Source organism: Pseudomonas mandelii (genome assembly GCF_006438925.1).
GTDB lineage: Bacteria > Pseudomonadota > Gammaproteobacteria > Pseudomonadales > Pseudomonadaceae > Aquipseudomonas > Aquipseudomonas mandelii_C.
This window is the reverse complement of record NZ_RCZA01000004.1, coordinates 230,687-344,071: the sequence shown is the minus strand read 5'-3', so window position 1 is coordinate 344,071 and position 113,385 is coordinate 230,687. Positions and strand designations below refer to the sequence as shown.

Annotated in this window: 104 protein-coding genes and 3 pseudogenes (1 of these 107 running past the window's edge); 55 read left to right on the top strand and 52 right to left on the bottom strand. The window is 58.9% G+C overall.

Annotation, left to right across the window (positions count from 1 at the left end; translation table 11 throughout):
• Window positions 1-3: 3 nt before the first annotated feature.
• The 5 genes and pseudogenes from EAH74_RS11640 to EAH74_RS11620 all read left to right on the top strand — a co-directional run.
• Window positions 4-198, top strand: a pseudogene (locus EAH74_RS11640) (hypothetical protein); the annotation flags it as partial.
• Window positions 199-462: 264 nt separating this feature from the next.
• Entirely contained in the window at window positions 463-909 is a 447-nt protein-coding gene (locus EAH74_RS11635; protein WP_140678444.1) for a DUF411 domain-containing protein, read from the top strand.
• On the top strand, window positions 909-1,343 hold the full coding sequence (locus tag EAH74_RS11630; RefSeq protein WP_140678442.1) for a YqaA family protein: 435 nt from the start codon (window positions 909-911) through the stop codon (window positions 1,341-1,343). The genes EAH74_RS11635 and EAH74_RS11630 overlap by 1 nt, the downstream gene beginning before the upstream one ends.
• An 85-nt stretch (window positions 1,344-1,428) precedes the next feature.
• Entirely contained in the window at window positions 1,429-2,454 is a 1,026-nt protein-coding gene (locus tag EAH74_RS11625) for an alpha/beta fold hydrolase (RefSeq protein ID WP_140678440.1), read from the top strand.
• 13 nt (window positions 2,455-2,467) lie between these two features.
• A complete protein-coding gene (locus EAH74_RS11620; RefSeq protein ID WP_140678438.1) occupies window positions 2,468-3,421 on the top strand; it encodes a D-2-hydroxyacid dehydrogenase family protein in 954 nt (317 codons plus the stop codon).
• A 120-nt stretch (window positions 3,422-3,541) separates the two neighbouring features.
• On the opposite strand, the gene EAH74_RS11615 is transcribed toward EAH74_RS11620, so the two are convergent.
• Window positions 3,542-4,315, bottom strand: a complete 774-nt coding sequence (locus EAH74_RS11615; protein WP_140678436.1) for a class I SAM-dependent methyltransferase — start codon at window positions 4,313-4,315, stop codon at window positions 3,542-3,544.
• 206 nt (window positions 4,316-4,521) lie between these two features.
• Between EAH74_RS11615 and EAH74_RS11610 the strand changes: the two genes are divergently transcribed.
• The 4 genes from EAH74_RS11610 to pncA are packed head-to-tail and all read left to right on the top strand — an operon-like array spanning window position 4,522 to window position 7,063.
• Window positions 4,522-5,058, top strand: coding sequence for a tetratricopeptide repeat protein (locus EAH74_RS11610; protein WP_140678434.1), 537 nt, complete (start codon window positions 4,522-4,524; stop codon window positions 5,056-5,058).
• Window positions 5,059-5,112: 54 nt separating this feature from the next.
• A complete protein-coding gene (locus EAH74_RS11605; RefSeq protein WP_201181516.1) occupies window positions 5,113-5,610 on the top strand; it encodes an RNA polymerase sigma factor in 498 nt (165 codons plus the stop codon).
• Window positions 5,607-6,383: an anti-sigma factor family protein gene (locus tag EAH74_RS11600; RefSeq protein WP_140678430.1), complete on the top strand. Its 777-nt coding sequence runs from the start codon at window positions 5,607-5,609 to the stop codon at window positions 6,381-6,383. The genes EAH74_RS11605 and EAH74_RS11600 overlap by 4 nt, the downstream gene beginning before the upstream one ends.
• A gap of 50 nt (window positions 6,384-6,433) precedes the next feature.
• The gene (pncA, locus tag EAH74_RS11595) at window positions 6,434-7,063 is read left to right on the top strand and encodes a bifunctional nicotinamidase/pyrazinamidase (protein WP_140678428.1); all 630 of its coding nucleotides are present in this window, start codon (window positions 6,434-6,436) and stop codon (window positions 7,061-7,063) included.
• 177 nt (window positions 7,064-7,240) lie between these two features.
• Here pncA and EAH74_RS11590 read toward each other — a convergent pair whose 3' ends face one another.
• Window positions 7,241-8,542: an ATP-binding protein gene (locus tag EAH74_RS11590; protein ID WP_140678426.1), complete on the bottom strand. Its 1,302-nt coding sequence runs from the start codon at window positions 8,540-8,542 to the stop codon at window positions 7,241-7,243.
• A 4-nt stretch (window positions 8,543-8,546) separates the two neighbouring features.
• The gene (locus EAH74_RS11585) at window positions 8,547-9,248 is read right to left on the bottom strand and encodes a response regulator transcription factor (protein ID WP_074876325.1); all 702 of its coding nucleotides are present in this window, start codon (window positions 9,246-9,248) and stop codon (window positions 8,547-8,549) included.
• Between the two features lie 267 nt (window positions 9,249-9,515).
• On the opposite strand from EAH74_RS11585, the gene EAH74_RS11580 reads away from it, so the two are divergent.
• From EAH74_RS11580 to EAH74_RS11555, 6 genes are all read left to right on the top strand, one after another.
• Window positions 9,516-10,673 (top strand): efflux RND transporter periplasmic adaptor subunit, encoded by a 1,158-nt coding sequence (locus EAH74_RS11580; RefSeq protein ID WP_140678424.1) that lies wholly within the window; start codon window positions 9,516-9,518, stop codon window positions 10,671-10,673.
• Between the two features lie 14 nt (window positions 10,674-10,687).
• Window positions 10,688-13,786, top strand: coding sequence for an efflux RND transporter permease subunit (locus EAH74_RS11575; protein WP_140678422.1), 3,099 nt, complete (start codon window positions 10,688-10,690; stop codon window positions 13,784-13,786).
• Between the two features lie 163 nt (window positions 13,787-13,949).
• Window positions 13,950-14,591 carry a DUF1345 domain-containing protein gene (locus tag EAH74_RS11570; protein ID WP_140678420.1) on the top strand — a complete coding sequence of 214 codons (642 nt, stop codon included), beginning with the start codon at window positions 13,950-13,952 and terminating at the stop codon, window positions 14,589-14,591.
• 76 nt (window positions 14,592-14,667) lie between these two features.
• A complete protein-coding gene (locus EAH74_RS11565; protein ID WP_140678418.1) occupies window positions 14,668-15,507 on the top strand; it encodes an AraC family transcriptional regulator in 840 nt (279 codons plus the stop codon).
• Between the two features lie 51 nt (window positions 15,508-15,558).
• Window positions 15,559-16,182, top strand: a complete 624-nt coding sequence (locus tag EAH74_RS11560) for a LysE family translocator (RefSeq protein ID WP_140678416.1) — start codon at window positions 15,559-15,561, stop codon at window positions 16,180-16,182.
• 198 nt (window positions 16,183-16,380) lie between these two features.
• The gene (locus tag EAH74_RS11555; RefSeq protein ID WP_140678414.1) at window positions 16,381-16,815 is read left to right on the top strand and encodes a hypothetical protein; all 435 of its coding nucleotides are present in this window, start codon (window positions 16,381-16,383) and stop codon (window positions 16,813-16,815) included.
• A gap of 148 nt (window positions 16,816-16,963) precedes the next feature.
• Here EAH74_RS11555 and EAH74_RS11550 read toward each other — a convergent pair whose 3' ends face one another.
• From EAH74_RS11550 to EAH74_RS11540, 3 genes are all read right to left on the bottom strand, one after another.
• A complete protein-coding gene (locus EAH74_RS11550; RefSeq protein ID WP_240050496.1) occupies window positions 16,964-19,333 on the bottom strand; it encodes an autotransporter outer membrane beta-barrel domain-containing protein in 2,370 nt (789 codons plus the stop codon).
• A 341-nt stretch (window positions 19,334-19,674) separates the two neighbouring features.
• The gene (locus EAH74_RS11545; RefSeq protein ID WP_140678411.1) at window positions 19,675-21,852 is read right to left on the bottom strand and encodes a hypothetical protein; all 2,178 of its coding nucleotides are present in this window, start codon (window positions 21,850-21,852) and stop codon (window positions 19,675-19,677) included.
• A 313-nt stretch (window positions 21,853-22,165) separates the two neighbouring features.
• Window positions 22,166-23,032, bottom strand: a complete 867-nt coding sequence (locus EAH74_RS11540; protein ID WP_140678409.1) for a hypothetical protein — start codon at window positions 23,030-23,032, stop codon at window positions 22,166-22,168.
• Between the two features lie 236 nt (window positions 23,033-23,268).
• Here EAH74_RS11540 and EAH74_RS11535 point away from each other — a divergent pair, with 236 nt between their 5' ends.
• The 5 genes from EAH74_RS11535 to EAH74_RS11515 all read left to right on the top strand — a co-directional run bounded on the left by EAH74_RS11535 (window position 23,269) and on the right by EAH74_RS11515 (window position 28,591).
• The gene (locus tag EAH74_RS11535; RefSeq protein WP_140678408.1) at window positions 23,269-24,294 is read left to right on the top strand and encodes a LacI family DNA-binding transcriptional regulator; all 1,026 of its coding nucleotides are present in this window, start codon (window positions 23,269-23,271) and stop codon (window positions 24,292-24,294) included.
• A gap of 153 nt (window positions 24,295-24,447) precedes the next feature.
• Window positions 24,448-25,230, top strand: a complete 783-nt coding sequence (locus tag EAH74_RS11530; RefSeq protein WP_140678406.1) for a sugar phosphate isomerase/epimerase family protein — start codon at window positions 24,448-24,450, stop codon at window positions 25,228-25,230.
• Window positions 25,223-26,248: a sugar kinase gene (locus EAH74_RS11525; protein WP_140678404.1), complete on the top strand. Its 1,026-nt coding sequence runs from the start codon at window positions 25,223-25,225 to the stop codon at window positions 26,246-26,248. The genes EAH74_RS11530 and EAH74_RS11525 overlap by 8 nt, the downstream gene beginning before the upstream one ends.
• Before the next feature lie 45 nt (window positions 26,249-26,293).
• Window positions 26,294-27,592, top strand: coding sequence for an MFS transporter (locus EAH74_RS11520; protein ID WP_140678402.1), 1,299 nt, complete (start codon window positions 26,294-26,296; stop codon window positions 27,590-27,592).
• A 21-nt stretch (window positions 27,593-27,613) separates the two neighbouring features.
• On the top strand, window positions 27,614-28,591 hold the full coding sequence (locus EAH74_RS11515; protein ID WP_140678400.1) for an NAD(P)-dependent oxidoreductase: 978 nt from the start codon (window positions 27,614-27,616) through the stop codon (window positions 28,589-28,591).
• Window positions 28,592-28,718: 127 nt separating this feature from the next.
• Here EAH74_RS11515 and EAH74_RS11510 read toward each other — a convergent pair whose 3' ends face one another.
• The 4 genes from EAH74_RS11510 to EAH74_RS11495 all read right to left on the bottom strand — a co-directional run bounded on the left by EAH74_RS11510 (window position 28,719) and on the right by EAH74_RS11495 (window position 34,489).
• Window positions 28,719-29,906, bottom strand: coding sequence for a pyridoxal phosphate-dependent aminotransferase (locus EAH74_RS11510; RefSeq protein ID WP_140678398.1), 1,188 nt, complete (start codon window positions 29,904-29,906; stop codon window positions 28,719-28,721).
• 41 nt (window positions 29,907-29,947) lie between these two features.
• Window positions 29,948-31,573, bottom strand: a complete 1,626-nt coding sequence (locus EAH74_RS11505; protein ID WP_140678396.1) for a methyl-accepting chemotaxis protein — start codon at window positions 31,571-31,573, stop codon at window positions 29,948-29,950.
• Between the two features lie 373 nt (window positions 31,574-31,946).
• Entirely contained in the window at window positions 31,947-33,089 is a 1,143-nt protein-coding gene (locus EAH74_RS11500; RefSeq protein ID WP_140678394.1) for a glycerate kinase, read from the bottom strand.
• Between the two features lie 269 nt (window positions 33,090-33,358).
• Complete coding sequence (locus tag EAH74_RS11495) at window positions 33,359-34,489, bottom strand: sugar diacid recognition domain-containing protein (RefSeq protein WP_140678392.1); 1,131 nt, start codon at window positions 34,487-34,489, stop codon at window positions 33,359-33,361.
• Between the two features lie 170 nt (window positions 34,490-34,659).
• On the opposite strand from EAH74_RS11495, the gene EAH74_RS11490 reads away from it, so the two are divergent.
• The 3 genes from EAH74_RS11490 (at window position 34,660) to rarD (ending at window position 38,364) form a co-directional block, all read left to right on the top strand.
• The gene (locus EAH74_RS11490) at window positions 34,660-35,970 is read left to right on the top strand and encodes an MFS transporter (protein WP_140678390.1); all 1,311 of its coding nucleotides are present in this window, start codon (window positions 34,660-34,662) and stop codon (window positions 35,968-35,970) included.
• 198 nt (window positions 35,971-36,168) lie between these two features.
• A complete protein-coding gene (locus tag EAH74_RS11480) occupies window positions 36,169-37,182 on the top strand; it encodes an aldo/keto reductase (protein ID WP_111450105.1) in 1,014 nt (337 codons plus the stop codon).
• A gap of 300 nt (window positions 37,183-37,482) precedes the next feature.
• The gene (rarD, locus tag EAH74_RS11475) at window positions 37,483-38,364 is read left to right on the top strand and encodes an EamA family transporter RarD (RefSeq protein WP_140678388.1); all 882 of its coding nucleotides are present in this window, start codon (window positions 37,483-37,485) and stop codon (window positions 38,362-38,364) included.
• Between the two features lie 143 nt (window positions 38,365-38,507).
• Here the strand turns inward: rarD and hppD are convergent, their stop codons facing one another.
• Window positions 38,508-39,584 carry a 4-hydroxyphenylpyruvate dioxygenase gene (hppD, locus tag EAH74_RS11470; RefSeq protein WP_008155142.1) on the bottom strand — a complete coding sequence of 359 codons (1,077 nt, stop codon included), beginning with the start codon at window positions 39,582-39,584 and terminating at the stop codon, window positions 38,508-38,510.
• A gap of 252 nt (window positions 39,585-39,836) precedes the next feature.
• Window positions 39,837-40,781, bottom strand: a complete 945-nt coding sequence (locus EAH74_RS11465; protein ID WP_140678386.1) for a DMT family transporter — start codon at window positions 40,779-40,781, stop codon at window positions 39,837-39,839.
• Between the two features lie 79 nt (window positions 40,782-40,860).
• Here EAH74_RS11465 and EAH74_RS11460 point away from each other — a divergent pair, with 79 nt between their 5' ends.
• The 3 genes from EAH74_RS11460 (at window position 40,861) to EAH74_RS11450 (ending at window position 43,980) form a co-directional block, all read left to right on the top strand.
• Window positions 40,861-41,733 (top strand): LysR family transcriptional regulator, encoded by an 873-nt coding sequence (locus EAH74_RS11460; protein WP_140678384.1) that lies wholly within the window; start codon window positions 40,861-40,863, stop codon window positions 41,731-41,733.
• Between the two features lie 112 nt (window positions 41,734-41,845).
• Entirely contained in the window at window positions 41,846-43,381 is a 1,536-nt protein-coding gene (locus tag EAH74_RS11455; protein ID WP_140678382.1) for an EAL domain-containing protein, read from the top strand.
• A gap of 233 nt (window positions 43,382-43,614) precedes the next feature.
• On the top strand, window positions 43,615-43,980 hold the full coding sequence (locus tag EAH74_RS11450; protein ID WP_140678380.1) for a histone-like nucleoid-structuring protein, MvaT/MvaU family: 366 nt from the start codon (window positions 43,615-43,617) through the stop codon (window positions 43,978-43,980).
• Between the two features lie 176 nt (window positions 43,981-44,156).
• Here the strand turns inward: EAH74_RS11450 and EAH74_RS11445 are convergent, their stop codons facing one another.
• Complete coding sequence (locus EAH74_RS11445; RefSeq protein ID WP_140678378.1) at window positions 44,157-44,681, bottom strand: DUF4946 domain-containing protein; 525 nt, start codon at window positions 44,679-44,681, stop codon at window positions 44,157-44,159.
• A 145-nt stretch (window positions 44,682-44,826) separates the two neighbouring features.
• Here EAH74_RS11445 and gloA point away from each other — a divergent pair, with 145 nt between their 5' ends.
• Window positions 44,827-45,348 (top strand): lactoylglutathione lyase, encoded by a 522-nt coding sequence (gloA, locus tag EAH74_RS11440; RefSeq protein ID WP_046054068.1) that lies wholly within the window; start codon window positions 44,827-44,829, stop codon window positions 45,346-45,348.
• A gap of 143 nt (window positions 45,349-45,491) precedes the next feature.
• On the opposite strand, the gene ahpF is transcribed toward gloA, so the two are convergent.
• The 3 genes from ahpF to EAH74_RS11425 all read right to left on the bottom strand — a co-directional run bounded on the left by ahpF (window position 45,492) and on the right by EAH74_RS11425 (window position 48,844).
• Entirely contained in the window at window positions 45,492-47,054 is a 1,563-nt protein-coding gene (gene ahpF, locus EAH74_RS11435) for an alkyl hydroperoxide reductase subunit F (RefSeq protein ID WP_140678376.1), read from the bottom strand.
• A 136-nt stretch (window positions 47,055-47,190) separates the two neighbouring features.
• Window positions 47,191-47,754, bottom strand: coding sequence for an alkyl hydroperoxide reductase subunit C (ahpC, locus tag EAH74_RS11430; protein ID WP_010460707.1), 564 nt, complete (start codon window positions 47,752-47,754; stop codon window positions 47,191-47,193).
• Between the two features lie 145 nt (window positions 47,755-47,899).
• Window positions 47,900-48,844 (bottom strand): site-specific integrase, encoded by a 945-nt coding sequence (locus tag EAH74_RS11425; RefSeq protein ID WP_140678374.1) that lies wholly within the window; start codon window positions 48,842-48,844, stop codon window positions 47,900-47,902.
• Window positions 48,845-49,022: 178 nt separating this feature from the next.
• Here EAH74_RS11425 and EAH74_RS11420 point away from each other — a divergent pair, with 178 nt between their 5' ends.
• Window positions 49,023-50,042: a DNA-binding protein gene (locus tag EAH74_RS11420; RefSeq protein WP_140678372.1), complete on the top strand. Its 1,020-nt coding sequence runs from the start codon at window positions 49,023-49,025 to the stop codon at window positions 50,040-50,042.
• On the opposite strand, the gene gorA is transcribed toward EAH74_RS11420, so the two are convergent.
• Window positions 50,039-51,397: a glutathione-disulfide reductase gene (gene gorA, locus EAH74_RS11415; protein WP_140678370.1), complete on the bottom strand. Its 1,359-nt coding sequence runs from the start codon at window positions 51,395-51,397 to the stop codon at window positions 50,039-50,041. The genes EAH74_RS11420 and gorA overlap by 4 nt on opposite strands.
• 130 nt (window positions 51,398-51,527) lie before the next feature.
• Window positions 51,528-52,367, bottom strand: a complete 840-nt coding sequence (gene galU / locus EAH74_RS11410) for a UTP--glucose-1-phosphate uridylyltransferase GalU (RefSeq protein WP_076030977.1) — start codon at window positions 52,365-52,367, stop codon at window positions 51,528-51,530.
• 258 nt (window positions 52,368-52,625) lie between these two features.
• Between galU and EAH74_RS11405 the strand changes: the two genes are divergently transcribed.
• On the top strand, window positions 52,626-52,814 hold the full coding sequence (locus EAH74_RS11405) for a hypothetical protein (RefSeq protein WP_074876938.1): 189 nt from the start codon (window positions 52,626-52,628) through the stop codon (window positions 52,812-52,814).
• A 139-nt stretch (window positions 52,815-52,953) separates the two neighbouring features.
• The gene (locus EAH74_RS11400; RefSeq protein WP_123365041.1) at window positions 52,954-53,235 is read left to right on the top strand and encodes a hypothetical protein; all 282 of its coding nucleotides are present in this window, start codon (window positions 52,954-52,956) and stop codon (window positions 53,233-53,235) included.
• An 11-nt stretch (window positions 53,236-53,246) separates the two neighbouring features.
• Here EAH74_RS11400 and EAH74_RS11395 read toward each other — a convergent pair whose 3' ends face one another.
• Both EAH74_RS11395 and EAH74_RS11390 read right to left on the bottom strand, forming a co-directional pair.
• Window positions 53,247-53,477, bottom strand: coding sequence for a hypothetical protein (locus tag EAH74_RS11395; protein ID WP_123364930.1), 231 nt, complete (start codon window positions 53,475-53,477; stop codon window positions 53,247-53,249).
• Window positions 53,478-53,549: 72 nt separating this feature from the next.
• Entirely contained in the window at window positions 53,550-53,906 is a 357-nt protein-coding gene (locus EAH74_RS11390; protein ID WP_140678368.1) for a hypothetical protein, read from the bottom strand.
• Between the two features lie 212 nt (window positions 53,907-54,118).
• On the opposite strand from EAH74_RS11390, the gene EAH74_RS11385 reads away from it, so the two are divergent.
• The 6 genes from EAH74_RS11385 to ada all read left to right on the top strand — a co-directional run bounded on the left by EAH74_RS11385 (window position 54,119) and on the right by ada (window position 57,791).
• Window positions 54,119-54,421 carry a DUF1883 domain-containing protein gene (locus EAH74_RS11385; protein WP_024164534.1) on the top strand — a complete coding sequence of 101 codons (303 nt, stop codon included), beginning with the start codon at window positions 54,119-54,121 and terminating at the stop codon, window positions 54,419-54,421.
• A gap of 29 nt (window positions 54,422-54,450) precedes the next feature.
• The gene (locus EAH74_RS32980) at window positions 54,451-54,627 is read left to right on the top strand and encodes a hypothetical protein (protein ID WP_160171629.1); all 177 of its coding nucleotides are present in this window, start codon (window positions 54,451-54,453) and stop codon (window positions 54,625-54,627) included.
• 127 nt (window positions 54,628-54,754) lie between these two features.
• Window positions 54,755-55,261: a methylated-DNA--[protein]-cysteine S-methyltransferase gene (locus tag EAH74_RS11380; RefSeq protein ID WP_140678366.1), complete on the top strand. Its 507-nt coding sequence runs from the start codon at window positions 54,755-54,757 to the stop codon at window positions 55,259-55,261.
• Window positions 55,258-55,962 (top strand): 2OG-Fe(II) oxygenase, encoded by a 705-nt coding sequence (locus EAH74_RS11375; RefSeq protein WP_140678364.1) that lies wholly within the window; start codon window positions 55,258-55,260, stop codon window positions 55,960-55,962. Before EAH74_RS11380 ends, EAH74_RS11375 begins: the two co-directional genes overlap by 4 nt.
• 4 nt (window positions 55,963-55,966) lie before the next feature.
• Window positions 55,967-56,632 (top strand): DNA oxidative demethylase AlkB, encoded by a 666-nt coding sequence (gene alkB, locus EAH74_RS11370; protein WP_140678362.1) that lies wholly within the window; start codon window positions 55,967-55,969, stop codon window positions 56,630-56,632.
• Window positions 56,633-56,717: 85 nt separating this feature from the next.
• A complete protein-coding gene (ada, locus tag EAH74_RS11365) occupies window positions 56,718-57,791 on the top strand; it encodes a bifunctional DNA-binding transcriptional regulator/O6-methylguanine-DNA methyltransferase Ada (RefSeq protein WP_140678360.1) in 1,074 nt (357 codons plus the stop codon).
• Here the strand turns inward: ada and EAH74_RS11360 are convergent.
• A complete protein-coding gene (locus EAH74_RS11360) occupies window positions 57,755-58,243 on the bottom strand; it encodes a GyrI-like domain-containing protein (protein ID WP_140678358.1) in 489 nt (162 codons plus the stop codon). The two genes, ada and EAH74_RS11360, sit on opposite strands and share 37 nt — an antisense overlap.
• Window positions 58,244-58,295: 52 nt before the next feature.
• A complete protein-coding gene (locus EAH74_RS11355; RefSeq protein ID WP_140678357.1) occupies window positions 58,296-59,279 on the bottom strand; it encodes an MDR family oxidoreductase in 984 nt (327 codons plus the stop codon).
• 189 nt (window positions 59,280-59,468) lie between these two features.
• On the opposite strand from EAH74_RS11355, the gene EAH74_RS11350 reads away from it, so the two are divergent.
• From EAH74_RS11350 to EAH74_RS33310, 9 genes and pseudogenes are all read left to right on the top strand, one after another.
• On the top strand, window positions 59,469-60,533 hold the full coding sequence (locus EAH74_RS11350; RefSeq protein ID WP_140678355.1) for an NAD(P)H-dependent flavin oxidoreductase: 1,065 nt from the start codon (window positions 59,469-59,471) through the stop codon (window positions 60,531-60,533).
• 262 nt (window positions 60,534-60,795) lie between these two features.
• Window positions 60,796-61,563, top strand: a complete 768-nt coding sequence (gene modA / locus EAH74_RS11345; protein WP_140678353.1) for a molybdate ABC transporter substrate-binding protein — start codon at window positions 60,796-60,798, stop codon at window positions 61,561-61,563.
• Window positions 61,564-62,244, top strand: coding sequence for a molybdate ABC transporter permease subunit (gene modB, locus EAH74_RS11340; protein ID WP_140678351.1), 681 nt, complete (start codon window positions 61,564-61,566; stop codon window positions 62,242-62,244).
• A 3-nt stretch (window positions 62,245-62,247) separates the two neighbouring features.
• The gene (gene modC, locus EAH74_RS11335) at window positions 62,248-63,327 is read left to right on the top strand and encodes a molybdenum ABC transporter ATP-binding protein (protein ID WP_140678349.1); all 1,080 of its coding nucleotides are present in this window, start codon (window positions 62,248-62,250) and stop codon (window positions 63,325-63,327) included.
• 75 nt (window positions 63,328-63,402) lie between these two features.
• On the top strand, window positions 63,403-64,443 hold the full coding sequence (locus EAH74_RS11330; RefSeq protein WP_140678347.1) for a DNA topoisomerase IB: 1,041 nt from the start codon (window positions 63,403-63,405) through the stop codon (window positions 64,441-64,443).
• A 72-nt stretch (window positions 64,444-64,515) separates the two neighbouring features.
• A complete protein-coding gene (locus EAH74_RS11325; protein WP_123364917.1) occupies window positions 64,516-64,737 on the top strand; it encodes a hypothetical protein in 222 nt (73 codons plus the stop codon).
• A gap of 125 nt (window positions 64,738-64,862) precedes the next feature.
• Window positions 64,863-65,093 (top strand): hypothetical protein, encoded by a 231-nt coding sequence (locus tag EAH74_RS11320; protein ID WP_010460746.1) that lies wholly within the window; start codon window positions 64,863-64,865, stop codon window positions 65,091-65,093.
• Between the two features lie 307 nt (window positions 65,094-65,400).
• Window positions 65,401-65,685: a hypothetical protein gene (locus EAH74_RS11315; protein ID WP_140678345.1), complete on the top strand. Its 285-nt coding sequence runs from the start codon at window positions 65,401-65,403 to the stop codon at window positions 65,683-65,685.
• A 79-nt stretch (window positions 65,686-65,764) separates the two neighbouring features.
• Window positions 65,765-65,911, top strand: a pseudogene (locus tag EAH74_RS33310) (NmrA family transcriptional regulator); the annotation flags it as partial.
• 62 nt (window positions 65,912-65,973) lie between these two features.
• Here the strand turns inward: EAH74_RS33310 and EAH74_RS11300 are convergent.
• Window positions 65,974-66,369, bottom strand: a complete 396-nt coding sequence (locus tag EAH74_RS11300) for a hypothetical protein (RefSeq protein ID WP_140678343.1) — start codon at window positions 66,367-66,369, stop codon at window positions 65,974-65,976.
• A gap of 225 nt (window positions 66,370-66,594) precedes the next feature.
• Here EAH74_RS11300 and EAH74_RS33305 point away from each other — a divergent pair, with 225 nt between their 5' ends.
• Together EAH74_RS33305 and EAH74_RS32975 are read left to right on the top strand one after the other, a co-directional pair.
• Complete coding sequence (locus tag EAH74_RS33305; RefSeq protein WP_140678341.1) at window positions 66,595-66,804, top strand: hypothetical protein; 210 nt, start codon at window positions 66,595-66,597, stop codon at window positions 66,802-66,804.
• Window positions 66,731-66,943 (top strand): hypothetical protein, encoded by a 213-nt coding sequence (locus EAH74_RS32975; RefSeq protein WP_161600325.1) that lies wholly within the window; start codon window positions 66,731-66,733, stop codon window positions 66,941-66,943. The genes EAH74_RS33305 and EAH74_RS32975 overlap by 74 nt, the downstream gene beginning before the upstream one ends.
• Before the next feature lie 1,089 nt (window positions 66,944-68,032).
• Here EAH74_RS32975 and EAH74_RS11285 read toward each other — a convergent pair.
• The 8 genes from EAH74_RS11285 to EAH74_RS11250 form a co-directional block, all read right to left on the bottom strand.
• Entirely contained in the window at window positions 68,033-70,159 is a 2,127-nt protein-coding gene (locus tag EAH74_RS11285; RefSeq protein WP_140678337.1) for a TonB-dependent siderophore receptor, read from the bottom strand.
• A gap of 202 nt (window positions 70,160-70,361) precedes the next feature.
• Window positions 70,362-70,604, bottom strand: a complete 243-nt coding sequence (locus EAH74_RS11280; protein ID WP_240050495.1) for a hypothetical protein — start codon at window positions 70,602-70,604, stop codon at window positions 70,362-70,364.
• A gap of 126 nt (window positions 70,605-70,730) precedes the next feature.
• Window positions 70,731-73,154 (bottom strand): efflux RND transporter permease subunit, encoded by a 2,424-nt coding sequence (locus tag EAH74_RS11275; protein WP_140678335.1) that lies wholly within the window; start codon window positions 73,152-73,154, stop codon window positions 70,731-70,733.
• A gap of 52 nt (window positions 73,155-73,206) precedes the next feature.
• On the bottom strand, window positions 73,207-74,310 hold the full coding sequence (locus EAH74_RS11270) for a WD40/YVTN/BNR-like repeat-containing protein (protein ID WP_140678333.1): 1,104 nt from the start codon (window positions 74,308-74,310) through the stop codon (window positions 73,207-73,209).
• Window positions 74,311-74,379: 69 nt separating this feature from the next.
• Entirely contained in the window at window positions 74,380-75,741 is a 1,362-nt protein-coding gene (locus EAH74_RS11265; protein WP_140678332.1) for a DUF1329 domain-containing protein, read from the bottom strand.
• A 15-nt stretch (window positions 75,742-75,756) separates the two neighbouring features.
• Window positions 75,757-77,406 (bottom strand): DUF1302 domain-containing protein, encoded by a 1,650-nt coding sequence (locus EAH74_RS11260; protein ID WP_140678330.1) that lies wholly within the window; start codon window positions 77,404-77,406, stop codon window positions 75,757-75,759.
• Window positions 77,407-77,507: 101 nt separating this feature from the next.
• Window positions 77,508-78,275 (bottom strand): coniferyl-alcohol dehydrogenase, encoded by a 768-nt coding sequence (locus tag EAH74_RS11255; RefSeq protein WP_140678329.1) that lies wholly within the window; start codon window positions 78,273-78,275, stop codon window positions 77,508-77,510.
• 68 nt (window positions 78,276-78,343) lie between these two features.
• A complete protein-coding gene (locus EAH74_RS11250; protein WP_140678327.1) occupies window positions 78,344-79,819 on the bottom strand; it encodes a benzaldehyde dehydrogenase in 1,476 nt (491 codons plus the stop codon).
• Between the two features lie 293 nt (window positions 79,820-80,112).
• Between EAH74_RS11250 and EAH74_RS11245 the strand changes: the two genes are divergently transcribed.
• The 3 genes from EAH74_RS11245 (at window position 80,113) to EAH74_RS11235 (ending at window position 84,130) form a co-directional block, all read left to right on the top strand.
• Window positions 80,113-81,897, top strand: a complete 1,785-nt coding sequence (locus tag EAH74_RS11245; protein ID WP_140678325.1) for a sigma-54-dependent Fis family transcriptional regulator — start codon at window positions 80,113-80,115, stop codon at window positions 81,895-81,897.
• Between the two features lie 239 nt (window positions 81,898-82,136).
• A complete protein-coding gene (locus EAH74_RS11240; RefSeq protein WP_140678324.1) occupies window positions 82,137-83,183 on the top strand; it encodes an aromatic ring-hydroxylating oxygenase subunit alpha in 1,047 nt (348 codons plus the stop codon).
• Entirely contained in the window at window positions 83,180-84,130 is a 951-nt protein-coding gene (locus EAH74_RS11235) for a PDR/VanB family oxidoreductase (protein WP_140678322.1), read from the top strand. Before EAH74_RS11240 ends, EAH74_RS11235 begins: the two co-directional genes overlap by 4 nt.
• Window positions 84,131-84,140: 10 nt before the next feature.
• Here the strand turns inward: EAH74_RS11235 and EAH74_RS11230 are convergent, their stop codons facing one another.
• The 5 genes from EAH74_RS11230 to EAH74_RS11210 all read right to left on the bottom strand — a co-directional run bounded on the left by EAH74_RS11230 (window position 84,141) and on the right by EAH74_RS11210 (window position 90,622).
• The gene (locus EAH74_RS11230) at window positions 84,141-84,854 is read right to left on the bottom strand and encodes a GntR family transcriptional regulator (protein ID WP_140678321.1); all 714 of its coding nucleotides are present in this window, start codon (window positions 84,852-84,854) and stop codon (window positions 84,141-84,143) included.
• Between the two features lie 83 nt (window positions 84,855-84,937).
• The gene (locus tag EAH74_RS11225) at window positions 84,938-86,179 is read right to left on the bottom strand and encodes a thiolase family protein (protein ID WP_140678319.1); all 1,242 of its coding nucleotides are present in this window, start codon (window positions 86,177-86,179) and stop codon (window positions 84,938-84,940) included.
• Window positions 86,176-88,059, bottom strand: coding sequence for a feruloyl-CoA synthase (locus EAH74_RS11220; protein ID WP_140678317.1), 1,884 nt, complete (start codon window positions 88,057-88,059; stop codon window positions 86,176-86,178). The genes EAH74_RS11225 and EAH74_RS11220 overlap by 4 nt, the downstream gene beginning before the upstream one ends.
• A 154-nt stretch (window positions 88,060-88,213) precedes the next feature.
• On the bottom strand, window positions 88,214-89,662 hold the full coding sequence (locus tag EAH74_RS11215) for an aldehyde dehydrogenase (protein WP_140678315.1): 1,449 nt from the start codon (window positions 89,660-89,662) through the stop codon (window positions 88,214-88,216).
• 129 nt (window positions 89,663-89,791) lie between these two features.
• A complete protein-coding gene (locus tag EAH74_RS11210; RefSeq protein WP_140678313.1) occupies window positions 89,792-90,622 on the bottom strand; it encodes a p-hydroxycinnamoyl CoA hydratase/lyase in 831 nt (276 codons plus the stop codon).
• A gap of 211 nt (window positions 90,623-90,833) precedes the next feature.
• On the opposite strand from EAH74_RS11210, the gene EAH74_RS11205 reads away from it, so the two are divergent.
• The gene (locus EAH74_RS11205) at window positions 90,834-91,322 is read left to right on the top strand and encodes a MarR family winged helix-turn-helix transcriptional regulator (protein WP_140678311.1); all 489 of its coding nucleotides are present in this window, start codon (window positions 90,834-90,836) and stop codon (window positions 91,320-91,322) included.
• A 57-nt stretch (window positions 91,323-91,379) separates the two neighbouring features.
• Here EAH74_RS11205 and EAH74_RS11200 read toward each other — a convergent pair whose 3' ends face one another.
• Window positions 91,380-92,690: an OprD family porin gene (locus EAH74_RS11200; RefSeq protein ID WP_140678309.1), complete on the bottom strand. Its 1,311-nt coding sequence runs from the start codon at window positions 92,688-92,690 to the stop codon at window positions 91,380-91,382.
• Window positions 92,691-93,025: 335 nt separating this feature from the next.
• On the opposite strand from EAH74_RS11200, the gene mhpT reads away from it, so the two are divergent.
• Entirely contained in the window at window positions 93,026-94,261 is a 1,236-nt protein-coding gene (gene mhpT / locus EAH74_RS11195; RefSeq protein ID WP_140678308.1) for a 3-(3-hydroxy-phenyl)propionate transporter MhpT, read from the top strand.
• Window positions 94,262-94,326: 65 nt separating this feature from the next.
• Here mhpT and EAH74_RS11190 read toward each other — a convergent pair whose 3' ends face one another.
• The 5 genes from EAH74_RS11190 to EAH74_RS11170 all read right to left on the bottom strand — a co-directional run bounded on the left by EAH74_RS11190 (window position 94,327) and on the right by EAH74_RS11170 (window position 99,138).
• On the bottom strand, window positions 94,327-95,937 hold the full coding sequence (locus tag EAH74_RS11190) for a gamma-glutamyltransferase family protein (protein WP_140678306.1): 1,611 nt from the start codon (window positions 95,935-95,937) through the stop codon (window positions 94,327-94,329).
• Window positions 95,938-96,022: 85 nt separating this feature from the next.
• Entirely contained in the window at window positions 96,023-96,802 is a 780-nt protein-coding gene (locus EAH74_RS11185; protein WP_140678304.1) for an amino acid ABC transporter ATP-binding protein, read from the bottom strand.
• 2 nt (window positions 96,803-96,804) lie between these two features.
• On the bottom strand, window positions 96,805-97,578 hold the full coding sequence (locus tag EAH74_RS11180; protein WP_140678302.1) for an amino acid ABC transporter permease: 774 nt from the start codon (window positions 97,576-97,578) through the stop codon (window positions 96,805-96,807).
• A 12-nt stretch (window positions 97,579-97,590) separates the two neighbouring features.
• Window positions 97,591-98,397, bottom strand: coding sequence for an ABC transporter substrate-binding protein (locus EAH74_RS11175; protein WP_140678300.1), 807 nt, complete (start codon window positions 98,395-98,397; stop codon window positions 97,591-97,593).
• A gap of 72 nt (window positions 98,398-98,469) precedes the next feature.
• Window positions 98,470-99,138, bottom strand: a complete 669-nt coding sequence (locus EAH74_RS11170) for a GntR family transcriptional regulator (protein ID WP_140678298.1) — start codon at window positions 99,136-99,138, stop codon at window positions 98,470-98,472.
• A 354-nt stretch (window positions 99,139-99,492) separates the two neighbouring features.
• Here EAH74_RS11170 and EAH74_RS11165 point away from each other — a divergent pair, with 354 nt between their 5' ends.
• Both EAH74_RS11165 and EAH74_RS11160 read left to right on the top strand, forming a co-directional pair.
• Complete coding sequence (locus EAH74_RS11165; protein WP_140678297.1) at window positions 99,493-100,104, top strand: TetR/AcrR family transcriptional regulator; 612 nt, start codon at window positions 99,493-99,495, stop codon at window positions 100,102-100,104.
• 89 nt (window positions 100,105-100,193) lie between these two features.
• Window positions 100,194-101,147, top strand: coding sequence for an aldo/keto reductase (locus EAH74_RS11160; protein WP_140678295.1), 954 nt, complete (start codon window positions 100,194-100,196; stop codon window positions 101,145-101,147).
• Between the two features lie 62 nt (window positions 101,148-101,209).
• On the opposite strand, the gene EAH74_RS33850 is transcribed toward EAH74_RS11160, so the two are convergent.
• From EAH74_RS33850 to EAH74_RS11115, 10 genes and pseudogenes are all read right to left on the bottom strand, one after another.
• Window positions 101,210-101,965, bottom strand: coding sequence for a methyl-accepting chemotaxis protein (locus EAH74_RS33850; RefSeq protein WP_430539781.1), 756 nt, complete (start codon window positions 101,963-101,965; stop codon window positions 101,210-101,212).
• 102 nt (window positions 101,966-102,067) lie between these two features.
• Window positions 102,068-103,060: pseudogene (locus EAH74_RS33845) on the bottom strand (HAMP domain-containing protein); the annotation flags it as partial.
• Between the two features lie 442 nt (window positions 103,061-103,502).
• Window positions 103,503-103,991 (bottom strand): DUF3237 domain-containing protein, encoded by a 489-nt coding sequence (locus EAH74_RS11150; RefSeq protein ID WP_140678291.1) that lies wholly within the window; start codon window positions 103,989-103,991, stop codon window positions 103,503-103,505.
• A gap of 48 nt (window positions 103,992-104,039) precedes the next feature.
• Window positions 104,040-105,143, bottom strand: a complete 1,104-nt coding sequence (locus EAH74_RS11145; protein ID WP_140678289.1) for a polyamine ABC transporter substrate-binding protein — start codon at window positions 105,141-105,143, stop codon at window positions 104,040-104,042.
• Window positions 105,144-105,181: 38 nt separating this feature from the next.
• Complete coding sequence (locus tag EAH74_RS11140) at window positions 105,182-106,519, bottom strand: alginate export family protein (protein ID WP_140678287.1); 1,338 nt, start codon at window positions 106,517-106,519, stop codon at window positions 105,182-105,184.
• A 118-nt stretch (window positions 106,520-106,637) separates the two neighbouring features.
• On the bottom strand, window positions 106,638-107,900 hold the full coding sequence (locus EAH74_RS11135) for a serine hydrolase domain-containing protein (RefSeq protein ID WP_140678285.1): 1,263 nt from the start codon (window positions 107,898-107,900) through the stop codon (window positions 106,638-106,640).
• Window positions 107,901-108,200: 300 nt separating this feature from the next.
• On the bottom strand, window positions 108,201-108,377 hold the full coding sequence (locus tag EAH74_RS33840; protein ID WP_140678283.1) for an amidase family protein: 177 nt from the start codon (window positions 108,375-108,377) through the stop codon (window positions 108,201-108,203).
• A gap of 270 nt (window positions 108,378-108,647) precedes the next feature.
• On the bottom strand, window positions 108,648-110,015 hold the full coding sequence (locus tag EAH74_RS11125) for a glutamine synthetase family protein (RefSeq protein WP_140678281.1): 1,368 nt from the start codon (window positions 110,013-110,015) through the stop codon (window positions 108,648-108,650).
• A 70-nt stretch (window positions 110,016-110,085) separates the two neighbouring features.
• Window positions 110,086-111,486 carry an aspartate aminotransferase family protein gene (locus EAH74_RS11120; RefSeq protein ID WP_140678279.1) on the bottom strand — a complete coding sequence of 467 codons (1,401 nt, stop codon included), beginning with the start codon at window positions 111,484-111,486 and terminating at the stop codon, window positions 110,086-110,088.
• 299 nt (window positions 111,487-111,785) lie between these two features.
• Entirely contained in the window at window positions 111,786-112,571 is a 786-nt protein-coding gene (locus EAH74_RS11115) for an SDR family NAD(P)-dependent oxidoreductase (protein WP_140678277.1), read from the bottom strand.
• A 97-nt stretch (window positions 112,572-112,668) separates the two neighbouring features.
• Between EAH74_RS11115 and EAH74_RS11110 the strand changes: the two genes are divergently transcribed.
• Window positions 112,669-113,385 carry the 5' portion of a LysR family transcriptional regulator gene (locus tag EAH74_RS11110; RefSeq protein ID WP_140678275.1) on the top strand. Its footprint extends 189 nt past the window's final position, so 717 of the gene's 906 nt are visible here — the first part of the coding sequence; the start codon lies at window positions 112,669-112,671; the stop codon falls past the right edge of the window.

Here is a 113,385-nt window from a genome sequence, read left to right as displayed (position 1 = left end):
CGCCTCAGCACCCAGATCGCCACGGCCGCCGAGCAGTAAAGCGCGGTGACCGAAGAGATCAACCCCAGCATGGTGCAAATCCGCCACATGGTCGAAGAACGGGTGAAAAGCGGTCAGGCCAGCGAGCTCAACACCCAACGACTGCTGGAAGCTAACAGTCGTGTGAGTGCGATCATGGGGCGGTTCAAGGTTCGTTAACTTTTTTGAGTTCAGACATGTAGCAGCTGGCGAAGCCTGCGTTCGGCTGCGAAGCAGTCGCAAAATCAGAGCTCATGGTGCATCAGCCAGACCGCGTAAGCCGAATTTACGACTGCTTCGCAGCCGAACGCAGGCTTCGCCAGCTGCTACAAAGAATGCGTGGCTGCTGAAACTCGTATTACTTCGAAACAATCTCCTGCCTCGATGCTGGCTAAAATGGTCAGAATGCATTTTTTTGGCCGCAATTCGAAAACGAGATTCCCCATGCGAACCCACCTGCGTCTGGTCGCCCTGAGCGCCCTGTTCATTTCCTCCCTGGCCCAGGCCGCCGAGCTGATCCCGATTGAAGTTCACCGCGATGCCAATTGCGGTTGCTGCAAAAAATGGATCAGCCACCTGGAGGCCAACGGCTTCAAAGTCGACGATCACGTCGAAGCCAATATGAGCGAATTCAAGCAACAGCACGGTGTGCCTCCGCGTCTGGCGTCGTGCCATACCGGCTTGATCAACGGCAAATTCGTTGAAGGTCATGTCCCCGCCGATCAGGTGCTGGCCTTGAGCAAGCGCGACGATCTGCTGGGTGTTGCCGCCCCCGGCATGCCCATGGGTTCACCCGGCATGGAAATGGACGGCATGAGCGATGCGTATCAAGTGATCGGTCTGAAAAAAGACGGCACTGACGTAGTGGTGGCGGACTACCCCGCCCATTGATGTTCGGTGCGTACATCGGGCTGTTCTTCGCCGCATTCGGTGCGGCAACCTTGCTGCCCTTGCAGTCCGAAGCGGTGTTGGTGGGGCTGTTGCTCAGCGGCAAGTACTGGCTCTGGTCGCTGCTCTCCGTGGCGACATTGGGCAATGTTCTGGGGTCGCTGGTGAACTGGTGGCTGGGGCGCGGCATCGAGCGGTTTCGTGATCGGCGCTGGTTTCCGGTCAGCCCGCGCCATCTGGAAAAAGCCCGAGTCCATTATCAGCGTTACGGTCATTGGTCGTTGCTGCTCAGCTGGGTGCCTGTGATCGGTGATCCGCTGACCCTGGTGGCCGGCGTGATGCGCGAGCCGCTGGGGCGATTCCTGCTGATCGTGACCCTTGCCAAAGGCGCCCGGTATGGTGTGTTGGCCATGGCCACAGTGGGCTGGATGGGTTGAACGATCATCCACGGCGATTGCCTGTGTTTAATGTCGCCCTAATCATGCCGATCCAGCATCGGCCGATTTCCAATGGAGTTCCCCCATGTCCCTCACCCGCTCCCGCTGGCTGCCCGGCCTGCTGCTGACCGCTGCATTGCCTGTCATCGCCCACGCCGAAGGCCCGGAATACGGACCGCAGCTGCAAGGTTTCGAGTATCCCTACACGGTCAAGCATTTCGCCTTTGAGTCCCAGGGCAAATCCCTGCAAATGGGTTACATGGATGTCGCCGCCCACGGCAAGGCCAATGGACGCAGCGTGGTGCTGATGCACGGCAAAAACTTCTGCGGTGCCACCTGGGACACTTCGATCAAGGCCTTGAGTGAGGCCGGTTACCGGGTCATCGCCCCGGACCAGATCGGTTTCTGCACCTCCAGTAAACCCGACCATTATCAGTACAGCTTCCAGCAACTGGCGACCAACACCCAGCAATTGCTCAAGGCCCTCGGCATTCAAAAGGCCAGTGTTCTCGGGCATTCCACCGGCGGCATGCTCGCTACCCGTTATGCGCTGCAATACCCCGATCAAGTCGAACAACTGGCACTGGTCAACCCCATCGGCCTGGAAGACTGGAAAGCCCTCGGCGTGCCCTATCGCACGGTTGATCAATGGTATGAGCGCGAGCTGAAACTCACCGCCGACGGCATCCGCACCTATGAACGCAACACCTATTACGGCGGCCGCTGGAAGCCGGAATTCGATCGCTGGGTAGACATGCTCGCCGGGCTGAACAAAGGACCGGGGCATACGCAGGTGGCGTGGAATTCGGCGCTGATCTACGACATGATCTTCACCCAACCGGTGTACTACGAGTTCAAGGACCTGAAGATGCCGACCCTGCTGCTGATCGGTACATCCGACACCACCGCCATCGGCAGCGACATCGCACCGCCCGAGGTCAAGGCAAAACTCGGTCATTACGACGTTCTCGGCAAGCAGGTGGCGAAACTGATTCCCCGGTCGACGCTGGTCGAGTTCCCCGACATGGGCCACGCGCCGCAAATGGAAGAACCGGCGCAATTCCACCAGGCCCTGCTCGCCTGGCTGAACAAAACCAACCCCGTTCATTGATGAGGTGAGGCTGATGGCAGTGCAGATTGCGGTGATTGATGACTGGCAGGACGTGGCCCGTGACGTGGTGGACTGGTCGGTTCTGGACCCCATCGGCCAGGTAAGTTTCATCCATGACTACCCTGCCGACAACGACACCCTGGCGGCACGGTTGGGCGAGTTCGAGGTGATCTGCGTGATGCGCGAACGCACCCGGTTCGACGAGGACCTGCTGCGGCGCTTACCGAAACTCAAGCTGCTGGTCACCGGCAGCATGCGCAACGCTGCCCTGGACCTGAAAGCCGCCGCCGCGCAGGGTATCCAGGTTTGTGGCACTGACAGCTACAAGCACGCCGCGCCGGAGCTGACCTGGGCGCTGATCATGGCGGCGACCCGCAACCTGGTGGTCGAAGCCAACGCCCTGCGCGCAGGTGTATGGCAGCAAAGCCTGGGTGGCGACCTGCACGGCAAGACCCTGGCGATCCTGGGTCTGGGCAGCATTGGCACTCGCGTTGCCCAGTTCGGTCAGGTGTTCGGCATGCGGGTGATTGCCTGGAGCGAGAACCTGACCGCCGAACGCGCAGCCGAAATCGGCGTGACCTACGTCAGTAAACAGGAACTGTTCGAACAGGCCGATGTGCTCTCGGTCCATCTGGTGCTCAGCGATCGTAGCCGAGGCTTGGTGGACGCCCAGGCGCTGGACTGGATGAAGCCCACGGCGCTGCTGGTCAACACGGCGCGCGGTCCGATTGTCGATGAGTCCGCATTGATCAAGGCGTTGCAGAAACGGCGACTGGCCGGTGCTGCGCTTGACGTCTTCGAGCAGGAACCCTTGCCGCCTCATCATCCGTTCAGAACCCTGGACAATGTGCTGGCCACGCCCCACGTCGGGTATGTCAGCCAGCAGAACTATCACCAGTTCTTTTCGCAGATGATTGAGGACATTCAGGCCTGGTCTGCGGGAGAGCCGATTCGGCTATTGAGCTGATACCGCGTCATCGTTCTTCGTCGGAACGCCGCCCGGAGCAGGCTCGCTCCCACATTTGATCTGTGTCGTTCACAAAATCAATGTGGGAGCGAGCCTGCTCGCGAATGGCCTCCCTACCGACTAACTGCTCTTCACTGCCACGAATGCCGCCGTGACATAAGGCACCGTCACCACGTCTCTGCCACGCAGGTCAGGCTCCGCCGCGATCAGCGCCCTGATCTGCTCATCAACCTTCGCCCGCTCCTCCGCCGGTAATGCCGCCACAAAACTGGTGGAGCGCACGCGATTGAAAATCACATCCTCAGGCGAACCTGTGTGGCCATGGCTGAAGCGCTGTTCCTGCAGCGGTCCGAACGCCGGATGCGGAAACGCCTGTCGCCAGGCCCCGGTGTAATAGCGCGGCGTATCGCCCTCCAGCGCATTGACGATCGCATCCAGTTTCGGCACCCAGCTCGCCCGGGCATCGCGCAGGTTCCACACCAACCCCAGCTTGCCGCCGGGTTTGAGGACACGGGCAATTTCGGTCAGCGCTTCGGTGCTGGCAAACCAGTGAAAGGCCTGGGCGCAGATCACCACGTCTACCGAGGCATCGGGCAGCGGCAGGTCCATGGCGGTACCGCTGACGGCCAGCACGTCGGGGAAGGCTTCGGACAATTTCTCGAGCATCTGCGCCACCGGCTCCACCGCAATCACTTGCGCACCGGTCGCCACCAGCCGACCGGTGAACTTGCCAGTGCCGGCGCCCAGATCAACCACGGCTTTGTCCGCGTTCAAACCAAGGGTGCCCGTCAGCCAATCGGCCACTTGCGGCGGATAATCCGGACGACCGCGAACGTAGGTATCAGCGCCGGCTTTATAGCCAGCGGCCGCCGAGTGATGGACCTGATCTTTCATGGCCGTGCTCCAGATCGACAACGAATGCTGTCGAGCATAGCGCCTCGATTTGAGCTTTCCTTGCACAGACCGCCAGAAAGTAATGAATAATTGTTCACCCTGTGGTGTTCACCTTACATCGCCCCTGAGAATTGCCCATGAAAAACCCAAACCTGAAGCCGGGGCGTGGTACGAACTGAAGCGAATTAACCTGTGGAGCATCGCCCATGAAAACCCGTTTCGCTGTGTTAACCGTCCAGTTGTTGCTGGCAGTCGCATTGTCCAGTTCGCTGGCGTTTGCCAATGGTGGTGGCGATGCCGCCCCTGCAAGACCCAGTTGCCCCAAAGGGCAGGTCTTCGACTCCCGGTCGCAAAAATGCCTCAAGCAAACCAGCAGTCTGGTACCGGACGCCGACCGCACCGATTACGCTTATCGCCTGGCCAAGGACGGTCGTTATGAGGAAGCGCTGGCCTTGCTCGACACCCTCAAACAACCAAACACCGCCAAGGCCTTGAACTATCGCGGCTACGCTACGCGTAAACTGGGGCGCACCGACGAAGGCATCGGTTATTACCTGCAATCGGTCAAACTTGACCCGCACTACGCGCAAGTTCGCGAATACCTCGGTGAAGCGTATGTGATCAAAGGTCGGCTGGACCTCGCTCAGGAACAGTTGCAGCAGATCAAATCCATCTGCGGCAGCACCACCTGCGAGGAATACCAGGACCTGGCCGAAGCCATCAACGATTCATCGAAAACCTGACACACCGAGCAGACGGAGGTCGCCATCGCCAGCGATCAGGCAATACGGGCAGAGCTGGGCCAGCACCTGGCGCGTTTATGGCGCTACGGCTTGCTGTTGTCCCGGCAACGGCATGTCGCCGAAGACCTGGTGCAGGCGACCTGCGTACGGGCGCTCGAGCGTGCCGGGCAGTTTGTCCCGGGCACCCGCATGGACCGCTGGCTGCTGAGTATTCTGCATTCGATCTGGCTCAACGAAGTTCGCTCCCGAAGAGTGCGTCACGGACAGGGGCTGGTGGATGCCGACAACGCCTTGTCGTTCGACGGTGAATACGCGGCGCAAACCCATGTCCTCGCGGCTCAGGTGATCAGGCGTGTGGATGCCCTGCCCGAAGCCCAACGGGAAACGGTGTTTCTCGCCTATGTCGAAGGTTTGTCCTACCGCGAAGTGGCCGACGTGCTGGACGTGCCCATCGGCACCGTCATGAGTCGCCTGGCCGCTGCACGCGCGAAACTGGCCGAGTACCCGCCGTTGCACGCCGTGCCGAACCCTTCAACTGGAGAACGTCGATGAACGATCACGCACGCCCGACGATACCTTCGGATGAACAACTGGTGGCCTACCTTGACGACCAGCTCGACAGCGAACAACGCACTCGCATCGACGCGGCCATTGCCGAGGACCCGACGCTCAACCTGCGCCTGCAATGGCTGGCCCGCAGCAGCCTGCCGTTCAAGGAGGCCTACGATGAGTTGGGTCGCCAGGCGCCCGTGGACCGCTTGCAATCGATGCTCGACACCTTGCCTTCACCTGAACGCCCGGCCATGAATCGGCGCTGGTTCCTCGCGGCGGCCGCCGGGTTGGTGGTGAGTGGTGTGGTGGCGGATCGGCTGTTTCTCGGTTGGCAGTTGAGCCAGCAAAAGGAAAACTGGCGCGGGCTGGTGGCCGAGTACATGTCGCTTTACGTGCCGCAAACCCTGGACCACTTGCCCACTGACGAAGCCGCTCAGCGAGCGCAACTGCGGACCATCGATGCGCGTCTGGGCCTGAATCTTGTGCCGGAGCAACTGGCCCTGCCACGCTCCGAGCTCAAGCGCGCGCAAATCCTCGAGTACGATGGCGTCGCCATTGCCCAAATCACCTACCTGGACCCGGCGCACGGCCCCATGGCGCTGTGCGTCACTCGCTCCAACAGCGGCAGTCGGCATTTCGCCCAGGAGCGCCGGTACGGAATGAACATTGTCTATTGGGCTGACATGCAACATGCCTGGATGTTGATCGGGCATCACCCGGTGGCAGATCTGGAGGACATGGCGAAATTGTTGAGAAGTCGGCTGAGCGCGTGATCCAGTTTGGAACTATGCTCGGCGTCTCAATTCCAAGGAGGAACCTTCCCATGCCGATTTCTTCACGCACTGCTTTGCTGGTCATCGACGTACAGAACGACTTCATCCCCGGCGGCCAGTTACCGGTACCCGAAGGGGACCTGATCGTCCCGTTGATCAATCGCCTCGGCGCCCGGTTCACTCAAGTCATCATCGCCCAGGACTGGCACCCGGCCGGACACGCCTCGTTCGCCTCCAGCCACCCGGGCCACGCTTCTTACGACATCATTCAACTGCCTTACGGCGAACAGACGCTCTGGCCGGACCATTGCGTGCGGGCCACACCCGGTGCCGAGTTGCACAAGGATCTGCACTTGCCCCACGCCCAACTGATCATCCGCAAGGGCTGCAATCCGGACATCGACAGTTACTCGGCGTTTTTGGAGGCGGACCGAACGACCACCACGGGCTTGGCCGGGTACTTGAAGGAACGCGGTGTCGACACGGTTTATCTGGTTGGGCTGGCACTCGATTTTTGTGTGATGTTCTCTGCGCTGGATGCGCGGGCGGCAGGGTTCAACGCGTTTGTGGTGATGGATGCGTGCCGGGCGATTGATCTGGACGGCTCACTGGCCGCAGCGATCGATCGGATGCAGGGAGCTGAGGTTGGATTGATTCAATCCACCGAAGTGCCAGGTTAACTCCCTGTAGCAGCTGTCGAGCAGCGCGAGGCTGCGTCCGGCTGCGAAGCAGTCGTAAAGTCAGGCACCCCGTTCTTCCAGGAAAACCGCAGCCGCCGGGTTGGCGAGATCTTCGGTCGGGCGCGACCCCGGCTCGAACGCAGCCTCGCAGGCTCGGCAGCTGCTACATAGAGTGCGTCAGGCTGAGGTGGGCAACCACAAACGGAACCGTGCCCCACCCAGCGGCGATGCTTCAACGGTGAGCGTGCCGCCCTGAGCTTCCAACGCCCGACGACTGATTGCCAACCCCAGACCAAACCCGCCAGTGGCCCGATCCCGGCTTCGATCCAGCCGATAGAACGGTTCGAAAATCCGCTCACTCTCCTCATCCGGAATACCGATCCCATCGTCGTCCACCCAGATTTCAGCGCCCTTGGCACACACCCGCACACCAATCTGAATGCGTTTTTCGCAGTAGCGCATCGCATTGCGCAGCAAGTTCTGAATAGCGCGGGCAGTCAGCCTTGGGTCGAGGGCGAAGCGTTCAAGTTGTCCGTGCAGGAGTACATCGATAACGATGTCCGGGGATTCCAGTTCTTCGTCAACGCTGCCAAGGATGCTGTCGATAAACTCATCCAGCGACACCTCGACCCGCTCCGGCAGCCGCGCCGGGTTTTGCAGGCGGCTATAGGACAACAGTTCCAACACCAGCTCATCGAGTTCGCGAATGTGCGCGACCAGACCTTGCAGACGCTCGCGGCTGGCGGCGGGCAAATCGTCGGATAACGCCAGCGCCAGGCCGAAGTCCAGTCGTGTCAGGGGCGTGCGCAACTCGTGAGAGACGGCATTGAGCAGGTCCCGCTGCTGGTTGAGCAGGTTCTCGATATCGCCAGCCATGGTGTCGAAGACGTTGGCCAGGCTACCGATGTTGGAGCTTTGGGAAATCTGTGTGCGCTCGCTCAAGTGGCCCTTGCCGAAACGCTCAGCCGTACCTTTGAGGCGTTCCAGGTCGCGCCAGTGCGGGCGCAGCCACAGCAACAGGCAGGCAAGCATCGTTGCGCCGATCAGCACGTTGATGCTCCAGTACAACAGGCTGACGTCCATCGGGTCCGGCGGCACGACCATCTCCACCACCGTCCGCTCGTTCAGCGGCGACACCGCCAGGGTGCGCCAGCCCCAGTCGCCAATGCGCACGACGTTCTCGCCACGCTGCAAACGCTCGCGCTCATCAGGGGTGAAATCGGCATCGTCGTTACTGGTCAGGACGATGTGCAGCGGCTTGAATTCCTTGTCCATCTCCGCGGCCAATGCCGGCCACTGCTCCGGGGGCACGGCATGAAACTGTTTGACGATGAGGGTTTGCAGCCCGCGCGAATAATCGAGGTTGTAGGTGACAAAGCGCTCCTGGAAGACCTTGATCACCACGTCAGGCACCAGATAGATCGCCGCGCTGTATGAAACGATGGTCACCAGGTACAGGCGAAACAGGATTCTGAACATCGACTCAGCATTCCCACTCGGATCGGCTGAACAGGTAACCCTTGCCCCACACGGTCTTGATCTTGCGTGCCTCGCCGGCATGGTCGTCGAACTTGCGCCGCAGCTTGGAAATCGCCACGTCCACCGAGCGGTCGGTGCCATTGAACTCGATGCCGCGCAGGCGCTGCAGAATCTGGTCGCGGCTGAGCACTTCGCCGGCATGCCGAGCGAGCACCACCAGCAGGTTGTATTCGCCGCTGGACAGCTCGACCAATTGCTCGCGCCAGGTCACGGTGCGCTCGGACAGGTCGATGCACAGATTGCCCATCAGAATGCGGTCGTTGGCCGTCTGCGGTTCAATCAGGCTGCTGCGCCGCAGCAAAGTCCGCACCCGGGCCAGCAACACGCGCGGCTCGCAGGGTTTGGTGACGTAGTCGTCGGCGCCCATCTCCAGACCCAGCACCTGATCGTGACTGTCGTCGCGGGCGGTGAGCATCAGGATCGGCAACGTGGCCGAATCGGCGCGCAGCAAGCGGCAGACTTGCAGGCCATCGAGCCCCGGCAGCATCAGGTCGAGGATCACCAGGTCCGGCGGATTGACCCGCGCACGTTCGCGCACATGGTCACCACGGCTGATCACGCTGACGCTATAGCCGTTGCGTTCCAGGTAACTGGCAATCAGTTCGGAGAGCGCGGTGTCGTCTTCGACCAGGAGGATGTTGGGCATGGGGTGTTTCCAGAAAGTGCAGTGGCGTTTGACAGACCGCTTTCGCGAGCAGGCTCGCTCCCACAGGGGACCGCATTTCAACTGTAGGAGCGAGCCTGCTCGCGAAAGCAATCTAACAGTCGCAATAGAAATCGAGGCGTGAAGGATATACGCCCTCGCCCGTGCCTGAGTAAAACCCTTACACAATTTCACACAGCGCCTACAAAGCTTCACCGCTACCCTCGTCGCCTCCCCGTAGGATGCGGGGGGTCATTATTGGGGGATTACATGTCAAAGAATCTGCTTGCCAGGCTCAGCCTGATTGCACTGGCGGTGATGCTGAGCGCTTGTGAGAAGGCCTCGACGGCCGAAGAACAGACGCCTCTGGCCACGGTTCGCATCGAAACCATCCACGCCAGCCCCCTGTCGATCACCAGTGAACTGAGCGGGCGGATTGCCGCGCCACGCATTGCCGAAGTCCGCGCCCGGGTTGCCGGGGTGGTGTTGCAACGGGCGTTCCGTGAAGGCAGTGATGTGAAAAAAGGCGAAGTGTTGTTCCGTATCGACCCGGCGCCGTTCAAGGCAGACCTGGACAGCGCTGAAGCGGCGCTGCGCAAGGCTGAAGCCAATGCGTTCCAGGCGCGCCTGCAAGAGCAGCGTTACGCGCAGTTGATCGAAGGCAATGCCATCAGCGGTCAGGACTATGACAACGCCCGGGCCAGTGCCCGGCAAACGGCTGCCGACGTCGCCGCGAACAAAGCCGCCGTGGAACGGGCGAAACTCAACCTGGGTTACGCCACGGTCACGGCGCCGATCTCCGGGCGCATCGGCCGCGCGCTGGTGACCGAAGGCGCACTGGTCGGGCAGAACGAAACCACGCCGCTGGCATTGATTCAGCAACTGAACCCGATTCACGCCGACCTTACCCAATCGACCCGCGAACTCAACGACCTGCGCCGGGCGTTCCGTTCCGGCCAGTTGCAGCAGGTCGGTCAGGACCAGGCCAAAGCCACGCTGATCCAGGACGACGGCAGTCTCTATCCGTTGCCCGGCAAGTTGCTGTTCGCCGACATCACCGTCGACCCCGGCACCGGTCAGATCATTCTGCGCAGCGAATTCCCCAACCCGGACCTCGACTTGCTGCCGGGCAGCTTCGTGCGCGTGCGTCTGGAGCAAGCGGTCAATCAACAAGGCATCAGCGTGCCACAACGGGCCATTCAGCGTGACAGTGCCGGTATCGCCCACGTGCTGTTGCTCGACGCTGAACAGCGGGTCGGCCAGCAACCGGTCGAACTGGGCGCCGTGCAGAACGATCGCTGGATCGTCACCGGCGGCCTCAAGCCCGGTGACCGCATCGTCACCGAAGGCCTGCAGCACGCCCGTCCCGGCGAAAAAGTGCAGATCGACGACACCCCTCTTCCACTTGCCCAGGCTTCTGGTCAGTAAGCAGGACGCTTTTTATGCCGCAGTTCTTTATCGACCGCCCGGTGTTCGCCTGGGTGGTTGCCCTGTTCATCCTGTTGGCCGGCGCCCTGGCCATTCCACAGTTGCCGGTGGCGCAATACCCCAACGTCGCGCCGCCGAAAGTCGAAATCTACGCCGTGTACCCTGGTGCTTCGGCGCAGACCGTGGACGAAAGCGTGGTCAGCCTGATCGAGGAAGAACTCAACGGCGCTGACCATCTGCTGTATTTCGAATCCCAGAGCAGCCTTGGCAGTGCCACCATCACTGCGACGTTCCAGCCGGGCACTGACCCGGAAATGGCTCAGGTCGATGTGCAAAACCGCCTGAAAGCGGTCGAGTCGCGCCTGCCTCAAGCGGTGACACAGCAGGGTTTGCAGGTGGAGAAAGTCTCCGCCGGCTTCCTGCTGCTGATCACCCTCACCTCCAGCGACGGCAAGCTCGACGACGTGGCGCTCAGCGATTACCTGGCGCGCAACGTGATGAACGAAATCAAGCGCCTGGACGGCGTCGGCAAGGCGCAGCTGTACGGTGCCGAACGGGCCATGCGGATCTGGATCGACCCGCAGAAGCTGATCGGTTTCAACCTGACCCCGGCCGACGTCAACGCAGCCATCGTCGCGCAGAACGCTCAAGTCTCGGCCGGCAGCATCGGTGATTTGCCGACCCGCACCACCCAGGAAATCACCGCGACCATTCTGGTCAAAGGCCAGTTGTCGACGCCGGAAGAATTCGCCGACATCGTCCTGAAAGCCAATCCCGACGGCTCCACCGTGCGCATCAAAGATGTGGCGCGTGTCGAGATCGGCAGTCAGGAATACCAGTTCTCCACGCGCCTCAACGGCAAACCGTCGACCGCCGTCAGCGTGCAATTGGCGCCGGGCGCCAATGCCTTGAGCACTGCCACGTTGGTGCGGGCGAAGATGGACGAACTGGCGCGCTACTTCCCGGCGGGCGTCGAGTACAAGATCCCGTACGACACCTCGCCCTTCGTCAAAGTCTCGATCACCAAGGTGGTTTACACCCTTGGCGAGGCGATGTTGCTGGTGTTCGCGGTGATGTTCCTGTTCCTGCAAAACATCCGCTACACGCTGATTCCGACCCTGGTGGTGCCGGTGGCGCTGATGGGCACCTTTGCGACCATGTTGGCGCTCGGGTTTTCGATCAACGTGCTGACCATGTTCGGCATGGTGCTGGCGATCGGCATCCTGGTGGATGACGCGATTGTGGTGGTGGAAAACGTCGAGCGAATCATGGCCACTGAAGGCCTGTCGCCCAAAGAGGCAACGCGCAAGGCGATGAAGCAGATCACCGGGGCGATCATCGGTATCACGCTGGTGCTGGTCGCGGTGTTCATTCCGATGGCGTTCATGCAGGGTTCGGTCGGGGTGATTTACCGGCAATTCTCGTTGTCGATGGCCACCTCGATTCTGTTCTCGGCGTTCCTCGCCCTGACCTTGACCCCGGCACTGTGCGCGACGCTGCTCAAGCCGATTGCCAAGGGCGAGCACCACGAGAAACGCGGGTTCTTTGGCTGGTTCAACCGGCGTTTCGAGCAACTGACCGAGCGTTATCAAGGCTGGGTCGCCTATGCGCTGAAACGCACGGGCCGTTACCTGCTGATCTACGGCGTACTGCTGATCGGATTGGGCGTGTGCTTCAGTCGACTGCCTTCCTCGTTCCTGCCGGTGGAGGATCAGGGTTACACCATCACCGACATTCAGTTGCCACCAGGTGCAAGCAAGAACCGGACAGTGCAGGTGGTCGAGCAGATCGAAGCCCACAACGCCACTGAACCCGGCGTCGGTGACAGCACGGTGATTCTCGGTTTCAGCTTCTCCGGTAGCGGGCAGAACGCCGCGTTGGCGTTTACCACGCTCAAAGACTGGTCTGACCGGGGTAGCGACGACTCGGCCAGTTCCATTGCCGATCGCGCCAACATCGCGTTGAGCCAGATCAAGGGCGCCGTAGCGTTTGCGGTACTGCCGCCGCCGGTGGATGGCCTTGGCACCTCCAGCGGTTTCGAGTTCCGCTTGCAGGACCGTGGCGGCCTCGGTCATGCCACGTTGATGCAGGCGCGTAGTGAATTGCTCGCTGCTGCCGAGAAAAGTCCGATCCTGATGAACGTGCGCGAAAGCGCCCTGGCCGAAGCCCCGCAGGTGCAACTGGACGTCGACCGCAAACAGGCCAACGCGCTGGGCGTGTCCTTTGCCGACATTGGCAACGTGCTGTCCACCGCTGTCGGCTCGGCCTACATCAACGACTTCCCCAATCAGGGGCGGATGCAACGGGTGGTGGTGCAGGCTGAAGGCGATCAGCGCAGTCAGGTCGCCGACCTGCTGAAGATTCACGTGCGCAACAGCGCCGGGAAAATGGTGCCGTTGTCGGCCTTCGTCCAAGCCAAGTGGACTCAGGGGCCGGCGCAATTGACTCGCTACAACGGCTACCCGGCGATCAGCATTTCCGGTGAGCCGTCACCCGGTCACAGCACCGGCGAAGCCATGGCGGAAATCGAACAACTGGTTGCACTTGGCCCGGCGGGGTTGGGGCAGGAATGGACCGGGTTGTCGCTGCAGGAACGCCTGTCTGGCAGTCAGGCGCCGATTTTGCTCGGTTTGTCGTTGCTGATCGTGTTCCTGTGTCTGGCCGCGTTGTATGAGAGCTGGTCGATTCCGACCTCGGTGCTGCTGGTGGTGCCGCTCGGCGTGCTCGGCGCGGTACTGGCCGTGACTTTGCGCGGGATGCCCAATGACGTGTTCTTCAAGGTCGGGCTGATCACCATCATCGGGCTGTCGGCGAAGAACGCGATCCTGATCATCGAGTTCGCCAAGAGCCTGTACGACGAAGGCCACGACCTGATCGACGCCACCCTGCAAGCCGCGCGCCTGCGACTGCGGCCGATTGTGATGACGTCGCTGGCGTTCATCCTCGGCGTGGTGCCACTGGCAATTGCCACCGGGGCCAGTTCGGCGAGCCAGCAGGCCATCGGCACGGGGGTGATTGGCGGGATGATCACCGCGACGCTGGCGGTGGTGTTTGTGCCGGTGTTTTTTGTGGTGGTGATGAAATGGGTGCGCAAACGCCATAAGACAATCTAACCCACACAACCAGTCCCCTGTAGGAGCTGCCGAAGGCTGCGATCTTTTGATCTTGACCTTCGACAGCACTCCTTGACTTCAAAAGATCGCAGCCTTCGGCAGCTCCTACAAAAGCGCGCTCACCTGGGCTATGGTGGGGATACTTCTGTTTCTGTGAGTTCACATGCCCCTCCTCGCCCGCACCCACCCTCGCCTCTCCTCCGCCGCCGCGCTTGGCATTGCCGTGGGCATTCTGACTCCAGCCGACTCGATCATCAGCAAAATCCTCTTCGGCTGGAACGCCGGCGTCTGGGCTTACCTGGTCCTGATGCTCTGGCTCACCGCGCGTGCCAAAGCACCGGATGTGAAACGCATTGCCGAGGTCGAAGACGAAAACGCCGGGCTGGTGCTGTTTGTTGTATGCATCGCCGCAATAGCGAGCCTGGCGACCATCGCCTTTGAACTGGCCGGCAGCAGGGAACTGGAAACGACCCGCAAACTGTTGCACTACGGCTTTACTGCATTGACCGTGATCGGTTCATGGCTGCTGATCGGGGTGATTTTCAGCGTGCACTACGCCCGTCTGTTCTACACCTGGGGCGGCAAAGACCCCGCACTGCGTTTTGCTGAAGGCCTGACAACGCCCAATTACTGGGACTTCCTGTATTTCTCTTTCACCATCAGCGCGGCGGTCCAGACGTCCGATGTTGGCGTGGCAACTCGGGATTTGCGCAAGATTGTCCTGGCGCAGACGCTGATCGGCTTTCTGTTCAACACGGCCATTCTCGGGTTCTCGATCAACATCGCAGCGGGACTGTTCAACTGATCCCTGCACAAACGTTCTAGTCATCATGCTCGGCGTGGGCGTTAAATAAGTCGGCTATCCGTCTCACAGGTGCAGCATGACGACTCACAACTGGATCGACCTGGCCCAGGACGCCGACACCGGCATCGAGACCCTGCGCGCGCATTTCGAAGGCCATGCCTACGACCCGCACTGGCATGACAGCTATCTGGTGGGCGTAACCGAACAAGGGGTTCAGCAGTTTAACTGTCGGCGAGCAAAGCACCAAAGCACGCCGGGCAAGGTGTTTCTGCTCGAGCCGGGTGACATCCACGACGGTGAAGCGCCGACTGAAGACGGTTTCACCTACCGCATGCTGTACCTCGACCCGCAGTGGCTGAAACGTGAACTCAGTGCAGTCTTCGAAAATGCCCCCGACAACAGCCAGTTGAGTTTCGCCAACACCCTGGCCAGCGACTCGCGACTCGCCCACGCCACCAGCCTGGCGTTTCAAACCCTGCATCACGGTGAGCTGAAAATCGTCCGCCAGACCGCCCTCGACGGATTGCTCGAACGCCTGACCAGCCACCTGCACTGGCGCGCCCGCTATGGCGAGGATCCGCGCCTGCCGCTGGTGGCACAGAAGGCTCGGGAGTACCTGCACGCCAATGCCCGTTTTGATATCGGCCTCGACCAGATAGCCGCCGCAACGGGCGTCGATCGCTTTCGCCTTACCCGCGCCTTCAAGGCTGCGTATGGCATGGCACCCCACGCCTACCTCGTGCAATTACGCCTGGCAACCGCCCGGCGATTGCTGGCCCGTGGCGAGCAACCGGCGACGGTGGCGATGGAGCTTGGGTTTGCCGATCAGAGTCATCTGGGGCGCTGGTTTGTCCGCGCTTATGGTTTGACACCGGCGTTGTATCGCAAGCGCTGCTCAAATCTTCCAGACGCATGATCCGGACTTTGTGAGGATCGGCTCCTGAGATCATTCACGGAGTCCGCTGCCATGTTGTCCACCTTCCCTACGCTGCTGCCATTTTTGCTGTTCGCTTTCGTCGCCTCCATTACGCCGGGGCCAACAAACATTTTGGTGCTGAGTAATAGCGCGAGGTACGGTTTCAAAGCCGCATTGCCGATAATTTTCGGTGCCTGTATCAGTGCCGCGATGATTGTCTGGCTGGTGGGCAGCGGGTTTGGCAAAGTGCTGAATACATACCCGGGAATTGGAACGGCGACGCAGGTAATCGGCAGTGTCTGGTTGACATACCTGTCCTGGCAGATTTTTTGCGCGCCGCTCGACTCAATGGTTCGGACCAAAAAACCGTCCGTGCAGCCACGACGACCAGGCTCGGTGGATGCTGCTGCCCTGCAGTTGATCAATCCCAAGACCTGGATGATGGCGCTCGCAGTGGTCAGTGTATTTGTGCCAGGCGACAGTGAGAAAAGCACCGCGGTGTTGCAGCTCTCCGTGATCTTTTTTCTGGTGGCCCTTCCCTGCCTGGGTGCTTGGGCGGTAGTGGGCGTTCAGGTGGGTACTCGGCTACGTTCCCCCCACGCGCAGAAGTATTTCAACCGAGCGATGGGAATTCTCCTTTTAGGTGCAGTCTGGTTACCGCTGTTAATGATATAGACGACATCGCTATAACGGCGTTAATCACTTCCCCAATCAACTTAAAAGCACTTCACACTCACAGATACGACCTCTTGTAAACTGTCAAGCATGACAGTTTACAAGAGCCCCGAAGCACGCTCTTATGTGACATCCAGAGTAAGGCTATCCTTTCCGAACTTTGGATAACTTACTTCACGAATAACGGAGAGCGAATCCATGAACGCAGTCGTTAAACGAGTCAGCTTTGCTGAAGGAAATTTTGTCACCGCTTCAGCTCAGGGCAACAGTAACTTCCCGGAATTTATTGCCACTTCGCGATTGATTGAAAAAATCAAAATCGGCAGCGAAGAAGCTCTGTTGCTCACGGCCATTGAGCGAGTAAAAGACAATCCGCTTCGGGAAATCTACATCAGCATTCCCGCCACTCTTGCGCCGCAGACTTATAACGTTCAGAACAATCCTTTAGTGTCCTTCGGTCTAAAAATCGACGACAAAATTTATGAAAGCGTCGCCGGTGAGATCACCCTCAACCCGCCCCTTGACGACAAAAACATGGCCGGTAGTTTCAAAGTAGAAGTAGAAGTAGAAGTGCCTGACAGTGATGGCAAGACCTTTGTTGTGAAAGGTAACTTTCAGGTGTTGAAGGCGTAAGCGGCCCTGCAACAGAGCCATTGAAAAGGGAAGCTATTGCTTCCCTTTTTTTCTGACTTTTTAGTCCAGCTCATTCTGCACACACATAAAAACGCCCGATGCAATGCACTGGGCGTCTGGCACTACCTGCCTGTTCCTGCGCCGAGGGTCAGAAACTGTAATGTGCCCCCATATTCACACCAAAGTCTTTGGTTACGTTATCTCCTTTGCTGGTGTCTAGTTCGGCATGCAACTGCCAACGGTCGTTTAATGTCCAGGACGCCCCGGCGGCAACTTCGAATCGAGTACCGGACAGGTCATTATTGAACTTGCTATCGTTGACTCGCACTTCGTTGTTTTTGACAAATTCCTGGACGACCGCTGCACGAATATGCGGTTGCAATTTGCTGCCATTGGCCAGCGTCATACCGCGTCCCAAGGTCACACCTGCCTTGCCTAGCAAGGAACGCGTGGTATCGGCGTCCGCCTTCAGCCCATTGTCCAGACTGAATTCTTTGCCTTGTGCCACTGCCGCTTGCCACTGAGTGAACGGTTCGATGTAGTAACCGTTCTCGAACTCGATGTGTTTGCCGAACTCGACCGACGTACTGGCACCTAAGTTGTTGTAGTTGCCTTTGGTCTTGGTGCCATCGCTGACGGTAACGTCGGCCTTGTTACGGAAGTGATTGAGTTTGGCCAACGTATCCAGGTAGTAACCACTGTCGCCCAGCCAGGTGCCGTAAACACCCAGCGATGTGCTGCCGATGTCCCCTGAGCTACCGCGCTTCAAGTCCAGGCTGGATTGGCTGTAGCCGGCAAAAACACCGAGCAATACTTTCTCGCCGGCGATCTGTACCGGCGTGTCGACACCGATCGACAGACCGTATTGGTTTTGGGTATAGCCATCCCCATACGCATTGTTACTGATGGTGTATTTGCTGCCGAATGTGCGAGCCCAGCCGCCCGTCTGGCCGCCATTGACCCGCAAGTCCCCCATGCGGTTGTTCAGCAACACCATCTCGCCGTAGCTCACGGTAGGCGCGGTGCCGAATATCGCCAATATCGAACGCGTCGGGGTACTCACCTGGTCTTTGTTCGGCTGCAGATACCAATCATTGCCTTCCTGGACCAAACCATAAGTGAAGGCGCCCACGTCAACCGGCCCATTGGCCAGGCCAAACTGAGCACTGCCACCGGCGGTTTGCACCACTTTGATCGGTGTATCAACCACCGGATCCGCGCCGCTGCTGGCGACCAGCAACTGGTGACTACCGGCCGCGCTGCCCGTGACGTTCAACAGGTCGCTGGTACCCGTATTGAAGTCAGTACCCATCTCGAACGTACCGCTGCCAGACAGGTTGGCGACGTTCAGTTGGAAGTATTGCGCGTTAGTGCCAAAACCGACACGACCACCGTTAAGTGCAAGGCTGTTGACCGACTGACTGTCGGTCATCTGCCACAGGGCCTGATTATTGATCGAGAGGCTGGCGACGTTATTGATCTGACCAGTGAGTACAGAACGGTTATCCAATGTCAGCGTGGAAACGCTGCCTGGCGCAGCGGTCACATTGCCGGTCATGTTGCTTTGGTTATTGATCGACACTCTGGCGACACTCTCCAGGTCACCGACAAGTGTTGAAGCATTGTCGATGATCAGACTGGATGCACCCACGACATTGCCGGTCATACGCGCCTGATTATTGAGAGTCGCGGTATTGACGTTTTGCAAGTTACCGACCAGCGATGCATTGTTTTGCAACGTGACGTTAGCGGTACTTCCGGAAGTGGCCACAACATTGCCACTCAACGCACTGTTATCCACCACCAGGTTGGCCGTGGCGCGATTGTTGATGGCCACGAGGGTGCCATTACCCGCGATCAGCGTCGACCCGTTACGGACCATCAGGTTTGCCGAGGTCGGTACGAGCGAGTTGTTCAGGCCAACAACAATGGCTGAGCCAGTCGAGCCCTCCACCCGCGTGCTGTCCAAAGTAATCGTCGAAGGAACTAACGCTGTCGGGAGTGAGTCGGTACCAATCGTCAACCCGTCCCGGCCACCGATAATCGTGGTGCTGCTGGCATTGAGGGTTCCCTCAAGCAGGCGTACACCGAAACTGTTCGCCCCGGTACCTTGCACTGTGGAGTTGTTAAGGTTTAATTCGCTGAAACGATTACCCGCAATACCACCCAGTAAACCGCGAACAACACTGCCGTTATTTAGCGTTACGGTTGAACCACTAGGGACTGCCACGTTGCGTACGGCGGATATACCGATGTCGTTGGTGCTGATAACGGTTGAATTGTTCAGTGTCGCACTGGCATTGGTTAACACAATACCTCTGGTCAGCCCACCTTCTCCCGAAGAAGTAGCCGTCGAGTTGGTCAGGTTGATGACACCGCCGGCACTACTTGTTATACCGAAGGTGATAGCCCCCGTGCCTGTTAGCGTAGCGTTGTCTCCAAGCTGCCAGAAATCCTGTGCAGTGGTGTTATCAAGTGTCTGGTTGCCCCCAGGTAAAACAATGGCTGCCTGCGTCATTGACGCACTCATGGCGAACAAGGACGAAGACACCCAAAGACTGATGTATTTTCGTTTTAAACAACTAACTGACTGTAATGTCATTTTGGATTTCCCGCTCTAATACATTCCAAGACAAACAAGTCAACGACTCCGGAAGTTAATGAGTCGGACTATCGAAAGGCCGCCAGACTACTATTTATCCGCACCTTGTTATGTAGGATTAATCCTGCGAGACGTATGAAAAGTCCTCAGTCGTTGTGATGACTCAAAAAAAACAATGTAGGAGAGTTCGTCAACCCCTCCATATGGGCGACAGTTCTTACGCCCATATGGAGAGGATTACTGACGTGACATGCCGATCAAGGTACTTCCGGGCGTTCTATTTCGCAGTACACCAGGCTGGAGTTCAGCAGCGCGACCGGCACGATCACCGAAGACTCCGTTCCGTTGACGGTATACGCAATGCGCGCATAACGGGTAGCAGGTCGCGTCGGCACGGTTGCTGGCGGTACTGGTGGCACTGGAGGCAGTTGAATCTCGCGCATGGCCGCGTAATTGGTTAATCGGAACTCAAGATCACCCGTCGCCGGCATCGGCAACGACGCTTCGATCAGAGTATTGGGAATCACCGGAGCTCCCACGGTGTTAGCTGTCTGCCCCTCAAATCGCAGATTGACCATCGCGCCGGTGGGAATATTGGTATCGCGTCTGACTCTGATCCGCAGGGCCCGGCGCTCATAAGTTGGTGGCGGCCCCACTGTCAATTGATGATTCAGGCTCGGACAATTGAGCACGGTCGCCACGCGCTCCGGTGTCGTGCCGAAGCCTGAAACAATCATTTGCGGCACAGGCAAGTTAATGACAATAGCCGTGACGTCAACATTGGTAGCAACCGCTTGTTTCATAGGATTGGCGCCGCCAGGGAACCCGACCGTCACATAGGCTTTTCGGGCGTTCACACCAGTACCGTTATTCTCTGCCAGAATCGTCGCCCACGGCAGTGTAGTCGTGACCTCAGTGTCGCCAGCTCGTACCGGGATGGGTGCTCCGACCTGTTTGTCCTGATAGTAGAACGTGACAATCTCACGCCCGGTCACCGGCCGGGCCGGGTCTGCGAGCCAAAGTGGCCAAGTCATCGTGGCGTTCAAAAGGGCTTGCTGTGGCCCCAGTGTGTTGGGGGCGGGTGTTGGCGTTCCCGCGCCTTGGACCACGACCGGGGGGATATTGATGTTGTCCTCACCGGGCAGGTTGGGTTGCTCTGGACCCGCATAGGCGAATTCAAGAGTCGCTGTTCGCTCCGGAGAAACAGGGGGCACCGGAATCGTTGAACGCACCAACTCGTACGTATAGTCGATCAATACTTCATCAGCGCTATTGGGGTCGCCAAAAAGCGGCGCCAGGACGTTTTCATAATCCAAAACGAAGCGCAGAGGGCCGGGTGTTCCAACCGGCGGTATCATCTGCTCCGGCAGAAAGACATCATCGAAATCTGAACGCAGGTGCGGAACAATCCTGTCCCCCGGCAGCGAATTGAGCGGAAAATCAATTTCCATCACCACTCGGCTAGGCGCAGGGTCTCTTACGGTCGCGAAGGTAATCGGCGTAAGGCCGTCAGCGCCCGTGACAGGAATTCTTGGTGCTGCCAGAACAGGTGCAGGGGCTTTGACCACCTGGAACATGGTGGTAATGGGCGAGTTGCTGCTGATATTGCCCGGCAAGTCCCGAAGGTTATAAGCGTAATAGTGCGTCCCCTCGGGCAGCCCGCGCAGGAAGGCCAGCGAGATATTGATAATGCCACTGGCGGGTAATACACCGCTGAATGCCGGCAGCTCACTTTGCATCAGTGCAAAAGTCGTTCGCAGGGAAATGTAGAAGTTGATGAAGTCCAAACCTGCTTCAAACTTGGTGTAGGCGGTGGGAACGGGCACGTTCAAACCACCGGCATTGGCAGGGTCGGCGAGCCAGGCGTCGTTGATGATCACATTGGGCACTGTCGCCAGCGCAGGCCGCGTTCCTGTGCCATTGCCCCGCCCCGGCTGAGCCTGATACGGTGCAGTAAGGTCCACCAGTGGCCGTACAAAGTTAGCCACGGCCGTTGTATCCGGGTTTTCGAACTCGTCATAGACCGCAAACCCGAAGTAATAGGGCGCGTAGTCGCCCGTTGCATGGAAGCGATCCACCATCAATGCCCCAAGAGTCGGGCTATCGGTTCTATCACCGACCCGATCATCGAGGCTGACTGTAAATTCAATAATTGCCGGCCAGACACCTCCTGGCTGATCGACTAACAACTTGGGATTCCCGACCCGGCTGGATTTGTTCGTATCATCGAAGTTTGGGGCCGCGGGTAAAGTAGCTTCCGTAAAAAAATGAAGTTCCACCGAAGCACTGTTCGGGTCCGTGATTGTTGTCAGTTGTACGGTGAACGTTCTCGCCACCCTCAATTGCTCATACGTAAACCTGCGGTCGGCGGTCAAACCGTCAATCACCGGCGTCACAGCCAAAATGCCACCGCCCATATTTGCCTTTACGTTCATTTTCAGAGACTCCAGCCAAGCGTTGATTATTGACTTGCGCTTACTTATTGAGCCGGCAGAGAGCTTCGCGACAACAGCTGCATGCTTCATGCACTGCAAGTGCAAAAAATCCGGCTTTGAAGCGGCACAAGATGTACGGGACGAGCGTTAAAATATCTACCAATTACAACTCCCCTGATTTCCTTCCAAGCGGCATGCTTCGACAACGTCTAGTTGCAGCGTCAATCAGGGTTTACGGCCAATAAAACCTATCAAAACCTCAAGCATTCAAATCACTTACTTCCAAATCACATCTTCTGGTTCTTTAGCATTTCTACTTTTTACAGGTGTCATGTTCATCATCACAATGAAAGCTTTCACCTGGAACAACCCGGTCAAACTTAGCCAGACCTACAGTGGATCGGCCTATCGCAATTCCACCGCGATAAAGTGTGTAACTTGCCTTCGCCGAACCTGTCGTGCCATCTGGCCTTGGCTCTTTCTTGCCCATTGGTGCGATGTATTGTTCAAATTTGTCAGCCCCCAAAACAAAATCGAAACCGATGGGGGAGTCGGCATCCTGTTCAGTTAGCGTCTTTACAAACCGGCCCACGGTACCGGGGATTGCTCTAACGGCGTTCAGTGTGTAGAAACCCTCCCAATCCAGCACGCACTCATCATCTTTGGAAAACCGCCCGGGTTGCGCCGGAACGCGCACTAATAATTCGACCCACATTCGCGGCACTGAACAACAATGGAAGTACCCCCAGGGTGTTGCATTGGGGAACACCGGTTTAGCCAAATTGGTCGGCACCTGACGCTTCAAGGTGAACCGTTGTGGCAACGCTGTGTCCTCGTTGCCGTTATCTCCCAATGTCACCCGGTACCGCAGGCTGATCTCACCTTCACGTTGCAGGTACTGTGGCGGCAGATGGAACCGTGCTGGAATTGTTACCGGGACAGGAAAAGCATTGCTATAGAAACGCGTTTCATCCGTAACGCCCGGCTCCAGCACCCAGATTTCCAATAAGTCGCTGTTTCCAGCCTCTATGGATGGCGAATCCCACAGGGGTATGTTCAGGTACACGCCATTGGTCGATGCATCAGGCGGCAACTGCGCCGTCGGGTCGCTTGGATCCACTCCCTCCACAGTGAACGGTCGGGCCAACACACCAATCTGGGCATTTGTTGTGGAAGCCATCTGCTGTTCTCCGGCTCAGAGCAATTGGGTTTGCATGGAAGAAATTAGACCCGCTTATCTCATTGCCGCCTACTGTCATATTTGACAGGTATCGCGACCGCTCGTCGGAATATCAACGTTTAGCGCGGTGGATCGCGGCACGACTTGCTTGACGGACGACCATTAATGGAGTTTCCTGAAACCGGTTTCAGTGCGGTGTGCTCGAACCTAATAATTCCAATAGAAAGGTCGAACCTTTGAACGATTTCTCCGCCGCCCAGCGCAGCCGCGTGACGATGCTCGACGTCGCCGAACACGCCAAGGTCTCCAAGGCCAGCGTCTCGCGCTTCATCGGCGATGACCGCGCCCTGCTCTCCGATGCCATTGCCCTGCGCATCGAGCAGGCGATTGCCGAACTGGGCTATCGCCCTAACCAGATGGCCCGTGGCTTGAAGCGCGGGCGCACTCGCCTGATCGGCATGCTGGTGGCCGATATCCGTAACCCTTATTCGATTGCCGTGATGCACGGGGTGGAAACCGCCTGCCGTCAGCACGGCTACAGCCTGGTGGTGTGCAACACCGATCGCGATGACGAGCAGGAACGCCAGCACCTGGCCCTGCTGCGCTCCTACAACATTGAAGGGCTGATCGTGAACACCCTCGGCCATCACCGTGATGAATTGCGTGAACTGCATCGGGAAATGCCGCTGGTGCTGGTGGATCGCAAGGTCGAGCAGCTGGAGAGTGATCTGGTTGGGCTGGACAATCCGGCAGCGGTCGAACTCGCCCTCACGCACCTTGAAGAGCGCGGCTATCGCGATGTGCTGTTGGTGACCGAGCCGTTTGACGGCACCAGTTCGCGGATTGAGCGGGTCAGCAGCTTCAAGACGCAGATCGAACAACGCCCGACCCTGCGCGGCACCCTCGTCGAAACCGGCAGCGAGCTGACCGCCAAACTGAAAACCTTCCTCGAAACGCCAGGCCCAGGCCCGAAAGCGCTGTTCTGCGCCAACGGAATCGCTGCGCTGGCCAGCACCCATTCGTTGCGAGAACTGCAGTGCAATCTGTTCGAGGACGTTGGCCTGATTGCTCTGGATGATCTGGATTGGTATCCGTTGGTAGGCAGCGGCATCACCGCCCTCGCCCAGCCGACGGCTGAGATTGGCGCCAGTGCGTTCGAGTGTTTGCTCAAGCGGTTGCGCGGTGATGTCGGGCCGGTGCGGACCCTGGATTTTTCGGCGCGGTTGATTGTGCGTGGGTCGACCCTTGGAAATTTGCGGTGAAAGTTATGGCCTCTTCGCGAGCAGGCTCGCTCCCACAAGGGACCTACGGCGCTCACAACACCCGTGTGGGAGCGGGCCTGCTCGCGAAGAGGCCCTAAAGGTCACCACCTTTTTTTTGAACAAAAATGAAACCGGTTTCAGAGGTATACAACAATGAATAAACCACCCGTTTCCATCAGCCTGTCGAGCTACGGCGCCGACGTTGTTCGCCAGCGCGGCCAGGGATCGTTTATCGACGTGTTGGCCGCCGCAGGCGCCACGCGCATTGAATGGCGCGAAGAACTGCTGACCGTCGAAGACCCCGCGCAACTGGCCGACGCCACTCAGACCCTAGGCCTCGAAAGCGTGTATTCCTCGCCGATGGAGCTGTGGCTGGCTGGCCAGTCCAAACCCAATCCCGAACTGATCTCTGCTCTGCAGCGCGCCCAGGCATTCGGTGCCAAATGGCTGAAAGTGTCCCTGGGTTATTTCACCGACAACAGCGACCTCCAGACGCTGGCCCGTATGCTGGGCAAAAGTGCTGTGCAATTGCTGGTGGAAAACGATCAAACCTTGCACGGTGGCCGCATCGAGCCGTTCCAACGGTTTTTCACTGAAGTCGAGCAACACAACCTGCCGGTCAAAATGACCTTCGACATCGGCAACTGGCATTGGCAAGACCAGTCCGCCGCCAGCGCCGCGCGGTTGCTCGGTCGCCACGTCGGCTATGTGCACTGCAAAGCCGTGACGCGCCGGGCTGACGGCAAACTGGTCGCCATACCGCCGGCCGCCAGTGACTTGCATCTGTGGGAACAACTGCTGCGGCACATGGCCCAAGGCGTTATGCGAGCAGCGGAATACCCGCTGCAAGGCGACGACCTGGTGCAGTTGACCACCGAAACTGTCGCCACCCTCGCCCGCCTCGGTCAAACCCGGTTGGAGAGCGCTCATGTCTGAGATCGATATCCTGTCGTTCGGCGAAACCATGGCGATGTTCGTCGCCGAACAGAACGGTGATTTGGCCGACGTCGGTCACTTCCACAAACGCATTGCCGGGGCCGACAGCAATGTCGCCATTGGCTTGTCGCGGCTGGGTTTCAACGTCGCTTGGTTGAGCCGGGTGGGCGCTGATTCGCTGGGCCGGTTCGTCATCGACACCCTGGAAAACGAAGGCCTGGATTGCAGTAACGTCGCCATCGACACTGCGCATCCCACCGGTTTTCAACTCAAGTCACGCACCGACGATGGTAGCGATCCGGTGGTCGAGTATTTCCGCCGTGGGTCGGCGGCGAGTCATCTGTCGCGGCAGTCAATCGCGCCTGAATTGCTGAACGCCCGGCACTTGCACGCCACCGGCATTCCCCCGGCGCTGTCCGAAACGGCCCGGGAAATGTCTTTCGAATTGATGACCCGCATGCGCGATGCCGGGCGCAGCGTGTCCTTCGACCCGAACCTGCGCCCGAGCCTGTGGGCCAGCGAGCAACAGATGATTAGCGAGATCAACCGCCTCGCCGCCCTCGCCCATTGGGTGCTGCCGGGGTTGAGCGAAGGCCGATTGCTGACCAGTTTCGAAGACCCGGCCGACATCGCCGCGTTCTACCTCGATCAAGGCGCCGAAGCCGTGGCGATCAAACTGGGCCCGCACGGTGCGTACTACCGCACCCATCTGGACCAGGGTTTCGTGGCGGGCGTGCCGGTGGAAACGGTGGTTGACACCGTCGGTGCCGGCGATGGATTTGCCGTCGGCATGATCAGCGCCCTGCTGGAAAACCACAGCTTTGCCGACGCCGTGAAGCGTGCCAACTGGATTGGCAGCCGCGCGGTGCAGAGCCGTGGGGATATGGAGGGGTTGCCGACCCGATCCGAGATGTATAGCGAATTTGAGGCCGCCTTCGCGAGCAGGCTCGCTCCCACATTGGATCGTGTGGGAGCGAGCCTGCTCGCGAAGAGGCCGGAACAGTCACTGAAGATTTAACCCGTTACCTGCTGCGACAAAAACAACAAGCTCAGGAGCACCACTATGAAAACCGCAACACTCGCCGCCCGCCGCTGGTGGTACATCATGCCCATCGTATTCATCACCTACAGCCTGGCGTACCTGGACCGCGCCAACTACGGGTTCGCCGCCGCCTCCGGGATGGCCGCCGACCTGATGATCACGCCGGGCCTGTCGTCGATGCTCGGCGCGCTGTTCTTCCTCGGCTACTTCTTCTTCCAGGTGCCGGGCGCGATCTACGCCCAGAAGCACAGCGTGAAGAAGCTGATTTTCGTCAGCCTGATTCTCTGGGGTGGCCTGGCCACGTTGACCGGGATCGTCTCCAACGCCTACTGGCTGGTCGTCATTCGCTTCATGCTCGGCGTGGTCGAAGCCGCAGTGATGCCGGCGATGCTGGTGTACCTGTGCCACTGGTTCACCCGTGCCGAACGCTCACGGGCCAACACGTTCCTGATCCTCGGCAACCCGGTGACCATGCTCTGGATGTCGGTGGTGTCGGGCTATCTGGTGCAGCATTTCAGCTGGCGCTGGATGTTCATCATCGAAGGTTTGCCGGCGGTTATATGGGCATTTATCTGGTGGCGTCTGGCCGATGATCGTCCCGCCCAAGCCAAATGGCTGAGCGATCAAGAGAAGCAGGATCTGCAAAGCGCCCTGGCGGCCGAACAGGTCGGCATCAAAGCGGTGAAGAACTACGCCGAAGCCTTCCGCTCGCCGAAAGTGATCATCCTGGCCTTGCAGTTTTTCTGCTGGAGCATCGGCGTCTATGGCTTCGTGTTGTGGCTGCCGTCGATCCTCAAGGCTGGCGCGCAAATGGACATGATCGAGGCCGGCTGGCTTTCGGCGCTGCCGTATCTGGCGGCGGTGATCGGCATGCTGCTGGTGTCCTGGGGCTCGGACAAATTGCAGAAGCGCAAACGCTTTGTCTGGCCGCCGCTGCTGATTGCTTCGATTGCGTTTTATGGTTCCTACGCCCTGGGCGCTGAACACTTCTGGTGGTCCTACACCTTGCTGGTAATCGCCGGCGCCTGCATGTACGCACCTTACGGGCCGTTTTTCGCCATCGTCCCGGAAATCCTGCCGGCCAACGTCGCGGGTGGCGCCATGGCGCTAATCAACAGCATGGGCGCGCTCGGTTCGTTTGGTGGTTCGTATCTGGTGGGCTACTTGAACAGCTCCACCGGCTCGCCGGGTGCTTCTTATCTGTTGATGAGTGGCGCGTTGATGCTCTCGGTGGTACTGACGATTTTCCTCAAGCCCGGCGCCAGTGACCGGGTCGTGGCCAAGGCCGTTGTGCAACGGTCGACGGCCGCTCATTCCTGAATTGAAGTTGAGATGATGACGATGAAAAAGCAGGTTGTGCTGTACAAGAAACTCTCGCCGCTGCTGATGGCTCGCCTGCATGAGCAGACCGAAGTGACGCTGATCGACAACCTCAATGCCGATGGCCTGGCTGCGCTGCGCGAGGCCCTGCCCCGGGCCCAAGGGTTACTCGGTGCGAGTCTGAAACTGGATGCCGGATTATTGGATCTGGCACCAGACCTGGAAGCCATCGCCAGCGTCTCCGTAGGGGTCGACAACTACGACATTGACTACCTGACCGAACGACGCATCCTGCTCAGCAACACCCCGGACGTGCTCACCGAAACCACTGCCGATACCGGTTTCGCGCTGATCCTGGCAACCGCCCGGCGCGTGGTTGAACTGGCGAACATGGTTCGCGCCGGTCAATGGAACCGCAATGTCGGTCCCGCGCAATTCGGTACCGATGTACACGGTAAAACCCTGGGCATCATTGGCATGGGGCGGATCGGTGAAGCGCTGGCCCAGCGTGGGCATTTCGGTTTTGGCATGCCGGTGATTTACCACAGCCACTCGCCGAAACGGGCGGTCGAGCAGCGGTTCAACGCGCAATACCGTAGCCTGCCGGAGCTGTTGCAGCAGGCGGATTTCGTTTGTCTGACCTTGCCGCTGACCGCTGAAACCGAAGGGCTTATCGGCGCAGAGCAATTCGCCCTGATGCGCCCCGAAACCATCTTCATCAACATTTCACGGGGCAAGGTGGTGGACGAGGCGGCGCTGATTCAGGCCTTGGGTGACGGGCAGATACGCGCTGCGGGGCTGGATGTGTTCGAACGCGAGCCGCTGAACACTGACTCGCCGCTATTGCAGCTGAACAACGTGGTGGCGACGCCGCACATTGGCTCGGCGACGCATGAAACGCGAGAGGCGATGGCCACGTGCGCGGTGGACAATCTGCTGGCGGCGCTGGCGGGTGAGCGACCGGCGAATCTTGTGAATGTCGGGGCGTGGAAAGGCTGAGGAATTCGGCGCCTGTCAGTCAGCCATCGCGAGCAAGCTCGCTCCCACACTGGATCTACGACGTTCACAGATCCCTTGTGGGAGCGAGCTTGCTCGCGATGAGGCCAGCACAAACAACATAAATCCTTCAGGCCCGACGAGCCTCCAGAAGGTCCGCCGCACACAACGCAATCCGCCGGCACGCATCCGCCAGCTTCAACTGATCCACCACCAACCCCAACCGAATATGCCCCGCCGCACTCGGCCCGAACGCTTCACCGGCCAGCACTGACACGCCATAACCTTCCAGCAGCCGCTCGGCAAAACTCTGGGCACACAACCCGGTCTGGCGTACATCGATCATCACGAACATCCCGCCATCAGGCCGGATCGGCCGGATGCCCGGGCAATCACTCAGGCTCGCGCACACCAGGTCGCGACGCTGGCGATACTCCTCGCGCATCAACGCCACTTCCGGCAGATCCTCATCCAGCGCCAATTGCGCGGCGTTCTGGATGAAATCCGGAATGCCAAACAGCATGCACAACGACAGGTGCACCAAGTGTTCGGCCAAAGGTTTCGGCCCGATCACCCAGCCCACACGCCAACCGCTCATGGCGTGGGATTTGGACAGGCTATTGATGGTCGCGGTGCGTTCGGCCATGCCCGGCAGGCTCGCCGGGCTGATGTGCTCGCCTTCATACAACAGATCGCTGTAGACCTCGTCGCTGATCAGCCACAGGTCGTGACGAACACACAGCGATGCCAGTTCCTGCCAGACCATCAGCGGCAAACTGGCGCCGGAAGGATTGTTCGGACTGTTGAGCACGATGGTGCGGGTTTTCGGCGTGATCAGCGCCGCGACATCCGCTGGATCGACCCGAAAGCCGTTCTCGGGGCGCACCGCCACCGGCACCACTTTGGCTGCGCAGGCACCGAACACGCCTTCATAGGTCACGTACATCGGCTCGGCGACGATCACTTCATCGCCCGGGTCGAGCAGGCATTGCGCGACCGAATACACCGCACATTGCGCGCCCGGCAGCACGATCACATGATCGGCATCCACCGTTTGACCACTGCGACGTCGATGACGGTTGGCAATGCTATCGCGCAATCCCCGACTGCCACGGACTGACGGGTAGTGGGTGTCACCGGCCAACAAGCTATCGATGCACGCCTGAACGATGGGCTGCGGCGTATCGAAGTCGGGATCGCCGATCGATAGCAGCAGCACATCAACGCCTTGCTCAATTAATTCCAGTGCTCGGTCGTGAATTTGCCAGGCCGCTGCGCCGTCACCGGCAATTCGTTTGGTCAAGGCTGAATAGCGCATGTAATTCTCCAGTCGCGCGGGTTCCAAGCCACAACCCTATCTCAAATCACGAAACGCGCCACCATGGCATTTAAATCCACGGCCAGGCGCGACAGTTCGTGCGTCGCGGCGCTGGTCTGGTTGGCGCCAGCGGCAGACTGGGTGGCCAGGTCGCGAATGTTCACCAGGTTGCGATCGACTTCGCGGGACACCTGAGCCTGTTCTTCGGACGCGCTGGCGATCACCAGGTTGCGCTCGTTGATCAATTGGATCGACTGAGTGATCTGCTCCAGCGCAACGCCGGCGGCGCGGGCCATTTCCAGGGTGCTTTGGGTGCGTTGATTGCTTTGCTGCATTGAGGAGACCGCTTGGCCGGTGCCGTTCTGGATGCCGGCGACCATTTTTTCGATTTCCTGGGTCGATTGCGCGGTGCGATGGGCCAGCGCCCGGACCTCGTCCGCCACCACCGCGAAACCGCGCCCGGCTTCACCGGCACGGGCGGCTTCGATTGCAGCGTTAAGCGCCAACAGGTTGGTTTGCTCGGCGATGGCGCGGATCACGTCCAGCACCTTGCCGATGTCGCGCCCCTGAGCGGCCAGGCCTTCGATCATCACCGAGGTGTTTTGCACATCGTGGGTCATGGTCTGGATCGCGCCGACGGTTTCCACCACACGGTCGCGCCCTTCACGGGCAGCCTGGGTCGACTGATTCGAGGCTTCGGACGTCGACACTGCGTTGCGCGCCACTTCTTCCACGGCGGCGGTCATTTCGTTGACCGCGGTGGCGGCCTGTTCGATTTCGTTGGTCTGCTGTTGCAGACCGCGGGACGCTTCTTGGGTGACCGTGCTGAGTTCTTCAGCGGCGGCACCCAGTTGGGTGGCGGAACCGGCGATCTGTTCGATGGTTTTGCGCAGGCTGGCCTGCATCGCGGACAAGGCACTCAACAAGCGGGCGGGTTCGTCAGTGCCGTCGACCTCGATGGCGTGAGTCAGGTTGCCGCCGGCAATGGTTTGCGCCGCCAGCAACGCACGGTTCAGCGGCGTGACGATGCTGCGGGTCAGCAACCAGGCCAGCAGCACGGTCATCAGCGCCGCGATGACTGCCACGACGATGATGCCGGTAATCGCGCTGCGGTACTGCTCGCCCGCTGCGGCCGATGCGGCTTTCGCATCGGAACTATTCAGCGCCACCAGTTTGTTCAGTTGCTCGCCCATCTGGTCCGTACCGTCCTTGATCCGGGTGTTGATCAGCGTGCGCATCTCGTCGAGCTTGTTCTGCCGCGACAGCTCCAGCATCTGGTTCTGGGCTTGCATGTAGCTGTCCAGCGTTGCCGTGAACGTCTTGTACAGTGCGGCCTCTTCCGGGGTGGCCGACAACGCGGCATAACTGGATTGTGCGCTGCGAACCTTGTCGACCAGCACGCCGATACGCGTCTGGGCTTCCTGCAACGCGGCCGGATCACGGTTGACCAACACCCGGAACGAGAGAATGCGCATGCGCAGGACGTTTTCCGTCAGGTTGCCGAGAAACCCGACGCTGGGCAGCTGCGTGGTTTCCATGTCGATGGACGCTTGGTGGATGGTCGTCATGCGGTTCACGGCAAACACACCCAGCACGATGACGAGCAAGGCAATAAAGGCAAAACCCAGGAAAGCTCGAGGCGCGATATTCAGATTACGCAGTGACATAGGATGATTCTCGGGTGATGGGGCTACGAGCATCCTTGCGTGATCGCTGAAATGGCAGGCGGCGGCGCACGCGCTTTCAGTTTGGCGCCACTGTTGGAATAGGTTTGTGTGGGCCTATTGGCTGTATCGGCCGGAGATGAGGTTTCCTGCGGGGATTGGAGAAATAAATTTCAGGAGGGTGCGAGTGTTTCAGCGGTGAAACACCCTAGCTCCATGTAGCAGCTGCCGAGCCTGCGAGGCTGCGTTCGGCTGCGAAGCAGTCGTAAATCCGGCAACCGGTTTTTCCTGACACAACGCGCCGCATGACTTCACGACTGCTTCGCAGCCGAACGCAGCCTCGCAGGCTCGGCAGCTGCTACAGGATAGCGGGGGGTCAGGTTTTGCGAGCGGCCACCCGCCAAACCCGCGCAACATCACTCGCCCGCTCCCGCAACAACCGCGGTGCCTCGGCACACGCCTGCTCCAGCGTCATCGGTCCACTGGCCAAGGCAAACGCGGCATCGATGCCATGTTCGTACAGCGCCTGATAACCCTCACCCAATGTTCCCGCGAGGACGATCACCGGCACGCCGTGCTGCCGAGCAATACGCGCCACACCAAACGGCGTCTTGCCACGCAGGGTCTGAGCATCGAAACGACCTTCACCGGTGATAACGAGGTCGGCGCCTTCGACCGCATCCTCCAGGCCGACCAGTTCGGCGACCACTTCGACCCCGGCCTTGAACGGCGCCCCCAGAAACGCCTTGGCAGCAAACCCCAGGCCGCCTGCCGCACCGCTGCCTGGTTCGTCACGTACGTCTTTGTTCAGGACCTGAGCGCACCGTTCGGCAAAGTGCTCGAGCGCGCGATCCAGTTGTTGGACTTGCTCGGGTGATGCCCCTTTTTGCGGGCCGAAAATCGCTGAGGCACCGTGAGGGCCACACAGTGGATTATTGACGTCGGCGGCGATGTCGAATTGCACCTCGGCCAGACGCGGATCGATTTCACTCATGTCGATTCGCGCTAGTTGCGCGAGGGCCAAGCCGCCCGGTGCCAGTATTTGGCCTTGGGCGTCCAGCAGTTTGACGCCCAAGGCTTGCATCGCACCCGCCCCGCCGTCGTTGGTGGCGCTGCCGCCAATCGCCAGAATGACCCGTTGCGCCCCGGCATCGAGCGCCGCGCGGATCAACTCGCCGGTGCCGAATGTACTGCTGATGCAGGCGTCACGCTTGCCCGGCGGAACCAGTTGCAGGCCACTGGCCTCGGCCATTTCAATGATCGCGGTGTGGCTCTGGGGCAACCAGCCCCAAGTGGCCTCAACCGTTGCGCCGAGCGGCCCACGGACTTGGGTGCGGTGCAATTCGCCCTCGCACGCCGCCAGAATAGACTCGACGGTCCCCTCCCCGCCGTCAGCCATCGGGCATTTGACCAGGAGCGCATCGGGCCAAACCTGCGCCAACCCCAGAGCAATGGCATCAGCCACGCCCTGGGCACTCAGGCTGTCCTTGAACGAATCGGGGGCGATGACGATTTTCATGCGAATTCTCCAGTTCCAATGCGTTCCATGCTGCCAGCAGGCAAGAACAATAACGCCGGTCCGCTGCACAAGCGGCCATGACGATTATTGTTCATTTCCACAAAACCTCACTCCACACCGTCCGTCGTAGCAGCTGCCGAGCAGCGCGAGGCTGCGTTCGGCGGCGAAGCCGTCGTGAAATCATGCACCGCGGTGAATCAGGTAAACCTCGTTTGCAGAATTTACGACGGCTTCGCCGCCGAACGCAGCCTCGCGCTGCTCGGCAGCTGCTACGGGGTTGTGTTCGGCAGTTCAGTCTGCGGCAAGAGCTGGACGCCGAGATAAAGCGCCAGCATCCCGTCGAGTCTTAACGGATCAACACCACTGAGCTCGGCAATCCGCTCCATCCGGTAACGCAGGCTATTGCGATGGATGCCCAGCGCATCGGCACAGGCCTGACTCTGACCATCGTGATCGCACCAGCTGCGCAGGGTTGCCAGCAGTTGGCCGTTGCCATCCTTGGCGATGACTTTGCGCAGCGGTTTGAGCAACTCGTCCAGCGCGTCGTCGTTGCGGTGCCGCCAGAGCATCACCGGCAACCGATAACGGTTGAGCGTCAGCAAACGAGAGTGCGGCAACACATCTCGCCCATAGGCCAGCAAATCGCCGACGCGTCGATAGCAACGACGCAGCCCGGACAATCCATCCGCCTGCCCGCCTACGGCGATGCGCAGAATGTTCCAGCCGAGGCCGTCGAGTTTTTCCAGCAACCGGTCATTCTCGATCGCCTGCGCCGCCGGCCGGCACCAGAGCAACGATGACTTGGCCGAACTCACGCACCAACTGTCCGGGTAGCGCGAAGTCAACCAGGCGCTGAGCGCCTCGACGGTTTGCCCCGGACCGTGTTCCATCCCTAACTCGAACAGGTACGGCACCCGCGTCATCTGCGGCTTGAGCCCCAGTTGTTGCGCTTCATCGATCAGCCGCGGCGAATCCCCGGCCTCGCTGAGCAGCAACGCCAGCAGATCATCGCAACGCTGGCGCCGCCATTGCTGTTCGGCCTGCTGATTGCGCTGGCCGACCAGCATTTCGGCGGTCATCCGCACCAGCTCGGCGTAGGTGCGCAATTGCTCGGGTTCACCGGTGATGCCCAGCACGCCAATCAAGCGCTGATCGAGCAACAACGGCAGGTTGATGCCCGGCTGCACGCCTTTGAGATGGATCGCGGTTTGCGCGTCGATCTCCACCACCCGCCCGTTGGCCAGCACCAGTTGCGCGCCTTCATGCCGGGTGTTGACCCGCTCCGGTTCGCCGCTGCCGAGAATCAGGCCCTGGCTGTCCATGACATTGACGTTGTACGGCAGGATGGCCATCGCCCGGTCGACGATGTCCTGGGCCAGGTCGTGATCGAGTTCGAACATAGCGGGGTTCCTTGAAAGCGCGATGGAGCGGATTGTTCACCCGCACAGGCCTTGGTTGCAAACCCTGTGCTCAGGCACAAAGACAATGACCCAAGCGTTGGCCGAGACTCACCGGGCGGTCAACGTTACCCTTTGCATCGCAAAAAATCATAATAAAGAGAGAGCCCGCCATGTCACAGAGCGCCGCCGCTACCCAGGCCATCGTTGACGAAAAAAACGCCGTCTACAAACGCATTACCCTGCGTTTGATTCCCTTCATCTTCATCTGCTACCTGTTCAACTACCTCGACCGGGTGAACGTTGGATTTGCCAAGCTGCAGATGCTCGATGCACTGAAATTCAGCGAAACCGTGTACGGCCTCGGGGCCGGGATCTTCTTTATCGGTTACGTGTTGTGCGGCGTCCCCAGCAACCTGGCCCTGACCAAATTCGGCCCGCGCCGCTGGATCGCACTGATGATGATCGTCTGGGGCGCGCTCTCGACCTGTTTGCTGTTCGTCACCACACCGACCGAGTTCTACACCCTGCGCCTGTTCACCGGCGCGGCTGAAGCCGGGTTCTTCCCGGGCGTGGTGCTTTATCTTTCGCAGTGGTTTCCGACCTTCCGCCGTGGCCGCATCATGGCGTTGTTCATGTCGGCGATCCCGGTGTCCGGCCTGCTCGGCAGCCCGTTTTCCGGCTGGATCCTCAATCACTTTGGCGCAGGCCAGGCGGGTTTGGCCGGCTGGCAGTGGATGTTCCTGCTGCAAGGCATTCCGACGGTGATCCTCGGCGCCCTCGCCTACTTCCTGCTCAGCGACAGTTACGCCAACGCCAAATGGCTCACGCCGTTCGAGCGCTCGGTGCTGGAAGCCGACCATGCTATCGATCTGGCCAACAAACCGAAAACCAGCACCGACTCGCTGCTGGCGGTGTTCAAGAACCCGGCGATCTGGGCGTTTGGTCTGATCTATTTCTGCATCCAGAGCGGCGTCTACGCGATCAACTTCTGGCTGCCGTCGATCATCAAGAACCTGGGCTTCAGCGATAACCTGGTGATCGGCTGGCTCAGTGCGATTCCGTACCTACTGGCGGCGCTGTTCATGTTGATGGTCGGCCGCTCCGCCGACCTGCGCAAAGAACGCCGTTGGCACTTGGTGGTGCCGATGCTCATGGGTGCGGTCGGTTTGTTGATCGCTGTGAACTTTGCGACTACGCCGGCCATCGCCATCCTCGGCCTGACCATCGCCACCATGGGCGCCCTCACCGGCCTGCCGATGTTCTGGCCGGTGCCGACCGCGCTGCTCAGTGCGGGTGCGGCGGCAGGTGGTTTGGCGTTGATCAACTCCATGGGGCAGATGGCCGGGTTCCTGAGTCCGTATCTGGTGGGTTGGGTCAAGGACAGCACCGGGTCGACCGATGCGGCGCTTTACCTGCTGGCGGGCGTGATTGTTTGCGGGAGTTTGTTGGCGCTGCGCATGACCCGTACGCTTCGCGTCTGATCACCGAAGATCCCCTGTGGGAGCGAGCCTGCTCGCGAAAATGGAGTGTCAGTCGGCATCATGGTTGCCTGGCACACCGCTTTCGCGAGCAGGCTCGCTCCCACATTTGATCTTAGGGTGTTTGATATTTGCGTTTGCGCCTGGCGGCTGTTCTGGTATTTGATTGAGCCTTTCTCCCACCGGTAAAAGGATTTCGTCATGAGCTATCGCACGCTGGGTCATTCGGGTTTGCAGGTATCCACCCTGACCCTGGGCACCATGATGTTCGGCGAACAGACCAGCACCGAAGATTCCCTGCGGATCATCGACAAGGCCTGGGACCAGGGCATCAATTTCATCGACACCGCAGACGTTTACACCAACGGCCGCTCTGAAGAGATCGTCGGCGAAGCGATTGCCGGTAACCGTCACGAATGGGTGCTGGCGACCAAGGTCGGTTTCGGCCCGGTGGACGGTGTGCCGAACCGCAGCGGTCTGAGCCGCAAGCACCTGTTCAATGGCATCGACGCCAGCCTGACGCGCTTGGGCACCGACTATCTCGACATCTATTACCTGCACCGCGAAGACCACAACACGCCGCTGGAAGTCACGGTGTCGGCCATCGGCGATTTGATCCGCCAGGGCAAGATTCGCTATTGGGGTTTGTCGAACTACCGTGGCTGGCGCATCGCCGAGGTGATTCGTGTGGCCGATCAACTGGGCGTCGACCGGCCGGTGATCAGTCAGCCGCTGTACAACATCGTCAACCGTCAGGCGGAAACCGAACAGATCACCGCCGCGCAAAACTATGGCCTGGGCGTGGTGCCTTACAGCCCGCTGGCTCGTGGTGTGCTCAGCGGCAAATACGCGCCGGACGTGAAGCCGGATGCCAACAGCCGCGCCGGCCGCGCAGATAAACGCATTCTGGAAACCGAATGGCGCGTCGAATCCCTGCGCATTGCTCAGCAGATCCAGCAGTACACCCAGGGTCGCGGCGTGGGCATTGTCGAATTCGCCATCGCCTGGGTGCTGAACAACAGCGCCGTCACCTCGGCCATCGTAGGGCCGCGCACTGAAGAACAATGGGATGCCTATACCAAGGCTCAAGCGGTGAAGATTACGGCTGAGGATGAGGCGTTTATTGATTCGCTGGTTGTGCCTGGGCATGCGTCGACGCCGGGGTTTAATGATGTGAGCCATTTTGTGTCGGGACGCAAACCGCGTCTGGCTTGAGATTGATCGCGAGCTGGCTCGCTCCCACAGGGCATTCGTGGCAGATGCAGATTTTGTGTTCGGCGCAGATCAAAGGTGGGAGCGAGCCTGCTCGCGAAAGCGGTGGGTCATCCAAACAAGATGTTGGATGTGCCGGCCTCTTCGCGAGCAGGCTCGCTCCCACAGGTTCTTAGCTCATTAGCTAGCTAAGCTTTAGCCCACAAGAAAGGGATGTTGGAAATATTGATCACTCGGCCAATATTCAGCACAGAAACCACGTATCCTGCGCGGCCCGTTTGACCTTCAACCCGCGAGGACAGTTTGTCTAAAGGTATCGCTCTATCGGTTTCAGCCTCGGTGCTGTTTGCCGTCATGTATTACTACACTTCGTTGCTCACGCCTTTGAGCGGCGTGGAAATCTTCGGCTGGCGGATGCTGCTGACCCTGCCCTGCATGACCGTGTTCATGGTGGTCTCCGGTGAATGGAAACGCGTAGTCGCCCTTTTTCGGCGGCTGGTTGGCCAACCAAAACTGCTCGCTGGCCTGATCGTTTCCGCGACGCTGCTTGGCCTGCAACTCTGGCTGTTCATGTGGGCGCCGCTCAACGGCTATAGCCTCGACGTGTCCCTGGGCTACTTCCTGTTGCCGCTGTCCATGGTGCTGACCGGGCGGTTCGCCTATGGCGAGCGACTGTCTTACCTGCAAAAGGTTGCGGTGTTTTTTGCTTCCCTCGGTGTGCTCAACGAGCTGTATCAGGTCGGCGGTTTTTCCTGGGCGACCTTGCTGGTCGTCATCGGTTATCCGCTCTACTTCATCCTGCGCAAACGACTGGCGACCGACAACCTCGGCGGTTTGTGGATGGACATGGCCTTGATGTTGCCCGTGGCGTTCTGGTTTGTTCAAGGCGGTGATCAGGGTTTCGCCGTGTTCGATCAACATCCGTGGCTGTCGCTGCTGATCCCGTTGCTCGGTGTCATCAGCGCTTCGGCGCTGGTGGTCTACATCATCGCCAGCCGGCTGTTGCCGTTCAGCCTGTTCGGGTTGTTGAGTTACGTCGAGCCGGTGCTGTTGCTCGGCGTTGCGTTGCTGCTGGGGGAAAGCATCAAGCCCGGCGAGTGGCTGACCTACATTCCGATCTGGCTGGCGGTGGTTGTGCTGGTGTTTGAAGGGTTCAAGCATTTGATGCGACATCGACGCCCTTAAAAGCAAAAGATCGCAGCCTTCGGCAGCTCCTACAGTGTGAACACAATATCCCTGTAGGAGCTGCCGAAGGCTGCGATCTTTTGATCTTAAAAAGCCCGGCCTGCATTGCTGCTGACCGGGCTTTTTTTTACATCTGAAACGGCTTAGTCGGTGGAGAGCACACCACGACGAACCTGGTCGCGCTCGATGGATTCGAACAGCGCCTTGAAGTTGCCTTCGCCGAAACCGTCGTCGCCTTTACGCTGGATGAATTCGAAGAACACCGGGCCCATCAGGGTTTCCGAGAAGATCTGCAACAGCAGACGCTTGTCGCCCGACTCGGACGAACCGTCCAGCAGAATGCCGCGCGATTGCAGTTGATCAACCGGCTCACCGTGGTTCGGCAAACGACCTTCGAGCATTTCGTAATAGGTTTCCGGCGGCGCGGTCATAAAGCGCATGCCGATGCTTTTCAGGTGATCCCAGGTTTTGATCAGGTCATCGCTGAGGAAGGCAACGTGCTGGATGCCCTCGCCGTTGAACTGCATCAGGAACTCTTCGATCTGCCCGGCGCCCTTGGACGATTCTTCGTTCAGCGGGATGCGGATCATGCCGTCCGGCGCGGTCATGGCCTTGGAGGTCAGGCCGGTGTATTCGCCCTTGATGTCGAAGTAACGGATCTCGCGGAAGTTAAATAGCTTCTCGTAGAAGTTGGCCCAGTAGGCCATGCGACCGCGATACACGTTATGGGTCAGATGGTCGATGATCTTCAGGCCGGCTCCGACCGGGTTGCGGTCAACGCCTTCGATGAACACGAAGTCGATGTCGTAGATCGAACTGCCTTCGCCGAAACGGTCGATCAGGTACAGCGGCGCGCCGCCGATGCCCTTGATCGCGGGCAGGTTCAGCTCCATCGGGCCGGTTTCGATGTGAATCGGCTGGGCGCCCAGTTCCTGAGCCCGGGCAAACGCCTGCTGGGCATTCTTGACGCGGAACGCCATACCGCACACCGACGGACCGTGCTCGGCCGCGAAGTAAGAAGCAACGCTGTGAGGTTCGTTATTGAGGATCAGGTTGATCTGGCCCTGGCGATACAGGTGCACGTCTTTGGAACGGTGGGTCGCGACCTTGGTGAAGCCCATGATCTCGAAGATCGGCTCCAGGGTGTTCGGGGTTGGCGATGCGAATTCGATGAATTCAAAGCCCATCAGGCCCATTGGGTTTTCGTATAAATCTGCCATGGTTGGCGCCTCATCATTTTCTTGTCAATTAACGGTTCGTTAGTTGCTAGCAATGCTGAGACCGGCGGGTGGCGCGCAGGAGATGCCCCGCACGCTGCGGGCGAGGAAGTCACCGTAGATCAATTGAAACCCAAAACTCTTCATTGTCGACCCAAGGCTCTTGCGGGCGAGGCTTCTGCTGCCAGAAGACGATTATTCTTATATGCGTAAACCGATTCTACACAGCGTAACTAGGTTTGTCCGCCTTCTGTATCAAATCCCCTTTTTCCCTGCTCGCGCAAGGGGTTTGTTGCACAGGAAAATCCCCGCGAGGATCAGCCCTCCTCCCAGGCACATCGCCAGGGTCAACTGCTCGCCTAACAACAGCGCACCGAGGATCACCGCAGTCAGCGGGTTCAGGGCAATGAACACGCCTGAACGCGTCGCGCCGATTTTGCGAATGCCGTCGTAATAGCCGATATAGGCCAGCGCCGAACCCAAAACGCCCAGGTACATCAGGCTGATCCATTGCGTTGCTCCGAGGCTGGCAAGTGCAGCAATACTCAACTCACCGCGAACAGCACTGGCCACCCACAGCATCAGCGTGCCCAACAGAATCGAGTACGTCACCGTTTGCACCGGGCCCAGGGTTTGATTCAGGTCTTTGGAGAACAGCGAATAAACGCCCCAGCCAAGCACACAGCCAAAGATCAACAGATCGCCGATCCAGGCGTCGGGATTGCCGGCCAACAATTGTGGGTTACGGCTGACGATCACCAGGCTCGCCCCGACAATGCAGATCACGATTCCGAAAACTTTTGCTCGACTCAAGTGTTCCTTGAACAACAGCCATGACGCGAGCCCGATCACAGCAGGGTTCAACGCCACGATCAATGAAGCCCGTGAGGCATTGATGTAGTGCAGCCCATAAAAGAAGCACAGGTTGTAGAAAAAGATCCCGAAAAAACCCAGCAGCGCCAATTGCAGCCATTGCCGGGGGCTGGGCCTTGCGAGAGGCACGCGGGCCAGTAGCAGAAACACCAGCAACGCCACGCTGGCCAGCAAGAATCGCAGGCTGGCGGCAAACAAGGGGCTGAGGCTGTCGGCCAGAAACCGTCCAGCGACAAAGGTGCCGCCCCAGATCATCGTGACGGCAGCCAGTTTCAGATAAACCGGGACATCCGAAGGGTTGGACAGGCTCTGCTCACAGGTCGTCATAGGTTTCCAGAACGAGAAATCGGGGGAGATGACGTATCATTCGACTAATGCCTTCTCATCGTAAAATGAGTAAACACTCATGACCCTTACCCAACTGGAGATATTTTCTCTGGTCGCCGAGCTTCAAGGTTTTACGGCGGCAGCCAATCGCTTGGGGATTTCCCAATCCGCGGTCTCTCATGCCCTCAAGTCGCTGGAACAGGAATTGGGCGTCGAGCTGCTGCGCCGACATCAATCCCGGGTCGAACTCAGTGACATCGGCCAACAGCTTTTGCTGCGCGCCCGGGCGATGCTGGGTCTGGCCAACACCTTGCGCCAGGAAGCAGCGGATGCGCGCGGTATGAAGCGCGGCACGTTGCGCATCGGCTCGTTTGGCCCCACCTCATCGATCAAACTGCTGCCGCTGATCCTGCAGCACTACCGCGCGGCTCACCCGGGCATCGAGGTCCACATTGACGAAGGCCCGGACCGGCAGGTGATCCAGTGGCTGGAGGAGCGGCGTATCGACATCGGCTTCGTGGTGTTGCCCGAGGAACGGTTCGACACCTTTGCGCTGATAGAAGACCAGATGGTCGCGCTGCTGCCCGTCGATCATCCGCTGGCCCGCCGCGACAGCCTGAGCTTGAGCGATTTGTGTCACGACCCCTTTGTCTTGACCGAGGCCGGCTCGTCGGAACTGGTATCGCAGTTATTCAGTGCTGCACGGCTGACACCGAACATCCGTTATCGCTGCTCACAGTTACTGAGCACGCTGGACACCGTTGGCCGAGGCGACGCGCTGACGGTCGTCGCCGAAAGCTCATTGCCCGCCGACCGCGACAGTCGCTACGTGAAAAAACCACTGTCGCCACCGGTCGCCCGTCAGGTCGGTCTGGCAGTGCTCGACCAGCGCCAGTCATCCCCTGCGGCGCTGGCTTTTATCAAATTGGCCGAGGGTCTGAACTACCGCTGAGCGGCACACTTACCGAGGGCCAACTATCATGGCCTCTACCTCAACTCTTTTTGGAAGGCGTCCGGTCCTGCCAGCATTTGAGAGCCCTATTTCATCGTGACAGGTTTCGCAAATGCCACTGAACGTCAAAACCCGCCGCAAACGCGGCATCAGGATGGCGGTGACGCTACTGAGCGGATTACTCCCGGTGTTGTTGGGGTTAGCCATTCTTTATATGCAAGCTGAGCGTGCGCTCAAGCAAAGCACTGAACAGACGGCCGAAGAAGCCATTCGCCAATTCGAATTGATGCTCGACAACACCGCCCAGGCCGCCCGCGAATTGCTGCCGCTGGCCGGTCAAAACTGCAACGACGTCAAACTGGCCTTACGCGAACAGGTCACCCGCCGGCCGTTCGTGCGCTCGACCAATCTGCTGTGGGACAACACCATTTACTGCAGCTCTTTGTTCGGTGACGTTCAGGAAGCGAGCGTTTCCGGCGACTACAGCAAAGGCGCATTGTTGCTGATGAAAGGCAACCCGGTTACGCCCGATACCGCATTGCTTGTGTATCGGCTCAGCAAAGAAAAACAGGGCGCGATGAGCACCCTGGACGGGTATCACCTGACCAACGTACTGCGGCTAATCGGTCGCAAGACAGTGCTGCTACTGCAAGTCGGCCCCCATTGGTTGTCCGCCGATGGCAAATTTCATGAAGGTGCCGTGCCTGCCTTTGCGGTGGCGCAAACCAGACTGGAATCCTCGCGTTACGCCTTTTCGGTGGCGGCCGGATTTCCCGAAGGCGAAACCTGGCGCTTTATGAGCAGTGAGTATCCGCCGCTGTTCAGCTTGCTGATCTTCTTCGGTGTGATTTCCGGCGTGATCGGGCACTTTGTGCAAAAACGCTCGTCAGCACCGAGCAATGAAATGCGGCGCGCCCTGGAAGCTGCAGAGTTCATTCCGTACTTTCAGCCTGTGGTGCATGGCGATAACAAGAAGTGGTCCGGCGCCGAGGTACTGATGCGTTGGAATCATCCAAAGGAAGGTCTGGTGCGCCCGGAGCTGTTCATTCCGTTTGCCGAACACTCCGGGCTGATCGTGCCGATGACCCGCTCATTGATGCAGCAGACCGCCGAATGGTTGGCGCCTGTTTCATCCTCCTTCGAGGGCGCTTTTCACATCGGCATCAACATTACCGCCAGCCACTGCAAGGACCTGGAACTGGTCGAGGATTGCCGTCAATTCCTCGCGGCCTTCGAACCGGGTGCCGTCAGCCTGGTGCTGGAACTCACCGAGCGCGAACTCATCGAGCCCACGACCATCACCCACCAACTGTTCGAACAGCTTCACGCGCTGGGCGTGATGATCGCGATCGATGACTTCGGCACTGGTCACTCAAGCCTGGGTTACCTGCGTCAGTTCAATGTGGACTTCCTGAAAATCGACCAGAGTTTTGTCGCCATGATCGGCGTTGACGCCCTCTCACGGCATATCCTGGACACCATCATCGAACTCTCGGCCAAGCTTGATCTGGGTATCGTCGCCGAAGGCGTGGAAACCACTGAGCAAAGTGATTATCTGACCGCCCGCGGCGTGAACTTCTTGCAAGGTTATCTGTTCGGCCGGCCAATGCCCGGCGCGGACTTCATTAACGCATTAAGTCACCATTAACTAGCGGCACTAAGCGACGAGACAAGGAGATCGCGCACCAATTTGAATCAAAAGACTACTGTTGTTACATGAAGAAAAAGACAGGATTTACTCTTGGCCAATTAACTACTACAATTTTTCATGCCTGCGCTAGATTGGCAGGTGAGCCATTATCACCGGGTCGCTTCAAGGCTCTTGGCTTATAGCTTTGTTTGCGGTTGGTATCAGCCAAACACACTATTGGAGTAAAGATATTGTCCAGACTCGCTGAATTTCGTGCAGCTGAAAAGGCCCTTCAAGAGCAGCTCAAGCAGCTGGAAACCCTGAAGAATGATGCCGGGCTCAAGAAAGAAATCGAATTCGAAGAAAAGCTCCAGGGGCTGATGAAAACCTACGGCAAGAGCCTGCGCGACATCGTCGCCATTCTCGATCCGAACCCGGCAAAATCCGGTCTGCAACAGGCAGCAGCGCCTAAAACCCGCCGCGCTCGCGTGGTCAAGGTTTATCAGAACCCGCACACCGGTGAACTGATTGAAACCAAGGGTGGCAACCACCGCGGCCTGAAAGCCTGGAAGGAACAATACGGTGCGGCTACCGTTGATTCCTGGCTGCGTGGCTAAGCACTCGCGGTGACAAAAATAAAGCCCTGCCAATGCAGGGCTTTTTCATGGACGCCTTCTAAATGCAACGATTGGCGTCGATCAACTCGCTACTTGTTGAATAACTTTGTGCTTAATCCCTTTGGTATCTAAAAATTTCCGAGTGCGCTGAAACCGGCAGCCATTGAAATCTTTAACTAAAGTTTCAAGCTGTTACGGGCTGCCTCTATTTCATCCTGACTTGCCTTATAAACCTCTGCCTGCCCCGCGTAGGAAAGAACATAGGCCTTATCGCCATCCACGGCGGCAACCAATGTTTGAGAGAGCACATGCCTTCCGTTCTGCGTGATCGTGCAGGTAGTTTCCAGCGCTGATAAGCGGCTCAACGTCGTCGGGTGGATCTTGTTGCAGACACTTTGATAACCGCCTTGAAAGAAGTCCTTCTGCACCGACTTGCGCATCTCCAGCAACACGCCTTGCAGATTCACCTGATGACCACTTTCCACCTGAGTCATGGTCAATTCCATCACCATCACAGGCGTGCCGCCCTGATCGTTTTTCACCGCACGCTGGTGGGACACCTGGGTATTGGCGTCATCTTGCGGGACGGCTTCGACCTCCCAACCGCTGGGCCAGGTCATGATTGGCTCATCTGCGTGAGCGCTGTTAACACCTGAAAGCACGCAGATCAGGACGAACATCGATTTACAGAAACGAATCATTGCAATGAACACTCACGGATTGAACCGTAAAGTCTGAGCCTCGCCCGTCTGTCAGGCAATAGCCGACTGTTTGGGTTTGGTGATGTCAGAGCCCTTGCGTATCATTGTCGCCATTCGTTAGCCCCACTTATTTTCCGGAGGGCCCATGAGCCTGCACGAATTGAACACCTTCCCAGGCGTGACAGCCCAACCTGACACCGCCACCCAGAAGTTCGTCTTCAACCACACCATGCTGCGGGTCAAGGACATCACCAAGTCCCTGGATTTCTACACGCGCATTTTGGGTTTCTCGCTGGTGGAAAAACGCGACTTCCCGGAAGCCGAGTTCAGCCTGTACTTCCTGGCGCTGGTCGATAAAAACCAGATCCCGGCCGACGCTGCTGCCCGCACTGAATGGATGAAGTCGATCCCCGGCATTCTCGAGCTGACCCACAACCACGGCACCGAGAACGACGCGGATTTCGCTTACCACAACGGCAACACCGACCCGCGCGGTTTTGGCCACATCTGCATCTCGGTGCCGGATATCGTCGCTGCGTGCGAGCGCTTCGAAGCGCTGGGCTGCGATTTCCAGAAACGACTGAATGACGGCCGCATGAAGAGCCTGGCGTTCATCAAGGATCCGGATGCCTACTGGGTCGAGATCATTCAGCCAGCACCGCTGTAAAAAGATCGCAGCCTGCGGCAGCTCCTACAGAATCGAGCCTGACCTGGCTTTTGTAGGAGCTGGCGAAGCCTGCGATCTTTTGATCCGCCTACAAAAAACCCCATGATCGCTCATGGGGTTTTTGTGTTTTCAGCGTCGGGGTTTTATGCCGGAGCCGAGGTACGGATCAAGTGATCGAATGCGCTCAAGGAAGCCTTGGCGCCCTCACCCACCGCAATCACGATCTGCTTGTACGGCACGGTGGTCACATCACCGGCAGCGAACACACCCGGCATCGACGTTTCACCGCGGGCATCGACGATGATCTCGCCGCGAGGCGACAGCTCGATGGTGCCTTTGAGCCAGTCGGTGTTGGGCAGCAAACCGATCTGCACGAAGATCCCTTCCAGCTCGACGGTACGCAACTCGTCCGACTGACGATCCTTGTAGCGCAGGCCGTTGACCTTCTGACCGTCGCCCAACACTTCAGTGGTTTGCGCACTGGTGATGACGGTGACGTTCGGCAAGCTGTGCAATTTGCGCTGCAAGACCGCATCGGCGCGCAGCTGTATGTCGAACTCCAGCAGCGTTACGTGGGACACGATACCCGCCAGGTCGATGGCTGCTTCGACGCCGGAGTTACCGCCGCCTATCACCGCCACGCGCTTGCCTTTGAACAGCGGACCGTCGCAGTGCGGGCAGTACGCCACGCCTTTGTTGCGGTATTGCTGCTCACCCGGGACGTTCATTTCACGCCACCGCGCACCGGTCGCCAGGATCACCGTCTTGGCTTTCAGGGTCGCGCCGCTGGCGAAGTGAACTTCGTGCAACTCGCCATTCTTGCCCGGCACCAACTTGTCGGCGCGTTGCAGGTTCATGATGTCGACGTCGTATTGCTTGACGTGTTCTTCCAGCGCCACAGCCAGTTTCGGCCCTTCGGTTTCCTGCACGGAGATAAAGTTCTCGATGGCCATGGTGTCGAGCACCTGCCCACCAAAACGTTCAGCCGCCACGCCGGTACGAATGCCTTTACGGGCGGCGTAGATCGCGGCCGAAGCACCGGCCGGGCCACCGCCGACGACCAGTACGTCGAAGGCTTCTTTGGCGCTGATCTTCTCGGCCTGACGCTCGATGCCGCTGGTGTCGATCTTGGCGAGGATTTCTTCCAGGCCCATACGGCCCTGGCCGAAGTTCACACCGTTCAGGTAAACGCTTGGCACGGCCATGATCTGACGGTCATCGACTTCGGCCTGGAACAGCGCGCCGTCAATGGCGACGTGGCGGATGTTCGGGTTAAGCACGGCCATCAGGTTCAATGCCTGGACCACGTCCGGGCAGTTCTGGCAGGACAGCGAGAAGTAAGTCTCGAAGTTGAACTCGCCTTTGAGCGAGCGGATCTGTTCGATCACTTCAACGCTGGCCTTCGAAGGGTGGCCGCCGACTTGCAGCAAGGCCAGCACCAGGGATGTGAATTCGTGGCCCATCGGGATGCCGGCGAAACGCAGGCTGATATCAGCACCCGGGCGGTTGATCGAGAACGATGGTTTACGGGCATCGTCACCGTTGTCGAGCAAGGTAATTTGGGTAGAAAGACTGGCAACGTCTTTCAGAAGTGCGAGCATTTCCTGGGATTTCGCACCGTCGTCGAGGGAAGCAATGATCTCGATCGGCTGGGTGACCCGTTCCAGGTATGACTTCAACTGGGCTTTAAGATTGGCGTCCAACATACGGGCGATTTCCATGCTTTTAATAGGGAGTGAATTCGAAAAAAAACGCCCGAGCGAATCTCGCCCGGGCGTTTTTATTGGGCGGTTGCAGCTTACTTAGGTGCGGAAACCCGCCCTGATGATGCGATCCACAGACTTAGATCTTGCCGACCAGGTCCAGGGACGGAGCCAGAGTGGCCTCGCCTTCTTTCCACTTGGCTGGGCAAACCTGGCCTGGGTGAGCAGCGACGTACTGAGCAGCCTTGATTTTGCGCAGCAGCTCGGAAGCGTCACGGCCAACGCCGCCATCGTTCAATTCAACGATTTTGATCTGGCCTTCAGGGTTGATCACGAAGGTGCCACGGTCAGCCAGGCCAGCGTCTTCGATCAGCACGTCGAAGTTGCGGGAGATGGCGTGGGTCGGGTCGCCGATCATGGTGTACTGGATCTTGCCGATGGCTGGCGAAGTGTTGTGCCAGGCAGCGTGAGCAAAGTGGGTATCGGTGGAAACGCTGTAGATCTCGACGCCCAACTTCTGGAACGCGTCGTAGTTGTCAGCCAGGTCTTCCAGTTCGGTCGGGCAAACGAAGGTGAAGTCGGCTGGGTAGAAGAATACGACAGACCATTTGCCTTTCAGGTCAGCGTCCGACACTTTTACGAAGTCGCCATTTTTGAAGGCGTCAGCTTTGAACGGTTTAACTTGGCTGTTGATGATAGGCATCGATGACTCTCCGTCAGGGTTGAAAAGTTTGGTTGAGAAGTTGATGGAGTGAATCCTACCGACGCGATTGCCGGATGGCTCATTGGCAAAGCTCATGCTGCTCATTGGTTTTCGCTATTAGCCGATCGTATTAATAGAAGAAAACTTACTTAGCAGCGCCAATGGTTTTTTCCGCGAGCGGTGTCATCCCGAGAAACGGGCTGGCTTCAACATAGCGCATGGCGGACTTCATATCCTTCCAGCCCACGTAACTCATCAACGACTTCAAGTCCCACCCGCTCTGATGGGCCCAAGTCGCAAAGCCGCGCCGCAATGAGTGACTGGTGTAGTGCTCGGCCGGGATGCCGGCGCGCTCCAGCGCTTGGCGCAGTAACGGGATCACGCTGTTGGCGTGCAGGCCCTCCTCGCTCAGGTGGCCCCAGCGGTCGATGCCCCTGAATACCGGCCCACGGACCAGCCCGGCTTCGGTGATCCAGTCGATGTACGCCTGCACAGGGCACAGGCGCTGCAACGCTGGCGTCTGGTAAGTCTTGCCGAGGTTTTCGCGGTCACTCTTGGTTCGCGGCAAATAGAGCGTGATGCCTGAGCCTGCAGCCGCTTGCACGTGCTCGATCTGTAACCGGCACAACTCATCGCTACGAAAACCGCGCCAGAAGCCCAACAGGATCAGCGCCCTGTCGCGCCTGGCCCGCAATAGAGCCGGTTGATCGCGTTCAGATTTTGCGGTTTGCGCTTCTTGCTCCAACCAGGCAACCACTCGCTCCAGATGTTGAAGCTGTAAAGGCTCGGCCTGTTTTTCTTGAGCCGGGTGTAGCGCGCGAATGCCCTTGAAGACCTTGCGCACCACCGGCGCCTTGGTGGGGTCGGGAAAACCCTGACTGTTGTGCCATTGCGCAAGTGCTGACAAACGCAACTTCAAAGTATTGATCGACAGCACACCCGCATGAGCGACGAGGTAGCGCGCCACGCTGTCGCTGGTCGCCGGCAGGAAGCCGCCCCAACTGACTTCGAAATGCTCGATAGCCGCCCGGTAGCTGCGACGGGTGTTGTCGCGGGTGGCGGCTTGCAGATAACGATCCAGCTCAGTCATGGGCTCAACTCTCTAAAACGTACCGCTTTGGCGGGTGAAAACGCGCCACAGGGCTCATCACACGGGGTAATACCAGTATATCCCGCATGAGCACCTAACGTATTTTAAGTTTTACGTTAGCGTGGTACATTGTGTACTTAAGTGGCATGTACCACAGTACGAAATCGTAGGAGAACTCATGGCTCGTGGCGGTGTAAATAAAGCAGTGGTCCAGGCAGCACGCTTGGCAATTTTGGCTCGCGGCGAAAACCCAAGCATTGATGCGGTACGGATCGAAATGGGCAACACGGGCTCGAAAACCACGATTCATCGCTATTTGAAGGAGCTGGATGACGGCACCGAGCGCGCCGAAGTGCCGCCAGAACCCATTGATGATGAGCTGGCAGGTTTGGTCTCACGCCTGGCACAACGCCTCAAGGAACAGGCGCAAGAACCCATAGACCAGGCACGCACGCAGTTCGATCAGCAGCGAAAAGAGTTGGAAATACAGCTGAAGGAAGCTCAACAAGCCAATGGCGAATTGCATCAGCAGTACGAGATACAAAGCCTGGCACTGACTCAAGAGTCCGAGGCACTGCAAGAAACCAGCGCCATGCTGCAGACCGAGCAAACCCGCAACGCCGGACTGAACCAGGCGCTGGCCGATTTCGAATTACGCTTGCAAGACAAGGATGAGCAGATCCGCTCATTGGAAGAAAAGCACCTGCACGCTCGCGATGCCCTGGAACATTATCGCAACGCTGTCAAAGAACAGCGCGAGCAGGAACAACGCCGCCACGAAAGCCAGGTGCAGCAGATTCAGATGGAATTGCGCCAGGCCCAGCAAAGCGCATTGGTGCGCCAGGATGAGATCACGCAACTGCACCGCGACAACGAGCGCTTGTTGACAGAGAACCGTGGCACCCTGAGAGAGCTGAGCCTGCTGCAGGATCAACTCAAGCAAACCAACGCTCGACAGGATCAGTTGCTGGAACAGGTCAACCGTATCGACAGCGAACGCACCCTCCTCCAGGAACGTTTGCGCGCAGCCCTGCTAGAAAGTCAGTCGTTGAAACAGAGCGTCGACGAGCAGTCGCAGATAAACAAAGTGTTGGAAATTGAGTTGCTCAAGACTCAGGCGAGCCTCGATGAGAGCGTGCGCCTGGCGGCCGTCATTGCGACAGCGCCAGACGCATCAGAGCCCCAAAAGGACGATTAACCTGCGACCGGCGTGCGCATGGTGACGAACTCTTCGGCGGCAGTTGGGTGCACGCCGATGGTTTCATCGAAATCGCGCTTGGTAGCACCCGCCTTCAAGGCGATCGCCAGGCCCTGCACAATTTCCCCAGCCTCCGGACCGACCATGTGACAGCCCAGAACCTTGTCGGTCTTGGCGTCCACCACCAGTTTCATCAGGGTGCGCTCCTGGCATTCGGTCAGGGTCAGTTTCATTGGACGGAAGCGGCTTTCGAAGATCACCACATCGTGACCGGCCTCCCGGGCTTCTTCCTCGGTGAAACCGACCGTGCCGATGTTTGGCAAGCTGAAGACCGCGGTCGGGATCATCTTGTAATCGACCGGGCGATACTGCTCAGGCTTGAACAAACGTCGCGCCACGGCCATGCCCTCCGCCAACGCCACCGGCGTCAGCTGAACCCGACCGATCACATCGCCAAGCGCCAGGATCGACGGCTCAGCCGTCTGATACTGCTCGTCGACCTCGACGAAACCTTTCTTGTCGAGTTTGACCCCTGTGTTTTCCAGCCCAAGATTGTCGAGCATCGGACGTCGACCGGTGGCGTAGAACACACAATCCGCTTCCAGCTCACGGCCGTCCTTGAGGGTCACCTTCAGGCTGCCATCGGACTGCTTATCGATACGCTCGATGTCGGCGTTGAATTGCAGGTCCATGCCGCGCTTTGTCAGCTCTTCCTGCAGGTGTTTGCGCACTGCACCGTCGAAGCCGCGCAGGAACAGCTCACCGCGATAAAGCAGCGTGGTGTCGGCGCCCAGACCGTGGAAGATCCCGGCGAATTCAACGGCGATGTAACCACCGCCTACAACCAGAACGCGCTTGGGCAGCTCTTTGAGGAAGAACGCCTGGTTAGAACTGATTGCATGTTCATGCCCCGGAATCTCCGGAATCTGCGGCCATCCGCCGGTAGCAATCAGGATGTTTTTGGCGGTGTAGCGCTCGCCATTGATCTCGACCTGGTGCGGATCAACGATTTTGGCGTGGCCTTCATGCAAGGTCACACCACTGTTAACCAGCAGATTGCGATAGATACCGTTCAGGCGATTGATCTCGCGATCCTTGTTGGCAATCAGCGTCGCCCAGTCGAACTTTGCTTCGCCCGGCGTCCAGCCAAAACCTTGCGACTGCTCGAAGTCTTCGGCGAAGTGTGCGCCGTAGACCAGCAGCTTCTTCGGCACACAGCCGACATTCACACAAGTGCCACCCAGGTAGCGGCTCTCGGCCACAGCCACTTTCGCACCAAAACCGGCAGCAAAACGCGCAGCCCGCACACCGCCGGAACCGGCGCCAATCACATAAAGGTCAAAATCGTAGGCCATTTTCAATCTCCTCGGCAGTCCACAAGCATACCCGCAGACATCCGTTGGGCAAGCGCTGCAATCGATATGGGGACGGAAAATGAAAAAGCCACCCGAAGGTGGCTTTTCTATACAAGTGGGTCAGGCGCTATCAGTAGGCCTTGCCAGTCTTGTAGAAGTTCTCGAAGCAGAAGTTGGTGGCCTCGATGTAGCCTTCAGCGCCACCGCAGTCAAAACGCTGGCCCTTGAACTTGTAGGCAATCACGCAACCGTTTTTCGCCTGCTTCATCAGGGCGTCGGTGATTTGAATCTCGCCGCCTTTGCCTGGCTCGGTTTGTTTGATCAGCTCGAAAATATCCGGCGTCAGGATGTAACGACCGATGATCGCCAGGTTCGACGGTGCGTCTTCCGGGGCTGGTTTTTCGACCATGTTGCGAACGCGGTACAAATCATCAGCGATCAGCTCGCCGGCGATCACGCCGTACTTGTTGGTTTCCATCGGATCCACTTCCTGGATCGCAACGATGGTGCAGCGATACTGCTCGTACAGCTTGACCATCTGGGTCAGGACGCCGTCGCCTTCAAGGTTGACGCACAAGTCGTCCGCCAGCACTACCGCGAACGGTTCGTCACCGATCAGTGGGCGGCCAGTCAGGATCGCATGGCCCAAGCCTTTCATTTCGGTCTGACGAGTGTAGGAGAACGAGCACTCGTCCAACAGTTTGCGGATACCGACCAGGTATTTTTCCTTGTCGGTGCCTTTGATCTGGTTTTCCAGCTCGTAGCTGATGTCGAAGTGGTCTTCCAGAGCGCGTTTGCCGCGACCGGTCACGATGGAGATTTCGGTCAACCCAGCGTCCAGTGCTTCTTCGACGCCGTACTGGATCAGTGGCTTGTTTACCACCGGCAGCATTTCTTTGGGCATGGCTTTAGTCGCTGGCAGGAAGCGAGTACCGTAACCGGCTGCTGGGAACAAGCATTTCTTGATCATATAAGTCCTTGATAGGGCTGTGTGTACGAGTTTCGGCGCAGTCTAATCAGGCGGTGTGCACCTTACAATGCCCCGCGCTGGCTAACCGATGCCATCATAGAGAAATATTTTCGCGGATAGTTCCCGAGATAGCTCCGCAGCCTTTATAGATAGCACAGACCATCAGATCTGCACGACCACGAATCCTACACCATCAGCACCCGTTGGGTGCATTTGGCGCTATCATTGCGCGATTGAACCAGCCAACGAGGCAGATAGATGTCGGAAGCAAAAAGTGTCAACGGGTTCCTGATCAATCAGGCGAAAGACGGCCAGTGGTGGGTAGACAGTGCAGGTGGCGAAAATATCGCTGGGCCTTTCCCTACCGAAGCGTCGGCGATTGAAGTGGCATCTGTTTTGGAGCTCGAACACCCAGCCCCGAAGCGTCGCGGCAAGGACAAGTCCTGAGAAGCACCCGACTTGCCCCAAGCCCTGCCTCGCGCAGGGCTTTTTTGTGATTTCCTGCCACGAAGTGGCCATTCGCTATAACCTTTTGATGCCAGCGCTGTCACAGGCTCAGCCCCTTCATCCTGACGACGACATCGACATGAATAAATTTTTGCCACTGATCGCGGCACTGGCCCTGAGCGGCTGCGCCACTTCCGAAACGACCTACCTGAACAACGGCGAGCAAGGCCTGGCCATAGACTGCTCCGGGGAAGCTAATTCCTGGGCCACCTGCTACGAAAAAGCCGATGCCTCTTGCGCCGGCACCGGCTATCGGATCGTCGGTACCGACGGTACACCTTCGACCAAGGAAAGCGACAAGACCCTGGGTGTCGACGTCGGCAACTACAAGAACCGCAATGTCGTGGTGGTCTGCAAGTAAGGCGCCCTGCCCTACATGTGAATTTCGGCGAACTTGATCCCGAGGCCGCGCACCGTCTCGATCAAATCATCGAGGCTACTGAAAGATTCGACTTCATCGTTTTCATCCACCAGAAAATAACTGCGCCCAGCGCTTTTCTTGAAAAACACGATCCATTCTCCCGGATTCGCCGGATTCTGAATCACGTGGGTGGCAGAGATGTGACCCTCTGCATGGCGCTCCCGTACCTGCTCTCGCTTCATGCTCGACTCCAGAAATGACAATGCCGCCAAAGCGCTGCTTTGGCGGCATCGGTGCTGACGGGCGACAGTCTATCAGCCGGAAATGCACGCCGTAGCGGCATTGCGTACATCCATGGGGCGCAACGGCACATTGGAGATACGCTCATGCAACTTGATGCTGCTGCCAGTGGAGCGGTCTTCGATATCAAATACCGCGGCCGGCCCCGAGGAGAACTTCTGCGGCACGATGACTCGCATACCGTCCTTGTGCGGCTCGACTTGCAGGGCTCCCCGGCTGCTGGCCAGCTTCTCGGTGAGGCATTGCGCGTACTCCTGAGGCTTCTTGCCTGAAATCACGCTCATGGTCGGTAGCGTCTCATTGATCTCCGAGACACTCGCACAACCACTCATCGCTATCGCCATAGGCAGGAACAGCACACCCCACTTCATACAACACCTCCGATAAAGAGACTCCGACAGTACAAATGCTGTTTTTCTCCGAGGCTCGCTGCGTTTATCGCTCATAAAATTCCGTATAACAGTTTTTAATTGTCAAAGCAGACCTCGACGACCGGATAATAACCCGTTCGGGCTGATAAACTGCGCCAATCGCACATGCTATCGTTTTGATTTTGTAGAAAAAGCCCTTCTGGAGGCGCCTCATGAAATTTATCCACCAGCGCGAGCACCTCAACGAAGACGACATCGTCGTCATTCAATGCTCCCAAACATGCAATATCCGCTTGATGAACGACGCCAATTTCCGCAGCTTCAAGAATGGCGGCCGCCACACTTACCATGGCGGAGCATTTGACACTTTCCCTGCCCGGATTACTGCACCGAGCACCGGTTTCTGGAACATCACCATCGACACGGTCAACCGCCGGCCGATCAGCGTAACTCGCAAACCGACCCTGACTCACACCATCAAGATCATCCGCCGCTCCAGCACGAAACTGAGCTGAGTGACACCCAAACACGAAGACAAGCAGGTATGACCGTGGCCCAAACGACCAAGTACGTCATCAAATACAAACTCAATGGTGAGCGTCGCTTCGAATTTGCCCAGCTTGAAAAAGGCACCGAAGAAGAAGCCAAGGCCGCGCTGGATGCGCTTCATGGTTCGAGCGAAGACGTCATCAGCGACATAAGCGTCAGCAAAGCGCTGTAACGGGATCCGGAGCGACAACATGGACGTCTGCTCCTGCCCTCTGGAATTCAACCGCAAGCGCCGGAGTGTTAACCAAGTCGCCCCTCCCTAGACTGGCCACCTCAACCTTTGGTTAAGGAGTCAGAACATGCCTACTTCCTCGATTCGCTTCATCAGTAGCCCTTCCAGTCTTGGCGTCTTGCTGCTGGCGTTCAGCGCCGAGGGTTTGTGTGCGCTGCTGATCGGTGATGATCTGGCAACGCTGGAGCGAGATCTTTCGCGACGCTTCCCCGGCCAACAAGCACCGCAGCGCGATGAAGGCTTGATGCCTGCGCTGGAGCAAACCCTGCGCCACCTCGAAGACCCGCGCAGCACCCTGGATTTACCGCTGGATCTGACGGGCAGCGTGTTTCAACGGCGAGTCTGGAATGCCCTGCGGCAAATACCGCTGGGTGAAACCGCCAGCTATCTGGACATCGCTCGACAACTGGGGCAACCCACGGCTTTTCGGGCGGTGGCCAATGCCTGCGGAGCGAACCCGCTGGCGGTGATCGTGCCGTGCCATCGAGTGCTGCGTCAGGATGGCAGCCTCGGCGGCTACCGTTGGGGGCTGGAGCGCAAACGGCAACTGCTGGATCGTGAGGCGCAGCGATGAGCGAGCGTTCTCTTGATGGACTGGACTGGGAAGCGCTGGCACAGCAACTCGATCAGGATGGCTGCGCAATTATCAGGTCGCTTTTAAGCCACGCCACGTGCGATGAAGTCAGCGCTCTGTATGCCAGTGCCGAACCGTTTCGCTCGCAAGTAATCATGGCCCGTCACGGCTTTGGCCGTGGCGAGTACAAGTACTTCAAATACCCGTTGCCAGATGTCGTCGCCCGTTTGCGCAGTGCGCTCTATCCTCGATTGGTGCCCATTGCCAATCGCTGGTACGAGCATATGGACCTGCCGACCCGTTTCCCGGAAACCCATGAAGCGTTCCTCGACCGCTGCCATGCCGCCGGTCAGGAACGCCCGACGCCGCTGTTGCTGCAATATGGACCGCAGGACTACAACTGCTTGCATCAGGACCTGTACGGCGAACACGTCTTCCCGCTGCAAGTGGCGATTCTTCTGTCAGAGCCGGGCGAAGACTTCACCGGCGGCGAGTTCATGCTGACGGAGCAGCGCCCACGGATGCAGTCGCGCCCTCAGGTCATCGGCCTGAAGAAAGGTGACGCACTGATCTTTGCCGTCAACCAACGACCGGTCAAAGGCGTTCGTGGCTATTACCGGGTCACCCTGCGCCACGGCGTGAGTCGCCTGCACAGCGGAAAACGGCATACCCTTGGAATCATCTTTCACGACGCGTTATGACCCCATGAACCCGATCACCTTCGACTTGTTTGCCGACGCGGAACCCGAGCAGCAACCCAGGCTAGATCGTATCGGCGAACAGTCCTGCGTCCTCAGAGGCTTTGCCCTTCCCTGGCTGGATCAGTTGCTGCCCGCACTGGACGCAGTTCTGGCGGCGGCACCGTTTCGTCAGATGATCACGCCCGGGGGCTTTACCATGTCGGTCGCCTTGAGCAGTTGCGGCGCGCTGGGCTGGACCACCGACCGCAGCGGTTATCGTTATACCCGCGATGATCCGCTGACCGGAAAACCCTGGCCGAAAATGCCCGAGGTGTTTTTCGAACTGGCACAAGCGGCGGCGCGGGAAGCGGGGTTTGCGGATTTCGTGCCTGATTCCTGCTTGATTAACCGTTACGTTCCCGGGGCCAAGATGTCGTTGCACCAGGACAAAGACGAAGTTTCCTACGCAGCGCCCATTGTTTCAGTGTCCCTGGGATTGCCGGCGATGTTCCTGTTCGGCGGCTTCGAACGCAGCGATAAAAGCCAACGAGTGCCGCTGTTGCATGGAGACATCGTGGTGTGGGGTGGCGTGGATCGTTTGCGTTATCACGGGGTCTTGCCGATCAAGGACGGCCAACACCCGCGACTGGGCGAACAACGGATCAACTTCACCTTTCGTACCGCGGGATGAAGCCTTCGAATTCGACCGCAAGACCCGGGGTGCAGCGACCCCGTCGGCTGGTTAATCTGCATGAAACAGGTCAGGACATGAAGCCATGACAAGCCATTCGACAAAGATTGCCACCGAGAACGATCCGCGCTGGGCCGCCGTCGTCGCGCGTGATCCCCGGGCAGACGGACAGTTTGTGTATGCGGTGAAAACCACCGGCATTTACTGCCGCCCCAGCAGCCTGGCGCGTTTGCCGAAACCGCAGAACGTCGAGTTCTTCGACACGGCCGAGCAGGCCCAGGCGGCGGGTTATCGCCCAAGCAAACGCGCCGCGAAGGATCAAAGCGACATCGCCGCGCAACATGCTGCGACTGTGGCGGCCGCTTGCCGCCAGATCGAAACCGCGGAGAATCTGCCTGTCCTGAGCGAACTGGCTGTTGCTGCGGGCCTCAGTAGCTTTCACTTCCATCGTGTGTTCAAAGCGGTTACCGGTCTGACGCCCAAGGGGTACGCCGCGGCCCATCGTTCACGCAGGGTCCGTGAGCGTCTCGCGGACGGGGGCTCAGTGACCGACGCGCTGTATGACGCCGGCTTCAACTCCAACAGCCGTTTCTATGAATCCGCCGATCAACTATTGGGCATGAAACCCGGTGATTACCGCGCCGCCGGTCAGAACAACGACATTCGTTTTGCTGTCGGCCAGTGTTCCCTCGGGGCGATTCTAGTGGCGCAGAGTGAACGAGGTGTTTGCGCGATCTTGCTGGGCGATGATCCGCACCAATTGGTCTGCGATCTGCAGGACAAGTTTCGACGTGCGAATCTGATTGGCGCCGACCAAGAGTTCGAGCAACTGATCGCCAAGGTGGTTGGTTTTATCGAAGCGCCGGCCCTGGGCCTGGACTTGCCACTGGATGTGCGTGGCACCGCTTTTCAAGAACGGGTCTGGCAAGCCCTGCGGGAGATTCCCGCTGGCTGCACTGCCAGCTACGCCGATATCGCTCAACGAATCGGCGCGCCAAAAGCGATGCGCGCCGTGGCTCAAGCCTGCGGCGCGAACAACCTGGCGGTGGCGATTCCGTGCCACCGCGTGGTGCGCAGCGACGGCAACCTGTCGGGCTACCGCTGGGGTGTGGAGCGCAAGCGTCAGTTGCTTGAGCGCGAAAACCCGTCTGAGTCCTGAATGCCGATATAGACCGACACTGAATCCGGGCTGGTATAGACCTCGAAGTCTGTGGCGAACGTGCGGCAAACCTGCGGGTTGTCCTTGAAATAGGCCCAGATCAGGCCCCACGTCTGAATGACGCTGTCCGGCATCGCCCCTTTGGCGCTGAACACCAGATAATCGCCTCCTTCCACCTGAACCTGCGGAAAGTCCTCGGAGGGCGCGGTGACCGCCACCCCCGCGGTCACATCGAAGTGGCCCGAAGCGTCGGACTCGTAGTTGGAATAGACGCCGTACATGAAGGAATCCGGCTGTTTGTGGGGGATCTTGTCGAAGATGTCCTCAACGAAAAATTGTTCCCACATCGGGCCGATGCGCGCAGTGTCTGGTTGCTGCTCTGCGGCATTGCAGGTGCGCACTCGCAGCCCCGAGACGCTAAAGGGCCGCACTTCACGCTGCTTTACATCCATGGTCGATAGTCCTTGTCTCTGTAATTTGTCTGTTTGATTGAGGGTGAAACAGTCAACGATTGACGTCGACCACCACCCGCCCACGCAATTGACCAGCGAGCAAACGCGGTGCGGCCTCGATCGTTTCACTCAAACCGATTTCATGGCTGATCAGCGGCAGTAGAGCGAAATCCAGATCCTTCGCCAGACGATTCCAGGCCAGTATCCGCCTGGCTTTGGGCTGAGTCACGCTGTTGATCCCGGCCAGGGTCACGCCGCGCAAAATGAACGGTGCGACTGAAGCCGGGAAGTCCATGCCTTGCGCCAGGCCACACGCGGCGACAGTGCCATTGGCCTTGGTGCTGGCACAGGCGTTGGCCAGGGTGTGACTGCCGACCGAGTCGATGACCGCCGCCCAACGCTCCTTGGCCAAGGGTTTGCCCGGCTCGGACAGCGTGGCGCGGTCGATGATTTCGCTGGCGCCCAGTTGCTTGAGGTAATCGTGCTCGGAGGTTCGGCCGGTGGACGCGACCACCCGATAGCCGAGCTTGTTCAGCAGTGCGATGGCGAAACTGCCTACACCGCCATTGGCGCCGGTGACCAATACGTCGCCCTGATCGGGTGTCACGCCATTATGTTCCAGCGCCAGGATGCTCAGCATCGCCGTGTAACCCGCCGTGCCGATGGCCATCGCTTGCGCCGCAGTGAACTCCTTGGGTAGCGGAATCAACCAGTCGCCATTCAAGCGAGCCTTCTGCGCCAGTCCGCCCCAATGTCCTTCGCCAACACCCCAGCCATTGAGTACGACCTGATCACCGACCTTGTAGTCCGGATGCCCACTGACTTCGACAGTGCCTGCCAGATCAATACCCGGCACCATCGGGAATTTTCGCACCACCGGGCTGCTGCCGGTGATCGCGAGGCCATCCTTGAAGTTCAGCGTGCTGTACGCCACACGCACCGTCACATCGCCCTCGGGCAGTTGATCGTCATTGATCTCTTGCAGTGTGGCCCGGTAACCGCTGTCGTCTTTGTCGATCAAAATGCCTTGGAACATTGCTGTCTCCTATTGGAATCACTCAGTTGTGGTGCAATTGAAATAACACGTAGCAATATTTCACCGTACTCGACTTTAAGCCAAGAATGGCACACGACAGGAAAACTCGACTGGCCTTGTATCAGTTATTGCTGATACAAAAACGGTCCTACCGTCCCTGCCCTGTTATGACGTCGGAGAACCCTTCAAATGAGCAAATGGCCAGACACCCGCATTCTTGACCTGCTGGGCATTGAGCTGCCGATTATCCAGGCTCCCATGGCCGGTGCGACCGGTTCAGCCATGGTTATCGCAGCCAGTAACGCCGGCGGCCTGGGCTCCATGCCCGCCGCCATGTTGAGCATCGATCAGTTGCGCGAGGAGCTGAAAACGATTCGTCAGCACACTCAGCGCCCGATCAACGTCAACTACTTCTGCCATCAGACTCCCGCCGCGGATGAACAACGCGCTCGAGACTGGAAGAATCTGCTGGAACCCTACTACCGGGAACTTGGCGTGGACTTCGACGCGCCGACGCCGGTGTCCAATCGAGCACCGTTCGATAACGCGGCCTGCGAAGTGATCGAAGAGTTTCGCCCCGAAGTCGTGAGTTTCCACTTCGGTCTACCGGAAAAGTCCCTGCTGGACCGCGTGAAAGCCACTGGAGCCAAAGTGCTCTCCTCGGCCACCACGGTCGATGAGGCCATTTGGCTCGAGCAGCACGGTTGTGACGCAATCATTGCCATGGGGTATGAAGCCGGTGGCCATCGGGGCATGTTTCTCAGTGATGATCTGAGCAGCCAGGTGGGGATCTTTGCGCTGGTGCCCCAGATCGTCGATGCGGTGAAGGTGCCGGTGATTGCTGCCGGCGGGATTGCCGATGCACGAGGCGTCGCGGCAGCGTTCCTGTTGGGGGCTTCGGCGGTGCAAGTGGGCACGGCGTACTTGTTCACGCCAGAGGCCAAGGTCAGTGCGTCTCATCACAAGGCGTTGCGCACGGCCAAGGAAAGTGAGACTGCCGTCACTAACATTTTCACCGGACGTCCGGCGCGCGGCATTCTCAATCGGGTGATGCGCGAACTCGGGCCCATGAGCGCCAAAGCACCAGCCTTCCCGCTGGCAGGTGGTGCGCTGATGCCGTTGCGGGCCAAGGGAGAAGCGGATTTCAGCAATCTCTGGGCGGGTCAGGCATTCACGCTGGGCGTTGAAATGACCACGGCGGAGTTGACCCGGAAGCTGGCTGAGGAAGGATTGGCCAAGTTGATTCGTCGCTAAAACACGGCCCTGTAGCAGCTGCCGAAGGCTGCGTTCGGCCGCGAAGCGGTCGCAAATTCAGCTGCCACGATTAACCTGAAAGACCGCAGTGTCTGGTTTCACGACCGCTTCGCGTCCGAACGCAGCCTTCGGCAGCTGCTACAGGGTCATGCGTGGTCTCAATAACGCGCATTCCGCACATTCCGTTTGCAGGCATTTCGCTATATATTCCGCTATATAGCGTTCCCCCCCTCTCTGCACTTGCCTGCCACGGAGCCGTTTCATGACCATTCGTGCCTCACGTTTTGCCCCCACCTGCCTGGCAACCCTGCTCGCAGTGTTCGCTTTCGGGTCCGCCCAGGCGGACGAAGTCCAGGTTGCCGTCGCCGCCAACTTCACTGCACCCATTCAGGCGATCGCCGCTGATTTCGAAAAAGACACCGGGCATAAACTGGTCACTTCCTTTGGTGCAACCGGCCAGTTCTACACCCAGATCAAAAATGGCGCGCCGTTCGAAGTGTTCCTCTCGGCGGACGACACCACCCCACAAAAACTCGAAACCGAAGGCGACACGGTCAAGGGCTCGCGCTTCACCTACGCCATCGGCACCCTGGCGCTGTGGTCGGCCAAGGAAGGTTATGTCGATGCCAAAGGCAAAGTGCTGAGCGACAACCAGTATCAGCATTTGTCCATCGCCAACCCGAAAGCCGCGCCTTACGGTCTGGCCGCTACTCAGGTGCTGGCCAAGCTGGACCTGACCGACAAGGTCAAAGCCAAGATCGTTGAAGGCCAGAACATCACCCAGGCCTATCAATTCGTCTCCACCGGCAACGCCGAACTCGGTTTTGTGGCCTTGTCGCAGATCTACAAAGACGGCAAAGTCACCAGCGGTTCGGCCTGGATCGTTCCGGCCAGCATGCACGAGCCGATCAAACAAGACGCGGTGATCCTCAACAAAGGCAAGGACAACCCGGCTGCCAAGGCGCTGGTTGACTACCTCAAAGGTCCGAAAGCCGCCGCTGTCATCAAATCCTACGGTTACCAACTCTAAATGACGCTATCAAATGCCGACTTTTCCGCCATCTGGCTGACCCTGAAACTGGCGTCCCTGACGACAGTTATCCTGCTGGTCATCGGCACTCCGATTGCGTTATGGCTATCGCGCACCCGCTCGTGGTTGCGCGGCCCGGTCGGGGCGATCGTCGCCCTGCCCCTGGTGCTGCCGCCGACGGTGATTGGCTTTTATCTGTTGCTGGCGCTCGGCCCTAACGGGTTTATCGGCCACTTCACCCAATCACTGGGGCTCGGCACCCTCACCTTCAGTTTTGCAGGGCTAGTGATCGGCTCGGTGCTCTACTCGATGCCGTTCGTGGTCCAGCCACTGCAAAATGCTTTTTCTGCCATCGGCTCTCGTCCCTTGGAGGTGGCCGCGACCTTACGCGCCAATCCCTGGGATACGTTTTTCAGCGTGATCCTGCCGCTGGCCCGCCCCGGTTTCATCACCGCGGCCATTCTCGGTTTTGCCCACACCGTCGGTGAGTTCGGCGTGGTGCTGATGATCGGCGGCAACATTCCCGATAAAACCCGCGTGGTCTCGGTGCAGATCTACGATCACGTCGAAGCCATGGAATACGCCCAGGCCCATTGGCTGGCCGGTGCGATGCTGGTGTTCTCCTTTATTGTGTTGCTGGCGCTCTACTCCAGCCGTAAAACCAAAGCGGGCTGGAGCTGATCGATGATTCATACGCGTCTGAAACTGAAGTATTCAGGGTTCGCCCTGGAGGTGGATCTGCAATTGCCCGGCCGCGGCGTCACTGCGCTTTACGGTCATTCCGGTTCGGGCAAGACCACCTGCCTGCGCTGCATTGCTGGCCTGGAGAAGGCCGAGCAGGGCTTCATCCAGGTCAACGATGAAGTCTGGCAGGACAGTGACAAGAAGATTTTCGTGCCACCACACAAGCGTGCGCTGGGTTACGTCTTCCAGGAAGCCAGCCTGTTTCCCCATCTGTCGGTGCTGGCCAATCTGGAGTTCGGCCTCAAGCGCATTCCTCGCCAACAGCGACGGGTCGACATGGCTCACGCGACTGAACTGCTCGGGATCGGCCATTTGCTGGATCGCCATCCGCAGCACCTTTCGGGCGGTGAACGGCAGCGGGTCGGCATCGCCCGCGCCCTGCTCACCAGCCCGAAACTGTTGCTGATGGATGAGCCGCTGGCAGCATTGGATAGCCAGCGCAAAAACGAAATCCTGCCGTACCTGCAGCGACTGCACGATGAACTGGACATCCCGGTGCTGTACGTCAGCCACTCGCAGGATGAAGTCGCGCGGCTGGCCGACCACCTCGTCTTGCTCAGTAACGGCAAGGCGCTGGCCAGCGGCCCTATCGGCGAAACCCTAGCCCGTCTCGACCTGCCCCTGGCGCTCGGCGACGACGCCGGCGTGGTAATCGAGGGGCACGTCAGTGCCTATGACCCCGACTATCAGTTGCTGACCCTGCAACTACCGAACACGACCCTGAACATTCGCGTGGCTCACTCGCCGATGACACTGGGTCAGGCGCTGCGCTGCAAGGTTCAGGCGCGGGATGTCAGCCTGAGCCTGCAAAGTGTCGAGCAAAGCAGCATCCTCAATCGCCTGCCGGTCACCGTGATCAGTGAAATGGGCGCCGACAACGTCGCCCACGTGCTGGTCCGTCTGGACGCTGGCGGCACCCCCCTGCTGGCGCGGATCACCCGCTACTCCCGGGACCAATTGGGCGTGCACCCCGGCCAGCAACTCTGGGCACAGATCAAGGCGGTCGCGGTGCTGGCGTAAATCCGCTGGCACGACTGCAACGGCGTGCGGTCAATGGCTGTAACGGCCCCTGATCCATTGCCAAGGACTACCGCCATGCCCGATATCGCGCTGTCCAATGTGCTGCCATCCGACCTGCATTACGTCGATGACACCCAGCCCGGCATCACCCGCAAGAAACTGCGCGGCAAGTTCTGCTATTACGACCCTGCGGGTCAGCGCATTACCGATCAAGACGAGATCAAACGCATCAATGCCCTCGCCGTACCCCCGGCCTACACCGATGTGTGGATCTGCGCAGACCCGCGCGGCCATCTGCAAGCTACCGGTCGTGATGCCCGAGGTCGAAAGCAATACCGTTATCACCCACGCTGGCGAGAAGTGCGCGATGCCGACAAATACTCGCGCCTGCGGGACTTCGGCCTGGCCCTGCCGAAATTGCGTAAACAGCTTGAAACTCTGTTGGCGGCTCCCGGCTTCAGCCGCGACAAGGTCATGGCCACGGTCATCACCTTGCTCGATGCGACGCTGATCCGGGTCGGCAACACCCAGTACGCTCGGGACAACCGGTCCTACGGCTTGACCACCCTGCGCAACCGTCACGTCGAGGTCAACGGCAATGCGATCCTGTTCCAGTTCCGCGGCAAGAGCGGTATCGAGCACCAGATCACCGTGAAAGACCGACGCCTGGCGCGGATCATCAAACGTTGCCTGGAAATTCCCGGGCAAAACCTGTTTCAGTACCTGGATGAAAACGGTGAGCGGCACACCATCAGTTCCTCCGACGTCAACGCCTACCTGCAAACCCTCACAGGTGCCGACTTCACTGCCAAGGATTACCGAACCTGGGCCGGCAGCGCCTTGGCGTTGGCCGTTTTGCGTGAACTGCAGTGGGAGCCTGAGTCGGATGCCAAGCGGCATGTGGTGGAGATGGTCAAGAACGTTGCCAAACAACTGGGCAACACCCCGGCAGTCTGCCGAAAGTGCTACATCCACCCGGCGGTGCTCGATGGTTTTCTTTTGGGTGCTTTGGCTGAGCTGCCCAGGCCACGAGCGCGCAAAGGGCTCAGGGCAGAGGAAGTCGGCCTGTCGATGTTTTTGGAGCTGAGGGTCGCAATGGTTGAGGCGACGAACTGACCTGTCTATTTTTTGCACGATTGCAAATGGCTTCTATAGTTGTTGTGAACCTGAATTAGCTGCGGTGACGCCATGGAAGACATTTTCGTTGTGAAACGATGCAACAAGATCATCATCCATGGTCGCCGGGCCGGAGAAACCGATCATCCACCACCCGACGCCGCCGTCTGGTATCGCATCGCCGATACTCGGACCCGCGGCTTCATCGGTGACGGTTTCGATCGTGAAGAAGACGCCCGGCGTGAATGCTGGCAGCTCAATGCCAGGTCGCAAGTGACGGCCCGACAAGGCTAAGGTCACCTGCCTTTTAGGGGTCTATACTGAAAAAGCTGAAGGAACAGCGACCCCATCGGCAGAGAGCTCGCTCCCCGCGGGCTTTTTGCTGCCCATTACAGGTTTCTTGAACGGAGGTGTTTGCCATGTCCGAAAAAGAGTCCATCACCACCCTGCTCACCCTGCTCGACTCCCGTCAGGCTCGCCTGGCAGCGGCATGCAAGGAAATCGCCGACTGGGTCGATCATCAAGGCGGGCACCCGACGGCCCTCAGAATCCGTGATCGGCTGAACGACATCGAGAAGGACGCGCCACTGATTCGCAATACGCTGTCGTCGCTCAAACCTGTCGACCCGCCCCTGCCGCGGTTCAGATGATTCGATCCGGACATCCTCAAGGACACGGCCTGATTCAGGACGCATGAACGGCGACCTTATCGTCACCGGGTGCGTCCTTGCCTGAGCGCTTCCTGCTACACCCCCAACCCAGCCTGGCGCTGGGCTTTTTTACGGCTAAGCAATCCATTTCACACGGCATTCACATCTCAGGCTCTAGATTGACCGGACTCCTTTGAAGAATCCCCTGGCCCGCCCGCATGCGGGCCTTTTTTTGTCCATCAATCAGGCAACGAACGTCGCCGTACGCTAGAGGTCAAACCATTACACGCAACGAAGGAGACGTCTGATGGTTACTCACTTCAAAGTCGGCGGGCATCTGGCCTGCGGTCACAAAGGCAGCAAGCTCGTTTCAACCAGCGAACTGACCCGGGTGAAATGCAGAAGCTGCCGAAACACCGACGCGTTCAAGGATGCGCGCAAAGATCAGCGCAACGCTGCACGCCGCGCCGCACGCAAAGCCAAAGTAACGCACACAGCCAATGACTGGCGTGCGGCCTGGGTCGAACGGCTCACCGCCATGGAAGGACGGCAACGATTGCCTCGTGGTTTCACCGGTCAGCCTTTCGTTTAGCTGACAGCATCGGCGGCTGAATCGAAGTCACTCGATCCGGCCGCTGGCGCCATGATTTCCAGCAAAGACATGCGTTTGGGTGCTGTATCTCTTCACCACCGTGCTTGATGGCCGCAATACACCGGTTGCCGATGGCGTACAGCGTGCGCTGGGTCGGCCGGCGCGGGACTTTTCCGACTATGTTCGGCGCACGGCTGCTACGGGCGTCTGGGCAAATGAAGGATGAAACCGAAGCCCCGTGCGCTTCCGATTGAGATAACGGGTGTGCGTTAGTTGGATGATACTTAACTAATGCACACTGAACTTATTGTTAGTTTTCTTTGTATTTTGGTCTACAAGCCAAACTGAAGCGCCATCACTGTGCACGGTATTGCATTCCTTTCCATATTCTTTATAGGTGACGCAGATCACGTCACCCGCCACAGTCCAATTACCTTTAACCTCTGGATAATTAGCGATTTTAATTAACGCTGCTCCGCCAAGACTCAATGTTTCCGAGAACGGCTCGCCTTTGGCGGTTTTGCTTTTGAGCTCACGACCAATCAACACCTGGTGAATTTCATCCCCGCTTAACTGCTTCGCCCCAGCAGGTGCGGGGGTATGGGCATCGTTTGGAGTCTGAGGTGCGGAAGAACATCCAGAGAGTAAGAACGCTACAGCAATGGCAGTCAATAACTTACTCATCACTTCCACCTCTTACAATTTTTTATATTCAGAAAACGTAACATCTAAGACTGGATAACCCCAAACCGATCTATATATCTTTTGACGATAAGATCAATAGCGGCGTCAGCGAGATGTGCACCATTGCCATGCATTTTTTTGGCAGTAAACAGATTCTTCAACTAGGGTTCTATCGAACCAAATTGCGCCGACGGTGTTGGCGGGCACTCATCAAGGAGGGGACAGATGACATCAATTCGTAAAACCGAGCAAACCTATCGCACCTGGTCCAGCCCAATCTTGCTTGAACTCAAGGAGAGAGAGCACCAGCTGGACGCTGAAGCCCGCCAGGCCCTTCAAAATATCTTGGTCGAGAGAAGGCTTGTCGATACTGGCAACCCGTCTGGCGAAGATCGACGCGGCGCTAATCCAGGGGCTAGCGGGCGGAGTCAATAACTGCCTTGGGGTAAAAAAGCAAGCTAGAAACAAACAAGGGTTTGCATCAGCTTTCGCCCGCAAACCCTTGATTTTAGATGGTGCCGAAGCCGGAATCGAACCTTTCTTATTGTTATTGAAAATAAAGGGAAATTTTTAGGTCGAAAATTTTTCTACCTCTATGTGTACCCTCAGTCTGCGAGCAGACTCAGTAATGAGCGTTGCTACCGGATTCCACCGAGTAATCGCCATGGAAAATTCGGGTGTGGTCATCCACGCGGAAGGGTCCTTCGGTAAGTGGACTTTTCCAATGGTACGACTGGAGCGCAGTAGAGCACCCCATGAAACAGAAACGGCTCGCAGTTGGAACCTGTTGGGCGACAAGCTCATTGATATCTTGATACACCAGGATGATTTGGAGGACTTGAGACACAATAAGAGATGTCATCGCCTCTGCCATCTTATATACGACAGGGGCTTGATTTTTCAGGGCTTTGTCGTTTCTGGCTTTTAGAAAAAACCTGCCAGCCCACACTTCAACCCACACCCTGGATGAAGTATTGCTTTTCGACCAGCGCCTAACTTTTCGAATGGTCTCTTGCCTACACCTACAGGCCTGAAGAACGGGTTTAGAGGCAGCTTCCGCAGGAAGCGCCGGAACGGAAACAGAGGTTGTGATCTCTCTTTCGACGCAGCCCAACAAACTACGCGCAAACAAAAACGCCGCTCAGTACAGACTGTGTGAAAACCTGGCAATCTGCTGGCCGGTTAACGCCATGCTCCGAATTGCCTTCTGTTTCGCTTAACAGCATCGACATCCTGGATTCCTGATTATGCGGCTCAATGGCTGGCCCATCGGTTTCCCCTGTCAACGCTTCACCCTGCACCTCACGGTGCAACATGCATGACTCGGGGTCTGGTTGATTCGCCATTTCTTACCAGTATCGAACTTTCATCGACTTTCCGCCGCCAGCTTTAACTAGCGCACTAAAGCGATCGGTTATTTCGGCCTGGGGCACGAACACCCAGCTCCAGGGAGACTACGACCACACGGCGACAAATTTATGCGCAACCGTACGGGACTCGTCTTAAATCCGTATAACCTGCTCACTACATGTTTAAGTCTGATTTCGACATACTGATCGCTCGACAGGGCCAGATCCAGACACCTGGACCGGAATACCAATGAAGATAGAGAGCGGCGTATCCGACCTCATCGAGCAAGCGCAGCGTGCGCCAGCAAGGCGCGTTACAAGGTGTAGGAAATACCGACTTGCACGGTTCGTGGCGCACCCGGATAGGCGTATACGTTGCCGAACGCGCCTTCTTCGTAATCGCGATCAAACAGGTTTTTCACGTCGAGATTGAGCCGCACCTTGTCATTGATCTTGTAGAAGCTGAGCAAGTCGACGACGGTGTAGCTGCCCATCGAAAACGCGGTGTTGGCGGTTTGCCCAGCGCGCTCGTCGACGTACTTGAGTCCGGTGCCCAGGCCAAGTCCCTTGAGGGTGCCGTCCTGGAACTCATACATATTGAGCAGGCTGAAGCTGTTTTTCGGGATGTTCAGCAGGCGCGTGCCAGAGCGCAGCACGTTATCTTTGGTCACCGCGGCATCAACATAGGCGTAGCCGCCGATCACGCGCCATTCGGGGGTGAGGTTACCGGCGACGTTGACGTCGAAACCGCGGCTTCGCACTTCACCGGCAGCAACGCTGAAGGTCGAATCAACGGGATCGGAGGTCAAAACGTTACGCTTCTCGATCTGATAGATCGCCGCATCGACACTCAACTGCTCATCCAGTGCTTCCCACTTGATACCCATTTCGTAAGACTTGCCCTTCTCCGGCGCAAACCCACCGCCGAGACGGCTTGCGCCGGTGTTGGGCTTGAACGATCGCGCGGTGTCGGCGTAGACCGCTAATGTCTCGGTCAAATCGTAGGTCACGCCAATGCGCGGGGTCACCGCGTTGTCACTGGCCTGCCAGCTCTTGCCGCCCGGCACGTAGGTTTCGTAGTCATGTTCGAAACGTTCGAAACGCGCCCCTGCCAGCACTTTCAGTTTGTCGGTCAGTGCCACCTGATCCTGCACGAACGCGGCATACGTCTTGAGGTTTTCCTTGTCATGAGTCGGCGTTCGAGTCAGCGCCGGACGCGGCTGGCCGTACACCGGATCGAAGATGTCGATCGGGTACGCGCCGACAGCACCGCTGGAGCGTTGAATGATCGACTTGTAGTCGTAATCTTCGTACTCGATACCAGTGAGCAAAGTGTGCTGCAAACCAGCGGTATCGAAATGGCCGGTCAAATTGAGTTGGGTGTCCTTGTCGGTCCACTCCAGTTTGCGATAGTTGAAGTTGCGCCCCAAGGTGCGGCCGTCATCGGCAATACCGTTGGCCTCGACCGCGTTGCCCTTGAGCGAACCATCAAGCCACTGGAAGCCGCCCCCCAGCGTCCAGTCGTCATTGAGCATGTGTTCGAAACGCAGTTGCGCCATGTTGTTGTCGTTGTGCAATTTGCCAACGTCTTTTTCGCCGAAAAAACTGTCGCGGGAGGCGGTGCCAATCTGTCTGGCGTAACGCGTAACGCCTCGATCCAGAGGCGCGTTGTTGCGTATGAAATCGCCTTCGAAAATGAGCTTGGTCGCATCGGTTGCCTGCCACGTCAGAACAGGAGTGATACCGTAGCGTTCGGTTTCGACGTGATCGCGGAAGGTGTCGCCGCCCTCGCCCACTACGTTCAGTCGATAAGCCAGGCGGCCTTCTTCGTCGAGCGGGCCGGAAGCGTCCAGCGTGCCGCGCTTCATGCCCTGATCGTTCAATTGACTGCCCAAGATGACGGTGCGCTCGGGTAGCGGCTGTTTGGAAACTACGTTAAACGTCCCGCCAGGATCACCTCGACCGTAGAGCAAGGTTGCCGGGCCGCGCAGCACTTCGAGGCGCTCGATAGAGTTGGCATCCGGCATGTTCGGGTAGCCGCGGTTTATCGGAAAACCGTTGCGGTAAAACTCGCCAGTGGTGAAGCCACGAACTGTAAATGTGGTCAGGCCCTGCCCACCAAAATTGTTCGCCCGCCCCACGCCCCCGGCGTAGTCCAGCGCTTCCTGCAAACGGGTCGCTCCGAGATCCTCGACCGCGTCCTTCGAGACCACACTGATCGATTGCGGGGTTTCATGGATCGACGTGTCGGTGCGCGTGGCGCTGGCCGAGCGCGTTGCCCGATAACCCTGAACCGGCCCGTCCGCCCTTTCGTAACTCGCGGTACCGATAACATCGGTGGCGTCCAGCTCAAGCGTTGAGGGGGCTACATCCGTTTGTTCAGCCCATGAGGAAGACGACAACGCTTGCAGTACACAAATGGAAAACAGGGTTCGACGCATGGAGAGGAAAACCTTTACGAATAGGCCAATGCACAGGGTAAAAACGCCAATAAAGACCCGTGCATGCTATACAAAACCATTCGCAATTAAAACTTATTCCCATTAACGCCTATGGACAACTCATCACGTCATTCGGAGAATGGGCGAAACAAGCGGTGCGCCATCCACTGAATTTTCGCTACGATGCTTACGTGATGCTCTCTCACGCACCCTCTCTACCAAGCCAAAGAGTAGCCTCCTTCCAGGCTCCAACCGTCACAAGCTCTTCTAAAGTTTCCAACAGAATTTTTTCCCAACTCAACGCCAGGCGACTGTTTCTGCGCTCCCTGAGCGTAGTGAGCGAAACGGTAGACCGGATGCCGGGTCTCTCAATGGCATGCCCCACCAGAATGCCATTGGCGATATCCTCCTGGACTGCGGCGTGGGCAAGAATCGAATAGCCCATGCCTTCGTTCTCATACTCGCCAGCCGTTGGCGCCTGGGTCGGGGCAGTTCTCGCTGCGGCACCGACCGCGACAACGCTGCGGATTTACCCGGGGCGTTGTCGCGGTGTGCCTCCTTGCCAAGCCCTTCAGCTCTCCTTGACTAACTGCGCAAGCAGCCTCGCTTCAGGCTTTTTTGCGAAGACCCTCTGCGGCAGCAACAGCCAGGCCAGTGCCGGCAGCAGGATCAACGCGCCGAGCATGTTCACCAGGAACATGAAGGCCAGCAGGATGCCCATGTCCGCCTGGAACTTGATCGGTGATAAAGCCCAGGTCGACACCGCGACCGCCAGTGTCATGCCGGTCAGCAAGACCACTTTGCCGGTGAACAGCAGCGACTGGTAATACGCTTGGGCCAGGGTATCGCCGGCACGCATTCGAGCCAGGATCACGCTCAACACATAGAGCGCGTAGTCAACGCCGATACCCACGCCGAGTGCGATCACCGGCAGTGTCGCGACTTTCACGCCCATGCCCAGACTCACCATCAACGCCTCGCAAAGAATCGAGGTGAGCATCAGCGGCAGCATTGCGCAGAGGGTGGCGCGCCAACTGCGGAAGGTCAGCAGGCATAACAGGCTGACCGCACCGTAGACCCAGAACAGCATCTCATTCATGGATTTTTTCACCACGATATTGGTCGCGGCTTCGATCCCAGCACTGCCTGCGGCCAACATGAATTTGACCTCTGGCACCTGATGCTCAGCGATAAATTTCTCGCTGGCCTCCACTACCCGATTTAGGGTATCTGCCTTGTGATCGGCCAGGTAAACGTACAGCGACAGCATCGAGCAACCTTGATTGAACAGCTCCCGCGGCGCGCGGGTCTGCACCGCACCCAACGCGCCGTCATTGGGGATCAGCTCATACCATTTGAAGTTACCTTCGTTGTAACCGACCGTGGCGATCTTGCTCAGCGCCGCCATGGAGGTGGTCGACTCGACTCCCGGTAATTGCTCCAGTCGCCAGGCCAGCGCATCCACCGCGGACAGACTGGCGTAACGCGTGCACTGATCTTCCGGGGTTTTGATCATGACCACGAAAATATCCGAGCTGGCCGCATAGTTGCGGGTCATGAATTGTGCGTCGCGGTTGTAGCGCGAGTCGGATCGCAGCTCCGGAGCGCCGGGATCAAGATCGCCAATTTTCAGGTGCAGGCTCACGGCAAAACCGAACGCTGCCAGAAGCAGGCCGCCCAGCATGGCGCCAATGGCCCAGCGCCGCTGAGTGAACAGATCGAGAAAACGCCACAACGGATGCTTGATCTGCGCCTGCAGCTCGGCGGTTTCCGAGCTCAGGCTGCGTTGCGCCGCTGCCGGGCTGACACCGATATAGCTGAGCAGGATCGGCAGCAGAATCAGGTTGGTGAAGATCAGCACCGCCACACCTAGGCTGGCGGTGATCGCCAGGTCCTGGATCACCCGGATATTGATCAGCAGCAACACCGCGAAGCCCACCGCATCACAGAGCAACGCAGTCATGCCGGCGGCGAACAATCGGCGAAAGGTATAACGCGCGGCCACCACCCGGTGGGTGCCGCGACCGACGTCCTGCATGATGCCGTTCATCTTCTGTGCGCCATGGCTCATGCCGATGGCGAACACCAGAAACGGCACCAACGCCGAGTAAGGGTCCAGCTCATAACCGAGAATGGCGAGCAGACCGAGCTGCCAGAGCACCGCCACCAATGAACACGTCACCACCACCAAGGTGCTGCGCGCGCATCGGGTGTAGCCATAGAGCACCACCACGGTCACCAGTACCGCCACCACGAAGAACAGCAGTACCTGGGTCAACCCCTCGATCAGATCACCGACAATTTTGGTGAAACCGGTGATGTGAATCCGCAGATCATCGGTCTGGTACTTGTCCCGCAGGGCTTCCAGTTGCCGGGAAAACTCGCCGTAGTCCAGGGCTTTTCCGGTCTGCGGACTGATTTCGAGCAAGGGCACGAAGATCACACTGGACTTGACGTTGCCGGCCACCAACTGGCCGACCTCGCCAGAACGGGCGACGTTGGTCCGCACCTGTTCGATACTGGCGGCAGAACCATCGTAGTCGTCGGGGATCACCGTACCGCCATCGAGGCCCTCTTCCGTCACCGCGGTCCAGCGCGTGGTCGGGGTCCATAACGACTTCATGTAAGGCCGGTCGACACCCGGCAGCAGATAGAGCTCGTCGTTGAGCCTGGCCAGGGTGTCGAGGTAGTCCTTGGTGAATATGCTGCCCTGCCTGACTTCAACGGCGATGCGCAGCGAGTTGCCCAGGCCGCTCAACTCGCTGCGATTCTCCAGGAAGTTGGCGACATAGGGGTGACCGGTCGGGATGGTCTTCTCATAGCTGGCGTTGATGCCAATGCGCGTGGCTTGCCAGCCGAGTAGCAGAGTCACCAACAGGCACAGCAGGATCACCAGCGGTCGATGGTTGAAGATCGCCCGCTCAGCGAAGTTGCCCGAAGCCTGATCAAAGTTTTCCAGGCGGCCGATCACGGTTTGGGTTTTGTCGTCTTTCAAGTCTGACTCCTGTTGCACGGGCCTCGGCCCGATAGCGCTACACCGTGAAGTTTCAAGGTTTGCCGGATGCCCGCGGATCCTGGTCAGCGGCCACGCCACTCAAACCGACGCTGGCCAGACTGCCGTCGGCCGCCTGTTGCAGGGCCGCGACCGTCGCGCCGCTGCGGCTCTGACGTTTGTCGAAGCTGCGACCCTTGTCATGGCTGAACAAAAGTTCACCGCTCTGGCTGGCCATCAGCAGGCTGCCGTCACTCAGTTCGATGGCGCTCGCCAGCGTTGAGTCGACGCCAGTGTCGAGGCGCCGCCAACGGTTGCCACGGTCATCGGACCACCAGGCATTGCCGCGCAAACCATAGGCAATCAAGGCTCCGTCACGGGTGCCGAGCAGACCGAAAAAGCTGCCGTCATAAGGTGATTTCAAGGCCTGGAACGAATGCCCGGCATCGCTCGAACGCAACAGCAAACCGCGCTCCCCCACCAGCAGCAGGTCAGTGCCCGAGGCACGGATGCCATACAGGTTCAGGCCCTGCGGGTTGTCCACATGCTGCATCCACGGCCGCCAGTTTTGCCCGCCGTCGTCAGTGCGGTAGATCTGGTTGTAGGCACCCACGATGTAGCCATGCAGCCGGTCACTGAAGTACAGGTCGAGAAACGGCTTGTCCGGTCCATCGCTCAATAAATGCCGCGCCTGTTCCAGATTGCTGGCACCGCCCGGTTGTTCGGCATTGCGCTGTGCCACCTGCACCGCCAGCTTGGCGGCACCTTCACCGTCGAGCTGTTTGTGCCAGGTTTCACCGCCGTCCTCGCTGTGCAGTACGACACCCAGATGCCCCACCGCCCACCCCTGCTCGGCGTCGACGAATTGCACTGCTGTCAGGCTGACGTTGACCGGCACACTGGCTTGGCGCCAACTTTTCCCCGAGTCGTCCGAGAGCAGCACGATGCCCCGCTCTCCGACCGCCACCAAACGCTCCCCGGCCCGTGCCAACCCGAGCATTACCGCGCGTTGGGCCTTGGCGGTCGGCAATGCCGGCTGCTGCAATACCGCTAACGTTGCGGCCTGCGTGCCCACGGACGTGCTCGCCATCAGGCACAACGCCAGGGCACATGCGCCCCGTCGCAGGCCGCAGCGTGCTAAGAATTTTTCGATGTTCATGTCTTTATTCCGCTCGGAAAATTTCCAGCGACCGTGACGAGCTTTTCGCCCGCCACAGCCACTCAGGGTTCAACGCATGTTTTCGTTGGCCATGGCATCCGGCGTGAAGTACGAGGCCGAAGGCTTCGCGACTTTCTGGTACTGAACCGCCAGGTCATTGCTCGATGAGTTGAGGAAGTAGGCGCCGGTGTCGAGGTTGTAACTGCCCCACATGACCTGTGCAGTGAGCGCCGGCAGGTCCGGTGCCAACAGCGTCAGCGAATACATCTGGCGCCCCAGTTTGCCTTGGGCGTCATACCCGTCGGCCATCAGGATCTGCCAGGAGTCCTCGTCGACGTAGTAGGTCCGACGCGGCACCACATGGCGTTTGCCGGATTTAAGCGTGGCCTCGACCACCCAGACCCGATGTTTCTCCCAGCGCACCAGATCGGGATTGAGGAAGTTCTGTTTGACCAAATCGTCGCTCTTGGCAAGACCGGCGCGGTTGTTGTTGTAGGCGACGATCAGTTCTTTCTTGCCCATCAGCTTGAGGTCGTAGCGATCGGTCGGCCCGAACAGCATGAACGCTTCGTCGAACAGACCGACCCCGGAGGTGACGAAGTCCGGGGTGTCGTAGGCGATGTTCGGCGCCCGGCGCACACGACGCTGGCCAACCAGGTACTGCCAGGCCGCACGGTTGGCCGGGTCCAGGTCCCAATGGGTCATCAGGCCTTCGCCGGCCTTCGACGACGGCAGTTCGGTCAACAGTTTGCCAATCAGGTATTTGCCGGAAAAATTCTCCGGGCTGCCGTTTTCGACGTAGTAGGGAAACTGGTAGGTGTACTGGGCACGGGTCGCCTGGACTTTCTTGCCGCCCGCCGTCATCAGCCAAGTGTCGAAAGGCGAGCTGATGGTATCGCCGCCCTGCCAGGACAGCCGGTAGTTCCACAGGACTTGCGCGCCGTTGTCCGGAATCGGGAACGGGATGCCGCCGTAGGCGCTGGCGACTTTCTCGGTCTCAACGTCCAGCGTGGCGCGGAGGGCATTCTTGGCGGTGTTGTCATAGACCCATTGCGGGGCTGCTGCCGAGCGATGGGTCGGGTAAACGTCCAGCCGGTAGTCCGGGTATTTCTTCAACAGAACCTTGGTACCTTCGGCCAGCTCGCTGGCGTACTGCTCCATGTTCGAGGCCTTGATCGAGTACAGCGGTTTCTCGCCGGCGAATGGATCGGGACGTTTATCACCCGCCTTGTAGCCCGGCGCGACCTTGGTGTAGCCGCCATCCCAGGCCGGGATGCTGCCATCGGCGTTGCCGGCGCGCTCGCCGCCAAGGGGTGTCAATTCGGACTTCAAACGGGCCGCCTGTTCGGGCGACACCGCTGCCTGTGTCAGACTCATGCCGGCAAGGGCCAGGGTGAGGACGCACGTGTTGAGAAATGCTTTGTTCTGCATGGCGAATCCACCTTATTAGAATGAGGTTTTCACGTAGAGCGAGACGAAGTCGCGGTCGGCCAGCGACTGCCCGTAGCTGAAATTCCCGTCCTCGCGCAGCCCGGCTTTTGGCGCACCGAAGAAGTTCACGTAGTTGAGGCCAACATCCCAGCGCTGCAGATAAGTGGCCTTGAGCCCGACACTCCAGTCGCCGGAATGGGTATTGCCGAAGCCCGATTTGTTAACGGCCGAAGAGCGCCCATCGAGCACCACGCCCATGCCGATCGGCACGGTCAGGTCGATCCCGTCGACAATCTGGAAGTACGCCGGCTCCACCAACACGCGCAATGCCGTGGCATCGCGGGTCGTGTTGGAATCCAGAGCCGCGGCGTTCTCGGTGACGCTCAGGGTTCGGTTCCAGGCCAGTTCGGCCAGTGCCGAGCCGCCGTCCCAGAAAGCCGTCGGTGATAACAGGTAAATCGCCGACAGGTTGGCGTGCGCGGTTTTGCCCCGAGCAAACAGCGAGTTGTCGCCGCCATCTGCATCCGTGCCCGGTGTCACCACTTGTAGATTGCTCACCAGCGGCGCATTCCAGCGCACGGAGGTTTCACCGGCAAAGTTGAACGGGCCATAGGCGGTGGAGAAGCTGACGCCAGCCGTCTTGATATCTTCGGCGTAGACCTGACGATAAGAACTCAGGATCGGCAACCCGGTGGCCGCCGCCGCTGCGCCGTCGAGGTAGGCGTACAGCCCAATCGGGGTTTTGTCGTGATACTGCGCAGCGTAAAAACCCAGTTCCAGTTCGGTCCCGGTCGGTTTGAAGCGAATCTGCATACCGCCCTGCCCCGAGTTCCTCGGTTTCAGATCGCCGCCATTCACGGTGTCGTTACCAAACACCTCGCGCAGCGAACCGCTGCCGTAGCCGATGGCATCGACGTCGCTCAGGTAGCTGCCGGCACCGGGCAGGTTGGAACGCTCCCACTCGAACTGGTAGTAGGCGCCCACCGACAGCTGCGGGTTGATCTGCAACTGCCCGGAGATCTGATTGACCGGACGCAGGATCTCCTTGAACTGGGTCCCCGGCACGCTGAGCAACTTGACCACGTCGGTCGGGCCCTGGGCATTGGCAATCCCGTTGCCGCCGTAGAACAGGCTTTCACCATAGATCAGGCTGTGCCGGCCCAGCCGCACCACGCCCTGGGAGTCTTCGCCGAGGTCACCGCGCAGGAACACAAAGGCGTCGAGGATTTCGCCGTCGCGGCCATGAAGCTTACGGGTCTCGCTGAGGAAATGCGTTTGCTCGCTGCTGTCGGTGTCCTTGTTGTAGATATCGTCGTACCAAGCTGCGCCACTCACACGCAGCCCGTAGTTTTGCCGACTGAGGTCCATTTCGGAAAACAGGTCCAGACGGTTGGAGACCAGACCGCTACTGAAGTTTTTATCGCCCTGACTCTGGATCGAGGGATACAGGCCGTTGGCGGTCGGCGCGTTGACCAAACGGCTGTCCTGACCCTGTAGACGCCAGGCCTGGCTGTATTTGATGGTGTTGTCCCAACGCAGTTTCCAATCGGAATCACCGAGGTCCATTTGCACGGCCTCGACCCTTTCGACCATCACGCCTGCGCTGCATAACGCCAGAAACAAGGCGCAGTACTTGAAACGAAAGCAACGTTTAACGTTGTCCATGGACGCTCCTCATTATTTTTATTTTTGGCATGGCTTTGCACGCATGGCGCCAGCCAACACGCTCGGGTAGCGGCTTGCGCCGCTGTCTACGGGTGTGCGTTTCAGATGTAGGTGGAAGCCAATCCGCCATCGACTGCCAGGTTGACGCCGCTGATCCAGCGCGACTCGTCGGCACACAGGAAAGCGATCACCGACGCCACCTCGTCGGCATAACCGGGGCGTTTCATGCGATGGGCATCAGCCTGGGTCCGGGCCTCACCGAGCATGCTTACGAAGTCGCCGAGGATCGGCGTGAAAACCGGGCCTGGCGCCACGCTGTTCATGCGCACCGAATGTTCGAGAAACCAGGGCTGGGCCTGGACGTAGCTCCAGACGATCAAGGCTTCCTTGAAATACTGGTAGCAGGTCTCGTCCGGTACCGGGTGCTCAGCCAGCCAGGCTTGCGCGGTGGCAAAATCTTCGATGCGCGCCAGCGCCTTGTGCAGGTCCAGGCGTTGCGGCCATTCGGCACCAAGGATCGAGGCGATGTTGACGATGCTGCCGCCAGCCGTGATGCGCGGCAGTAGCGCGCTGCTCAGGTGGCGCAACCCCAGGTAATTGACCTGCGCCAGCAGTTGCGGATTCGCGGTGCCCGGGACCCCGGCGATATTGCACAGGCTATCGATCCGTGCCGGTAACTGCGGCAACAGCCGGTCGATGCTCTCGGCACTGCTCAGATCGCCCTGGACAAAGCCGTCCAGGGTCATGTGCGGGGCCTTCAGATCCACGCCAATCACTTGGGCGCCGTGGCCGCGCAGCAGGCTTGCAGTGGCTGCACCGATACCCGAGGAGACCCCGGTCACCAGCACAATCTTGTTGTCGAGTTTCATGTTGTGTCCTCTTATTGTTTTTGTGTACTCGCCCGGTGGACCGACCACCCTCGTCGGCCCTGGCCCCATCAGAATGGGTAGCGCGGCGCCTTATCCTTGACCGTCACCCATTGCCATTGGGTGTACTCGTCCCAGTCCGCCGGGCCGCCAACGCTGCCGGCATTTCCTGAACTGCCACGCCCACCGAATGGATTGACGCATTCGTCGGCCACCGTCTGATCGTTGATGTGCAGCAGACCGCAATTGAGTCGCTCGCCAATCGCCATCGCGCGCCCGACCGAAGGCGAGATGATCGCCGCGGACAGGCCATACTCGGTGCGATTGGCCAATTCGATGGCCTCCTCGTCACTGGCAAAACTCACCACCGTGGCCACCGGACCAAAGATCTCCTCGTCGAACGCACGCATGCCCGGACGCACGCCTGAAAGAACCGTAGGTTGGTAGAAGAGCTGTTCAAACTCACCGCCGGCTTCCAGAATTGCCCCGGCCGTTACACTTTCCGTGACGATTTCATGCACACGTTGCAACTGTCGTTTGTTGATCAAAGGCCCCAGCACCGCCTCGCCACGAGCGGCATTGCCGACGGTGATCGCCCGTGCTTTCTCTGCCAGTCGGCGGACCAGCTCTTCAGCGATCGACTCGTGGGCCAGGATGCGTCCGGTGGCCATGCAGATTTGCCCCTGATGCAGCCAGGCACCCCAGGCGGCATTGCTGGCCGCCAGGTCGAGATCGGCGTCTTCGAGCACGATCAGCGAGTTCTTGCCGCCCAACTCCAGGGCCACTTTTTTCAGATGACGCCCGGCCACCTCCGCGACTTTGCGTCCCGCTGCGGTGGAGCCAGTGAACGCAATCATCCGCACATGCGGGTCGCGGCACAGCGCCTCACCGGCCACCGCTGCGCCCGGCAAGACCTGCAGCAACCCCTTGGGCAGACCGGCCGCCTCGAATAACCGGGCAATGATGAAGCCCCCACTGACCGGGGTCTGCGGATCGGGCTTGAGCACCACGGCGTTGCCAGCCGCCAGCGCGGGTGCTACCGAGCGCAGGGAGAGCACCAGAGGAAAGTTGAACGGAGAAATCACTCCGACCACGCCATGGGGCAACCGGCGTGCATAGGACAAACGCCCCGCCTCGCTCGGAAGAACCAGGCCATGGGGTTGCGACAGCAGTCCGGCCGCCTGATGCAGCAAGACGATCGCCTCACGGACCTCATGTTCACCCTTGAACAGACTGCCACCGCTTTCCCGAGCGATGTACAGCGCCAGCTCGGCAAAGTGTAGTTGGGCCAGTGCTGCGGCTTTGCGAAAGATCTCCGCCCGCTCGCGCGGCCCTAATGCCGCCCAGGCCGGCTGGACACGGGCAGCGTTGAGACTGGCAAACGCGATGTCCGCAGCATCGGCCAGACCGGTGACAGTCAACACCTCGCCGGTGGATGGCTCGCGTACGCTATTGCTGCCGCCCAATGGGCGTATCCAGTCACCATTGAAGATGCGCTCGTTCCACAACTCGTCCCGCAGAAAATCAGAGGATTCACTTACCGACATTTCGGCCTCCCGGCTCTTGTGTTTGTCATCGACCGACGTCGCCTTGCTGAAGCGGTGAAGTCGTCTGCGTCGTGAAAGCACTAGAGCAAGGGCTGTGCCGATTTCCTGCGCGCCACCCATTATTTAGATGACGAAGCGTCTAGCTCGCGGGCTCAAGATGAGCACTCAACGTTCAGGGGGCGGGTCTTGACGCGCTGCCAGCACCGGGTCGCTTGTTCAAATGATAAAGTTATGTTTAATAACTGTTTTGCTTGTTACTCATTTCGATCAGTCATGCGCTCAGGGGCATAACAATGAACAACCCCCACTCGCTGTTTCCAGGTCTCGCGATGCGGGAGGAGCATTTCTCGCCTCGCGGGGACAGTACCCAACTGGCCGAGGGCAACTCACCGACCCTGGCCGAGTTGACCGAATGCCTGTTTTTTTCTCCTGTCGACGGACGCATCTGGCTCAACGATCAGCGCATGCTGCTGTTGCACAGTTCATCCTTCGGCGCACTTCGGCGCGAGATCATCGAGCGCCAGGGCCTGGAACAAACCCGTGGCCTGTTTACCCGCACCGGCTACCTGTCGGGCGCACGCGATGCACGGCTGATCCGCGAGCGTTGGCCGGACGCCGATGCCGCGGCGATTTTCTCCGCCGGCACTCGCCTGCACACCCTCGAGGGCATGACCAAGGTCGAACCGCTGCACTTCAAGTTCGACGCCGACTCCGGCTTCTACGAAGGTGAATTCCTCTGGCATCACTCCTGCGAGGCCGACGAACATATCGCCGCCTACGGGATCGGCCAGGACCCGGTGTGCTGGACCGAACTGGGCTATGCCATCGGTTATGTCAGCGGGTTGTTCGGCCGCTTGGTGATCTTCCGTGAAACCGAATGCCGGGGCATGGGCCACGAGACCTGCCGAGTGATCGGCAAGACCGCCGAGCAATGGGGCGATGTCGAACAGGACCTGAGTTATCTCACCGCTTCGCCATCAAGCGTCGCTCCCAGGCAGCGTCCAGCACCAGCACCCGCCCCCGATGACGACAGCGAAATGCCTGGCGGGCCAAAACCTATTGGAGCCAGCGCCGCCTTCAATGCAGCCACCCTCGCCTTGCAGCGTGTGGCGCCGACCCCCGCTACGGTACTGTTCAGCGGTGAATCCGGGGTCGGCAAGGAGCTATTTGCCCGCCAGTTGCATCAGTACAGCCCGCGCCATCACGCGCCCTTTGTGGCCCTGAACTGTGCCGCGATACCGGACAATCTGATCGAGGCGGAGCTGTTCGGTGTCGAGCGCGGCGCCTACACCGGTGCCACCCATTCGCGCCCGGGGCGCTTCGAACGGGCCCACGGCGGCACCCTGTTTCTCGATGAGATCGCCAGCCTCAGCCTGCCCGGACAAGGCAAGCTACTGCGGGCCTTACAGGAACGTGAGATAGAGCGAGTCGGTGGTGGTCAGCCAATCAAGGTCGATGTACGGGTGGTGGCGGCAACCAACGTCGACTTGCGCAAAGCGGTAGCGGCTGGAGACTTTCGTGAGGACCTGTTCTACCGCTTGAACGTCTTCCCCATCACCCTGCCGCCACTGCGTGAACGACGCGACGACATCCCGTTACTGGTCAATGCGTTCCTGCGGCGCTTCTGCCAGGACTACGCGCGCAAACCCGCTGGGCTGACCATGCGCGCGCTCAAGGCATTGCTACGCTACGACTTCCCCGGCAACGTGCGGGAACTGCAGAACTTGGTAGAGCGCGGTCTGATCGCCAGCGAGGATGGTCAAGCCATCGACCTCGTCCACCTGTTTCGCAATGAACCAATACCACAGGAGCTGTACTCGCTGGACGACAAGGGCAGCCTCGCGGCCATCGACCAGAGCCCCCCCAGCGCACAGCCTCGCCCGGCCCTGCTGGAAACCTTGACCCGGCTGGAGCAAGGTTTTTCCATTGAAGGCCTAGAGTCGCGCTTGATCGACGAAGCGTTGCAACAGAGCGAAGGCAATTTGGCTGCGGCTGCACGACTACTGGGGTTGAGTCGTGCGCAGTTTGCCTATCGGCTGAAGAAGTACCAACAGGCGTCTGCAGAGCAGTCATCCTGAAGCGCAAAACCATCGATGTTTATCGCCACAAAAAAACCGCCATTCGCTGGCGGTTTTTTATATGAACTCACAACAATGGATCCATTAATAATATTCCAAAAAGACTCACCCTGAACTAAATAGGCTTTGTCGCCCGATTATCGCCCTAAAATGCATTAACCAAGATTGACTTTCAGCAAACGCTTATCGCTTAATGGATCCATAAATAATAAAAACAAGCGCTGACCTGGAGGATTCTCATGTACCCAAAAAACACGTGGTACGTCGCCTGCACTCCCGATGAAATTGCACAAGGCCCCCTCGGGCGGCAGATCTGCGGCGAAAAAATCGTTTTCTATCGCAGCCAGGGAAACCAGGTTGCAGCGGTCGAGGACTTTTGCCCGCACCGTGGCGCACCGTTGTCCCTGGGCCATGTGGAAAACGGCAACCTGGTGTGCGGCTATCACGGCCTGGTGATGGGGTGCGACGGCAAAACAGTGGAAATGCCCGGACAACGGGTTCGCGGCTTCCCGTGCAACAAGACGTTTGCCGTGTTCGAGCGCTACGGCTTTATCTGGGTCTGGCCTGGTGATCAGGCGCTGGCAGATCCGACGCTGATCCATCACCTGGAATGGGCCGTAAGCGACGAATGGGCCTATGGCGGTGGCCTGTTCCACATTCAGTGCGACTACCGGTTGATGATCGACAACCTGATGGACCTGACTCACGAAACCTACGTCCATTCGTCCAGCATCGGCCAGAAGGAAATCGACGAAGCGCCGCCGCTGACCACGGTCGACGGCGACGAAGTGGTCACCGCCCGCCACATGGAAAACATCATGGCCCCGCCTTTCTGGCGCATGGCCCTGCGCGGCAACAACCTGGCCGACGATGTGCCGGTGGACCGCTGGCAGATCTGCCGCTTCACCCCGCCCAGCCACGTATTGATTGAAGTCGGCGTGGCTCATGCGGGCAAAGGCGGTTATCACGCAGACCCGCAGTTCAAGGCGTCGAGCATCGTCGTCGACTTCATTACGCCGGAAACCGAGACCTCGATCTGGTACTTCTGGGGCATGGCGCGCCACTTCAATCCGCAGGATGAAGCCTTGACCGCGAGCATTCGCGAGGGTCAGGGGAAGATCTTCAGCGAGGACCTGGAGATGCTCGAACGTCAGCAACAGAACCTGCTTCGCCATCCGCAGCGCAACTTGCTCAAACTCAATATCGACGCCGGCGGTGTGCAGTCGCGTCGCGTACTGGAGCGCTTGATCGCCCGGGAACAAGCCTCGCAGGAGTCAATGGCATGATCGAAGTGCGGGTGGTTTCCCGCCATAACGAAGCCAAGGACATTTGCAGCTACGAGTTGGCCAGTGTCGATGATCGACCGTTGCCAGCCTTTAGCGCCGGTGCGCACATCGACGTGCATTTGCCCGATGGATTGATCCGACAATACTCCCTGTGCAACCCCCCCGAAGAACGCCATCGCTACGTGATTGGCGTGCTCAAGGACCCGGCCTCTCGGGGCGGCTCGCTGGCCATGCACGAGCAGATCCATCCCGGCACGCGCCTGACGATCAGTGAGCCGCGCAACCTGTTTCCGTTAGCCCATCAAGCCAGGCGCAGCCTGCTTTTCGCCGGCGGTATCGGCATTACCCCGATTCTCTGCATGGCCGAACGCCTGGCCCACAGCGGCGCGAATTTCGAGCTGCATTATTGCGCCCGCTCGCGGGAACGCGCGGCCTTCGTCGAACGCCTGCAACACGCGCCTTTTGCCGACCGGGTGTTCCTGCATTTCGATCAGGAACCCGAGACTGCGCTCGACGCAGCCAAGGTCTTGGCCGCACCTCAAAACGATGTGCATTTATACGTGTGCGGCCCCGGCGGTTTCATGCAGCACATCCTGGACACGGCCAATGCCGAGGGCTGGCAGCCACACTGCGTGCATCGTGAATACTTCGCCGCCGTCCCAGTCGACACTCGCGCTGATGGCAGTTTCTCGATCAAGGTCGCCAGCAGCGGTCAGGTCTTCGAAGTACCAGCCGACAAGAGCGTGGTGCAAGTCCTGCAAAATCAGGGTATCGAGATCGCCATTTCCTGCGAACAGGGGATTTGTGGCACTTGCCTGACTCGGGTTCTGGAGGGCGTGCCGGAGCATCGTGACCTGTTCCTCACCGAGGATGAACAGGCCTGCAACGACCAATTCACCCCTTGCTGTTCGCGTTCGAAAACGCCGCTACTGGTGCTGGATATCTAGAGCGTCGCGCCTATTCCGGGCGGAGGATAACCTTCATCCGCTCTTCTGCCGCCGCCGAGCCGAAGATTTCGGCGTAGCGCAACGTGGCGTTGGCGTGCTCGCGCATGATGGCTTCGGCACGTGCGCCCTGGCGATTGACCAGGGCATCGAACACCGAATGGTGCTGCATGTGGGCGAAGTTGAAACGTCGGTATTCCCGGACCATGTCGTTGCAGTCCACTGCCAGGGCGGTCACCGAAGCAAAGGGTAAATGATCGTTGCGCGCCAGTGCGTCGGCAATTGCCGAGTTACGGCTACCTTCGACGATCACCTCATGAAATCGCATGTTGAGGTCGTGATAGACCTCCAGATCCTCGATGGTCACGAAGCCCTTGTCGAACAGCTGATCACCTTGCATCAGGCACTGTTCCAGGGTCGCCCGGGCCTCGTTCGATAGCCCGCGCTCGGCGGTCTGGCGCGCCGCAAGGCCTTCGAGGACTCCTCGTACTTCGACTGCCCCGGCAATGTCATCGGGGCTGACCGAGCGCACCTGAAATCCACGACCGCCAAAGCGCACCAGCAAGCCTTCCTGCTCCAGCGTGCGGAACGCCATGCGTACCGGCATCCGCGACACCCCAAACAACTCTGCGGTGGGAATTTCCATCAACCGTTCGCCAGCCGCCAGCTCGCCCGAGGCGATCATCTTGCGCAACGCGACCAGCACCGTTTGACCGGGCTTACTCATCCAGGCAACTTCCAGAAAGGTGGGCCTGCATAGTAACGCAAGATCGTGACGCCAGGTTTGGGCTGAGACAGCGCGGCTCTGCCTCAGCCTTGATACGCGGGGTTCTCGATCAGCAGCGCCATGCCCTGACCGCCGCCGACACACGCGGCAGCGATGCCATAACGCAGATTGCCTTCGCGCAGTTGCCTGGCCAGGGTCAGCACCAGACGCAATCCACTGGCGGCCAATGGATGCCCCAAAGCGATGGAGCCGCCACGCTGATTGAGCCGGCCGCCGTCCAGTTCCAGCACCTGCACCACGGCCAGCACTTGCGCGGCCTGGGCTTCGTTGATTTCCAGCAGGCCGATGTCGCCAAGGGTCAGCCCGCTGCGTTGCAGTAACAACTGAATGGCCGGAGCCGGCCCTATGCCCATGAATTCCGGCGCCACGCCCACCACGGCACTGGCCAGCAAATGAGCCAACACCGGACGCTGGGCCGAAGACGCTCGCCCTACCAGCGCGGCCGCCGCACCATCGACCACCGCGCAACTGTTGCCGGCCGTTTGCACACCACCGGCATGCACCGCCCGTAACCGGCCCAAGGCTTCCAGATCGGTCGGTCGCGGGTGGCTATCACGTGTCACGCTGTCCACGCCCCGTGGCAACTCAATGCTCCGTGATTGATAGCCGGCCAGTTCAAAGCGCTCATTACCGAGCGCCACGAGCTCCGGCTCAAACCAGCCCTCAGCCTGGGCCTGCAGCGCCCGTTGATGGCTGTCGAGGGCGAAGCGATCCACCTCGTCGCGGCCCAGGCCATGCCACCGCGCCAGGTTGTCGGCGGTGGCGATCATGTCAATGCCCGGGGCCGGATCGTGGAGAGCTTCCCAGAGAAAGTCCTTGAACGCCACCTCGGCTCCGAGGCGGAAACCGCTGCGATGGACGTAGGCGGCAATCGGATTGCGCGACATGGACTCGGCCGCTACGCACAAGGCCAGCTGCACGCCATCATCGAGCTGCCTGGCGGCCTGCCGCAAGAGTTCAAAACCGGTGGCGCAGATGCGCTGCACCCCCAGCGCCGGAACCCCTCGCGGTACGCCGCTGTATAGGCCAATATGCCGCGGCAGCAAGTAGGCATCGAAACTGGCCTGAGCCATCGAGCCGGCGAGCACGCTGTCCACCGAGGCCGGATCGATAGCGGCGCGAACCAGAACCTCGCGCCCCACTTTGATCCCCAAATCGACCGGCGAGACCTGGGCCAATGCACCGCCGAGGTCGACCCATGGCGTGCGCACGGCGGCGAAAATGGCCACATCGCGAAAGCTCGAATACTGCCCCGTGCTACTCACTGCGATGGTCCGGCACGCAGGATGGAAGGCTCCTCTCCGCGATACAGCGCCTCGACCTTATCGGCCCGCCATTGCAGCACAGCACGCTGGTTGATCGAACCTTTGTCAGTGATTTCACCCCGATCGATGGAGGCGGGCTCGTCGAGCAGCGCGATCCATTCCAGGCGGCTGGCATTACCGGTGGCGTCGCGGTTGAGCCGTTGCAGCCAATCACCGAACCACTGACGCACCGGCACGCTGGCCAGGACCTCGGCATCGCTGGCGTCCGCACTCAAACCGGCCAGACGTCGGCATTCGTACAGCCGAGGAAAGACCAGCGCACCTAGACATTCGCGGTCGGGCGCGGCCACCACCATATCCTGAACATAGGGCGAACCTTCGAGCACCGCGCGATTGCGCAACGGGCCGACGCTGACAAACACGCCGGAGCTCAGTTTGAAGTCCTCGGCAATGCGCCCGTCGAACATCAGCCCCAGTTGTGGATCGCGGGCATCGGCCAGTTTCAGCGCGTCGCCGGAACAGTAGAAACCCTGTTCGTCGAACACCTCGGCGGTCTGCTGCGGCGCACGCCAGTAACCGGGCATGATGTGCGGCCCGCGAAAACGCCCTTCCAGCTTGCCGTCCACCGGCACCAGCCGCACTTCACAACCCGGAGCCGGCAGGCCGATATAACCGGCCATGGACAGTGGCCCGGTGGTGAACGTGCAGGACGGTGCCGCCTCGGTCATGCCGAGCCCTGCCATCATGCGAATGCGTTCGCCACAATGCTGTTCGGCGACCCGGTCCAGGCGATCCCAAATCCTCTGGGATAAGCCGGCAGCGGCGAAAAAGAACAGCTTAATGCGCGAGAAAAAACGTTCACGCAACTCGCCATCCTGCTCCAGGGCGTTGACCAGTTCTTCCCAGCCCTTGGGCACAGTCAGGTAGGCGGTGGGCGATACCTCTTTGAGGTTGCGCAGTGTTTCGGCAAAACCCTGGGCGGTCGGCTTGCCGTCGTCCAGGTAAAAAGTGCCGCCGTTGTACAGCACGATGCCAACGTTGTGGCTACCGCCGAAGGTGTGATTCCACGGCAACCAATCCACCAGCACCGGTGGTGCTTCGCCGAATACCGGGAAGGTTTGCAACAGCATCTGTTGGTTGGCGCAGAGCATGCGCTGGGTGGTGACAACCGCCTTGGGCAGCTTGGTTGAGCCGGAGGTAAACAGAAACTTGGCGATGCTGTCCGGCCCGGTCGCCGTGAAGGCGCAATCGGCCTCGGCACCGCCGGGCTGTTCCAGCAGGCTGGCAAAGCTCACCTGACTCCGGCCCGGTATTTGGCCATGCACGGTGATCAGCGGCGTGTCAGCCGACAGCACCGCATCGATTGCCCGCTGATAGGTCGAGGCGTCGCTGACAAACACCAGGCCCGGTTGTAGCAGGTCGCAGACATGCCGCAACTTGGCGAAATCCTGAGACAACAACGAATAGGCCGGTGAGACCGGGCTATAGGGAATGCCCGCGTACATGGCGCCCAGAGCAATTTGCAAATGCTCGATATCGTTGCCCGAGAGGATCGCCAGCGGTCGTTCGGCCGAAAGCCCATAACTGAGCAGGCTTTGGGCAATGGCGCGGACGCTGGTCAGCATCTCGGCGTAACTCACCCGGCGCCAGTCGCCGCCGTTCTGGCGAGCCGCGATAAAGGTCTGTTGCGGGCGCACCTGGGCCCAATGCACCAAGCGATCCAGCAAACGTGCGGGCAACTCAGCCAAAGGCTCCAGGGAGCGCATGTGCAAAATGCCCTGCTCTTCGCTGACCTCGACCGCAGGACGGCCGATGGATACGTGGCGATAGCGCGGCGCACTGGCTTCGTTCTGGGGTGGCGATCTGAATTCGGAACTCACGTGCTTGTTCTCCATCAAGGCACACCACGGCTCGCAGAAATGCGTTCACCGGGGCATGGCAGCCTGCGACTGCAGCCTCGTTATTGTTATGTCTGGCCTGCACGCGGGCGACGATCGCTCTCAAACGTTCGTCACCCAACGGTGCGACGACTGCTCAGATCGGGTAGTGCCGCGGTCCGTTCTGCAAGGTCACCCAACGTAACTGAGTGAAGTGCTCGATGGACGCCTTGCCGCCAAAACTGCCATAGCCGCTGGACTTGACTCCGCCGAAGGGCATCTGCGCCTCGTCGTGCACGGTCGGGCCGTTGATATGGCAGATACCCGATTCGACCCGCTGAGCCAAGGCCAGAGCGCGGCTGGTGTCGCGACTGAAGATCGCCGCCGACAAGCCGAATTCGGAATCGTTGGCCAAGTGCAACAGCTCTTCATCGCCCTCGCCTCGTAGTACCACCGCCACCGGGCCAAAGGATTCTTCGCGGTACAGACGCATGGCATCGGTAACGCCGTCGAGCAAGGTCGGCTGCAGAATGCTGCCCTCCAGCTGACCACCCGCAACCAGGGTTGCGCCCTTATCGAGGGCATCGTCGATCAACAGTTTGATGCGTTCACCGGCATTGCTGTCCACCAGAGAACCGAGGACCGAACCTTCGGCATTCGGATTGCCCGCGGGCAAGGTGGCGATCTTCGCCGCCAGCCTGGCGACAAAGTCATCGGCCACTTTGGCATCGACAATCAGGCGCTCGGTGGACATGCAAATCTGGCCCTGATTAAAGAAGGCGCCAAAGGCCGCCGCCTCCACCGCTGCATCCAGGTCGGCATCCTCCAGCACCAGGAACGGCGCCTTGCCTCCCAGCTCCAGTAACGCCGGTTTGAGATGACGCGCCGACAGTTCGCCGACGATGCGCCCAACATGGGTCGAACCGGTGAAGTTGACCCGACGCACCGCCGGGTTGGCGATCAGCCGTTCAACAATCGCCGCGGCATCCTGGGGCGCGTTGCTGATGACGTTGACCACGCCATCACCGAGGCCGGCGTCTTGCAACACTTGACCGATCAGCCGGTGCACCGCCGGGCTCAGTTCCGACGCCTTGAGCACCACGGTGTTGCCGCAGGCCAACGGCATGGCGATAGCGCGAGTGGCGAGGATCACCGGCGCGTTCCAGGGCGCGATGCCCAGCACCACGCCGCAGGGTTGACGCAAGGCCATGGCGAAGCTGCCGGGCACATCGGAGGGAATGATTTCGCCGGTGATCTGGGTGGTCATGCACGCGGCTTCGCGCAGCATGTTGGACGCCAGGTGCACATTGAAACCGTACCAGTTGGCCATGGCACCGGTCTCGCCGGCCGCCGCGATGAACTCCGCGCTGCGGGCCTGCAACTGCTCAGCCGCGCGCAGCAACCGGGTACGTCGCTCGTTGGGGGCCAGGGCCGCCCAGGCGGGGAATGCCGCTTTGGCCGCGGCGACCGCAGCATCGGCATCTTCCAGGGTGGCGGCGGCAACGCGCGACACAACTTCACCGGTCACCGGATTACGCCGTTCGAAAGTTCGACCGTCTCGGGCGGGGCACGACTGGCCGCCAATCAGCAGGGGCACGTCCAGCATGGTGATTCCTCTTTATTGTCTTTATCGGGAATACGTTCGAGGGGTTCACAGTAGCGCCGAGGCGCCGAAGCGAACAGCTGGCGGACGCTCGATCGCCCGGCCAGCTCGCCTTGATTTCAACGCTGCAATTCAGCGCTTGTAAGTCTGCAAACCGGGCTTGATGCTCTTGTCGTCGAGGAACTGCTTCATGCCCTGCTCGCGGCCACCTTCGGTGTCCAGCAGGCGCGACTGATCGAGCTTGGCGTACAGGTAATCTTCGTTCTGCTCCCAGGTGAGTTCGCGGCAACGCTTGAAGCCATGCTTGGCCGCGCGCAGCACCACCGGATTCTTCTCCAACAGATTACGCGCCAGTTCGATAGTCACGTCACGCAGTTGCGCCAGGGGCACGCTCTCGTTGACCAGGCCCATCTCGGCGGCTTTTTGCCCATCAAAGGTCTTGCCGGTCATGATGTAGTACAGCGACTGGCGATGGCCCACGGTGTCGGCCATGGCCTTGCTCACCAGGTTGCCCGGCGGAATGCCCCAGTTGATTTCCGACAGGCCGAAGGTGGCTTCATCGGCGCAGATCGCCAGGTCACAGGCCACCAGTGGGCTGAAACCACCACCAAAGCACCAGCCGTTGACCATGGCGATGGTCGGCTTGGCGTACATGCGCAGCAGTTTCCATTGCCATTGAGAGGCTTCGCGACGGATTTTTTCCTGAAGGATTTCCGGGCCGGCGTCCACTTCACGGAAGTATTCCTTGAGGTCCATGCCTGCGGTCCAGGCTTCGCCCGCACCGGTCAGCACCAGTACGCCCGCGTCCGGATCCTGCTCCAGAGTTTCCAGAACGTCGATCATCTCGCGATTCAGAGTCGGGCTCATGGCGTTGCGTTTTTCCGGGCGGTTGAGGATGACCCACGCGATGCCTTCCTCGATTTCCACTTTGACGGTTGTCCAGCGACCTTCGTAATTGCTCATGGTGATGCTCTCTTGTTCTTGGCTTGACGATGGGTAAAAACTAAACCGACAATTTAGTTATGTCAATTAACTATTAATTGAATTAACCAAATATTTTTCGCCGTCGAGCTCATTGAAAGGCGCCGTGTTAGGCTCCTGACGTAGCTATTCCTGTCCAACCTCGTCAAACTAGATACCTTTATTAACCTGAAACCCGAGGGATTTTCCCGCAATGGCCAAGTCGTCCAAAAATGTCGCTGCCCCCGAAGCCCTGGCCGACGACGTCGAAATTAAGGCGCCCATGGACTCCGCATTGGACGAACTGATCGGTTACGCCATGCGCCGAGCCCAGTTGAAACTGTTCCAGAATCTGATCAGCCGACTTGCGGCCCACGACTTGCGGCCCGCGCAGTTCTCGGCACTGGCGATCATCGAGCAGAACCCCGGGCTGATGCAGTCCGACCTGGCCAAAGCCCTGGCTATCGAACCGCCCCAAGTGGTGCCGCTGCTTAACAAACTCGAAGAGCGCGCGCTCGCGGTACGGGTACGCTGTAAACCGGACAAACGCTCCTATGGGATATTCCTGAGCAAGACCGGCGAGACGCTACTCAAGGAGTTGAAGCTGATTGCCGCCGAGAGCGACATGGATGCCACGTCCGCTCTCGACAGCCAGGAACGCGAAGAACTGCTCAGGTTGCTGAAAAAGGTCTATCAGGCCTGAAACGCGAACGCCGGCGCGCTCCTGGGGAGCGGCCGGATTCATTACAAGTGAAACGGCTTACCAGATCGGCACGGTGTAGAGCACCAGAAAGCGCGTCTGGTTTTCATCGCGAAACGCCGCGCCGGCGGGGAAGTCGTTGCGATAGATCGACTTGCGCGCCATCAGCCCGACATTCTTCAGCGGACCACTCTGGATCACATACCCCAGCTCCATCTGGAACTCCCGCTCCTTGCGGTCGTCGGCATTCAATGCCGCCAGTTCGATATGGTCACCGCGCACATAACGCAGGCGGCTCTTCAGGCCGGGCACCCCGGCGGCAGCGAAGTCATAGTCGTACATTGCCTGCCAGGTTCGCTCCTTGGCATTGAGAAAATCCGAACTCATGGTCAGCTCGCTCATGCCCATCAACTCGGTGCCTGACACATAGGGCGTCGCCGTGTCGCCACTGGCGTGCATATAGCCAAGGCTCAAACGATGGCCGCCAAAGCGATAGCCAAACAGCGCCGAGAGGTTGCGGTTGTCCACTTTGCCGGCCTTGGCGCTGCCGTCTTCATCGCTGAAAAAACTGCGCAGGTCGCTGGTCAGCGTGCCCTCGCCCACCTGCAGCGTGTGCAGCAACGCCAGGGTGTTCTGCTGATACAGGTCCGCCACTTCGGCGTGATACACGCGCAGGCTGAGGTCCTTGTTCACCTGGTAATCGCCGCCGACATAGGCCATGTGCGATGAGGTGGCCGCGCCGTTGAAACGCCGGTTTGGCGAAGCGATGCTCATTGGCTGGTAGTCGGTGGAATCACGCTTGTTGATGCGGTCGATGTAGCCGGTGTTGACGGTCAGTCCTTCGATGTCCTTTGAGCTGAGCGTGGTGCCGCGAAAAGTCTGCGGCAGCAGCCGCGACGGGCTGGCGAAAGCGAATGGCAGGAAGATCGACACGTCGCCGGTTTTCACCGTGGTCTGGGCAACACGCATCTTGGCAGTCATGGCCAGGCGCGAATACTCGTCCGCCGCACGCTTGTCGCTGCTGGACACCGGCAGCAACTCGGTGCCGCTGCGGTCCGGCGCCGAGTCCAGCTTGACCCCCATCAACCCACGGGCGTCCAGGCCGAAGCCGACGGTCCCCGGGGTAAAGCCCGACTCCACATTCATGATGAAACCCTGAGCCCATTCCCGGGCCGCGGTTTTCGCTCCGTCGTCCTTGTAATCCCGATCCAGGTAGTAATTACGCAAGGTCAAGGTGCCGTGACTGTCATCGATGAAGCCGTCAGCCAGCGCCGATGGCGCAATCAAACTCAGGCCCAGCAAAGCCAGGTAGCGTGAGCGAACAGGTAAGGTTGAATCCGCCACAAGGGCGTCCCAAGGAAGGTTTGGCATGTTCGATGTCCACTTATTGTTGTTGTTTTTTGAACGGGATCGTTGGGGTTATCCCGGAGATCTGCGGCCAGAGAATGAAAACAGCCTGGCGTGGCGTCAACCGTAAGTGATCGATAAACGAACATTAATATTGTTATCTATTTTCATAATTTATCTTTATGTAGATGTCATCTAATTGATTTAAATAGGTTTAATGCTGTTTTTTCAGCAAACAATTTTGAGTATTCATTTTTTAGTTATCTTTGTTAATCTTATTTGAGACCTGTCATCGCCTCGTGAGAACAGGCTCGCGCTCATCCGTCAGCACACCAACAAAAACAATAATGAGGTTCGCCATGGACACCCCATCACGTCGCACGACGCTGACCATTGCCCTGTGTTTTATCGTTGCATTGATCGAAGGTTTCGACCTGCAAGCTGCCGGTACCGCCGCCTCGGGCCTGCGCCAGACCTTTGCCCTGGACCCGAAATCGATGGGCTGGGTATTCAGCGCCGGAATTATCGGTTTGCTGCCGGGCGCCTTTTTCGGCGGCTGGATTGCCGATCGTATCGGCCGCAAGAAAATCCTCATCGCAGCGGTGCTGCTGTTCGGTGTGTTCTCCCTCAGCACCGCCTACGTCAGCAGTTTCTCTGGCCTGCTACTGGCTCGCTTCATGACTGGCCTGGGCCTGGGCGCCGCCCTGCCCAATCTGATTGCTCTGTGTGCCGAGGCCGTGGGTGAGCAACGTCGTGGCACCGCGATCAGCATCATGTATGCCGGCGTGCCGTTGGGCGGCGCATTGGCGGCGGTGGTCGCCATGCTCTTCACCGAGCATTGGCAGACGACCTTCATCATCGGCGGGCTCGCGCCGTTGCTGGTGGTGCCGCTGATGATCCTGTTGTTGCCCGAGTCCAGCGCCTTTCGCCAGCAACAAGGCACCGTCACCGTGGCCCGCGCTTCAACCGGCCAAGCGTTATTCGGCGAAGACCGGGCCCGCGTCACCTTGGCGTTGTGGCTTAGCTACTTCTTCACCCTGACCGTGATGTATATGTTGCTCAACTGGCTGCCATCACTGCTGCTGGAACAAGGTTTCAGCAAAGGCGAGGCTGGCCTGGTGCAGATGCTGTTCAACATCGGCGGCGCCCTCGGCTCGCTACTTGGCGGGTTGCTGCTGGATCGCTGCAACGGCGTCAAGGTGGTGCTGTTCGTATACGCCGCATTGCTGGCAGCGCTGGCCGGGGTCGGCTTGTCGGTGGGCATCGTCCCCATGGCCATCGCCGGGTTTTGCGCAGGGTTGTTTGTGATGGCCGCGCAGCTGGTGCTTTACGCCTTGGCACCACCGTCGTACCCCACCTCGGTACGTGCCACCGGCGTCGGCGCCGCGGTGGCCGTCGGCCGCCTTGGGTCGGTAGCCGGTCCCTTGGCTGCGGGGCAGATACTGGCGGCCGGTGCCGGCACCACTGGGGTGTTACTGGCGACTTCACCTGGGTTGGTGATTGCAGCACTGACCATCATCAGCGTGATTGTCCGATCGGCCCCGCAGACTGTGCCCGAACTGAGGACGGCAACCCCGGTCACGGACAAACCCTGACCGCGCCGCCTGCCGCAGAAACAAAAAAAGAGACCGAGGTCTCTTTTCTTGTTTTCAGCGGCCGGTTACCACACGGCGATATGGGAATCGGCTCGCGGCTCGGTGCCGCCGCATAGCACACCGGTGTCCGGGTCACGGATAATGATCTGCCCTCGGCCGTAATTGATCAGGTCGCAATCAACCTGAATCTGGTGTCCACGCCGTGCCAGCGAAGCGGCCAAGTCCCGAGACGCCCCGTGTTCGATGCCGACCTTCATATCCCCTAGCCATTGCCACCGCGGAGCGTCCAGCGCGGCTTGGGGGTTGAGACCGAAATCCACCAGATTCATGACCACCTGCACATGACCTTGGGGCTGCATGTAGCCTCCCATGACGCCAAACGGTCCCACCGGCGCGTCGCCTTTACTGATGAAACCGGGAATGATGGTGTGAAAGGTTTTTTTGCCCGGTGCCAGGCAGTTGGCATGGTCGGGATCGAGACTGAACTCCTGTCCCCGGTTCTGCAAGGCGATGCCGCTGTCTGGCAGTACTACACCGGAACCAAAGCCGTGGTAGTTGCTCTGGATGAAGGACACCATATTGCCCTCCGCGTCCGCCGTGGCCAGGTACACCGTGCCGCTAGCGTGGGGATCGCCGGGATTGGGTTCACGCGCCCGATCAGTGATCTGTTCGCGACGTTGGCTGCTGTAGGCATCGCTGAGAAGGTCAGCCACGGCCACACGCATGTGCAGCGGATCGGTGATGTAATGCAGGCCGTCGCTGTAGGCCAGCTTCATGGCTTCCAACTGACGATGCCAGGTCTGCTGGCTATCCCGGTGATCGAAGTCAAAGCCCTGAAGGATTTTCAGGGTCATCAGGGCCACCAGTCCTTGCCCGCTCGGGGGGATTTCCCACACATCGTAGCCGCGGTAGTTGATGCTGATCGGATCCACCCATTGGGCGCGATAGTCCTGCAGGTCGCTGGCTCGCAGGTAACCGCCGGTGGCGCGGGAATGGGCATCCAGACGCTGAGCCAGGTCGCCGCGGTAGAGGCTTTCGCAAGCGCTGTTCGCCAGTTCTTCCAGCGTTCGGGCTTGCGCCGGGTTACGGAACAGTTCACCGGCCTTGGGTGCACGGCCCTCGATCAGGAAGGTATCGAACCAGACGTCGAGCACTGGGTCTCGATGGGGGCTGAATTCATCCAGAGCGGTCTGCCATTGTTGAGCGACCACCGGTGACAGTGGAAAACCATCCCGGGCCAGACTGATGGCGGGCTGCAGCAACTCGGCAAAGGGCAGCTTGCCGAACCGTTTGGACAACTCCGCCCAGGCAGAAGGGCATCCGGGCACCGTGACCGGCGTCCAGCCATAAAGCGGCATCTGCTCGTGACCACACGCCTTGACTGCATCGATAGTCAGCGCTGCCGGCGCATGGCCGTTGCCGTTCAGTCCGTGCAATTGGCCTTTGCTCCAGACCAGGGCAAAGGCGTCGCCACCCAAGCCGCAACCGGTGGGTTCAACCACCGTCAGAGCCGCCGCCGTGGCGATCGCGGCATCAATGGCATTACCGCCGTTGCGCATGATTTCGATGCCGGCTTCGGCGGCCAGTGGCTGTGAAGCCGCGACCATGCCACGGCGGGCAAACACACTCTGACGTTGCGACGGATAGGGATATTCGTGGGCAGAAAATTTCAACATGGCAAAAGATCTTCCAAACAAAGATTCACTGGCCGGATGTGATCCGGTTCCATTCCCCGAGTGATCAAAGGCCCGACTGAAAAGGTCACAGCACGCGGCTGAGAAAGGCCTGGGTTCGCGGGTGTGTGGGTCGACTGAAAATCTGCTCCGGCGGCCCCTGTTCGATCAGTTCACCCTGATCGAGGACCACCACGCGGTCAGCGACTTCTCGGGCAAAACCCATTTCATGGGTGACCACCACCATGGTCATGCCGTCATCGGCCAACTGCTTCATCACCTGCAGCACCTCACCCACGGTTTCGGGATCCAGGGCGCTGGTGGGCTCGTCAAACAGCATGGCCTGTGGCTTCATCGCCAGCGCCCGAGCAATCGCCACGCGCTGCTGCTGTCCACCGGACAGCATCGACGGGTAATGCATCGCCTTGTCCGCCAGACCGACCCGGGCGAGCAACGCCCGGGCCTGTTCCAACGCTTCGGCGCGTGGCACGCCAAGCACCTGAATCGGTGCCTCCATGATGTTTTCAAGCGCGGTCATGTGGGGGAATAGATTGAAACGTTGAAAGACCATCCCAATGTCTCGGCGCTGTCGAGCAATGTTGCGCTCGGAGTCGCGTACCAGGCTGCCGTCTGCGCGCTCGCGGTAACCCATGGCTCGGCCGTTGACGCGAATGCGCCCACCCTGAATGTCCTCTAGCAGATTGATGCAGCGAATGAAGGTGGTCTTGCCCGAGCCCGAGGCACCGATCAACACCACCACTTCACCGCGCCGCACCTGCAAGGAAATCCCCTTGAGAATCTCCAGGTCGCCGAAGGACTTGTGAATATCCAGGGCCTCGATGATCAGTTCTTCACTTTTGTGCGCCATGCTTAACGTCCCCTCAGCAATTTGAGCGTGCCGCGGCCGAACATGCGGCTACCAGCCGCTGGCGGTGCGGGTCGATCGGACTGTCCGAAACGCGCTTCCAGCCAACGCTGGAAGAAGCCCCAGAGGGTGGTCAACAGCAGGAAATAAATCGCCACCACCAGGTACAGTTCAAATACCCGGAATGTCGCCGACGTGACCATTTGCGTGCTCAGCAGCAACTCCTGCACGCCAATCACACTGACCAGCGTCGTATTTTTGAGCATCACGTTGAACTCGTTGCCCAATGGCGGAACGATGACCCGGAACGCCTGAGGCAGAACAATTCGCCGCATCAGTTTGGCGAAGGTCATGCCCAGCGAACGCCCAGCCTCGTACTGCCCTTTGTCCACGGCGCCAATCCCCGCACGGATGATCTCGGCCATGTAAGCGCCTTCGTTCAGACCCAGGGCGATAATCGCTGCCTGGATATTGCCCGGCACTACTAAACCGAACAGTTGCACGTCCTCAAATCGGAAGATCCCGCCGGCCGCCAATGCGGTGTAGAGAAAAACGATCTGCACCAACAGCGGCGTACCGCGCATCAGCCATACATAAAACCGTACCGGCAGGTTGAGTAACGGGTTACGCGACAGACGCATCAGCGCCGCCGCCAGCCCCAACACACAACCCAATGCCATCGCCAGCACACTGATCAGACAGGTCAGCCAGAGTCCGGTGAGATACACCTCGCTGGGCTGCAGCAGGTATTGCCAGAACACATCCCAATTGAAATTCATCGAGCGTTCGCCTCAGTCGAGTGTGTCGCTGGAAACATGCCACTTGCTCAGTAACTGCACGTAACTGCCGTCGCTGCGCATGTCACTGATGATCTGTTGTACCGCTGCGGTGAGCTGCGGATCATCCTTGCGAATTCCCAAGCCAGTGAGAATCCGGCTGAAGGCCGGCACCCCTTCCTCGAACAGATCGGGCGCCATGGCGGCGTAATAACCGGCGGTTTCCACGGTGGTACCGTAGGCGTCGACCTGACTGATGCGCAGCGCCTGAAAGGCGTCGGTGTCGCTGTTGTAGACCACCAGTTTCATTGGAGTCTTGCCAGCCTTGGTCAGCTTTTCGTTCTCGGCGTCCAGCAAGGTTTTGATCGTCGAGCCATTGAGCACTGCCACTTTGTGCCCAGACAGTCCATCCAGGGTTTTGATGCCCTTGGGATTGCCTTTTGGAACAACCACTGACTGACTGGAATACATGTAGTTGACGATGTCGATCACCTCCCTGCGTTCGGGCTTGTCGAACAGCTGATCGACGATCATGTCGCACTGCTGGGCGAGCAATGCTGGCAGCAACCCGGAGAAAGGAATGACCCGCCATTGCACCGGTTTGTCTCCCAGGCGCTTGGCGATTTCCAGCCCCAGATCGACCGTCAGGCCCCTGGGTTTTTGCGCCTCATCGAAAGACACCAAGGGCGGTGAGTCCATGCCCGAACAATAAGTGAGTTTGTCGGCCTTTTGCAGTCGCTCCGGCACTTGGGGCGCGGCAACCGCCCACTGTGCACAGAGCCCGAGGGATACAGCCGCAAGTAACATATGGCGTTTATGCATGACGAGACACTCCAGTTGTTTAGTAACGGGGCAGTACTCAAAGTCAAAACACTGTCGGGTTTGAGCCCGATTCTATTTTTCCGATTGCAGAAACTGGATCAGCGCCGGCACCGTGCCCTCGATGTGCTCGCGCACTATTGCCTCCGCCCGGTCGACATCGCCTGAGCGAATGGCGTCAAGGATCACCGCGTGTTCCTGGCGAGCGCTCAAGGTTTTTTCGCTGTGTTGCAGCCACAGGCGCATTGGCGCCTCGATCAGCGAATACAGCGCCGATATCTGCTTCATCAGCCGAGGACGGCCGCTGAGGCTGCACAGGTATTCATGGAAGGCACGATGAAGCCTGACCCATTCGGCGCTTTCGTCGCGGTAGTCATCCATCTCGTCCAGCATGCGTTCCAGAGCCGCCAGCTGACGTTCACCGATCTTGGCCACGGCCACGCGGATGGCCAGCCCCTCCAGGGCACTGCGCATCTCGAAGACTTCGTGCAATTCGTCGAAATCCAGGCCACTGACTATGGCCCCGCGGTTAGGCCGCAGGGTGACCAGGCCTTGAGCATCGAGACGGCGAAAGGCTTCGCGCACCGGCATCCGGCTCATGCCGACTTCGCTGGCAATGTCCTCAGCGATCAGACGGTCGCCTTTGCGGTAACGACCGCCACAGATCGCTTCCAGCAGAAAGTTGTAAGCCTCCTCCTCGGCGGTCAGGGGCTGACGTTCAACGTAGGTGGGAGCGAATTGCATAACGTCACCTTTTGCAGTTTTGTATCCAATTATCCACGGATTCAAAAAAGCAGAAACCGTGCCAGCCTGCTAAAAACTGCCTCAAGTTCTTAATTGGAAAGGAGTTTCGACTCAAAAACTGGTGATCTTTAGATCGGCGTGACACTCGCCGTGTGCTACGAAATGGCCCAGTGCGCCCCAAAATGGGTGAATAACGGTATCCAGGTAACAGCTCATTTCACCTCCGAAGGCTTTCTTTCTCGCGAAAGAGCGCACTACAGAAATTAGCGCTTTAAAAGTTTTACTCGATTAAGTATTTTGCATGGATGATTGGGCGACATCCGCCCCCCTTTTTCATAGCGACAGGGACCTCCCGTGAGCGGACTACGTGAACGTCAGAAAGTCGAACGACGCCAAGCCATCAGCAAGGCAGCGATCGAATTGTTTGAGCGCCAGGGTTTCCAGAACACCACCATCGAACAAATCGCCAACCAGGCTGGGGTGTCGGCGCCCACCGTATTCAAGTACTTCGGTAACAAGCAGGAAATCATTCTGGAAATCCTGCACGACGCCGACCAGCGAGCACTCAAGGACGCCCGCAGCCAGATGCCTGACATTAAGGATCCGGTCGATGCCATGTGTTACCTGGAGCGGCGGCTGACCGGTTACGCACTGGAGGTCATGCACCCCAGCCTCTGGCGTGAACTGCTGCCACTGATCCTGTTTGGCGGCGACAACGGACTGCCCGAAGGCTATCGCGCCATGAACGATGCGCTCCGGGCTGAAATCAGTGGATTGCTCAGAGAGCTGCAACAGGCTGGCAAGCTACGCGCTGACCTCAACGTCGACCTGGCCGCTTTCCTGTTGAACGACTATTCACACCTGCAGTTGTTCAGGCTGGTCAACCAGGAACCGCCGGATGTCGAGTCCCACTCCGCTCAGGTAAGGCATATCACCGAGCTGCTCTTTTACGGCATGCGGGCCTGAGAAAACACACAGATGCAACCACCTCGCAGGGTGTTTGGCTGAACGCCAAACACCAGAGGGCCGATTATTAAATCGAACGGCGGACCGGTATGAAAAAAGATAATTCGGGCAGTTCAACGATGGAGAGTTCACGCCTGGTGCTGGGCGGCAATGTCTTTGGCTGGACCGTCAACGAACAAGATTCGCTGAAGCTACTCGACGCAGCGTTTGAACTCGGCATCAACACCTTTGATACCGCAGACGCCTATTCCATCTGGGCCAGTGGTAATAGCGGCGGCGAGTCGGAAGCCATCATTGGCAAATGGCTGAGTCAGAACAGCTACCGACGCAGTGAAGTGAAAATTATCACCAAGGTCGGGGCCGAACTCTCGCCCGATCAGCACGGGCTCTCGAAAGGCAGAATCCTGCAAGCCGTGGATGACTCGCTACGTCGACTGCGAACCGATTACATCGATTTGTACTTCTCCCACTACCCGGATGCCTCGACAGCACACGAGGAAACCCTGGAGACCTACAGCACGTTGATCGCCTGCGGAAAAGTTCGCTCGATCGGCGCATCCAACTACTCCCTCGAAGATCTACAGGCCGCTAAATCCTCTGCCGATCGCCACGCCCTGCCCCATTACGCCTGCCTTCAGGTGGAGTACAACCTCTATGATCGCCATGACTTCGAACAGCAGTTGCGTGCTTTTGCCCTGGCCGAGGGCTGCGAGGTCCTGACTTACTTCAGCCTCGCGTCGGGTTTCCTCAGTGGCAAATACAAAGGCCTTAATGATCTGACGCATAGTGCTCGCCGCGAGGACCTGGAAAAGTACTTCGATGAGCGCGGCATGCGCATTTTGCACGCTCTGCATCAGGTGGCGCAGGAGCAGCAAGTCTCACCTGCGGAAATCGCCTTGGCCTGGGTCATGCACCAACCCGGCATTACCTCTGCCATTGCGAGTGCCACCAACCTGGAGCAACTAAACAGCCTGGCGCGTTCGACGCAGCTGAGGCTGGATGCTCAAACCCTTGAGCGACTAGACCTCGCCAGTCTCCTTTGAGACTGGCTGTACGCGATAGCCCAGGCACGTGGCTGGCATGACCGGCCACAGTGCCCCTCACCTCAGGTCTTGAAACGCTCCAGCAAACGTCCTTGCTCTGTGGCCTGTCCACTGACATCGGCAATCTCCTGCGCCGATTCACGTGCGCTGACCGTCAGGTCCTCGCTTAGCCGGCGGATGCGACCGACCGAACTGTTGATCTGCTCCGACACCGCGCTCTGTTCTTCGGCAGCGCTGGCAATCTGGACGTTCATCTGAGCCACCCGACCTATGCCTTCACCGACGCCGTACAGCGACTCGACTAACGCACCAAACAGCGCCGCCAGTTCTTGGCCCAGACTCTGGTTCAACGTCATCGAATGCACGACGACGACGGTATCCTGCTGCAGGTCTTCGATAATCAAGCGCGTTTCCTGAATCGAGTCCTGAATGCGGCTGGACAGGTTGCGCACCTCATCGGCCACCACGGCAAACCCTCTTCCATATTCACCAGCCCGTGCAGCCTCGATCGCTGCGTTGAGCGCCAGCAGGTTGGTCTGTTCGGCGATGTCGCGGATGATGTCGAGGACGCTGCCGATCTTTTCACTCTTGACGGACAGCTGGTTGACCTGACGGTTGGCGTTGGCCAGATCTTCGCCCTGACGGGCGACTATTTGGGTGGTTCTTTCGATCAGCCCCGTGCCGTCGTCGATGGCCTGCAAAATAGCCCCCGTCGCTTCCGACGCCGATGCGGTATTGCGAGCAATCTCCTGCGCCGAAAGGTTCATCTGGTACATAGCCGTTGCGACCTGATCGATGTCCTGGCGCTGGTGCTCCATGGTTTGCAAGTTGGCGGTGCTGCCTTGGGCAGATCTGGCCGCCGCTGCCCGCAACTCGGTCATCGAGCCCTTGAGACGGGTGACGATAGGCTGCAACACATCAAGAAAAGCGTTTAGCCCGCTGGCCACCCCGCCCAGTTCGTCGGCACGGGCGTAGTCCAGGCGCTTGACCAGATCGCCTTCGCCACGGGCCAGATCGTCGGCCATCAGTGACATTGCCCGCAGTGGTCGTACGATGCTCAGGGACGCGAGCCAGATCACCACCAGTCCAAAAACCATCAGCGCCAAGCCCATCAGCACCTCCTTTTGCACTGCCGCTAGGAGGTGCTCATTCATCGCTTCGTGCAACTTAAGCAGCGGTGCGAACATCTGCTTAGAGGGCACCTTGACCACAATACGCCAAGGCTCGGCCCCTGGAATGGGTGAGAACGTCTGACTGACGAGCAAATCCTGCAGCGGTCGTGATTGTCCTGGCAATAATGCGGAAGACTCCACGCCAGGTTCCTTGAATTGACCGCCCAGTGCATCCTTGTCCAGCGTACTGCCAGCAACCAGTCCAGAGGCGCTGACAATCCACACATCCCCACCCTGCCCCGGCAAGCCTGCCTTGGCGGCCAGGGATAAGGCTTGAATCTGGCTTAACTGAATGTCGATACCCAGCACCGCCACCACGCGACCGTGATCGATCACTGGCAGGGTCAGCGAGGTCATGAGAATCGGACTGCCAGAGGCATCATCGAGATAGGGATTCAGCAGACAAGGCTGCATCGTTCGTAGCGGGCAGTCATACCAGGTGCGGGACACCTTGCCGTCGGCCATGGGCGTGTCGTCGACAATGCTCTTTTCTTGCACCGTGACTTGCTCCATCTTCCCGCCGCTCTGGCGAAACCAGACCGGTGCAAAACGCCCCAGCTCGTTGCTACCCAGTTCGCTCTGTCCGGCAAAGCGCGCGTCCTGCCCGTCGAAAGCGTTGGGCTCGAAGGCGACATAAGTGCTGATAAACATCGGATTGGCTTGCAAGCTGGCCTGCAACTGCCCGGTGATGTAGGCCCTGGCGTGCTCTGGTGTCAGCGCCCCACTACGGCTAAGCGACATGATTCGCATGACCTCCGCTGATGAAGCCTCACCGACGCGCAGGGCATCGCGGAAAAACTCCTGGACGCCAGAGGACTGGAAACCAACGGACTCGGCCACGCGCTCCTCGATATCCTGGGTCAGGCTGGCAGAGGTCAGCCCCTCGGCGCGCTGACTCAAACCACTCATTTCCTTGATTGCGGTGCCGATCAGGGCCAAGGCCAACAGTGTCAGGCATAGCCCGACCAATACAATAATTCGGGCTCGTAAAGTGACAAACATGGCGAGTCTCCTGTGCTGAGCGGCCACACAAAAAAATGGCGACATGCCTGTCGCCGATCAGAAAAAGAGCCCGTCACACCTCCCTGCACTGCATGTCATCCACACGCGTCCAACCGGCGATGCGCGCCAGCGACAAGGGTTAACAGAGGCCGTACTCAACAGCAGAGGTGAATCTCGGGCATCAATAGAAGCGGTAGCAGCGAATCACTACCTGACTTGCATTGGGGTAATGCACCTGGCCGATAAAGCTTGCACGGGTGAGCCAGTCCAGGCGCCCCTTAGGCACTTGAAACACCGGCGTGCAGGTACAGTGGTACTCCGTTTCGGGAATCGGCCACTGGCCTTGTCGCTCCAGCTGGCGACCGTATTCGGTCATGTTCAGCAGGCCGATGTTACGGATGTTGATCAACTCCCCCTGGTCGGTACGCAAGCTGTAGCGTGCGTCCAGTTGACCGACGCCGTCAGGGCGCAGCAGGAAGATATCCTCGCCCCCGGCCAACACCTGACCTTTGAAGTCCAGCCCTTCGAAATCCCCCCCGACAATAGGATAGTTGCAACGCACTCCCTCGACGCTCTCCCCCAATATCAGCCCAGGGCCGATATCGACGCACAGGGTCAGCACCCGCTGCAGATTGGGAGCAGCGCCCATCAACTCCAATGGTTCAGTCATGGCAAACACTCCTGTGTGGCCCGGTACAACAGCACCGGGCCACAATGATCAGAGATTGGTCTTGATGCTGGTCCAGGTGCGAGTGCGGATCCGCTCCATGGCTGGCGGCATGGGCTGTAAAGCGAACAGGGTTTTGCGCGCTTCGTCCGGCACATACATGTTGGGGTTGTTACGGATGTCGGCGTTCACCAGCGCGGTGGCATCCTTGTTCGGGTTGGGGTATCCGATCTTGTTACTGATCCGGGCGATCACATCCGGGCGCAGGATGTAATTGATGAACTCGTAGGCCTCCTTGGTGTGGGGCGCGTTAACCGGCACCATCATCACGTCTGACCACATCGGCGCACCTTCCTTGGGTAACGCCATTTCCACCCTCACACCCTTGCCCGCAGCATCGGCCAGGCTTTTGGCCAGCGCCACGCCGCCCGACCAGCCAACGGCGACGCAGATGTCACCGTTGGCGAGGTCCATGCCGTAGCGCGACGAGTTGAAGTAGGTGACGTAAGGGCGAATCTTCATCATTGCCGCCTGAGCCTGCGGGTAGTCCTCGCGTTTCTGGCTGTTGGGATTGAGGCCTTTGTAGTGCAAGGCGATGGGCAAGATCTCGTTGGCTGCATCGAGAAAACCGACGCCACAACTGGCCAGCTTGCTGAGGTTCTCTTCCTTGAAGATCATGTCCCAGGTGTTCATCTGCACATTGGCGCCCAGAATCTGCTGAACCTTGTCGACGTTGTAGCCGATCAGCGTGGTGCCCCACAGGTAGGGCGCAGCGTAGCGGTTGCCCGTGTCACCCACCGCCTCCAGGGTTTTCATGAACTCCGGGTCCAGATGTTGCCAGTTCGGCAACTGGCTGCGGTCCAGAGGCTGGACAGCACCCGCCGCGATCAAGTGACTCAGGTTGGCGCTGCCGGGGTAGACAACATCATAGCCAGAGTTGCCGGTGAGCAGCTTGGACTCCAGGGTCTCGACGCTGTCGAACACGTCATAGATCGGACGGATCCCGGTTTCCTCCTGAAAACTCTTGAGGATCTCCGGTGGCAAGTATTCGATCCAGTTATAGATGCGCACCGTGCGCTCTTCAGCCAGGGAAACGCCCGCCGTCAGCAACGACAGCGCAACGGACAACAGGGTGTTACGTACATGCTTGTTCATAGTGAAACACTCCTACGCGGCCGCGGGGCTCGCGACACTTAATAGCGGTAGGTGAAGTACAGTTCCAGCGCGCTGAATTTCTGATCATCGCCGAATACTTGCTTGGCAGCGGCCAGCGGCTTGACCCAGTTATACGACAGTGACGTATAGAACGACGGAGTCGGCGTCCAGTCGAGGAAAACCACGCTCTCATCGGCAAAGCGCCGATCGCTGACGGGGGCGCCCATGTAGTTTTTCTCGTCCAGCCAGAACTGATAGTGAATCGCACCGAGAGTCAGCGTTGGGTTCAGGTGAGTTTTGAGTGAGAACTGCTGAACATTTTCGTTGCTGTTGAACAACAGATAGTTACCAACAACATCCCCCACCAGCCAGGTGCTCCAGTCGACGAAGCCTTTGCTCAGAGGGTCCCAGGCTTTCTGGCGATTGTCGGTGAGGTTGTCATCGCCGGAAAAACTGGCGTAGCGATAGCCGATGACCGGCGTCAGAGGCAAACTATTGAACGCGTAGTCTGCCTGGCCATACCAAGCGTTGGCATCGTAATCGACGCCCTCGCCACTGCCTTTCTCCAGCGCATATTCGGCGTTGAGCGTCAGGGCGGACACGCCCGGCAACTTGGCGTTGAGTGCCCTTACGTTGTACACCAGCATCCCGTCCCGGAATCGAGGGGCGGTACTGCCCTTGGGGCCCAGCGCATGAACCTTCATCGCCATGGCACCCAGCGTCACCTGGTCGTCGAGGTTGTAGTCCAGGTTCGCGCCCGTCATGCGGAAGTCACCCAGATCGTCGTCGGTTCGCAAGGTGAAGGCCTGGCTCTTCAAGGCCCCATGATCCCAGGCCAGGATGGCCGAATCCTTGAAAGCGGTTCTGGGGCCAAGCCAGTAGGCGCCGTCCTTGAGCTGATCGAGGTTACCGTCCATGACGATGAAGCCAGTACCAATCATGTAGTTCTGGCGCCCGGCAGTCAGCGTCCATTCCCCGGCGCGGAAACCACCATAGAGTTCTTCGGCGGCCACATCACCGTCAGAACTGCGCGTAAAGCCGCCGGCATCGCCATCGCCCAAGGTCGTCGCCGCCACGAGCGAGCCGCCGGCCAGCAGGCTGAAGTCAGGCTGCAGCGAGTAGTCCAGCTTGATACCTGGCTTGACGTAGAACTCCTGCCAGTCGATTTCCGTGCCGCCATTTTTGCCGCTGCGCACATCGACGCGGCCACTGCCAAAGTTGACGTTGCGAGTGGAAATAGTCGCCCCCCCGGTGCTGAGATTGACCTCACCCTTGAGGTTGCCGTCCTCGAAGGTGTAGCCAGCCAACGCAACGTGGGTGGTCAGGGGTAAGCCGAACGCTAAGAGCGCTCGAGAGAAACGCGTCATCGAAACCATATGAAGCTCCTGCGTGATTATTATTGTTACAGGGCAGTGAAATGGCGGCGCAGTACGCCGCCAACACCTGGCCGAGCCAGGCGAATAGGACGCAAACTTCTTGTATTTATGGGGCGTTTCAGTCGCTAAGGTGCGCAGCAATGGCACGCAGCATGCGCACACTGTCAGCATCGAATTGGCTGACGGCGTCGGTCAGCGATGACTGCTTGACGATCACCACACCGGACGGCTTGTCGACAAACAGGTATTGGCCATGAATACCACCGGCCATAATCGCCTGGCTGTGGTCGTTGAAGGCGTACCACTGGCTGCGGTAGGAAGCGCCGGGGGTCCAGCTGGAGAAGTCGGACTCTTTGGCGTATATCGCTGGGTCGGCACCGGCGAAGAGACGTGCGACCGTCTCGGTCGACAACAGTTGCAGTCCATCCTGGCGACCATCGTTGGCCAGCAGGCGACCGAAACGCGCCATGTCACGCAAAGTGGCGCTGAAACCGGCACCGGCGACACTGCGCCCCCACGGGTCGGCCATAAAGTAGCCGTCACGCTCACACCCCAATTGGCTCCAGATTTCTTGCAGTAACTGATCGCAGGCCTTGCCCGAGGCGCGCTCCATGACCCAGGCCAAGGCTTCGGTAGTGGCGGTCACGTAATGAAAAAAGCCACCGTGGGTGCCGCGTTTTTTTAGAGACGGCAGGTATTGGTACAACGACTCGAACTGGGCGTATTGCGCAGGTGCAGGCTGAAAACCGCAGGCATAGCCGTATTGCGAACTCTCCGAGTTGGGGTCGTCATAGACTTCGCTGTACTCAATGCCCACGGCCATGTCGAACAGCTGGCGTACGGTGGCATCACCAAACGCGCTGCCCACCAACTCAGGCACGTAATACGCTGCGGGCAACGTAGGGTTGAGTAAACCGTCACAGACCAGTTGCTCACCGAGAGTGCCGATCAGTGACTTGGTCACCGAGAACATGACGTGCCGGTCTCGGGGCCGCTGACCGTTGAAGTAGCGCTCGAACAGCACGGTGTCGCCCTGCATCACCAAAAAGGCATCGGTCTGACTGGCCACCAGGTGATCGATGACGCTGATTACCAGACCACACTCACTGTCGAAGTGCAGCTCATCCAACGCGTGTGCAAATTCTTGCAAGGTACTGACCGGCCCGGAACCCGCCTGCACATCAATGGAGGGACGCAGGCGCGCCAGATTACGGAAACCCCACTGGCTGAACGGCGGGCGCATCCAATTGTTCCAAGTGACGCGGCGTTGCGGCTCTGCCGGGAAGCCCTGCATAAGCAAAGGCGCCTGGCGCGCGTCGAATGACGATCCATTAGTCTCGATGTAAAGACTGGCCAGTGAAGGCACGGTGTTCTGACTCATCGGGTTGACCCTGAAAATGACTCTGCGTGCGAGCAGATGCAGGGAAATAATTACCCGATATTATTTTTTAGTCAATAAAACTTTTTTCTCAATTAAATTACTTCGAGCGCTCAGCGCGGACCTACCCTCCTCTGGTGTCGCGTGTCACCGCACGGTAAGTGCGCAACTCCTGAAAGCGGCCTCAAATCCCGCCCTCGCCATCAAGCCATTGAGTAGCATCCTTCCAGGTTGGTTGAGCACTTTCGCGCCTAAATAATTAGTGCAATTATGAATTTTTTAGAGACGAGGCCTTACCGCTGCTCAAGGTGCAACTTGCTCAAAGACTGCTGCGGCGTTCAGGACCGCATCGTCGCGCCCGTGCGGCGCAGCGATTTGCATTCCGACCGGCAAGCCGTTGGAAGTGAAACCGGCCGGAACGGAAATAGCAGGATATCCCGCGTGACTTACCGCCTCCGTGAACCGCTGGTTGGTTGACACCGATGCCGAATTGAATCACCTACCGACGCTAGACTGACCCACCTCCAAATCAGCACAAACCCCGGACAGGCAACGGATAGTGAGGAATCAGACTGGGTCAGTGACTTCTCGGCAACTGGGTAAATTCCATATCAGCGCCAACAGCCATCCTCAATGCACGAACGATAACCCAGCGAAAATCGGGGTTATACACCAGGCGGCATCACTGTTAAGCCCCCTGAGTCGTTGCCGTCAGCGATCTATTACGAAGGCACGCTGACGGACCAACACTCATGCGTGAGTGAGGTACCAGCGCCAGTCCTGCTCCCCGACCTCAGCATTGAATTTACGGAACTCGCGCCACTTGATCGCCAGAAACACTTTTAGGAACTCAGCTCCCAGCGCCTCGCGTGCCCACGTTGAACGTTGCAGTGCCTGCAACGCTGTAAGCCAGTCGGTGGGTAGAAAATCGGTCGCCTGCTCATAGCCATTGCCTTCAATCGCCGCTCCAGGATCGCTTTGATGAGTGATGCCGTAGTGAATGCCCGCAAGTACTGCGGCGGCGGCGAGATAGGGGTTGGCATCGGCACCGCAAATGCGGTGTTCGATGTGCCGGCTTATCGCAGGGCCGCCGGGCACGCGGAACGACACAGTACGATTGTTGACTCCCCAACTTTTGGCCAGCGGCGCGTAACTGCCGGTCTGGAACCGGCGATATGAGTTGGCATGGGGGCAAAATATCGCCAGCGAGTCAAACAAGGTTGCCATCATCCCTCCAATGGAGTGACGCAACAGCGGCGTGCCCTGTGGGTCTTCGCTCGCATACAGGTTGTGACCCTCCTCGTCGGCCAGACTGACGTGCAAATGCATACCGCTGCCGGCCTGATCGCTGAATGGCTTGGCCATGAAGCACGCTTGTAGCCCATGTTTGTTGGCCACACCTTTGACCAAGCGTTTGTAACGTACGCCTTCATCAATGGCCTGGAGTGCGTCGAAACGATGCTCTAGAGTCAACTCGACCTGGCCTGGAGCATACTCGGATATCGCCGTACGCACGGGCAACCCCTGTAGGGCGCAAGCCGCGTAGAGGTCATCAAGAAACGGTTGAAGCTGCTCCAGCTCGTATACGCCATAAACCTGCGGAGCAACAGGGCGTACCCCATTGGTCTGCAACGCCGGCTGCGGTCGACCGTTGACGTCGCGTTGCTGGTCCAGCAGGTAAAACTCTAATTCAACGGCCATTACCGGATGGAATCCATCGGCTTTCAGCCGCTCGATGGTGTGCACCAGTACATGGCGTGGGTCGGCCGGGGCGGCGGGAATACCTTGGGTCGGGTGCATGCTCACCTGCACTTGGCCGGTGGGATTGGTGCGCCAAGGTTGCAGGGTCAGGCTTCCCGGTAAAGGGTAGGTCCAGCAGTCGGCGTCAGCGACATCCCAGACCAAGCCCGTCTCGTCGACGTCTTCACCCTGCACGGTCAAGGCGAGAATGGAGCTTGGCAGCGGCCGACCATTTTCGTAGATCGCCAGTAGCTCGTTGCGATGCAACAGTTTGCCACGAGGAACCCCGCTAGCATCGATAAGGAACAACTCGATGCTCAGCACTTCTGGGTGGGCGGCGAGATAATCTTCGGCCTCTTTTTTATCAGCAAATTGCATGTCAAACCTCTTAGCGCTCATTCAAGCGACTTGGCAGTATTTGTGAAATGTGGAGTCTTTAGACGTCCAGTTATGAAGGGATGACCCGGGCCCCAGGTATGGCAAGCAACGTGGTTAGCGCGTTATCCAACTCAACGAGCAGCCTGTCGATATCCGATGAACTTGTCTGTGGACAGCACAGCGTCATGTTGTGAAAAGGCGTGATCAGGATTCCGCGATTGATTAGATACAGGTGCAGAGCCATTTGAAGGCTGTCATGAAAAGCCGCCTCGGCTTGTGCGCCTGTTCTTGGCGGGGTGGCACAGAATTGAAACTCACACCGCGCGCCCAACTCTGTTACCGACCAATTTAGTTGGTGCTGCTTGAACAAGTATCGAAATCCCTTAGCCAATCCTGATGCGAAATGCAACATGGTCTGGTAGGCAGACTCTGTCATGACCTCTTCGAGATTGGCTCGCATGCAACGCATCGCCAGCGCGTTGGCGGACAGCGTCGTTCCCATACCACTGTGGCCATGCCCCCCGCTCTCTTCGCTAACGGTCTTCTGCGCGTCGTGCATTGCCAACGCAACTTGCTCGGTCACGCCAAAGACAGCGCAGGGCACGCCACCTGCTATGGGTTTACCCACCACAAAAAAGTCAGGTTTCAAATCCCATTGGAGAGTGCATCCACCGATGCCGGTAGAAATAGTATGGGTCTCATCAATGACCAGCAGGCTGCCATATTTAAGGGTCAACTCTCGACACTTTTGCATGAATCCCGGATCGGGCAGGACCATGCCTATGTTCGTCATCGCCGGCTCGCACATCAGCGCGCACACATCGCCCTGGGCTAAAGCAGCCTCTAGTGCGGCGACATCGTTGAAGGGGATAGATCGACTGTATTGGGTCAAGTCGTAGGCTTGACCCACAAGACCTGAACGGTGCACTGTTTTGCCCTCGCGGCACCGTACCATCACGTCATCCACCGTGCCGTGATAACAGCCGTCGAACACCAGCAACACATTGCGTTTGGTGATAGCTCGCGCCCAGCGCAGCACATAACGATTGGCGTCAGTAGCATTGGCGGTGACCTGCCAATAAGGCAGCCCAAATCGCTGAGCCAGCAACTCTCCGCAGACCACCGCATCTTCGCCAGGAAGCATCGTCGTTAAGCCGTTATTCGCTTGCTCTGCGATGGCGCGGGCAATAGGGTCCGGCGAATGGCCAAACATAGTGCCTGTATCGCCCAAGCAAAAATCAACGTACTCATGATCGTCAACATCTTGGAAGCGCGCACCTTTGGCTCGCTGGACGAAGAGCGGTGAAGGCATCGACCAATCGCTCATCCAGTGCATGGGAACACCATTGAACAGATTAGCCTTAGCACGCTTGGCCAGCGCCATTGACGTTGGGTTGTTTTCAATGAATCGGGCACGCTCGGATGCGGTAAACGCAGCAATCGCTGATTCACTAATTCCACTTTTCGACATGATCAAAACCCTATGTTAATTATCAAATTAATTAAAAGTCGTTGCCGCTCAGATAGGAAACAATCCATCGCCGTACTCACTCCTCTATCAGATCCTGAATGACGTATGAATGCTGCTCAGTGAACTTACCTGCTCTTTGATATATCGCGCTTTTATATATCGCGGTGATAGCCGCCACCCCACCTAGGATCATTCGTTGATCGCACTAGAAAGCATTCAAAGTTAATAGCCAGTTTGAGTAGATAAATTTCTCTGTTTTACTTTCGGCCAAAAGAGAATAAACCGGCCGTGTCCTGACCTCAGGCTTGAGGGGCTTTGTTCTCGACCAAACAGTTCCCGCCATCCACCACGATGACTTCACCCGTGATGTAACTGGATTCAGGAGACGCCAGGAATGCAACCGCCGCAGCCACTTCGCGGGGACTGCCCGCCCGCCCTATTGGGGTGAAACGCCCCGCCTCTGCTTCAGCGGGTGAGGTTGATCCCGTCGTGATCCAGCCGGGAGCAACACTGTTTACAGTGACCCCCTGCTTAGCGACTTCAAGTGCGAGGCCCATGCTCATGCCAACCATCGCGGCCTTAGCGGCGCTATAAGCTGCTTCGCCTGGATTACTGCACCGGGTGCCTGTGGTGGAACTGATATTGACAATGCGCCCGTAATTTCGCGCCCTCATGCCGGGCAGAACGGCTCGAGTTAGAAGAAAAGCTGTCGTTAAGTTTCTTGCCAGTGACAGATTCCATTCATGCAACTCCATCGCTGCCAACTCCGAGAAAATCTCGGGGCTTCCTTGCATGGCCATACCCGCATTATTCACCAGAATATCGACCCGCCCCCAGACTGACTCTGCCCATATGCTGAATTCACGCACCTGACTTTCATCGGTGAGATCAACTGGCCGGCCTTCAACTTCAACCCCCTCGACGCGTAGCTCTGAAACCCGATCCGCGATGCGGTTGCTGCTGGCGGTGACGATCAACTTCGCCCCAGATGCACCTAGCCTGCGAGCGATCGCCATACCAATACCTGCTTCACTTCCGGCACCACTGACAAGTGCTACATGCCCCCTCAATTCCGTACCCAACATGGTGTTCCCCACGTACTTAATTTGTAATAGGAGTAGAAATTAGGCTAATAAATCTGATAAATAAAGACGATCATTATCAGAAAATTTGACAACCATAATGGCGTTTACCAGCGAGTCACTTAAAGTTTTCCTCTCGGTCGTGGACAGCGGCTCCTTTTCCGCCGCCGCACGAAAATTAGGCCGGGTTCCCTCCGCTATCAACATGGCTGTGTCACAGCTTGAAGCAGAGTTGGATCTCTTGCTTTTTGACCGATCAACCCGCAAAGCCATTCCTACAGCAGCCGCCAAAGCACTTGAGCCCCAAGCAAGACAGGTCGCGAGCCAGTTAAACCTGCTGGACGCGCATGCCCTCCAGCTTCATCAGGGGTTGGAGGGGCGCTTAACCCTTGCGATGGCGCCGGAGCTGCAAACCGGCGTATGGAATCGCCCGCTGTCAATTATCGCCAGAGAGTTTCCTACGCTTGAAATCGAGATTCGCTCCGCTTCCCATCCGGAGGCAATTCGCATGCTCCATGAAGGGCGTGTGCAATTGGCACTTGGATTTGAACGACCAGGGCTTGACGAGCGGGAGACGTTTCTTGAAGCGGGAAGCCAGTTGTTAGTAGCAGTTGCATCTCCAGATCATCCTGCAGCCGCCGGCAAGAAAAGCCCTTTAGGTGAAGAGCAACTGGTAAACATTCGACAGATCATAGTAGCTACTGGAGGACCTACAGACTCTGACCCACGTGTTGTGCTGTCGCGGCGGATTTGGCTCAGCGACAGTTATATGGCAACGCTGGATCTGGTGCAGCAAGGATTGGGCTGGGCTTATCTT

What these genes read in the sequence shown, in the direction of transcription:
- EAH74_RS11385 (WP_024164534.1), top strand. Translation starts at nt 54,119, where the DNA reads ATGAAATTTATCCACCAGCGCGAGCACCTCAACGAAGACGACATCGTC.
- EAH74_RS32980 (WP_160171629.1), top strand. Translation starts at nt 54,451, where the DNA reads ATGACCGTGGCCCAAACGACCAAGTACGTCATCAAATACAAACTCAAT.
- ada (WP_140678360.1), top strand. Translation starts at nt 56,718, where the DNA reads ATGACAAGCCATTCGACAAAGATTGCCACCGAGAACGATCCGCGCTGG.
- EAH74_RS11585 (WP_074876325.1), bottom strand. Translation starts at nt 9,248, where the DNA reads ATGCCCAACATCCTCCTGGTCGAAGACGACACCGCGCTCTCCGAACTG.
- EAH74_RS11625 (WP_140678440.1), top strand. Translation starts at nt 1,429, where the DNA reads ATGTCCCTCACCCGCTCCCGCTGGCTGCCCGGCCTGCTGCTGACCGCT.
- EAH74_RS11190 (WP_140678306.1), bottom strand. Translation starts at nt 95,937, where the DNA reads ATGTTGAAATTTTCTGCCCACGAATATCCCTATCCGTCGCAACGTCAG.
- EAH74_RS11395 (WP_123364930.1), bottom strand. Translation starts at nt 53,477, where the DNA reads ATGAAGCGAGAGCAGGTACGGGAGCGCCATGCAGAGGGTCACATCTCT.
- EAH74_RS11175 (WP_140678300.1), bottom strand. Translation starts at nt 98,397, where the DNA reads ATGCATAAACGCCATATGTTACTTGCGGCTGTATCCCTCGGGCTCTGT.
- EAH74_RS11120 (WP_140678279.1), bottom strand. Translation starts at nt 111,486, where the DNA reads ATGTCGAAAAGTGGAATTAGTGAATCAGCGATTGCTGCGTTTACCGCA.
- EAH74_RS11555 (WP_140678414.1), top strand. Translation starts at nt 16,381, where the DNA reads ATGAACGCAGTCGTTAAACGAGTCAGCTTTGCTGAAGGAAATTTTGTC.
- EAH74_RS11460 (WP_140678384.1), top strand. Translation starts at nt 40,861, where the DNA reads ATGACCCTTACCCAACTGGAGATATTTTCTCTGGTCGCCGAGCTTCAA.
- EAH74_RS11245 (WP_140678325.1), top strand. Translation starts at nt 80,113, where the DNA reads ATGAACAACCCCCACTCGCTGTTTCCAGGTCTCGCGATGCGGGAGGAG.
- EAH74_RS11375 (WP_140678364.1), top strand. Translation starts at nt 55,258, where the DNA reads ATGAGCGAGCGTTCTCTTGATGGACTGGACTGGGAAGCGCTGGCACAG.
- EAH74_RS11170 (WP_140678298.1), bottom strand. Translation starts at nt 99,138, where the DNA reads ATGCAATTCGCTCCCACCTACGTTGAACGTCAGCCCCTGACCGCCGAG.
- mhpT (WP_140678308.1), top strand. Translation starts at nt 93,026, where the DNA reads ATGGACACCCCATCACGTCGCACGACGCTGACCATTGCCCTGTGTTTT.
- EAH74_RS11230 (WP_140678321.1), bottom strand. Translation starts at nt 84,854, where the DNA reads ATGAGTAAGCCCGGTCAAACGGTGCTGGTCGCGTTGCGCAAGATGATC.
- EAH74_RS11160 (WP_140678295.1), top strand. Translation starts at nt 100,194, where the DNA reads ATGAAAAAAGATAATTCGGGCAGTTCAACGATGGAGAGTTCACGCCTG.
- EAH74_RS11380 (WP_140678366.1), top strand. Translation starts at nt 54,755, where the DNA reads ATGCCTACTTCCTCGATTCGCTTCATCAGTAGCCCTTCCAGTCTTGGC.
- ahpC (WP_010460707.1), bottom strand. Translation starts at nt 47,754, where the DNA reads ATGCCTATCATCAACAGCCAAGTTAAACCGTTCAAAGCTGACGCCTTC.
- EAH74_RS11630 (WP_140678442.1), top strand. Translation starts at nt 909, where the DNA reads ATGTTCGGTGCGTACATCGGGCTGTTCTTCGCCGCATTCGGTGCGGCA.
- EAH74_RS11235 (WP_140678322.1), top strand. Translation starts at nt 83,180, where the DNA reads ATGATCGAAGTGCGGGTGGTTTCCCGCCATAACGAAGCCAAGGACATT.
- EAH74_RS11210 (WP_140678313.1), bottom strand. Translation starts at nt 90,622, where the DNA reads ATGAGCAATTACGAAGGTCGCTGGACAACCGTCAAAGTGGAAATCGAG.
- EAH74_RS11145 (WP_140678289.1), bottom strand. Translation starts at nt 105,143, where the DNA reads ATGAACAAGCATGTACGTAACACCCTGTTGTCCGTTGCGCTGTCGTTG.
- EAH74_RS11360 (WP_140678358.1), bottom strand. Translation starts at nt 58,243, where the DNA reads ATGGATGTAAAGCAGCGTGAAGTGCGGCCCTTTAGCGTCTCGGGGCTG.
- EAH74_RS11355 (WP_140678357.1), bottom strand. Translation starts at nt 59,279, where the DNA reads ATGTTCCAAGGCATTTTGATCGACAAAGACGACAGCGGTTACCGGGCC.
- EAH74_RS11425 (WP_140678374.1), bottom strand. Translation starts at nt 48,844, where the DNA reads ATGACTGAGCTGGATCGTTATCTGCAAGCCGCCACCCGCGACAACACC.
- EAH74_RS11495 (WP_140678392.1), bottom strand. Translation starts at nt 34,489, where the DNA reads ATGTTCGAACTCGATCACGACCTGGCCCAGGACATCGTCGACCGGGCG.
- ahpF (WP_140678376.1), bottom strand. Translation starts at nt 47,054, where the DNA reads ATGTTGGACGCCAATCTTAAAGCCCAGTTGAAGTCATACCTGGAACGG.
- EAH74_RS11330 (WP_140678347.1), top strand. Translation starts at nt 63,403, where the DNA reads ATGCCCGATATCGCGCTGTCCAATGTGCTGCCATCCGACCTGCATTAC.
- EAH74_RS11560 (WP_140678416.1), top strand. Translation starts at nt 15,559, where the DNA reads ATGTTGTCCACCTTCCCTACGCTGCTGCCATTTTTGCTGTTCGCTTTC.
- EAH74_RS11125 (WP_140678281.1), bottom strand. Translation starts at nt 110,015, where the DNA reads ATGCAATTTGCTGATAAAAAAGAGGCCGAAGATTATCTCGCCGCCCAC.
- galU (WP_076030977.1), bottom strand. Translation starts at nt 52,367, where the DNA reads ATGATCAAGAAATGCTTGTTCCCAGCAGCCGGTTACGGTACTCGCTTC.
- EAH74_RS11200 (WP_140678309.1), bottom strand. Translation starts at nt 92,690, where the DNA reads ATGCCAAACCTTCCTTGGGACGCCCTTGTGGCGGATTCAACCTTACCT.
- EAH74_RS11240 (WP_140678324.1), top strand. Translation starts at nt 82,137, where the DNA reads ATGTACCCAAAAAACACGTGGTACGTCGCCTGCACTCCCGATGAAATT.
- EAH74_RS11525 (WP_140678404.1), top strand. Translation starts at nt 25,223, where the DNA reads ATGTCTGAGATCGATATCCTGTCGTTCGGCGAAACCATGGCGATGTTC.
- gloA (WP_046054068.1), top strand. Translation starts at nt 44,827, where the DNA reads ATGAGCCTGCACGAATTGAACACCTTCCCAGGCGTGACAGCCCAACCT.
- EAH74_RS11390 (WP_140678368.1), bottom strand. Translation starts at nt 53,906, where the DNA reads ATGAAGTGGGGTGTGCTGTTCCTGCCTATGGCGATAGCGATGAGTGGT.
- EAH74_RS11115 (WP_140678277.1), bottom strand. Translation starts at nt 112,571, where the DNA reads ATGTTGGGTACGGAATTGAGGGGGCATGTAGCACTTGTCAGTGGTGCC.
- modB (WP_140678351.1), top strand. Translation starts at nt 61,564, where the DNA reads ATGACGCTATCAAATGCCGACTTTTCCGCCATCTGGCTGACCCTGAAA.
- EAH74_RS11135 (WP_140678285.1), bottom strand. Translation starts at nt 107,900, where the DNA reads ATGAGTCAGAACACCGTGCCTTCACTGGCCAGTCTTTACATCGAGACT.
- EAH74_RS11405 (WP_074876938.1), top strand. Translation starts at nt 52,626, where the DNA reads ATGTCGGAAGCAAAAAGTGTCAACGGGTTCCTGATCAATCAGGCGAAA.
- EAH74_RS11350 (WP_140678355.1), top strand. Translation starts at nt 59,469, where the DNA reads ATGAGCAAATGGCCAGACACCCGCATTCTTGACCTGCTGGGCATTGAG.
- EAH74_RS11315 (WP_140678345.1), top strand. Translation starts at nt 65,401, where the DNA reads ATGGTTACTCACTTCAAAGTCGGCGGGCATCTGGCCTGCGGTCACAAA.
- EAH74_RS11550 (WP_240050496.1), bottom strand. Translation starts at nt 19,333, where the DNA reads ATGACGCAGGCAGCCATTGTTTTACCTGGGGGCAACCAGACACTTGAT.
- EAH74_RS11250 (WP_140678327.1), bottom strand. Translation starts at nt 79,819, where the DNA reads ATGTCGGTAAGTGAATCCTCTGATTTTCTGCGGGACGAGTTGTGGAAC.
- EAH74_RS11325 (WP_123364917.1), top strand. Translation starts at nt 64,516, where the DNA reads ATGGAAGACATTTTCGTTGTGAAACGATGCAACAAGATCATCATCCAT.
- EAH74_RS11575 (WP_140678422.1), top strand. Translation starts at nt 10,688, where the DNA reads ATGCCGCAGTTCTTTATCGACCGCCCGGTGTTCGCCTGGGTGGTTGCC.
- EAH74_RS11580 (WP_140678424.1), top strand. Translation starts at nt 9,516, where the DNA reads ATGTCAAAGAATCTGCTTGCCAGGCTCAGCCTGATTGCACTGGCGGTG.
- pncA (WP_140678428.1), top strand. Translation starts at nt 6,434, where the DNA reads ATGCCGATTTCTTCACGCACTGCTTTGCTGGTCATCGACGTACAGAAC.
- EAH74_RS11420 (WP_140678372.1), top strand. Translation starts at nt 49,023, where the DNA reads ATGGCTCGTGGCGGTGTAAATAAAGCAGTGGTCCAGGCAGCACGCTTG.
- EAH74_RS11150 (WP_140678291.1), bottom strand. Translation starts at nt 103,991, where the DNA reads ATGACTGAACCATTGGAGTTGATGGGCGCTGCTCCCAATCTGCAGCGG.
- EAH74_RS11500 (WP_140678394.1), bottom strand. Translation starts at nt 33,089, where the DNA reads ATGAAAATCGTCATCGCCCCCGATTCGTTCAAGGACAGCCTGAGTGCC.
- EAH74_RS11265 (WP_140678332.1), bottom strand. Translation starts at nt 75,741, where the DNA reads ATGCAGAACAAAGCATTTCTCAACACGTGCGTCCTCACCCTGGCCCTT.
- hppD (WP_008155142.1), bottom strand. Translation starts at nt 39,584, where the DNA reads ATGGCAGATTTATACGAAAACCCAATGGGCCTGATGGGCTTTGAATTC.
- EAH74_RS11445 (WP_140678378.1), bottom strand. Translation starts at nt 44,681, where the DNA reads ATGATTCGTTTCTGTAAATCGATGTTCGTCCTGATCTGCGTGCTTTCA.
- EAH74_RS11515 (WP_140678400.1), top strand. Translation starts at nt 27,614, where the DNA reads ATGAAAAAGCAGGTTGTGCTGTACAAGAAACTCTCGCCGCTGCTGATG.
- EAH74_RS11260 (WP_140678330.1), bottom strand. Translation starts at nt 77,406, where the DNA reads ATGGACAACGTTAAACGTTGCTTTCGTTTCAAGTACTGCGCCTTGTTT.
- EAH74_RS11570 (WP_140678420.1), top strand. Translation starts at nt 13,950, where the DNA reads ATGCCCCTCCTCGCCCGCACCCACCCTCGCCTCTCCTCCGCCGCCGCG.
- EAH74_RS11205 (WP_140678311.1), top strand. Translation starts at nt 90,834, where the DNA reads ATGGCCAAGTCGTCCAAAAATGTCGCTGCCCCCGAAGCCCTGGCCGAC.
- EAH74_RS11255 (WP_140678329.1), bottom strand. Translation starts at nt 78,275, where the DNA reads ATGAAACTCGACAACAAGATTGTGCTGGTGACCGGGGTCTCCTCGGGT.
- EAH74_RS11610 (WP_140678434.1), top strand. Translation starts at nt 4,522, where the DNA reads ATGAAAACCCGTTTCGCTGTGTTAACCGTCCAGTTGTTGCTGGCAGTC.
- EAH74_RS11400 (WP_123365041.1), top strand. Translation starts at nt 52,954, where the DNA reads ATGAATAAATTTTTGCCACTGATCGCGGCACTGGCCCTGAGCGGCTGC.
- EAH74_RS11510 (WP_140678398.1), bottom strand. Translation starts at nt 29,906, where the DNA reads ATGCGCTATTCAGCCTTGACCAAACGAATTGCCGGTGACGGCGCAGCG.
- EAH74_RS11270 (WP_140678333.1), bottom strand. Translation starts at nt 74,310, where the DNA reads ATGAACATCGAAAAATTCTTAGCACGCTGCGGCCTGCGACGGGGCGCA.
- EAH74_RS11590 (WP_140678426.1), bottom strand. Translation starts at nt 8,542, where the DNA reads ATGTTCAGAATCCTGTTTCGCCTGTACCTGGTGACCATCGTTTCATAC.
- EAH74_RS11600 (WP_140678430.1), top strand. Translation starts at nt 5,607, where the DNA reads ATGAACGATCACGCACGCCCGACGATACCTTCGGATGAACAACTGGTG.
- EAH74_RS33305 (WP_140678341.1), top strand. Translation starts at nt 66,595, where the DNA reads ATGACATCAATTCGTAAAACCGAGCAAACCTATCGCACCTGGTCCAGC.
- EAH74_RS11140 (WP_140678287.1), bottom strand. Translation starts at nt 106,519, where the DNA reads ATGGTTTCGATGACGCGTTTCTCTCGAGCGCTCTTAGCGTTCGGCTTA.
- EAH74_RS11300 (WP_140678343.1), bottom strand. Translation starts at nt 66,369, where the DNA reads ATGAGTAAGTTATTGACTGCCATTGCTGTAGCGTTCTTACTCTCTGGA.
- EAH74_RS11465 (WP_140678386.1), bottom strand. Translation starts at nt 40,781, where the DNA reads ATGACGACCTGTGAGCAGAGCCTGTCCAACCCTTCGGATGTCCCGGTT.
- EAH74_RS11320 (WP_010460746.1), top strand. Translation starts at nt 64,863, where the DNA reads ATGTCCGAAAAAGAGTCCATCACCACCCTGCTCACCCTGCTCGACTCC.
- EAH74_RS11565 (WP_140678418.1), top strand. Translation starts at nt 14,668, where the DNA reads ATGACGACTCACAACTGGATCGACCTGGCCCAGGACGCCGACACCGGC.
- EAH74_RS11505 (WP_140678396.1), bottom strand. Translation starts at nt 31,573, where the DNA reads ATGTCACTGCGTAATCTGAATATCGCGCCTCGAGCTTTCCTGGGTTTT.
- EAH74_RS11480 (WP_111450105.1), top strand. Translation starts at nt 36,169, where the DNA reads ATGAGCTATCGCACGCTGGGTCATTCGGGTTTGCAGGTATCCACCCTG.
- EAH74_RS11490 (WP_140678390.1), top strand. Translation starts at nt 34,660, where the DNA reads ATGTCACAGAGCGCCGCCGCTACCCAGGCCATCGTTGACGAAAAAAAC.
- EAH74_RS11540 (WP_140678409.1), bottom strand. Translation starts at nt 23,032, where the DNA reads ATGGCTTCCACAACAAATGCCCAGATTGGTGTGTTGGCCCGACCGTTC.
- gorA (WP_140678370.1), bottom strand. Translation starts at nt 51,397, where the DNA reads ATGGCCTACGATTTTGACCTTTATGTGATTGGCGCCGGTTCCGGCGGT.
- EAH74_RS11615 (WP_140678436.1), bottom strand. Translation starts at nt 4,315, where the DNA reads ATGAAAGATCAGGTCCATCACTCGGCGGCCGCTGGCTATAAAGCCGGC.
- EAH74_RS11545 (WP_140678411.1), bottom strand. Translation starts at nt 21,852, where the DNA reads ATGAACGTAAAGGCAAATATGGGCGGTGGCATTTTGGCTGTGACGCCG.
- modA (WP_140678353.1), top strand. Translation starts at nt 60,796, where the DNA reads ATGACCATTCGTGCCTCACGTTTTGCCCCCACCTGCCTGGCAACCCTG.
- EAH74_RS11185 (WP_140678304.1), bottom strand. Translation starts at nt 96,802, where the DNA reads ATGGCGCACAAAAGTGAAGAACTGATCATCGAGGCCCTGGATATTCAC.
- EAH74_RS11285 (WP_140678337.1), bottom strand. Translation starts at nt 70,159, where the DNA reads ATGCGTCGAACCCTGTTTTCCATTTGTGTACTGCAAGCGTTGTCGTCT.
- EAH74_RS11620 (WP_140678438.1), top strand. Translation starts at nt 2,468, where the DNA reads ATGGCAGTGCAGATTGCGGTGATTGATGACTGGCAGGACGTGGCCCGT.
- EAH74_RS11215 (WP_140678315.1), bottom strand. Translation starts at nt 89,662, where the DNA reads ATGCTGGACGTGCCCCTGCTGATTGGCGGCCAGTCGTGCCCCGCCCGA.
- EAH74_RS33850 (WP_430539781.1), bottom strand. Translation starts at nt 101,965, where the DNA reads ATGGAGCACCAGCGCCAGGACATCGATCAGGTCGCAACGGCTATGTAC.
- EAH74_RS11530 (WP_140678406.1), top strand. Translation starts at nt 24,448, where the DNA reads ATGAATAAACCACCCGTTTCCATCAGCCTGTCGAGCTACGGCGCCGAC.
- EAH74_RS11455 (WP_140678382.1), top strand. Translation starts at nt 41,846, where the DNA reads ATGCCACTGAACGTCAAAACCCGCCGCAAACGCGGCATCAGGATGGCG.
- EAH74_RS11280 (WP_240050495.1), bottom strand. Translation starts at nt 70,604, where the DNA reads ATGGGCTATTCGATTCTTGCCCACGCCGCAGTCCAGGAGGATATCGCC.
- EAH74_RS11635 (WP_140678444.1), top strand. Translation starts at nt 463, where the DNA reads ATGCGAACCCACCTGCGTCTGGTCGCCCTGAGCGCCCTGTTCATTTCC.
- modC (WP_140678349.1), top strand. Translation starts at nt 62,248, where the DNA reads ATGATTCATACGCGTCTGAAACTGAAGTATTCAGGGTTCGCCCTGGAG.
- EAH74_RS11180 (WP_140678302.1), bottom strand. Translation starts at nt 97,578, where the DNA reads ATGAATTTCAATTGGGATGTGTTCTGGCAATACCTGCTGCAGCCCAGC.
- EAH74_RS11520 (WP_140678402.1), top strand. Translation starts at nt 26,294, where the DNA reads ATGAAAACCGCAACACTCGCCGCCCGCCGCTGGTGGTACATCATGCCC.
- alkB (WP_140678362.1), top strand. Translation starts at nt 55,967, where the DNA reads ATGAACCCGATCACCTTCGACTTGTTTGCCGACGCGGAACCCGAGCAG.